Raw genomic sequence first — 114,168 nt, 5'->3', positions numbered from 1 at the left:
GAATTCAGCGTAAGGCAGCAGTACGTGTCCTTTCGGCAGCAGCATCTCAGCCACCGCACGCAATGCCATCAGGATCACTGGCACCAGCGCGGTCCAGACGCTGACGCCAAATCCTGGCATCTCTGCTTCTGTAAAGGTTTTGGGATTCCACAGCCCTTCCGGAATTGGCTTATCAATGCCTTTCAGAAAACGCGCATACACCGGGCCAGCCAGAATCACGGTAGGGATCCCCAGCAGCGTGCCGTAAAGCAGCGTTTTACCCATATCAGCGTTAAACAGCGTCGCGATCGCGGTCGGACCCGGATGCGGCGGCAGAAAACCGTGCGTTACCGAGAGCGCGGCTGCCATGGGAACGCCGACGTAAAGCAGCGGCACGCGCGCTGAGGCAGCGATACTGAATACCAGCGGCAGCATCAGTACAAACCCTACCTCATAAAACAGCGCAAAGCCCACGGTAAAACCGGTCAGCACCAGCGCCCACTGGATATGCTTCTCACCAAATTTTGCAATCAGGGTGGTGGCGATACGCTGCGCGCCGCCGCAGTCAGCCAGCAGCTTACCCAGCATGGCTCCAAAGCCCATAATCAGCGCCAGGCTGCCAAGTGTCCCGCCTACGCCGGTTTTGATTGAGCCGATCACTTTATTGACCGGCATGCCCTGCATCATGCCCACCGCCAGCGCCACCAGAATCAGCGCGATAAAGCCGTTAAGTTTGAAGCGAATCATCAGCAGCAGCAGTAGCGCTACGCCGATGGCCACATAGAGTAATGGCATGGTTATTCTCCACTTTTTACGCGCGGCGTCAGTTGCCAGCGGGTTGCGTTGTACTACCGGATCGGCCAGATGAAGCCGGATGTTGCGAAATGCGTCATACTGTTACCGGTATCATGTTAAGGGCAACACCGGGCCGGTAACATCAGAGCGGCAGGCTGAATTTCGTTTTTGCGAAGGCGATCAACTTTTGTTCATTAAGCTACCGGCGTTTATACCTGCGTCAGCAGCGCTTTTCGCTACACTGGCTGCCCGAAATCAATCTGAAAGGATAGACAGGTGAGTGAGAACCTGATTGCACTTTACAGTAACCAGCGAACTCTGTACGGACGCGGCAGCATTCGCACTCTGCCCGCGCTGCTGGCTGAGGAGCCGCAGCCTGCGCTGCTGTTTTGCGGCCGCTCATTTCTCAATAGCGAGACGTGGCAGCAGCTGAAGGGTGAGCTGCAACACGCTATCCAGGACTATGAAATAGTCAGTCATGAGGCTTCTCCGGAAGAGATTGACGTCTGGGTCGCGCGCTGGCGCGGACGGGTTAAGCGGGTGGTGGCGATTGGCGGCGGCAGCGTGCTGGATGCGGCAAAAGCGTTCTGCGCCATGATAGAGCATCCGCTGCCGACGGTGCGCTACCTGGAAAAAGTGGGGGATACACCGGTGCAGGGCGACACGCTGCCGCTGATCGCCATCCCCACTACCGCCGGCACCGGCAGTGAAGTCACGCAAAACGCTGTGGTCACCGATCAGCAGCACATCAAAATAAAAGCGTCGCTGCGCCATCCAAACTTTGTTCCTTCCGTCGCGATTCTCGATCCCGACCTGCTGCGCGGCGCACCTGATAGCGTCCTCGCTACCTGCGCAATTGACGCCTTTACGCATCTGTTCGAAGCGTACCTGTCAAAGAAAGGCAACGTATTTACTCAGCAGATGGCGCTCAGCGGCCTGCGGCTCTTTTTTCAGGCCTGGCCTTACCTGAACCGCGCTGACCGGCAGGGTGACGAGGCGCGTGAGGCAATGATGATGGCGTCCTGGCTGGGCGGCCTCTGCCTGAGCAGCGCCGGCCTGGGCGTGATCCATGGCATCGCAGGCGAGTTGGGGGCGATCAAAGCGATTCACCATGGTGAAGCCTGCGGCCGCCTGCTGTTTCCGTTTCTGGATCAGCTGGCAGAAAGCGACCACCCTGAACAGCAGCGCCTGATGAGCACGTTTGCGGCGCAGCTGATGCCCGGCGTCTCCGCGCCTGCCCCGCTGGCGCTGAAAGCCTGGCTGCAGCAGCACGCTATTGTGCCGTTCTGGCAGGAGGGACCTGCGCTCTCTGCCACAGAGGTGGACTGGATTGTCGCACGCGCCAACAGTAAAAATAGCTGGGTAACCTATAACAGCGCGCAGATGACCGACATGCTTGTTCAGGCGTGGCGCGTGCTCTGAGCCTGCCGGCGCGCTCTGCTCAGGCGAACGGGCCCTCACCCGCCAGCATCTGCTCAATGACCTGCAGCACGCCAGCATGATTATTATCCGCGGTGACATAGCGCGCCGCGGCTTTCACCCGCGCCGGCGCGTTCTGCATCGCAAAGCTAAATCCCGACTGCGCCAGCATTTCCAGATCGTTGCCACCATCGCCGAATGCCAGGACTTCGCTGCTCTCAATCCCCCAGCGCTGCTGCAGCAGACGCAGTCCGTTGGCCTTGTGGAGGCCAGGCACAATCAAATCCACTGAGCCGTGGCCGCTGGAGGTGGCCGCAGCCGATCCCTGGTGCAGCCGCTCAATGTCTGCCATTAAAACCGGCACATAGTCATCAGAGAGGTTCAGGGCAAATTTAAACAGTCGATCGTCGGCAATCTCATCCAGCGTCTCAATGGGCCGCAGGCGGTGGCAATAATGCCGCATCTTCTGCAGCCACTGCGCGTCCGCACCGGCAAAGTAGTAGGCGCTGTTGCGACCACAGATAAGAAAGCGCAGGCCGGGATAGTTACCCTGCTGCAGCGTATCCAGCACGGCGTGCACCGCCTCACGGCTGAACGCGCCGCAGAAAAGCTCCTCTTCACTATCGAGGATCCACGCACCGTTCTCCGCAACGAACGCGATCTCATGGGCTATTTCCGGAAAAAAGGATTTCAGCTGGTAATACTGATTGCCGCTGGCGACGACAAACCGGATACCGCGCTGTTTCATCATTTGGTAGCAGGCCATGAACCGCGACCGGTCATACTGCTTACGGTCATCCAGAAAGGTGCCATCCATATCCACTGCTACCATTTTTACTGCGGCCATCATCACTCCTTAGCACATGTGTATTAGCGGTAGCTCACAGAATAGCCTGGCAAAGGGTGAAAGCAGAAGCGCAGCGGGAGGCGTGGTTCTTCCCGGCAAGAGATTAATCGAAGGCGCCGTTGAGTAATATGGCGGTGATGATGCCGGTTGCAGCCGCTACCAGCACATAATTGCCGTCGATAAAGGCCCAGTGCTCACCGCGCGGCGGTGCGGTAAGGCCGCGATCGCGCCAGTTATCCACGCGGTATCCGGTACCGCGATAGGCGGGTGGCATCGGCTGGCCGCGCCGGAACTCATGCCCCTGCCAGGCAAAGCGGTCAGCGTGATGATGCCCTTCCGGCCCGCCCCGCTCGCCGCGACGCTCATTACCGGGTCCACGGCGATCGGCTTCCCGCCCGGATGCGTGCTGGCTTTCATGTGTATTCCAGCGGGGACCGCCAGGGCCTTCTGCCTGACTCAGCGCAGAAAACAGCGTGCTGCATGCAATAAGGGAAATAGCGATCTGCGTTTTAATTTTTTTCACCATGGTCTCCATCACAGCAGCAATAAGTGCGCTGCCGGCAGAGACTATTAACCAGTCACGCAGCGAATAATAGTTCCTTCACTCTTAAAAACTCCATTATTACAGTAAATTACACTGCCTTAGCGCTTTCTCAACGAAGATGTCCGGCCGGATACAAATAAGTACCGCAGAGAAAAAAACATAAAAAAACCCGACCGCAGGGATCGGGTAAATAAAAATGTTTCATTATTCAGAAACAGGGAAACCCTGCAAATCAGAGGGTAAAACTGAAGCACACAACGCCACATCACCAGCATTGCGCGCGCAGAATAACACTTCACCGCTAAAACAATAAATAAAATTAATCGGATTTAGGAATATTACTTAACGCTGCCGGGCTGATTAACGCTGCTTATAAATAAGGTCAGTGCTCTGACCTCGCGCCAGTGGCGGAATTAAAATCTCATAAAAAACATAAAATTAAAATAATTACCTTTTGGGGCTGGCAACAGGAAAATAACTGCCCTTTCTGATCTCTGGTTTCACTGCGGATAACATTATAAGCAGCTTAATTAATTATCTGCTGGTCACTCATTGCGCGCGCCGGAATTACGGCTGCCGGATGTGCCGCAGCAGAGAAGCCGGATGCCGCGCCAGCGCTGCGGCAGGTCGTATCGGGCGACGGACCAGTTCGCCGCTGCAGTTCGGACAGCGCTGCAGCAGAACATGCTCAGCGCAGGTTGCGCAGAATGTGCATTCAAATGAGCAGATACGTGCCTCCGCGCTTTCCGGCGGTAAATCGGCATCGCACCACTCACAGTTAGGTCGCAGTTCAAGCATAGGGTTCTCCGGTTTGGCGCAGGCTCAGGACAGATTTTTATCCGTTACTGCATTCAATCATGTGAAACAGATTACATTCTGCGCCAGCCGTTCTATAGTTCTTTCGCTACGTTTATTTGCGAGGCTATGGAATGCGTGTTAAAGGCTTAAATATCGGTTTCTTTATTCTTATCCTGGCGATTGTCACCATCGCCTTTTTTGATGTGCTGTCACCTTATTTCTCTGCCATTCTCTGGGCGGCTATCCTGGCGGTGATTTTTGCCCCGCTGAAGGTGCTGCTGCGGCGTAAAATGGGCGACCGTAACGGGCTTGCCTCTTTTGTCACGCTGATGATTATCTGTCTGATTGTATTTACGCCGCTGGCGATCATCACCTCATCGCTGGTGGTGGAGATCAATACCGTTTACGTCAAGCTGCAGAATAATTCAGCGCAGTTTCCGACAGTGTTTGCTGAGCTGCTGCAGCATCTGCCGGGCTGGGCGCAGCGCTATCTGGCCGACCACGATCTCAACAACTCTGCCCAGATTCAGCAAAAGCTCTCTGAGTTCGCGCTGAAAGGTGGCCAGTATATGGCGGGCAGCGTGCTGCTGATTGGTAAAGGCACGTTTACCTTTACCGTGAGCTTTGGCGTGATGCTCTATTTACTGTTCTTCCTGCTGAAAGATGGTGCCTGGCTGGTGGGCCTGATCCTCGAAGCGCTGCCGCTCTCCACCTATGTGAAGCATCATCTGCTGATGAAGTTTGCTGCGGTGTCGCGCGCGACGGTGAAAGGAACCGTGGTGGTGGCAATTGTTCAGGGTGTACTGGGCGGCTTTGCTTTCTGGATCACTGACATCGACGGCAGCCTGCTGTGGGGTGCGCTGATGGCGTTTCTGTCGCTTATCCCGGCGGTCGGATCCGCCATCGTCTGGGTGCCGGCAGCGATCTTTTTCTTTGCCACCGGCGCGCTGTGGAAAGGCCTCTTTCTGGTCGGCTTCTTTGTGGTGATTGTCGGCCTGGTAGATAACATTCTGCGCCCGCTGCTGGTGGGCAAAGACACCAAGATGCCGGACTATATGATCCTGATCGCCACGCTGGGCGGCATGGAAATCTACGGCATCAACGGCTTTGTGATTGGCCCGCTGATTGCCGCTCTGTTCATCGCCTGCTGGAATCTCCTCTCTGGTCGCGATAACCGCGATAACGCCGAAGAGATTGATGAAGAGTTTATTGAAGAGGGCAAAACGCGCGAGTAGCGCTATGCACTATGCGCTGAGCTGACTAAAAACCGCCTGCGGGCGGTTTTTTTATGACGCCAGCTGCGAACAAAGTAAATCCTATAACCGATCCAGACTCTGGCCCGATTTCTGCTGGCGCAAACTGCCGGATAAGCCAGTACCGGGGCTGATACTCTTTCAGATGTTGAAGGCTGTTCAGCCGCCGCGTTCCCCACTGCCTTCACTGCCACACGCTTCAGCCCAGACCCACCAGCCAGAGATGCAACGATAGTCTTTTTCGGCCAGCGCGGCCGGTTCCGTCTCGCCCGCTATCTACCCGCGAGACCCGCCGCGTAAGCCGTCACCGCCCCCACCACCGCGTGCGCCATCAGGTTCGCCTGCACGTTTACCGAACCGTCCGCGTTCAGCGTCTGGTTATGAATAACCTCTGCCAGATACGGTGCCGCCGCGCCCGTTACCGCCTGCGCCCGGCTGCCTCCCGTCACGAACGTCCAGGTCTTGACCCAACACGAAACCTCTCGGATGGGAATAAAGGTTGTATTATAATTTCATTATTATAAATAAATAATTTTGGTGACAATGCCGTAACATCATAGACATTTTCAGCAATCAGCTTAATATTCGTTCTGAATATCGGTATGTCAGTATCATCTGCCAGGACAAATACGTCTTGATTTTTTACTGCGCTTACGTTTAATACATCATACAAATTATCATAATCATTATGCTCCATCTCATTCCATACAACTCCCCCTATGGTAACAGGGTATTTATTAAGCAAGTCAATAGCTTTATCATTCTCATCACCGATAACCAAATGAAAATCAGATAACAATGCTTCTTTACACTCGTCAAATAAAGTCATTATTTCTACCTGTTTAATTATTTCAATATAGTTTCAAAAGTCTTTTCATCACTTTAAAAAGGTATGACTGTTTTAACTGCTTTACCAGGTTATTTGCTTTTCGAATAATCCGATATACTAATGTGCGTCCCTTTCTCTGGGTCATAATCAACACATTACCTAACTTGCCATCACTGGATTTACGACTAACAACTTTTTCATTGCCAGCACTTACTTCTAACTGACCAATAACAGAATTTGAATCAGTACCTAAATCATCGACTATATTCATGGCTTTATTTCTGGCTACTTCCCAATTCTTTTCAGCTTTAAGCACCGTTTCAATACGGTTTACGACTCCCGGAAATTTCTTACCCGGCAATATTACCCCGGCCAGCATCCCGCTCGTCGCTTCCAACGCTATTTAGTTCACTTCGGTCGCCTGTATGATGGTATCAGCTACCGCAGACCATTCACTGCTCATCAGCGCCTTAACGCTATCCGCTACCGACTGATTCTTACCGGACAGGTCATTAAGCATTTGGAGGTGAAGGACTGGCTGCCGTAAGATAGGCTGGCGCCGATGGCGTTGTTGTTCTCCGGAACGGGTTATAAAGTAAAACCCCGGCTCATTGCCGGGGATTTTGCTATAGTGTTATCTGATTTATTTTTGAAATGTCTTTTCTTAGATCGTCACTTATATCTGAAGGATCTAATTCGTTTATGACACCCCTTATTTCAATAAATGTTTCTTTGTTAATTTTTATATCATTTTCGGTTATTGTCGATAAAGATGATATAAGCTCACCGTCATAAAACTCACCTGCAAGAGGATCTTCTTTCAAAATAGTTAATATCTTAGGTAATAGCTGGTCAATACATATTTTTTGTCTTATGGCGCGACAAACATCTTCTACTTCTAGATCTTCAATAGGCATATCGAGAATTCTTTCGAACCATTCTTCAAGAGAAGATTTCTGGCTTATATCATTACTTTTATTGATATTTCCTATCAAAATACGGAACGTCGTCATATTCCATGTCCTTTCAGAGCAGATTCAATTTTATTAATAGCATCGGTAGCTCTACCATATGCAGCCTGTGCTTCAGGATTGTCTAAATTTTTTAATGTATCCGCATGATTTCTTAATCCCCTGAGAGTATTTTGCATTTCCTGCATATGACCCCAGTAACCTCCATCTTGTTTAGGTACAGGATTGCCATCCATGTCCTTTAATGTTCCGGTTATATAATGGTCTTTCAGGGCATTTTTTATAGTGTTGTCGATCTTTCTAATAGCACTTTCCTGTTTTTGATTAAGCTGCTGAGGCTGTTTATCATTCTTTTGCTTGGGATCATTCTCAGGGGGAGTTGGAGTACCCGATCCGGCACCAGCCAGCTCAGTTTTCTCAGCATCAGTCAGATCCTTACCAACATTTGGCGTGGAACCGCTATTGTCGCTGTCACCGTTCTGTTGAGCCGCAACCACCGCCATCAGCATGCAGCTGGTATTCGCCAAACAGGCCGCGTCCATCCCCTCTTTGACTTTCTTCGTCAGTGCCAGCGCCGCCTGCTCACTGGCTCCGCCTTTACCCGCTTCGGCCATCGCCGCTGAGTTGAGCGTTTCCTGTGCCAGCATCTGCTGCAACATGCCCGCGCTGAACATATTGTTACTGATTTCATTCTGGCCAGCCTGGGCGCCTGCGACCGCATCAGCTGTTGAATTACCGGTAAGGCCGCCAGCCAGCCCTGCTGCAACCGTGCCCAGCGCGACCAGCGTCTGCTTCTGCTCCTCATTCAGCTGACTGACAGGCACATCACCATACAGTGCCTTTTTGATGGCTTCACCCACCGATGCCGTGGTGGCTGCGCCCGCCGCACCGGACAGCGCTGAGTTGCCCTGTGCCGCAGCTATGACACCAGCCATAGCCGCATGTGCCATGATGCGGCCCGCCTCATCCGGCGCGGTCTGTTTAATAATCTCTGCCAGGTACGGTGCCGCCGCGCCCGTTACCGCCTGCGCCAGGCTGCCCCCCGCCAGGCCCTGCACCGCCGCCGTCGCCGCCTGAATACCCTGCTGAAGGGCGCTGCCCGTGCCGAAAGGCGCCGCGGCGGCTTTATAGCTGTCCGTTGCGGCCAGCGCTTTGTTGTAGTCAGCCCACTCCGCCTTCGGCGCGCCTTCGCCCGGCTCTCTGATACCCTTTGCGGCCAGCTCCGCCTTACCGGCATTCGTGGCCCTTATCTGCCCCTCCGCGCGCGCGATGTCCGCCGCCTGGTTGCCGATTTCCCCTATCAGCTGCGCCGCCTGCAGCCGGTTCTGCTCCCTCTCTTTATCGAATATCGGCGACAGCGTCTGGTTCGCGTGCGCGGCGTCGCGGCTCAGCCCGCTCACGTCCTGCGACTGCTTATCTCCGTCGCGAATAACCAGCGCGCCCCCGCTCACCGCCGCCTTCGTCAGCGAGCTGCCGCTGCCGCTGTGGTTCGCCCCCGTCAGCAGCCCGTTCGCCATGTTCCCCGCAAACTGGCCGCCGATGCTGCCCCCGGTGCTCACGCCCGCGCTCTGATGCTCCACCTTATAGTCCGCCCGGATAAGCCAGAGAACCGCACGCCCACAACCGCCGCGCATTATTACAAAGTCGGATACCGGCCCAATAAAGGCCAGCCAAACCCTCTACCCCAGCTCACCATTAAGGGCCGCTGGCTGGAAGCGCTGGGATTTATGACCGGACAGAAGATTGAAGTGTTAACCGGGCCGGGACAGCTGATCATCCAACTGGCGACTGAAGGATAACTGACCGATAACACTTAAATCCCAGCCGGTTGGCTGAGATTTAAGATCATTTCTTAGGATAATTATAATGTCCAGGTACTTGATAGCCCTTTGGAATTTCTGGCCAGCTATAACTTTCATTCCAGCCAATCATTTCAATATCACCATATATGCCATTGGAAAAATTAAATAAATTTATTGAATGAACTCTAGATATAATCATTACAACCTGGACGGCAATCATATCTTTATTATCTAATGCTTTTTGAGCGCCAACAATACTTTTGCTAGCTTTTCTAGTTCACTATGTAATTCTTCATTCAGACATAATGAATAATCAATAGAAATCTCGCCTTCCCGAATACTAAAAAATCTTGCCGCATCAGACAATGCTTCTTTAATTTAATCAATTTCCAGCCACCTCCCTTATCCAGCTTTATTTTTATAAAAACTCACCGAACCTTACAGGTTAAGAGCAGCCTTAAAATTACCTTTTCATCAAGAATTTACAGATAATAATTATATTTAGCATCAAGGTATAATTGGTCACCTTTCTTTATCGCCTTACCATTTTTATTTTGAGCTTGATAGATGCTTTACCCTTGATATTACTTCATAGTTTTCCGTGCAGCATCTTTTATATTATTCCCGAACTCTGCCCGCCGCTACGGCAACAGAGCTGATTCCGGCGGCATGGCAGTTGATTATCGGGTTGGCTAAATAATGCTCGGCTGGTCAAAATATCCCGGCCTGATTAGGCCGGGGCCGCTGTTTATCAGGAATCTGATGGGGGAGATTTTCGGGCTTTACGTTCGTCAATTTTGGCGAAAACCCATGATCTTAGGGCCGCCGCTGTTCCTGCTATTGTGCTGGCAACCAAAATTTTTTTAATATCTGACTGTTCAATATGCACGTTGTGGCTAACGATAAGTTTTACAGTTATCAATGCTAGAGAAAAAAATATTAAGCAGCAGAAAACCATATATGCAACACTCAGAAACAACAAAGCTATGGTGGGACTATTTTTTCTCTTCATTTATTTCATCCTTTACAGCGTTACTAATAAATTCGCCCCCTATCGAACCGATGATATCTCCAACAGGAGCTGAACCGGAGCCCAAAACAGGGTTAAATAAAGGTGGCGCAACAAGGCTAACTGCTGAACCAAATGCCCAGCCAGCGCCCGCACCAGTTAAAGCACCTTTATCAGGCCCATCAGTAAACAGGGTTCCACCCGCTGTGATACCAGCATTTGCCCATATACCCCGCCCCGGTGCCAGACCACCAGTAACAGCCGCTGAGGCACTGCCCCGGTAATCCCAGGCTTTTTGCTTATTTTCAGGTAACATCTTATTCTTATCATTGTTTATATCGAACCACTAATATTTATCGTTCGCTATTTCCACGATTACTGCACCGCCTATAATCTTGCCAGCCGATACCGTGGAGCGCGAGCAGCTGCTAATACGGCCGCTGACTGAGTGACAAGAAAAAATCCCAACCGCAAGGGTTGAGATTCTTAAATTTATAACTAAAGGTATTTTTCAGGTATATTCTTTAACTGCTCATCTAAAGACCATTCTGCTGGTTTTTCCTTATCATTAAACCAAACAGCTCCTTTTTTGAGCCATTTTTCTCGATATCTTTTTAAGGCATTAATATTCATATCTTCATAACCGAATTCAACACCACAACAATCACATATTTCATAGCTAGGAGTTAGTCCATCATCTCCCCAAGGCGGCTCTGGTTGTTTAGCACCACACACCCGACATACATTAAATTCATCACTATTGTGCATTAAAATAATCCAAATTTGTTTTAAATCCATGATCGGCAGGATCTGGCCTAAACATCGTTTTTGGCACACCATCAGCCGTTTTTACAGCAAAGGTATTTGTTTTAGCATTATAGAAGACAGTCTCACCATTAGGACGCACTTTAGACAATGTTCCCGGTGGGGGATTATTAACAAAGTTATGCGTCGCTTCAACATATTGCTTTGAGTTATGGAACTCAGGAAACTCCTGTTTATGTTTGTCCCAATGTCCATAAGCATTAGATACAGGTTCTTTTTTCTTAGTTTCTGTCCAAATTTGGGTATCTTTAGCTTTTGCTGAAATCTGTTGGCTACCCTCATTTATCAGGCGAGACGCCTCTACAATATCTCCTTTCTTTAGTGCAGTTTCAGCAGCTTTGATAGCTTTACCCGCAGCATCGCCTGCACCTGGTATAACCCCGATTACCGCCGCCAGATAATCCAGCGCACTCTGCGCTTCCGCAAAGCTCTTGATATCCCCAGCCACCGGCACAAAATCCACGACGAACGCGGCGGCGTCTTTCAGCGCTTCACGCCGCTCGTTGTACATTTTCACTGAGCAGGTTTCGGCGCTCATGCCGCCACAGTTGGCCTTCTTATAGCGCTCGTTTTCGGCCTCAACGTACTCACCGGCCTTCTGCTCAAGCGTCTTGCCTTCAGACTGCGCCTGAGCGATATCAGCGAGAGAATTATTCTCAACCGCATTCCTCCCCGCCAGCGCGCCTGCCACCGCGCCCGCCGTGCTGTCGCCCGCTACGCCGCCCGCGAGGCCCGCCGCCAGCGTCCCCAGCGCGCTGATGGTCTGGCGCTGCGTCTCCGTCAGGTCGCTGCGGTCAGTGCCCGGATACATCTGCTGTGCGATGTACTCGCCCATCGCCGCCCCCGACGCTCCCGACAGCGCGCTGTTCCCCGCCGCGTAAGCCGTCACCGCTCCCACCACCGCGTGCGCCATCAGGTTCGCCTGCACGTTTACCGAACCGTCCGCGTTCAGCGTCTGGTTATGAATAACCTCTGCCAGGTACGGTGCCGCCGCGCCCGTTACCGCCTGCGCCAGGCTGCCCCCCGCCAGGCCCTGCACCGCAGCCGTCGCTGCCTGAATACCCTGCTGGAGGGCGCTGCCGGTGCCAAAAGGCGCCGCGGCGGCTTTATAGCTGTCCGTTGCGGCCAGCGCTTTGTTGTAGTCAGCCCACTTCGCCTTCGGCGCACCTTCGCCCGGCTCTCTGATATCCTTCGAGGCCAGCTCCGCCTTACCGGCATTCGTGGCCCTTATCTGCCCCTCCGTGCGCGCGATGTCCGCCGCCTGGTTGCCGATTTCTCCTGTCAGCTGCGCCGCCTGCAGCCGGTTCTGCTCCCTCTCTTTATCGAATATCGGCGACAGCGTCTGGTTCGCGTGCGCGGCGTCGCGGCTCAGCCCGCTCACGTCCTGCGACTGCTTATCTCCGTCGCGGATAACCAGCGCGCCCCCGCTCACCGCCGCATTCGTCAGCGAGCTGCCGCTGCCGCTGTGGTTCGCCCCCGTCAGCAGCCCGTTCGCCATGTTCCCCGCAAACTGGCCGCCGATGCTGCCCCCGGTGCTCACGCCCGCGCTCTGATGCTTCACCTTATAGTCCGCCCGGTTTTCGATGTCGCGCCAGCCCAGCGTGCCCGTCTCCAGACGGTTTTTATCCGCCGTCGCCGTCGAGCCGATAACCGCGCCGTTCAGCTGCGTGTGCCCTCCAGCCGTCACGTCAAAGCCGCCTTTCCCCGCGAACAGGCCGGTCTGCTCCTCCACGCTCTGCCAGGTGCTGTGCATCTTATCCCGGCTCAGGTTCACGTTCGCCGAGCCGGTCATCGACCCGAAGGTGAAGCTGCCCCCGGCGCTGGCGCTCTGCTGCTTCGAGTCGTAGCGGTCGCTGTCCTGCTCGCTCGTCAGCGTCAGGTTGCGCGCCACGTCCGCCCTGATTTTTTCGCCGCTCACCTGCGCGCCCTGAAGCGTGGTGTCGTGCCCGCTTACCAGCGTCACCTCACGGCCCGCGCTCACCTGCGTTTCCGTGTGGGTGACGCCGCTGCCCTGCTCGCTGCCTTTTGCCTTATTTGCGCTGGCGGAGACGCTGATGCCCCAGCCGCCCTGACCCGCGCCGATGCCGATGCCCGCCGTGCCGCCGTGGCTCTCGTTTTTACCCTCCAGCGACGAGGTGTTCGCGGCCGACAGCAGGTTGAGGTCCCGGTTCGCCGACAGCAGCAGGTCTCTGCCCGCCTGCAGCTGGCTGCCCTGCACCGTCAGGTCACCACCGTGCCCTTTCACGCCGCTGCCGCGCGCCACCACGCTCAGATTATCGCCCGCCGTCAGGCTGCTGCCCTGTGCGGTGCGCTGCTCGCTGCGCTGTGTGGAAGTGGAAGACTGGCTACCGTAAGAGAGGCTGACGCCGATGGCGTTGTTGTTCTCCGGGCTGTCGCCCTGCGCCTCTGCCAGCCGGCCGGCCTGCACCGCCTGCACGCCGCTGAGCGCCGCTTTAGTACCCTGCAGCGCCGCCAGCCGTCCGCTGTCGGCAGACTTCGCCTCCTGCACCGTCTGCGCCGCCGTGTTCAGCGCGCTGCCTGCCGTGCCGGAAAGCGCCAGCGTCAGGCCCGAGGTTTTCTGCTCCACCCGGTGCGTCTGGCTGCTCTGGTTTTCCGCTGCGGTGATGCTCACCTCGCGGCCGTCCAGCGTCAGGTTTTTGCCCGCGATAAGATCGGAGCCGTTGATATCCAGCCGGTTGCCCGCCGTCAGCGACACGCTGCCGTTCACGCTGCCCACGGTGCTGCCCTGGCTGGTCGTCTCCTGCGCGGTGTCGGTGGTTTTCAGGCTCTGTTTGCCGTAACTGAAGCCGATACCGCCGGTGCCGGAAAACCCGCTCTTTTTCTCCTGCGCCAGATGCTGTTCACTGTTGCGTTCAGTCGCTCCGGTAACGCTGAGATCGTGGCCCGCCTGCAGAGAGAGATCGCCGGTACTCGCTATCTGGCTGCCCTGTACGCGCAGATCGTTGCCCGCCGCCACGGAAATAGTGTCGCCATTCAGCGAACTCCCCTGCGCCGTCTGACGCGAAATCTGGTCGCGTGTGGTTGTCGTGCTCTTCGACAGCCAGCCGCTGCTGCCCGTCGTCTTTTGCCGCTCGTCCAGATCCCGCGTGTTCTCGCCGTTTGTCAGTGTGACGTCATGTCCCGCGGTCAGCGCCAGCGCAACATCTGCCGACAGGGTGGCCGCGCGGGCATGAAGATCGTTGCCTGCCAGCAGCGAGAGATCGCCCTTGCTGACGACTTCGCTGCCGATCTCCTGCGTATTGCCCTGCTTCAGGCTGTTATCGCTATCCCAGACAAGCGTGTCCCGATTCGCCGTACTGACAGTATTGAGCGTCAGATCGCGTCCGGCCTTAATCACCGTCTGGCTATTGTCGCCGCTGTTAACCACCTGCGCCGCCGTGAGAGTGATATCACGTCCGGCCTGCAGTATCAGCCGGCCGTCGTCGCCCTGCACGTACATGCCTGCCACGCTATCCACCGTGGTCCGGTCGAACTGGTTCTCACCGTTCCGGCTGCTCACGCTGCGGGTTGTGCTGACGGTATTGATATCCCGTCCGGCGTGGGCGAGCAGCGAGTCGGTTGCCCCGATCACGCCGCCGATGTTATTGATATCTGCGCGGGCGAGAAGATCGACACTGGCGCCTTTGATCGTCCCCGCCATGTTGGTGATATTACCGGCGCTCAGCTTCACCACTTCGCGCCCGGCCAGCGTACCGCTGTTAAACAGGCCACCGCCCAGGTTCAGGTTGAGGTTGCGGCCCGCAATCAGCGCACCGCTGCCATCGACATCGCCTGGCTGAATGCGCGCATACACCTGCGGTACCAGCACCGTCTGGCTGGAGCCATTCGGCAGTCTGACCTGCGCATTAACCAGCCAGACAATATCTTTTGTCAGCAGTCCCATCTGCTCAGGCGTCAGCGCCACGCCTGGCGTCAGGTGATAGCGCTGACTAAAGGCGATAGCGTTGTTCATCAGCGCCTTGTACTGATCTTCGTCGTTGGTAAAGCCGCCCAGGTAGCGCTGCCCTGTCAGGTTCATGACCTGTTCCCGGATCAGCCGCTGCTCGTAATAGCCGTCACCCAGGCGCTTCAGTACGTTATCGCTGTTCTGCGTCAGGGCGTCCTGCATATAGTCGCTGCTCAGCCACTGCTTCTCCTGAGTAAAGCGCGGATCGGTCTCTACCAGATATTTCCCGCCGGGAGAGGGATTGGTTCTGAACAGGCTGTTGTCCGGCAGGCGCGTATCGGGCCCGACGATGCGGATCACGCTCGCGTTCTCCCCCTGGCTGCCGGGCACATCAAAATGCTGGCCGGGTTTAAGCAGCGCGGCAATGTCAGGCATGCTGCCTGTGATATGGGCATTCACGCCGCCCGCACGCCCCGTCGTGGCGTCGGTTCCCTCTGTGCTCTGTGGGACGAGCGAAAGGGGGTTGCCGCTCAGTTCACCGTGATCGACCAGCTCTCCTGGCTTCAGGGCAATGGTCTCAATCACGTCCGGCGGCGTGTAATCCGATGTGCTGTCGCCCTGCTCGTCGCCACCTTTATGACGGATGCGCTTGTAGTGAGTCACCTTACCGACGTCAGTCGTGATTCGCTGGCCCGCCACCTCGACGTTATTGAGATCGCGCGCGTTTATTGTCAGCGTATTGCCCGCGATAATCTGGCTCTTATCATTCAGCACGCGGTCAGCGTTTATCGTCAAATCACCGCCCGCGATAATCTTCGCCGGATCGCTTTCGGCGATCTGCGTCTCCTGCACCGTACGCGTGTAGTCATACTGGTAGAAGTTATCGTTATTGCTGCCGGTATTGCCTGGCGTGTTGAGATTAAGCAGTGAGTCGGCCGAGTTGCGGTCAACAAAGACGCCCGGCTCGCCAGCTTTCCAGCGAACGGTATCGCCCGAGTGCTGATACCCGGTAATCGCCTCCGAAGACACGGTTACCAGCCCGGTGCTGAAACGATCGTTGACGTTATTGATTTCACCGGCAGCCATCTGCATGTTGCCCGCTGACTCGATGGTGGAGCTGTGATTATTGAGGGTGCCCGCTCTGCCGGTTGCCAGGCCGTCAGCATTCAGCTCACCGCCCAGCGCCATATCGCCGGCACTGTAGATCAGGCCGTGGTCACGATTGTTCAGCGTCTGCACGCCGATATCCACCCGCTCACGTCCCGCCAGCGTGGCGGCAGTGCCGTTTTCCGCCAGGTTGTTGAAAATATCAGCCTGTACGCCAACGCTGTCGCCATAGATCCGGCCACTGCCGGTATTGGTCAGCACCGACGCCTTCAGCAGCGTCTGTTTGCCGTCGATCAGCCCATAGTTGGTCAGCTGTCCGCTAAGCGTCAGCCAGTTCTGTCCGGCATTGATTTCGCCGGTGGCAGCGTTCAGCAGGTGGGGGGCGCGCAGATCGAGCTTGCCGCCCGCCAGCAGTTTACCGCTGTTGTCAACATCGCCTGCGGTTGTGAAGTTGAAATTGCCGTTGGCAATCATCTCGCCACGGTTGTTCAGGCTCTGCTGGCTGACCAGCGTGATGTCACCCAGGGAGAGGATCTGTCCGTCACCCGCCAGGCGATCGGCACGGATCGTTAGCGATCGGCCCGCTTTAAGGACGCCCTCCCGATTTTCCAGCGTCAGACTATTGCTCTGAGGCTGCGCCACTCTGAAGCTGCGCAGGCGACTCTCCGGCGTCAGGTCATTGCTCTGCAGCAGCAGATCTTCTCCGGCCGAAATCGTACCCTGCCGGTTATCGACCGAGCCACGGCTGCTGATGGTTAGTTGCCGATCGGCCAGTAACATGCCGCGCTGATTGAACACATCGTCGCTGTTGATCCGCAGGCTGGCCGCTTCAATCCCCTGCTGATCACCCTGAGTATCCTGATTGTTCAGCTGCAATGCGTTCAGCACGGCGTTCGCGCCGCTGCGAATCAGGCCGCCCGCATTGTCTATTATGCTCTGCGCACTCACCAGCAGATCGCCAATGCTCTGGATCTCTCCGCCACGGTTATCCAGACGCGCCATTTCCAGCGAAGCCGCCTGCTCGCTGACGATGCGCCCGCCGCTGCGGTTATCCACTTCACCACTCTGCAGCGTAAGATCGCCTTTCGCGCCCACGGTTCCGGCCTGATTGTCGATCGCGCCGCTGTGCAGATGAAGATCGCTAAGGCTGTAGAGGGTGCCGCTCTGGTTATCGATCGCCTCGCCGTGGCTGTCGATAAGCACGCTACCGCCCTGCAGCAGACCTGCCCGGTTGTTGAACGCAGAGTGCGTGTCGAGGCTGAGCTGCTCCTGTGCCACCAGCGTGCCAGCGACATTATTCAGGCCGCCAGCCGCCAGTTGCAACGCGTTTCCGCTCAGCGTCAGACCCTGCGTATTGTTTATCTGTCCGGCGCGGATAAGCATGTCGCCCTGGCTGATCACGCCGCCTTTTTCGCCGCTGTTCTGATTAAGCAGCGTCTCTGCGCCGATATCAAGCTGCGCACCGCTCTGGATAAGGCCGCCGTCACGATTATCGAGCGTATCGCCGCGCAGCGTCAGCGCCTGCTGCGCCGCCAGCTGGCCGTTACGGTTATCCAGTAAGCGGGCATCCACATGCCCGGTGTCGCTACTGACTATCCTGCCCTGACCGTTCTGCAGCGCATCCGCCGTGACGCGCAGCGTCTTACCCGCCCTCACAACGCCCTGCTGATTAGCCAGCTGTGCGCCTCGCAGACTGAGATCGCCTTCACTCGCGATAAAGCCCTGCCGGTTCGCCAGGCTGTCCGCGTTGATATCAATCTGCCGGGCCGAGGTGGTGCCGCTATCAAGATCGACATCGCCACCGCGCAGGGTGAGCTGACCATTTGAGCGCAGCGATCCCTTACTGCCGCGCAGATTACCGGTGGTGATCGACAGTGTGCCACGGCCTGTATGGGTGATGTCACCCGACTGGTTAGCGATCGCAGCCGCATTGAGCGTCAGGTTGTCGCTGTTAGTCACGATACGGCCGCCCTGATTATTCAGGCTGCCCGCGAAACTAAGCGTGAGATCGTCACGCCCGGTTTGCAGGATCTGACCCTGCTGGCTGGAGAGATCGCGCGCCTGCAGGTTGAGCTTGCTGGCTGTCAGCGTGGCGCCATCGTTGTTCAGCATTTTTCCGGTGCGCGCGGTGAGCTGCTGCTGCGCGGTCAGGGTGCCGCTGCGCGTCGCGATATCGCCCTCGCGGGCGTCGAGCGTCAGGTTTTTACCCTCAGTACGGCTGCCGCTGAGGTCAATAGTCTGCCCGCGTGCGCTCAGGCTGCCGCCGGCCAGGTTTTTCCCCTGCGCGCGAAGCTGGCCCGTTGTCGTCAGGGTCAGATTGCCCGATTCACCAGGCCTGCCGTCATCCTGCACACCTGCCGCGAGAACGCCTGAAGCCGTGCTGTTGAGGCTGCCAGCCTGCAGCGTAACGTCATTGCGTGCCACAACAGAGCCGCGGTTCTGCACATCTGCCGCACTGGTTACCGACGCTTTTCCGCCAGAAAAGATCGTACCGCTGTTGCTGACCCCTTGCCGCGCGGCGAGCTGCAGATCGCTACGGCTCTGAATAGCGCCGCTGTTCTCAATGCGGCCATCAGCGGTGATAACCACCGAACCCGCCTGCGCGCCAATATTGCCCGCATTGCGAACGCCGACGCCCCTCTCCGTGCCGACCAGACGGATTTTTCCGGCATACATGCCGCCCAGGCTGGAGACATCAAGCGCCATCCGGGGTTCTGTAGCGGGCTCGTCGCTCTGCTTCGTGACCTGCTGGTGTGCGGCATCCACCTTGTTTCGTCCGGTGGTGACGCGAAGATCCCTGGCCCAGACGCTGGCATTGACCTTCACCGATCGGGCAATAATGTCGGTATAGTCCTGGCGTGAGCTGTCCATCCCCGCCCCTTCGACCACCACTTCACCGCGTTCAACGTTAAAGCCCGTCAGGTTGCCATTGTTGAGCTGCGCCTGTCCGGTGGTCAGGGTGCCGCGACTGGCATTGATAAATCCGCAGCCGTTGCAGGTGATCCCGGACGGGTTGGCGATAACGACCTGGGCTTTCTGACCCGCGACTTCAACAAAGCCGTTGAGGCGGCTGGGATTGCGTGAGTTAACCTCATTCAGGATCACTTTGGCTTCGCCCCGGGCCAGCCAGGGATTGCCGCTTACCATCCCGCCGAGTCCGGTCTGAACGTTTTTGTGGGAGTTGTTGAGGATCGCTCCCCGCTTTCCGACATCAAACTGACTATACGTATTGCGGGAAACACCGCCTGCGGAGGGCGTCTGGATATTGATCTGCGGCGTACCGCTGGCGCTGTTTATTATCGTGGGCCGCTGGCCGCCAGGCGCCTGTGCATCTGCCACAATGGCGGCGCTGGCAGGCTGTATCACGCCCATCGCCAGCCAGAGACTAAAACATAATGCGCCGACTCGGCCAGTGAAGCTGCTAAGCGTGTGGCTGAGACCTGACGCGCGTGCGCTGCCGGCCCGGCCTGATTTAGCAATATCCGGCACCACCATCAGCATGCCGCGGACTGTGTTAAAAATCACGCGGTAGCGATTTTTGTTCATCTAATATCCTTATCAGATTTGCGGTAACGCGGCGGCGAGCGGATGCTGCTGGCGCCACGTTTTTGCCGCTTTATGGGTCACGCGGCTGCCATGAAAGCTGAATACGCGCCTGCCGCGCTGCTCACCGCGGTGATCTAATGCCCGCCAGCAGGCATGAGGAAAGAGATCGCGCCGGATCAGGCGACTCATCGCTACGGTATGGCCAAATGGCGCGATCCAGTCGCAGCACCACATGCGTGTGCCACTGTTCCACGCGTCAGGCGGAAAATGGATAGCGGGCCGTGTAAGATAAAGCGCTTCGGCTTCTTCGTTCAGCCAGGCCCAGCTGAAGAAAAAAACCGGCGTACCGGCTTCAGCCACCAGCACATATTGTCGCTGTTTGATGATCGGCAGCAGCAGCGTCGGCAGGGCGTGCAGCGGCGCATCACGATGCAGCGGCGAGTGCATCCAGAGCCACACCGCCGATCCCAGTATTTCCGCTTCACTCTCTTCACCGCCCAGAATCAGCGGTGATTTAACCTCATACTTGCCTGCGCGCATTCTCAGTAGCTCCAGTTGAGGTTGAAGCCGAGCGTGACGCTGCTGGTGCGTAAACCGTCAGGCTTCGACAGCGGCGTCCCGATAAACAGGTCATAACCGGTATTCCAGGCCTGACCGCGCAGCCCCGCCACCCCGCCCGCCAGATGCTGGCCGGTCAGCAGCTCACTGCCCGCGCCGCCCACCTCGCCATAGTCCGCGCCCAGGTAGAACTCCTGTGCAGGCAGCGGCGTACTCCAGGCGATGTCATTGCGGACGAACCAGCCGCGGCTCGCGTTCAGCGTGCGTTCGCCGTCGAAACCGCGCACAGTCCAGCGGTTACCTATCGAAAACTGCTCCTGCGGCGTGAGCGGCGTATTACTCATCTGACGCAGGTATTGCGCACCGTAGCGAAAATGCTGGCTGCCGATGCTGAACGGCAGGCTGAACTGCGCATTGAGCTGAACGATTTTGCTCAGCGCCGTCGCCTCGCCGAAATACTCCTCGGGTGCGGGCTGGGCACCGAACCAGCGCGTGCCGCGCTGATAGCTGATGCCCGCATCCAGCGTCGCCTGGCGGATATAGTGGCGGTGTTGCAGACCGATACGCCACGCCGCCGTCTGGCGATGCTGCACCTGAACTTCGGTGTCGTTGATATAGTTGCGGGTTTCGCGCGTCAGGACGTCATAGGTCAGCGAGGTTTTTTGCGAGCCGCTGCGATGCAGTACCCGGCTAAGCTGTAAATCGAGGCTCTGACTTTTTCCGCTATAGCGGTAGTCCTGATGGGTTCCGGCGACCGTCTGGTGATAGTCATAGTCGCTGGCCGTTGCGGAGAACATCCAGTATCCAAACGGCACCGAGTAGTGGCCGATGACGTTTTTGCTGCCTTTACCGCCTTTGCCCTGCAGATCGTGCGTGGCCGACAGATAAAAAAGATCGCTCAGCGCAAAAGGGTTATCGAGCGACAGCGTGACGCCACCCAGATAGCGTCCGGTGCTGCGCGTACCGGAATCATCCAGCGAGAGACCGAGGCGCCACATCTTTTTCTGCTGCCAGCGTACCTCTATATCGCTCTCGCCCGGCTGTTCACCGGGCACGACCGACATATCGGCTACCACGGTCGGCAGCCGCTGCAGGTTTTCCAGCCCCTGTTCGATATCACGCAAATCCAGCAGATTACCGTCGCGGGCAGGAAATGCGCTGTAGAGCCACAGATAACGATCGCTACCCGGCGTCAGTCTGGCCTCCCGCACGTAACCGGGCAGGATCACCAGTCGTAGCGTGCCGCTGTTAAGGTCCTGCGAAGGTGCCAGCACCCGCGTAGTAACATAGCCATGATCAACCAGCCGGTTTTGCAGCGTACTCATCAGCAGATTAATGCCGCGCCCGCCCAGGCACTTTCCCTGCGCCTGGCTGGCAATAGCGTTAAGCGGCAGCCAGTGCGGCAGCGCCTGCTGCCCTTCAAGCACGATACGCGTGAGAGGAAAGCAGGGTTTTTCTGCAGGAAAAGAGAGGCGGCCAAAACCAGAAGCGGGCGGTGAAAGTCGCACATCAGGCGCTTTCGGCTCTATCTGCTGCTCCAGCGCCCGCTGGCGCTGTTGCTGCTGCCGGACCTGTTCACCTGCATCAGGCAAGGGCTCCGCAGTGGCCTCGCTGGTTATAAAAGCAGCAACCAGAAAAGAGAAACAGAGCGTAATTGATGTATCAGATGAAACCATCAGACAATCCTTGTCACGTAAACTAAACGCAAATCTTATTAATTAATATAAAAATTGCCGCATATTATTCACGAAAATGACCTGATAACAACGTCAGTATGGTTTTTTTTAAGCCAGATAATTTAGACTGATTAATCATTCTGCTAATTTTTCCGGGATGTATGTTATGCAGCAGCGAGAGTAGAGAGAGGCAAAAAAAGGGCCATTATTTACTGAAAGGCCGGACTGCTGGCAAAAGCGCATCCGTCTGCTGACTCAGGATAGGGGCGGAAAACCGAAAAAATCATGACCAGAGTCCGTTGCCCTGCAGGGTTCAATGCTTCTCCCCTGTCGGAATCAGAGCCAGAATTAAATCAAATTTTACAATATACTAACCCTCTGTAATTATTTACACTTGTCCTTATGGTTTGTAATGCCAAACTAAATAAGGATATCTATGCCCCTGACAGGACGTTCGGGCTCATTCGCCGTTGCGGATTCGCTCAATCACTATCTGCTCGCCTTTGAAAGCTGCGAGATCGTTGCAGACGTTAAATCTTTCGAAGGGCGAGAGTCCCTTAGCCAGCCCTATCGATTTATCATCCGCTTTACTTCATCCGTTCAGGATATACCACCTGAGAAAGTGATGATGCAGCCGGCAGTTTTTATGATGCGGGCCTGTTCCACGGCGTGCTCCCTCTTTCGGCCTGCTAAGGATCGCTGGCACACATTACGCAAAATTTATGGGGTTATCACCCGCCTTTCCCATATATCAACCAGCGTTGACGAATCAACGTATGAAGTCACACTCGAACATCCTCTGGCGCTGATGTCCAGCACGCACCGGTACGCTATCTATCAGCGGACGTCTGTTCCCGAGCTCGTCAATTCTGTCCTGAAGTCGCACGGCTTTAGGGATTATGAGATTGACATGAGCCTGCTGCAGTGGCGTTACCCCAGGCGTGAGATGATCGTTCAGTGGGGAGAGAGTGACCTGAGTTTTATCCGGCGTCTGCTTTCTGAAGTCGGGATCTGGTTCCGCTTCTGCAAACATGAAACTGCTGAAGAGATCACCGTCATCGTATTTGCCGATCAGCAGGCAGGCTACCTATCTGGCGCGAAAATTCAGTCGCTGCCCGGAGCAGGGTTAACAGGCGATACCCTGACAATATGGCAGATGCGCTGCCACTCAGCGGTGGTGCCTGCATCGGTACGTACGCGCAATTACGACTACCGGCAAAGCCGGCTTATTCCGCCGGAACATGAGGCGGACATGAGCGGTGAAGCTCCCTACACCACAGGCAGCGATTATCACTACGCTGATATTCAGCATAGCACGGGCGATCGGTGGAGCAGCATTCAGGGCGGAGATGCTGAAACAGCCTGGCACTATGCCCGCATCCGCCATGAGCGCCATCTGTCCGGCCGGACGTGTCTGGAAGCCATCACTGACGATCCCGCACTGCAGCCGGGCATGGTGGCTGAAATCGACGGCGAGCAGCCTGAAGCATTTATGTCCGGCTTTCTTATCGTTGAGAGCGTCTGCCGCGCAAGCCGGGCAACAGGCTATCAGACGGCACTCAGCGGTATTCCCTGTAGTGAGCGCGCCGCTTTCCGGCCGGAGCGCCTGCCAAGACCGGTTATCTCAGGAACGATTCCCGCCCGCGTCTCCGGCAGCGTTATGAACGATAGCCTTGCCCGTCCCGATAGTCAGGGGCGCTATCGGGTGAAATTCAGTTTTGATCTCGCCAGCTGGGAGAAAGGCAGGGAAAGCATGCCTGTCCGTCTGGCCCGCATCTACGCAGGCGATAAGTATGGCGTGCATTTTCCGCTGCTGGACAACACGGAGGTGGCAATCGCATTTGAAAGTGGCGATCCCGAGCGGCCTTACATTGCCCATGTATTGCATGACGCGCTAAATCCGGACGTCGTTAACGATAGTAACAGCACGCGCAATGTTATCCGGACAAAGGGGAAGAACAAAATCCGGCTGGAAGATGCGGCAGGCAATGAGCACATCAAGCTATCAACCGAGTTCGGCAAAACGCAGCTTAACCTCGGTCATATGGTCGATACCGGTCGCAAAGCACGCGGTAAAGGCGCAGAGTTGCGCACCGATCATCACGCCACCGTGCGTGCCGCAAAGGGGATCTACCTGACGACCGCCGCGCAGACCGGTGCACGCGGAACGCTGCTGGAGATGACCGACGCGATCGCGCATCTGGAGCAGGCGCTCAGCATAGCTTACAGCCTGCAGTCGTCGGCCGCCGGGGCCGGCGCTGACGGCGCTGACACTGCCCCGCAGCAGGCGCTGCAGCAGGCCGTTTCCGGGCTGGCGCAGCCGGGCATTCTCTCCTGGGGTGAAGCGGGTATTGCACAGGCAACACCTGAAAGCCTCCATCTCGCCGCCGGTAAAGATGCGGTGATCACCGCCGGCAGTAACGGCAGCGTCAGCGTGTTCAAACGTCTTTCTGTCGCGGCGGGCCAGGGAATTTCCGCCTTTGTGCGCAGGCTTGGCATCAAACTGATTGCCGCGTCTGGCGATATCACGCTTCAGGCGCAGCGCGGCCAGCTGGCGGCGCTTGCCGATCGGAACATGCAGATCGCCAGCGTCAACGGAGAGCTTCAGATAAGCGCCAAAAAAGGCCTGTATCTGCACTGCGGCGGCGGCGGGATCCGCCTGCACCCGAACGGCGGCGTAGAGATATTCTCGCCGGCGCACATTGAGCAGAAAGCGCCGACTCTTGTTTATCAGAAGGGGGAACCAGCAAAAATTGTCGATCCGCTGTTTAAAGATAACCCGCTGGCGCGCGGTGTACGCCTGTACCGAAACGGCGACCGGAAACACCCGCTGGTCAGCCAGCCCTTCCGCGTTACCCGGCCGGACGGCAGCACGGTGGAGGGTATCACCGATGCTGCCGGGCACTCTCCGCTGCTGGATCTTGCAGAGACCGAACAGCTGGTTGTTACGCTTATCAGGGAGGCAAAGCGATGACTCATCACACCTCAAAAAACAGCGCCTTTAACGATCCGGAACTGGGCAGCTTCATCGGCCTTAATCGCGATACCGCCGGCGGTATGCTGATGCAGGAGTTTCCTGTAAACAGCCCCCTGCCCTGTATTGTTATTCTTGTACACGGCGTCAACGACATCGGCGAAGCTTACGAAACGCAGGAGAAAGGGATTATTGCCGGGCTGAATACCCGACTGGCGCGCGACGACATGTACCCGCACCAGTGGAGTGAAATTGAGGGATTAACCGACCTGAAAGATGCGCCAAAGCGCGTGACGGCCAGCGGGCGATCGCCGGTTATTCCGTTCTACTGGGGCTATCGCCCGGTCGATCGTGAAACCTATAACGCAGACCAGCGGCGCTACCGTGATGAGGTCGCCCGCCTCGGGCTGGAAACAGTTCTCCCCTACGATGCGTTTCAGGAAGATGATCCGGTACGGCTGAAAAAGCTGAACGCTGAGGGACGCGGCTTCTGCAACGATAACTACGGCAACGTGCTGAACCTGGCAGCAGCGAAGAATGGCGGCACCTTTGCTAACGCAACCACCTGCATTCCTGACATGCTGGGGCCCGGCGCGAACGGCGGGGCCATCTGGATGGCGGGGATCTACAGCCGCAAACTTAACGGCGGGGACTTTACCCACCCGATTTATGGCAATCCGCACCGCATTTATCAGTTTTTTGCTGCTCAGCGGCTGGCAGATCTGATTCTGGAAATCAGAAAGAACCCCAGTACACGTCACGACACCATCAATATAGTGGCGCACAGCCAGGGCACCATCATTACCATGCTGGCGAATATGCTGGTCAGGCAACAGGTAGCTGATTATCCGGTTGCCGACTGCGCCATCCTCTGCCACTCCCCCTACTCACTTGATCCGCGGCTCATGGAAAATATGCTGCCCGGCAAGCAGCAGACGTCGCACGGGCGTCAGGAGACGCTGCGTAATTTCTGCCGGCTGATGGCCACAAATCCAAAGTATGACGCCACGGGTTGCTACCGGCCGGAGTTTGTCACAGCCATGTACCACGATACCACGCTGTGGCGCAAACACTGCTGGAGCAGCGATCCCCGCTACAGCCGCAATAACTACGGCCGGGTTTATAACTATTTCTGCCCGAATGACGGCACAGTGTCGCTGTCCAGTGTGCAGGGCATCGGCTGGCGCGGTATTCCTGATACGCTCGCCGGCGGCATACCCAATCTCTATCAGCGCGCGTTCTGTCAGCACCACAGTACGGGCGGTAACGCGTCCGGTGCGCCTTTCAAAAAGCCTGCTTTCCGGCCCGGTGATTTTACGTATGACGGCTGGCCCACTAACGTGGCCTATCCAATGGAAAGCGGCGTGACTGAAAACGCCGAGGCCCTGCCTGAAGTGATAGAGCTGACCCTGATGGGGCACGATCGCAGCGGGGACATGAAATATAAAACGGGCGTTGGAGGCGAAGATCGCTATATCGACTACTCCGCCCGCGAGTATGAGAACGCCTAGCAGGTGACAGAGTTTCGTCCGGCGATCGGATTTGTTTATCCGCATCGCTCCGGTCAGCTGCTGTCTGAAACCGAGCTGGCTGCGGTCAACCGGTATTACGGCACCGCGTTTGTCTCCGGTCGCGTGGTCGGCAGCAGCACGCAGCGCTACCAGCTGAAGCGGCGTAAAACAAGCGAAGAAATCAACGAGATGGAAAAATATGGCGATCCGGTGAGGTTCAGCCAGCACTCTTCAATAGTGATGGATCAGAACGTGCAGGAAAAGGCTGTTGCCTACGACCTCGCCATCGGTAACTGCATGGCCTTTGAAGATCCCGCCTTCTGGCTCAATCTGCGCAAGCGTGCAGACTGGCGGCACGAGTTTAATCCGGATGCAAAAACAAAAAATTATCATAAAACCGGCATTCTGGATTTGGAAGAAACCAAACAATTTATGAATAAACCGGATCAAACTTTGCCGGTTGGTGAGTTCGGCGTGGTGAATGATTATGGTCCGAAAACGTGCGTAGAGCCCGCCCGGCATCCGGAGGTGCATCATAAAGAAGTGCCTGTACATCAGTGGGACATGCCGGAGCCGGCAGGCTATCGCGATGTGCCGGCAAAGAAAAAAGCGGAGGGAACGATATGGTGACGTTATGGAAACACATTGTAATTACAGCGCTGGCAGCTTTGATTGTGCTGACTGCCAGCGGCTGCAGCGGCAAGCCGCTGAAGAAACGGCAGATGCCGGTGCAGGTGGTGTACCGCTTTGACGACCACCGCTGGCTGGAGCTGCACGGGGTCGCCTGCGAGGGCGCCCTGTGGTTTGTGGATGAGAAGCGCGATATCCGCAGTGAGGTATCGTCGCAGTTTTATCGCATCTTTACCAAGCCCTACATCAACGCCTCCGAACGCTACATCGCTGTTCCATGGTGGAACTCTTCCGGCATGACAATTTCACGAGATTATGGTCGCACATGGATGTCTTCAACCGTAAAAGGCCGTGAAGATGACGAAGCGGGTTCTGATTCTCCCGCATACGAAAACATCGCTTCCCTGACCGTGGTCAACGACCAGGGATTTCTGCTGACGAAGCAGGGACACCTCTATATGTCCTCTCACCCTTTTGACGATCCGCGCATCATGCCGGGCGGAGAAGGGATTAACTACAGCTATACATTTAAAGGCAAAGTTTACTATGACCGGCTGGACGCTATTCGTCCTGGCAAAGGTGAGAACGTTTCGCGCTGGGGTCTCCTTTATATCGACCCCCGCATCCTGCCAGTAAGAATGGAGCAGTATTACGCCAACTTCCAGAATCTGCCGACCCGGGTGCCGGAGGTAAAGGGCTATACGGGCTGGACCCGCATGCAGTGCGATATGAAGGCGGGAATGTGATTTCATTTGCACAAAAATAAATTTAACAGGACAGAGAGTAAGGATATTTCATGGATGGCGTTATTCGACTGGGAGACCGCCTGTCGGCGGGAGGCTATGTTACTGAAGCTTCAGGAGAGATGTTCGATGGTAAGCCGGTAATGCTGATCGGCGACAAAGCGCGGTGCAGTCAGCATGGTGAAACCGCTGCTGCTGAAGGGCATCCTGCCTGGATCATGAACGGCCGTCACGTTGTGACCCATCGTTGCAAAGTGGCGTGCGGATGCCTGCTATTAAGCTCTTTGCCCGAAGCAGGAGTGCGATAAATGAAATATTTCTGGAAGCCGTTGCTCTCTTGTCCGGAGAAAACGGAAATACGCTTTCCCCGTCTGTTTACGATAGCTGCAGGTATTGTGGCCCTTATATTGATGCTGATGTTCAGTGCCCTGACGCTTGAGAATGCGCAGCTAACGCTCAGCATGCTTATCTGGCGATTACTGGCGCTCCCTGTTGCGGTCTGCATGACGGTTGTTTCGCTATGCTTTATTTTTTTCAACATTCTCTGTTGCTGGCGTCTTTTGATGCAGCTTGCGTACTGCGGTGTTGAATCAGACTGGCAATCACGGGCTTCTGAATGGACGCTGCTGGCTGAACACACCTCAATCTTTCCGGTTGATAACGCAGCCCTGAAAATGCTCGGACTTGAGGGGAAAATGCCGGTGGATGGCGATATTCCCCTCAGGCTTTCCGTTGAGGATGATGAAAGGTCAGGCATGGGACGGATGCTGGTCACAGTGCAGCGCCTGCTGGAACAGCTGGATCTGACACAGATTGACGCCATCACCGAACGTCCTGAACTGTTTCTCTACATGGGTAATACAGCAGGATCTGTTCGCGATGACATCACATCGCTGGTCCGCTCTTTCCATGCCGCATTCCGCCATGCCAGCTTTCACTATTTTGACGACATGCCTGAACTGTCACTGGTTCAGCAGTGGACAGACGGGTCGTTTAACGGATTTCGTCTGCTGTTAATTGCCGAACTGCATGATGGCGATAATCGTAACTTTTGTGAATATGCCTGTGCACTGCTCTTTTCCCGCTACCGGCAAATAAGCGGAAACAGAGTGCCGGTCTGCTGTTTTAAAGGAATGAGCGCTCAAATTTATAACCTTGAGCGCAGGATTAATGCACTGCTGTCTGCCGGGCAAGTCAGGCCCGCTGACCTGCGGCACGTCTGGACCAGCGATCTGCAGGGAGAAAGTCTTAATTTGCTGAAAAATTCCCTGGCGGAGAACAATGCAGGAATTAACGTCCGGAGCTGGCAAAATATGCGGATAGCCGATACCTGGACGACGGGCTATCAGTGGCTGATGATGGACTGGGCAGCCATGGCAGTTCGTAACGGAGAACGTGCTCAGCTGCTGGCAGCAAGGGAGAAGAGAGGCGAGCAAATCACGTTTCTTCAAATGAACGGGAAACTTGCCCGGCCCGAGGACAATTACAGCCCTGCCTACATCAAAAGTCTCAAAAAGAGCGGCAGTCTGCTTGGCTGCAGTTTTATACTTGCCACCTCTCTGCTGCTTATGACAATCAGTATCGAGGTGGGATGGAGCTTTGAAAAAGATTTCTTTACCCGCAGCGCAGTATTTATCATGCCGATAATCTTAACGCTTTTATCTATCGGGTTTATGCTCGGGAAAAGTTATAAAAAAGAAGCTGAGCTGAACAGATATTATGATTACGAATAAAACATACTGTACGGTTTCAGCAACCGCGTCTGAAATCCTTATGTCACTGTATTGTTAATTCAGATAGCTGAGCCGCTATTGTTAACAGAGCGGCGAAAAACTGCGACGGCGACCCTCAGGCAGTCGTGTCCCAAATCTGTCCCATGCTGAAAAAATGAAAGCTGGCGGAGTGGCGTAACTGCTTGATTTGACTTGGCGCGCCCTACAGGATTCGAACCTGTGACCTACGGCTTAGAAGGCCGGTGCTCTATCCAGCTGAGCTAAGGGCGCTGAGGAGTTGGGTCGGATTATACGTCGGGAAGCGGGTACGTCAACGTTTTTGCCGTTTCTGTGCAGCGGAGTGCTGCGGGAATAACCAATTTGCATCAATGGCGTTTGCGCCATTCGCTGAGCGACACGAGATTACTGGTGCCGGTGGATTCCCCTTCCAGCTCAATCCCTTGTGGCGTAAAGCGCGCATTATATTGCTCACGCCGCGCGTGCAGCTCCTGGCTGTCCGGCTCCAGCTGGCGCAGAAAGCCCAGCGCGAGCAGCAGCTGCTGGCGGCTGATGAGTGCCGGGAAACCGGCGCGGCTGAGGATCGCATGCCAGCGCTGGCTGTTCTCCTCGCTGCCGTCAACAATCAGTACCTGCCAGATCAGCAGTACCGCTGCGCCATTGTGCAGATGCGTTTCGTTATCGCGGCTGAGGTAGTCGGTGAACTCTTTCGCCGCCTCTTTCCCCATCATCGAGAGCATTGACTCCACCTGTACCGGCGGCAGCTGCAGCCGCTTGCTGAGCCGCTGGGCAGCGTGACGTGAGGCGGCGGTGATCAGCTGAAATCCAGCCACAAACACCACTGCCAGAGTGGCAAGCATTATCCAGATCATTACATCGTTCCCAGAGTGTCCTGCAGATATCATACCCATGCAGGCTGGCACGCGTCACCACGAAAAAAGCCTGAAAGCGCGCAGGCTGCTGAAACTGTGACTGACAGCTGCCCGCGCTTCTGCCAGAATAGGCACCATCCCCGATTTAACTCTCTACAGATGGATTTCCTCTCTGATGGCAGCAAAAATTATTGACGGTAAAACGATTGCGCAGCAGGTGCGTAGCGAAGTTGCGGAAAAAGTGCAGCAGCGCCTGGCGGCGGGCAAACGTGCGCCGGGTCTGGCCGTGATCCTGGTGGGCGAAAATCCCGCTTCGCAGATCTACGTCACGCACAAACGTCGCGCCTGCGAAGAGGTGGGCTTTGTCTCCCGTGCTTATAACCTGCCCGACTCCACCGGCGAAAGCGAGCTGCTGACGCTGATTGATGAGCTGAACAGTGACCCGGCGATTGACGGCATTCTGGTGCAGCTACCGCTGCCGGCCGGTATCGACAACGTCAAGGTGCTGGAGCGCATCACGCCGGATAAAGATGTGGATGGTTTCCATCCATATAACGTGGGTCGCCTCTGCCAGCGTGCGCCGAAACTGCGTCCCTGCACGCCGCGCGGTATTATCACGCTGCTGGAGCGTTATAACATCGATACCTATGGCCTGAACGCCGTAGTGGTCGGCGCGTCTAACATCGTTGGCCGCCCGATGAGCATGGAGCTGCTGCTGGCAGGCTGTACCACGACGGTTACTCACCGCTTCACCCGCGATCTGCGCCATCACGTGGAGCACGCCGATCTGCTGGTCGTGGCCGTGGGCAAGCCCGGTTTTATTCCGGGTGACTGGATCAAACCAGGCGCGGTGGTGATTGACGTCGGCATCAACCGGCTGGAGAGCGGTAAAGTGGTGGGCGACGTTGATTTTGCCGCTGCCGCTGAGCGCGCCTCTTACATTACGCCAGTCCCGGGCGGGGTCGGACCGATGACAGTAGCCACTTTAATTGAAAACACGCTGCTGGCGTGCGAAGCGTATCACGACGTGGAGGAAGCATAATGGCGAGTTTCTCACTGGGTAAACATCAGCACGTTGATCTTTGCGATCTGCTGAAGCTGGAAGGCTGGGTAGAGAGCGGCGCGCAGGCCAAAGCGGTGATTGATGAAGGTGAAGTGCGCGTGAACGGGGCGATTGAAACGCGCAAGCGCTGTAAAATCGTCGCCGGACAGACGGTAGAGTTTGCCGGCCAGCGCATAACGGTGGTCGCATAGCAAAAAGGGCGAACCCGGGTTCGCCCTTTTTTCTTATTTACGTCGCCAGGTGGTGCCCTGCGGACCATCTTCCAGCACAATGCCGAGCGCGTTAAGCCGGTCACGCGCCACATCCGCCTGCGCCCAGTCTTTCGCCTGACGCGCGTCGTTGCGCATTTTGATCAGCTGCTCAATCTCTGCGACTTCGTCATTATTCGTCTGCGCTCCGCTCTGCAGGAACAGCTCCGGATCCTGCTGCAAAATCCCCAGCACATTCGCCAGCTCGCGCAATCTGGCCGCCAGCCCGTCAGCCGCCGCTTTATCTTCACTCTTCAGGCGGTTCACGTCGCGCGCCATATCAAACAGCACCGAGTAGGCTTCCGGCGTGTTGAAGTCATCATCCATCGCCGCGCGGAAACGCGCTTCAAAAGCTTCGCCACCGGCAGGCTGCGCGCCGGTATCGGTATGCCGCAGTGCGGTATACAGACGCTCCAGCGCCGCACGTGCCTGGTTGAGGTTATCTTCGCCGTAGTTAAGCTGGCTGCGATAGTGTCCTGACATCAGGAAATAGCGTACGGTTTCGGCGTCATAGTGCTGCAGCACATCGCGCACGGTGAAGAAGTTGCCGAGTGATTTTGACATCTTCTCACGGTCAACCATCACCATGCCGGAGTGCATCCAGTAATTGACATAGGGACCGTCGTGCGCGCAGGTGGACTGCGCCACTTCATTTTCATGGTGCGGAAACATCAGGTCAGAGCCGCCGCCGTGAATATCAAAGTGGCTGCCAAGCTGCTTGCAGTTCATGGCGGAGCACTCGATGTGCCAGCCCGGACGACCGTTGCCCCACGGCGATTCCCACGACGGCTCATCGGCTTTGGACATCTTCCACAGCACGAAATCCATCGGGTTGCGTTTTACCTCTGCCACTTCCACACGGGCACCCGCCTGCAGCTGCTCCAGATCCTGACGCGACAGCGCGCCATAATCGGTATCGCTCAGCACATCAAACATCACATCGCCGTTCTCCGCCACGTAGGCGTGACCGCGTTCAATCAGCCGCTCCACCAGCTCAATAATTTCCGCGATATGGCGCGTGGCACGTGGTTCCAGATCCGGCGGCAGGATGCCCAGTGCGGCAAAATCCTGGTGCATCTCCGCAATCATGCGGTTGGTCAGCGTCTCAATGGTTTCGCCATTTTCGTTAGCGCGGCGAATAATTTTGTCATCAATATCAGTGATATTACGCACATACTTCAGCTGATAGCCAATATAGCGCAGGTAACGCGCCACCACGTCAAATGCCACAAACGTACGCCCGTGGCCGATATGACAGAGGTCGTAAACCGTAATACCACACACGTACATGCCGATTTCACCAGCATGAATAGGTTTAAATTCCTCTTTCTGTCGACTCAGGGTGTTATAGATCTTTAGCATTGAACGGTTCCGTTTTTATCGTGTGCGGGAGACGCCTTCTTTGGTAGCCTGATATTGTGCCGTATTTTTCTGACTTGTGCATCGCTGAGATACCAGATGCCGTTGCCTTGCTGACGCGTTCCGGGAAATTATGTTATAAGAGGCGTCGACAAAATGCCCGTCCGTACGCGAACGCGGCAACTGATACTGAATACAACCTCCACAGGACGAATATAATGGTCACTTTCCAGACGAACCATGGCGATATCGTAATCAAAACCTTTGATGATAAAGCGCCGGCCACCGTACAGAACTTCCTGGACTACTGCCGTGAAGGTTTTTATGACAACACTATTTTCCACCGTGTCATCAATGGCTTTATGGTTCAGGGCGGCGGTTTCGAACCGGGCATGAAGCAGAAAGCCACCAAAGCTGAAATCCGCAACGAAGCGAACAACGGCCTGAAAAACACCAAAGGCACGCTGGCGATGGCGCGCACTCAGGCTCCGCACTCGGCAACCGCACAGTTCTTTATCAACGTTGCTGACAACGACTTCCTGAACTTCCGCGACGAAAGCCTGCAGGGCTGGGGTTACTGCGTGTTTGCTGAAGTGGTTGAAGGTATGGATGTCGTCGAAAAAATCAAAGCGGTGAAAACCGGCCGCAGCGGTATGCATCAGGACGTGCCGACCGAAGACGTTGTCATCCAGAAAGTGACCGTCAGCGAGTAATGTCGCGCACGCTGTTTATCGCAGATCTCCATCTGTGTCAGGAAGAACCGGCAATTACTGCCGGTTTTCTGCATTTTTTGCAGGGTGAAGCGCGGCAGTGCGAGGCGCTTTACATCCTGGGCGATCTGTTTGAAGCCTGGATTGGCGATGACGATCCTAATCCGCTGCATCAGCAGATCGCCACCGCCCTGCGCGCCCTGCCGGTGCCGGTCTATTTTATTCACGGCAACCGCGATTTCCTGCTGGGCAAGCGCTTTGCCCGCGCCAGCGGCATGACGCTATTGCCGGAGGAGAAGGTGCTGGAGCTGTATGGTCAGCGCGTGCTGATTATGCACGGCGACACGCTCTGCACGGACGATGCTGGCTATCAGCGCTTTCGCGCAAAGGTCCACCAGCGCTGGCTGCAGCGGCTGTTTCTGGCGTTGCCACTGCGTCTGCGGTTGCGCATCGCGACCAGAATGCGCGCCGGCAGCCGGCAGGCGAACCAGCATAAATCGCTGGCCATTATGGATGTAAACCCGCAGGCGGTGGCAGCAGCCATGCAGCGCCAGCAGGCTCCGCTGCTGATCCACGGCCATACGCACCGGCCGGAAATCCACACGCTCTCTCTGAATGGTCTTCCCGCGCAGCGCGCTGTTCTTGGGGCATGGCACAACGCAGGCTCGATGATCCAGCTGGACGCCAGCGGCATAAAACTGATCGCCTTCCCCTTCTGATTTTACGGGTGCAATTGCCCGTTTTCTGGCCGCGCAACCGTTTTCCTTGCTGCTATCTCATGCTATCCTCTGTGCCCTTCTTACCTGCCTCACCGGCCAGGTTCGTTTGTCTATTCACAGGAGTTGACCGCATGTCATCCACTGCCGCCCCGGCCCGTATCGCTATCGTCATGGGTTCCAGAAGTGACTGGGCTACCATGCAGTTCGCCGAGGAAATTCTCAACAGCCTGGACGTTCCCTTTCACGTGGAGGTGGTTTCTGCCCACCGCACCCCGGACAAGCTGTTCAGTTTTGCTGAAGGTGCCGCTGCGCATGGCTACCAGGTGATTATTGCGGGCGCCGGCGGTGCTGCGCATCTGCCCGGCATGATCGCAGCAAAAACGCTGGTGCCGGTGCTGGGCGTACCGGTGCAGAGCGCCGCGCTGAGCGGTGTTGACAGCCTCTACTCGATTGTACAGATGCCGCGCGGCATTCCGGTGGGTACGCTGGCCATTGGCAAAGCGGGCGCAGCCAACGCGGCGCTGCTGGCCGCGCAGATCCTGGCCACCCACGATGCGGCACTGGCATCGCGTCTCACCGCGTGGCGCCAGGCGCAGACCGATGAGGTGCTGGAGAATCCGGATCCGCGGGGTGAGGCATGAAGCCGGTATGCGTACTGGGTAACGGTCAGCTGGGCCGTATGCTGCGCCAGGCGGCTGAGCCGCTGGGCATTGCGGTCTATCCGGTGGGACTGGATGCGGAGCCCGCCTCGCTGCCCATTGCAGAGAGCGTGATCACCGCCGAGATTGAACGCTGGCCGGAAACCGCCCTGACGCGCGAGCTCGCCCGCCACCCCGCCTTTGTGAACCGCGATATCTTCCCGCGCCTTGCCGACCGTTTCACGCAGAAGCAGCTGCTGGATGAGCTTGGTCTGGCTACCGCACCGTGGCAGCTGCTGGCCGCACCTGATGAGTGGCCGGCGGTGTTTGAGAAGCTGGGCGAACTGGCGATTGTCAAACGCCGCACCGGCGGTTATGACGGTCGCGGCCAGTGGCGGCTGCGGGCGGATGAAACAGAGACGTTACCCGCTGAGTGCTATGGCGAGTGCATTGTTGAACAGGGCATAAATTTTAGCGGTGAGGTTTCGCTGGTAGGCGCGCGCGGTCAGGATGGCAGCATGGTATTCTACCCGCTGACACACAACCTGCACGAAGAGGGCATTCTGCGCACCAGCGTGGCGTTCCCGCAGGCGGATAGTGCACAGCAGCAGCAGGCGGAAACCATGCTGCGCGCCATTATGCAGGCGCTGGATTACGTGGGCGTCATGGCGATGGAGTGCTTTATCACGCCGCAGGGACTGCTGATCAATGAGCTGGCACCGCGCGTGCACAACAGCGGTCACTGGACGCAGAACGGCGCGTCCATCAGCCAGTTTGAGCTGCATCTGCGCGCCATTCTTGGCCTGCCGCTGCCGCAGCCGGCGGTATTCGCACCCTCGGTGATGGTGAATCTGATCGGCAGCGACGTAAACCACGCCTGGCTGGCGCAGCCGCTGGTGCATCTGCACTGGTATGGCAAAGAGGTCCGGCCTGGCCGCAAGGTGGGACACCTGAATCTCACTGACAGTGAGCCATCACGTCTTGCCACTGCCCTGCACGCGCTGCAGCCGCTGCTGCCGCCGGAATACGCCTCGGGCCTCGCCTGGGCGCAGGCGAAGCTCTGAGTTGCTGACGGGATCCCTCAGACAGAGGGATCCTGATTACGCCGCTTCAAAGCGCCGGAACAGCGCTTTGCCCTTCAGCAGTCGCACGCCCAGCCAGCCGCCGCACAGCGACAGCAGAAGCGCTCCGCACAGCGGTAGCGCAAACCACAGCGTCCAGTCGGGCTGCCAGGGAAAATCGAAAATTTTACGCTGCAGTGCCCACAGCGCGGCCTCTGCACCCAGCGCAGCCGCTATTCCGGAAACCACGCCGAGCAGAGCAAACTCACACCACAGCGTGCCGCGCAGCAGACGTTTGCTCGCGCCCAGCGTGCGATACACCACCAGCTCCTGACGACGCTGGCGCATGCCGATCTGGATCTGCGCCAGCAGCAGCAGGACACCGCACAGCGTCACCAGCACCACCATGATTTCCAGCGCCTGACTCACCTGCGCCAGCACCTGGCCAATCTGTTTCATGATGCTGCCAATATCGAGCAGGCTCAGCGTCGGGAACGTCCGGTTCAGCTGCGCCAGCAGCGCCGGATTATTCGCCATGCGGAAGCTGGTCAGCCATGTCTGCGGCTGCTGCTCCAGCGCGCCGGGCGGGAAGATAAAAAAGAAGTTAGGCCGCAGGCTCTCCCAGTCCACCTTACGCAGACTGCTGATGCGCGCGCTGAACGTCTGCGTATCGCCGCTAAAGGTCAGCTCATCCCCTGGCTTAACGCCCAGCCGCTGCGCCAGTTCGGCTTCAATCGAAACCTCCCCTGGCCGCGGGGGCCAGCTGCCGGCAAGCAGCGGGTTGTGATCCGGCCGCTGCGCCTGCCAGGTCAGATTGAGCTCGCGGTTCAGCGCATTATCCTGACGCGGATCGGCAGCTTTGCCGTTCAGCTCAACCAGACGCGCACGCACGACGGGATAAAAGGTTTCCGGTTTGATCTGATGCTGCTGCAAAAAGTCACGCACCTGTGGCACCTGCGCCTGCGTAATATTCAGCAGAAAATAGTTTGGTGCATCCGGCGGCAGCTGCTGCTGCCAGCGATCGAGCAGATCGCCGCGCATAACCAGCAGCAGCGCCAGCAGCATAAAAGAGAGCGAGAACGCGGCCAGCTGGCTCAGCGTCATTGCCGGCTGTCGCAGCAGACGGTTAATGGCAAGCCGCAGCGCCAGGTTACGCACGACCAGCCGGCGCAGCAGCAGCAGCGTACCCCAGCCCAGCACGGCGAGCAGCAGCGCCAGCAGTACGACGCCGGTGAGCAGCGCCCAGAGCATTTTGCTGCCCCCCAGCAGCAGCGCCAGCAGCAGCACCACCACCAGCGCCATCGCCGGCAGATAGACGCGCAGCGGCCAGACGCGCGCCACCGCATCGCGCCGCAGTACGCGCAGCGGCTGGGTCGCCATCAGCAGACGATAAGGACGCAGCCCCACCAGCAGGGAAATAACAAACATGGTGCCCAGCGCCCAGAGCCATGGCCAGAGGCTGGCGGCAGGCAGCGATGCGGGCAGCACCGGCTTCAGCAGGGTAAGCAGCAGCAGTTCGATCCCCTGCCCCAGCGCGCTGCCGGTCACGCCCGCTAACAGCAGCACCGCCAGCCACTGGCCGATAATCAGCCGCTGCAGCGCACGTCGCGTGGCCCCCAGCGTTTTCAGCACCGCCACCAGATCGTAACGGCTGCGGCAGTAGTGGCTCATCGCTACCGCCACGGCCGCGATGGCCAGTAGCAGCGTCAGTAATGCCGACAGCAGCAGAAACTGCTGCGCGCGCTGCATGGAACGGCCCAGCGCATCCTCTGAGTTTTCGGTGCTTATCCAGCGTTCGCCCCCTTTAAGGCGCGGCTCGATCCAGCGATCGTAGCGCGCCAGCGGTGCGGCGTCGCCGGAAAACTTATAGCGCCAGCTCAGGCGGCTGCCGGGCTGAACGGCGCCGGTTTTTTCAACGTCCGCCAGGTTCATTAACAGACGAGGCGCCGTCTGGAAGGGATTGAATCCGCTGTCCGGCTCCTGGATCACCGTACCGGCAATGCGCAGCGTGGCGTCGCCGACCTCTATCGGATCGCCGACGCGCAGATCCAGCAGCGCCAGCAGACGTGCGGCGACCAGCACGCTGCCTGCCGCCGGACGCAGGCCCGGTGGCTCGGTCTGCAACGTACCAAACATCGGATAGGCGTCATCCACCGCTTTAACATCTGCCAGCTGTGGCGTCTCCCGCGCAAAGGTCATAGTGGTGAAGCTGAGCTGACGGCTGATCGCTAATCCCTCCTCACGCGCCTGCGTCAGCCAGGCTTCCGGCACCGGCCGGCTGCTGCGCAGCGTACGATCGCCCGCCATAAAGTCGCGGCTCTGCTGGCTGAGTCCTTTCTCCATGCGATCGCTGATGGAACCCAAAGCCAGCACGCAGGCCACCGCCAGCGTCAGCGCCAGCCAGACAATCAGCAGCGAAGGCGAGCGCCATTCGCGCCAGAACCAGCGCCAGATCATGCCTCCTCCCACAGCTTGCCGTCACGCAGCCGCAGCCGCCGATCGCAGCGCGCGGCCAGCTGCTCATCATGGGTCACCAGGATCAGCGTTGTGGCGTAATCACGGTTGAGCGAGAACAGCAGATCGGCAATGCGTTCCCCGGTCTGACGATCGAGATTACCGGTGGGCTCATCCGCAAACAGCAGGCCGGGACGCCCGCTAAATGCGCGCGCCAGCGCCACCCGCTGCTGTTCACCTCCTGAAAGCTGTGCAGGAAGATGATGCAGGCGCGCTTTCAGGCCAAGCTGCGCCAGCAGCTCGCTGGCCTGTGCCCGGCTGTCGCGATCGCTCTCGCCGCGCAGCAGCGCCGGCAGCTGCACGTTCTCCAGCGCGTTTAGCGTGGGCACCAGCATAAATGACTGAAACACAAAACCGACTTCGCGTGCGCGCAGCGCCGCGCGCTGCTCTTCGTTCATGCGGTGCAGCGGCTGACCCAGCAGATGAACCTCGCCGCTGCTGCCATCATCCAGCCCGGCGAGGATCCCCAGCAGCGTCGACTTCCCCGATCCCGATTCGCCAATCAGCGCGAGCGTTTCGGCTGGTTTGACAACCAGCTCAACTCCGGTAAGGATTGAGAGCTGATGCTCACCCTGACCGACGGACTTAGTAAGATGATGAACCGCAACAATGTTTTCCGCTGGCATTATCCCTTCCTGTGTGTGGTGCTGCTGCTGGTATCGCGCATCGCTGCAGCCGATACGCTGATGGTATTAGGTGACAGCCTGAGCGCCGGCTACCGGATGTCTGCCAGCGCCGCCTGGCCTGCCCTGCTCAGCACGCGCTGGCAGCAGCAGCCCAACGTCGTCAACGCCAGCATCAGCGGTGATACCGCCGGACAGGGTCTGGCACGGCTGCCTGCACTATTAAAACAGCATCAGCCGCGCTGGGTGTTAATCGAACTGGGCGGTAATGATGGTTTACGCGGTTTTCCGCCGCAGGCTATCGCGCAGGATCTGCGTGCGATTATCCTTGCGGTGAAAGCCGCTGACGCGCAGCCGCTGCTGATGCAGATCCGGCTGCCTGCTAATTATGGACGACGATACACTGAAGCGTTCAGCGCCATCTATCCGCGCCTGGCGGAAGAGTACAGCCTGCCGCTGGTGCCCTTTTTTATGGAGCAGGTCTATCTGAAGCCGGAGTGGATGCAGCAGGATGGTATTCACCCCAATCCGGATGCGCAGCCGTTTATTGCCGGCATTATGGCTGACGCGCTGGCTCCGCTAGTTAAGCATGACTCGCGCTAAGTCGTGCTATTTGACAGGTAAAGAAATGCAAAAATCGGTTTTGATCACCGGCTGCTCCAGCGGTATCGGGCTGGCAGCCGCCAGCGATTTGCAGGCGCGCGGCTACCACGTGCTTGCCGCCTGCCGCCGCGCCGAGGATGTTGCGCGGATGACTGCTCTGGGATATACCGGCATCCTGCTCGACCTCGACGATGCCGCAAGTGTGGATGCCGCGGCAGAACAGGTGCTGGCACTCACCGGGCATTGCCTGCACGGGCTATTTAATAACGGCGGATTTGGCCAGTATGGGCCGCTGAGCAGCGTCAGCCGCCAGCAGCTTGAAAAGCAGTTCTCCACCAACCTCTTTGGTACCCATCAGCTGACGATGCGGCTGCTGCCGGCGCTGCAGAACAGCGGCGACGGCCGCATTATCAATACCAGCTCGGTGCTGGGACTGATCTCCACCCCGGGGCGTGGCGCCTATGCCGCCAGCAAGTGGGCGCTGGAGGCGTGGAGCGATGCGCTGCGTATGGAAGTGCGCGCCAGCGGCGTGCGCGTCAGCCTGATAGAGCCGGGACCGATCGCCACGCGCTTCACCGATAACGTGCAGCAGGGTGAACAGGAGAAGCCGGTGCAGAATCCCGGTATCGCAGCGCGTTTTACCCTGCCGCCGGAAGCGATTCTGCCCAAACTGCGCCATGCGCTGGAGAGCCGTCACCCGCGGCTGCGCTATCCGGTTACGCTGGTGGCCTGGGGCATGAGTTTTCTGAAACGACTGCTGCCGGGCTGGATGCTGGATCGCATTTTGCGCAGCAACTGAGCGGTAACATCAGTCAGCGCTTGAAGCGGGACACTTTATCCCCATATTCTCTTTACACTTTCTGCCAGGAGCGTTTTTCATGTCACACGCTTTGATCACCGACATCAATGAGTCCAATTTGCAGCAGACGCTGGAGCAATCCATGCAGCTGCCGGTTCTGTTCTATTTCTGGTCTGAACGCAGCCAGCACTGCCTGCAGCTTACCCCGGTGCTGGAGCGTCTGGCACAGGAGTATGCCGGCCAGTTCCTGCTGGCAAAACTCGATTGCGACAACGAGCCCGCGGTGGCATCACAGTTCGGTCTGCGCTCGCTGCCCACGGTTTATCTGTTCCAGAACGGACAGCCGGTAGATGGTTTCCAGGGCCCGCAGCCGGAAGAGGCGATCCGCGCGCTACTGGAAAAAGTTCTGCCGCGCGAAGAGGAGCTGAAAGCGCAGCAGGCTATGGAACTGATGCAGCAGAACAAGCCGCTGGAGGCGCTGCCGCTGCTGAAAGATGCCTGGCAGCTGAGCAATAAAAACAGTGAGATTGGCTTTCTGCTGGCAGAAGTGCTGATCGCCCTGAACCGCAGTGATGAAGCGGAAGCGGTGCTGGATGTGGTGCCGCTGCAGGATCAGGATACACGCTATCAGAGCCTGGTCTCACAGATCGACTTGCTGAAGCAGGCGGCGGATACGCCTGAGATCCAGCTGCTGCAGGAGCAGCTGAACGCCGAGCCGCAGAACGCGACCCTGGCTGCTAAACTTGCGTTACAGCTGCATCAGGTTGGGCGTAATGAAGAGGCGCTGGAGCTGCTGCTGGGCTTTCTGAAAAGCGATCTCGCTGCCGGTGACGGTGAAGTGCGCAAAATGTTCCAGGAGATCCTGGCCGCGCTTGGCACCGGCGACGCCCTCGCCTCGCGCTATCGCCGCCAGCTCTATTCGCTGCTCTACTGACGGATACGCAGACGGGCCGAAGCGACTCGGCCCGGTAATCTGACAGCCAGGAGGTTATATGCTGACCGCTATTCCTGTTCTCATCGTGCTGGTGCTGGTGATTGTATGGGCCGGTATCAAGATTGTTCCGCAGGGCTATCAGTGGACGGTAGAGCGCTTCGGACGCTACACCCGTACGCTCTCGCCGGGGCTTAACCTGGTGGTGCCGTTTATGGATCGCGTGGGTCGCCGCATCAATATGATGGAGCAGGTGCTCGATATCCCTTCTCAGGAGATCATCTCCAAAGATAACGCCAACGTCACCATTGATGCCGTCTGCTTTATTCAGGTCGTTGACCCGGCGCGTGCCGCCTATGAGGTCAGCAATCTGGAGCTGGCGATAATCAACCTCACGATGACTAACATTCGCACGGTCCTTGGCGGCATGGAGCTGGATGAGATGCTGTCGCAGCGTGACAACATCAATACCCGCCTGCTGCATATCGTTGATGAAGCGACAAACCCCTGGGGCGTCAAAATTACCCGCATTGAGATCCGCGATGTGCGGCCACCGCAGGAGCTGATCGCTGCCATGAATGCGCAGATGAAAGCTGAGCGTACCAAACGCGCCGATATTCTGGCTGCTGAAGGCGTGCGTCAGGCCGCCATACTGCGCGCTGAAGGCGACAAGCAGTCACAGATTCTGAAAGCGGAAGGCGAGCGCACCTCCGCTTTTTTACAGGCCGAGGCGCGTGAGCGGCAGGCAGAGGCGGAAGCGAACGCCACGCGCATGGTGTCTGACGCGATCGCCGCCGGTGATATCCAGGCCATTAACTACTTTGTTGCGCAGAAATATACTGATGCGCTGCAGAAAATTGGCGAAGCCGGCAACAGTAAAGTGGTGATGATGCCGCTCGATGCCAGCAGCCTGATCGGCTCGGTAGCGGGCATCAGTGAACTGCTGAAAGAGCGTCATGCGGAGCGGAGGCCGTAATGCTGATGGAGCTGATTGCCCATCCGCACTGGTTCTGGCTGACGCTGGGCGGGCTGCTGCTGGCAGCCGAAATGCTGGGCACCAGCGGTTATCTGCTCTGGTGCGGTATGGCGGCGCTGCTGGTTGGCCTGGCCGAGTGGCTGTGGCCCTTCTCGTGGGCTGGTCAGGGGCTGCTGTTTGCCGCGCTGACGCTGCTGAGCGCGCTGGGCTGGTATGGCTGGATGCGCCATCAGGCTGCAACGCAGCAACCCAACACGCTGAACCAGCGCGGTAAAGAGCTGATTGGCCGGCAGCTGACGCTGGAGACGCCGCTTAAAAGTGGTATCGGACATGTACAGATTGGTGACAGCAGCTGGCGCGTACAGGCAACAGACGATCTGCCCGCGGGCACGCGGGTGACGGTCACGGCGGTTGAAGGGATCACGCTGCTGATTCAGCCGCGTTTACCGCCGGAGTGACCGCAGCAGCCCGCCAGCTGATTCATTATCGGGCACTCGGCGCCCTCGTCGCCGGGACACGCCTCTGCCAGTGACAGCAGGCGCGCCCGCATGGCGTGCAGCTCCTCAATATGCGCTGCAATTTCTTCAGCCTTCTGCAGCGTGCGCGCTTTGACATCTGCGCTGTGCCGCGCAGGATCGTTGAACAGCGCCACCAGCTCGCGGCACTCATCCAGCGTAAAGCCAACCTGGCGCGCCTGGCGCAGCAGATGCAGCTCTTCCAGATGGCGTTCGTCATAGTGCCGGTAGCCATTTCCGCTACGCAGCGGCGGCGTCACGATCCCTTTCTCTTCATAAAAGCGGATCGCTTTACTGGTCAGCCCGGTTTTTCTGGCAACGTCGCTGATATTCATGCCGGCTCCTTGACCTTCCCCCGAATGGAAGGTTTACGCTTATAACTACTGTAACCGGTGCAGCCGGTCAACTCTGTTCACTAAGGAGACTATCATGTCAGACAGACAAACGCTGGCGCTGGAGGGGCTTTCCTGCGGCCACTGTGTCAAACGGGTTAAAGAGGCGCTGGAACAGCGCAGCGACGTCGAGCAGGCGGAGGTCACGCAGCAGGAGGCACGCGTGACCGGGACGGCCAGCGCCAGCGAGCTGATCGCAACCGTAGAGCAGGCTGGCTACCACGCCATGCTGCAGCCTGAGGCAACATCCCCAAAGTCTGATCCGTTGACAGCTCAGGAGCCGCCGCCGGAGGCGCTGACAACGGCCTCTCAGCCGGCAGAAGCGGCGCTGCCGGTACAGCATCTGTTGATTGATGGCATGAGCTGCGCCAGTTGCGTCAGCCGGGTAGAGAACGCGCTGCGCGCGGTATCCGGCGTCACGGAAGCACGCGTTAACCTCGGTGAACGCAGCGCGCTGGTGCTGGGTGAGGTTAACGCACCGGCGCTGATTGCCGCCGTAGACAAGGCAGGCTACAGCGCTGAAGTGATTGAGGATGAACAGCGCCGGCGCGAGCGTCAGCAGGCGAACGCGCGGCAGGCGATGCGCCGCTTCAGCTGGCAGTCGGCGCTGGCGCTGGGGTTTGGCGTGCCGATGATGTTCTGGGGCATGGCGGGCGATCATATGATGCTGACGCCGGAGAATCAGACGCTGTGGCGTACGCTGGGCGTTGCCACGCTGCTGGTCATGATCATTGCCGGCGGCCACTTTTACCGCAGCGCCTGGCGCAGCCTGCGATTAGCCACCGCCACCATGGATACGCTGGTGGCGCTCGGCACCGGCGCTGCCTGGCTCTATTCGATAAGCGTGGCGCTGTGGCCGGAATTTTTTCCGCTGCAGGCACGCCACCTCTACTTTGAAGCCAGCGTCATGATCATCGGCCTGATTAACCTCGGGCACGCGCTGGAACAGCGTGCCCGTCAGCGCGCCTCGCGCGCGCTGGAGCGGCTGCTGGATCTGACGCCGGCGCAGGCGTGCGTGGTCACCGAACAGGGTGAGCAGCAGCTGCCGCTGAGCGCCGTCACCGCCGGTATGACTCTGAAGCTGGTCACCGGCGATCGGGTACCGGTGGATGGCGACGTCACGCAGGGAGAGGCGTGGTGCGATGAAGCGATGCTGACCGGCGAAGCCGTGCCGCAGGAAAAAGCGCCTGGCAGCAAAGTCTATGCCGGCACGGTGGTGCAGGATGGCACGCTGCGCTTTATCGCCAGCGCCACCGGCAGCCACACCACGCTGGCACGTATTATTAATCTGGTGCGTCAGGCGCAAAGCAGCAAGCCGGAGATTGGCCGCCTCGCCGATCGCATCTCTGCCGTTTTCGTACCGGTTGTGGTAGCGATTGCGCTGCTGAGCGGCCTCACCTGGTATCTGATTGGGCCACAGCCGCAGCTCGCCTATGCGCTGGTGATCATCACTACCGTCCTGATCATCGCCTGTCCCTGTGCGCTGGGGCTGGCCACGCCGATGTCGATCATCGCCGGCACCGGCCGTGCGGCAGAGCTGGGTATCCTGGTGCGCGATGCCGACGCGCTGCAGCACGCCAGCGAAACTAACACGCTGGTGTTTGATAAAACCGGTACGCTGACGCAGGGATCGCCGCAGATCGGCGAGATCTGCTGCTATGCTGACCGGGATCAACAGCAGATCCTGCAGGCCGCAGCGGAGCTGGAGCAGGGATCCACGCATCCGCTTGCCAGCGCGATCCTCGCTGCCGCGCCGCAGCCGCCGGCAGCAGAGATCACCCGCTTCCGGACGCTGCGCGGCAGGGGCGTGAGCGCGCAGGTGGCAGGTCAGACCCTGCTGCTGGGCAACACGGCCCTGCTTGATGAGCAGCAGATTAACTATGACGCCGCCCGGGCAGATATCGAACGCATCGCGGCAAGCGGTGCTACGCCAGTGCTGCTGGCCGACGCGCACCAGCTGCTGGGCCTGATTGCGCTGCGCGATAATCTGCGGCCGGAGAGTAAAGCGGCACTGCAGCGGCTGCATCAGGCTGGCTACCGGCTGGTGATGCTGACGGGCGATCATCAGGCCACAGCCCGCGCTATCGCTGCTGAAGCGGGAATTGATGAAGTGATCGCCGGCGTGCTGCCAGAGGGTAAAGCAGAAGCCATAAGCCGCCTGCAGCAGCAGGGGCGCCGGGTGATGATGATAGGAGATGGCATTAACGATGCGCCAGCGTTAGCGCAGGCGGATACCGGTATTGCGATGGGCAGCGGCAGCGATGTCGCGGTCGAAACGGCGCCGCTTACGCTGATGCGTAACGACCTGCATGGGGTAGCGGATGCCCTGGCGATTTCGCAGGCCACGCTGCGCAATATGCGCCAGAATCTGCTGGGCGCATTTGTGTATAACAGCCTGGGTATTCCGATTGCGGCGGGCGTGCTCTATCCCTTTACCGGCCTGCTGCTGAGCCCGATTGTCGCGGGGGCAGCAATGGCCCTCTCTTCCATCACCGTCGTCAGCAATGCAAACCGCCTGCTGCGTTTCACTCCGCCCGACCGGTAATAGCAGCCAGCGCGCTGTTTTTAGCCGAAATAAATCGTTAGCATGACGGTTTAACCGTAACAGGAGCGGACATGAACAGCCCTATCTGGCAACGTCTCTGGCAGCGGATCGCCGCGCTTTTTCCGTCTGCCTACCGCTGGCCGGCAATGGATATGCGTCTGGGCGACCGGCTGCTGCATCTGACCGGCAGTATCCATATGGGCACACGCAACATGCAGCCTCTGCCAGCCGGCCTGCTGCGTCAGCTGCAGAAAGCGGATGCGCTGATTGTTGAGGCGGACATCACGCGCGGCGGCTCTCCTTTTGCGGATACCGCAGATTTGCCGCCGCTGCACACCCGGCTGGAGAGCGCCACGCTGACGCGGCTGCAGACGCTCTGTCAGGATCTGGGGCTGGAGAGTGATCTCTTTGATACCCTGCCCTGCTGGCAGATAGCGCTGATGCTGCAGGCGCACCAGGCGCAGCGGCTCGGACTGCGTCCGGAGTATGGTATCGATTATCAGCTGCTGCAGGCCGCAAAGGCAGCGGGCAAGCCGATCATCGAGCTGGAGGGACCGGAGACGCAGATCGCGCTGCTGAAATCCCTGCCGCAGGAGGGTCGGGCGCTGCTGGTGGATACGCTTGAGCACTGGCATACCAATGCGCGGCTGCTGCAGACGATGATCAGCTGGTGGCTTGAAGCGCCGCCCGCGCAGCAGCCGGTAGCGCTGCCCGCGACCTTTGGCAGCGAGCTGAGCGACACGCTGATGCGTAACCGCAATCAGCAATGGCGCGAACAGCTGCTGGCGCTGCCATCGGGTCGCTATCTGGTGGCCGTCGGCGCGCTGCATCTCTATGGCGATGATAATCTGCCCGGCCTGCTAAAACAGAAGCAGCCGTAACGCGACACCTGCGCTGCTCAGGAGTGGCCGAAGGATAAGACAAAAAAAGAAGGCCGATATCACTATCGACCTGTCAAAGAGGAATTTGTTTATGATTTTGGTTATCGCCAGGGTGAGTGGCGCGGGACAATTCTCGCGCAAAGTTCAGATTTTCGCCACTGTTATTAGCGCAATCTTTGAGAAGAATTTTTGTCGTAAGGATTAATGATGACCCCTGCAGTCAAACTTCTGGAAAAAAACGGCGTGGCGTTTACGCTGCACCCCTATGAGCATGACAGCCATGAAACGCATTTTGGCGATGAAGCGGTGCGCAAGCTCAACCTTGATGCGCGCCAGGTCTTTAAAACGCTGCTGGTCGCGCTGAACGGCGATGCGAAAGCGCTGGCGGTGGCGGTTACGCCGGTTGCATCCCAGCTTGATCTAAAAAAAGTGGCGAAAGCGCTGGGCGCAAAGCGAGCAGAGATGGCCGATCCGCAGCTGGCGCAGCGCGTTACCGGCTACCTGCTGGGCGGCATCAGTCCGCTGGGTCAGAAAAAGCGCCTGCCAACGGTGATCGATCGGCAGGCCGCAGAGTTTGCCACCATATTTATCTCTGGCGGTAAACGCGGCCTCGACATTGAACTGGCTGCAGAGGATCTGGCGCGGCTGCTGAATGCCACACTGGCAGACGTGGCACGCTGCGATTAATCGGGCTGCTGCGCGCAAAGCTGATCGATCATCCAGCGCCCGGCCGGGCCGGGCGGATTACGTCGCGACCAGACCACATCTACCGCAATATGCTGCGGCCAGCCGGGAACGCATAGCTCTTTCAGGACCTGATGACCAAACTGATCCACCAGCCAGCGCGGCAGTACGCTCCAGCCAAACCCCTGCTCCGCCATCTCCAGCAGCAGCAGATACGTCGGCGCTGACCAGGTTCGTCCGGCGGCTGGCAGCGGTCCGCGCGTCTGTACCCAGGTGTTCAGCCGCAGCTGCCGCAGCTCGCTGAGCTGCGCCTCACTCACCTGAGCCAGCTGCGACAGCGCGTGATCCTGATGCAGAAAGATCGCCATCTGCGCCTCCACCTGCAGCCGGGCTACCGCCAGATCGGGCGGCAGCGCAGGCTGAGTGCGGACCACGCCCAGGTGCACCCGCCCCGCCTGCAGCAGATCCAGTACATCCTCATCCTCTGCAATCATGCATTCAAAGTCGATATCGGGGTAGCGGGCATCAAACCGCGTCAGCAGATGTTCATGATGATCGGCCTGCCAGAAATCGGAAATGGCCAGACTCAGGCGCGGCTCAACACCCTGCGACAGACGCAGCGCCAGTTCATCCAGCCGCTGACTGGCGGCCAGGATCTGCTGCACCTGAGCCAGCGCGCGTTCACCCTGCGGTGTCAGCACCGGCTGACGGCCGCGGCGGTCAAACAGCGCAAAGCCTAGATCGATTTCAAGGTTAGCGATGGCAGCACTGATGGTGGACTGGCTTTTTGCCAGCGCGCGGGCAGCAGCAGAGAAAGAGCCGCTCGCAACAGTCTGGACAAATGCCTCAAGGGATTCCGGAGAGTATTTCATGGTTTACCATCGTTTTTTTCGATAGAGACTCATTTTATCTCAGATGCGTGCAGTGCGAAAATGCGCGTTATTACGTAACCGGAGGTATTTATGCGTACCCGTTCGCTGAAAGAACGCATTCTGCACGCCGTGGGCTTTGAGGGCCTGGCTATTGTGACTATCGCGCCGCTGGCAGCATGGATTATGGACAAGCCGCTGTTCCAGATGGGCACGCTGGCGATTGCCCTTTCTACCGTCGCGATGCTGTGGAACATGATCTATAACACCCTGTTCGATCGCATCTGGCCGCCGCATCAGAAGCGCGGGCTGGGGCTGCGTGCCCTGCATGCGCTCTGTTTTGAAGGGGGATTTATCCTGATTGGCCTGCCGATCGCCGCCGGCATGTTGCATATTTCGCTGCTTAACGCCTTTTTAGTGGAGGTGGGATTCTTTCTGTTTTTCCTGCCCTACACCATGGTTTACAACTGGGTCTGGGATAAGCTGCGCCTGCGCTGGTTTGCGCAGCCATCCTGCCGCGCCTGATGCCGGGCGCGCGCTGCCTCCGGCCGGAAGCAGCGCACCGGTTACGCTTAATCCTGCGCCGCGCGCGGCCAGATCCATGCCAGGAACATACGCGGATAGCTGCGCTTGCGCTGCTTTTCCAGCGCCTTGTCACGCTCGCGTACCTGCTCGTCGGTCAGATGCACGACGGCTGGCGGCACAAAATCAGCGATTTTTAGCGGCGAATGCTGAGTAATATAGTCGCGCAGCACGTCAGCATCGCGCAGACCGCTGTTGCGGTAGCCCGCGCGCGCCGTCAGCGGCGGATAGCCGTCGCCGCCGCTGGCGTTAAAGCTGTTAGTGGCAAGGCGATAGGTTTTTGTCTTCTCCAGCGGCTTACCGTTGATTTTGACATCACTCACTGAGGTGCCGTCGGCCACCAGGCTGATGCCGGCCAGCTGCGCAAAACCGCCGGAGTTAGCTTTGATATTGGCGATGCGGGCAAGATATGCCTGCAGTTCCTCACCGCTCAGCGTGACCGACACCACCTGATTGCCAAACGGCTGCACCTGCAGCAGATCGCGCAGGCGCAGCTCGCCTGCCGGAAGCGATGTGCGGATGCCGCCGCCGCTGATCACCGCCACATCCGCTTTGGTCGCGGCCATCTGCGCTCGCAGGATCAGCTGCGCCAGATTGGTCTGCTCAAAGCGGACTTTATTGCGCTCGCCGACAAACAGCCCGTCACTGCGGCCCACGGCGACATCCAGCTGTTTACCGGCGCGCAGCTGGAAAGGGGTCAGCAGCTTCATCATCGCGGTATTGGGTACAATCGGCTCCTGATAAGGCAGCCAGGTTTCGCTGCCATCCTGGTTGGTGACTTTATGCTTCAGGTTAACCGGGATGAGCTGATAATTTTCCAGCGTCAGCTCACCGTTGCGAAAGGTAAAATCGCCGCGACCCACATATTTGCCCCACTCTTTAGCCTGCATGATCCAGACGCCATTCTGCCGATCGGGCTGGCAGGGCTGGCCTGGCTGATAATCCGGCACGCTGCGGTTAGCCTGCGCCATACAGACGGCATCGTGCGAGTGACCGCCCACGATAACACTCAGGGTGCCGGGCGGCAGGCTGCGCGCCAGCTCAACGTCGCCCGGTGCGTTACTGCCGTGCTGACCGTCGTCATAATGTCCCATATGCGTCAGCGCGATGATCACATCAGGCTTTTCCGTGGCGCGCAGCTCCGCTACCGCTTTCAGCGTCTCTTTGACCGGATCGCGGATCTCAAGCTCTGCGACATTTTCCGGGTTGGTAATACGCAGCGTATCCGTAGTGGTCAGCCCGATAACCGCTATTTTCAGGCCCATACGGTTAAATATGGCCCAGGGCGAAAACAGCCGCCGATCGCTGCCTTTTTGATAGATATTCGCCGCGAGAAAGGGAAAACGCGCCCACTTTTTCTGCTGTTCCAGCACGCTCAGAGGCTTGTCAAATTCGTGGTTTCCCAGCGCCATAGCGTCATAACCCACCAGATTCATGCCGCGAATGTCAGGCTCTGCGTTCAGCACATCTGACTCCGGCACGCCGGTATTGATATCCCCGGCGGAGAGGATGAGCGCACCCCCTCCGCGCGCCTGGACATCATAACGCTGCTGGTCCATCAGGCTCTTTTGTGCTGCCAGCCCATACTCACCCTGCGCGTTACTCCAGAAATGGCCATGATGATCGTTGGTATGCAGGATGCTGAAGCGATAGCTGCGATCGGTTTGCCACGCCTGCGCCAGCATCGGCACCAGCAAAGCCAGCAGCGCCAGCCAGCGCTTTTTCGGGGTAAGTAACAACACAACGCTCTCCTTGTTCGTTTTTTTCCACTGCATCGTGGACCTGACAGATTTCTGCCCTCTGTGTCGCACAGTTCCCTGCTTAACTCAAGCTGAAAGGCAGTACCCGCTGCTATTTTCATCTGCTCTCGCCGGCTGGGCCCGTCGGGGGATGCTGCGCTTTTTAACGCTGCTGTAATGCATTATCACTACCTGCACGCCAGGATAACTGCTGAAAATAGCGCTTCGGCACGTTTTTTATCGCATTTTTTCAGTTTATTCAGCTTTCATCCCGCAAATGTCTAAACGCTGCAGCAGGATTTGCATTACACTTGATTGTTACAAGCGGACACATTTGCACACAAGGAGACAGGCATGCATCACACCACACCGTTGATCACCACTATTGTCGGGGGCCTGGTCCTCGCGTTTCTCCTTGGCATGCTGGCCAATCGCCTGCGCATCTCTCCGCTGGTGGGCTATCTGGTTGCCGGCGTGGTTGCGGGCCCTTTTACGCCAGGCTTTGTTGCGGATACGAATCTGGCACCTGAACTGGCAGAGCTGGGCGTCATTCTGCTGATGTTTGGCGTCGGACTGCACTTCTCACTGAAAGATCTGATGGCGGTAAAGTCGATCGCCATTCCCGGCGCCGTGGCGCAAATCGCGGTGGCGACGCTGCTGGGAATGGGGCTCTCCTGGACCATGGGCTGGTCATGGATGACTGGCCTGGTGTTTGGCCTGTGCCTCTCTACGGCCAGTACCGTAGTGCTGCTGCGGGCGCTGGAGGAGCGACAGCTGATTGACAGCCAGCGCGGCCAGATTGCGATCGGCTGGCTGATTGTGGAAGACCTGGTGATGGTGCTGACGCTGGTGCTGCTGCCTGCCATCGCCGGCATGCTGGAACAGGGTAACGCCAGTCCGACCCTGCTGGCATGGGATCTGCTGCTGACCATCGGTAAAGTGGCCGCCTTTATGGTGCTGATGATGGTGGTAGGCCGCCGCGTTATCCCGTGGATCCTGGCAAAAAGCGCGGCTACCGGCTCGCGTGAACTCTTTACTCTATCGGTGCTGGCGCTGGCGCTCGGTATCGCCTTTGGTGCCGTAGAGTTCTTTGATGTCTCCTTTGCCCTTGGCGCCTTCTTCGCCGGCATGGTGCTGAACGAATCTGAGCTGAGCCACCGCGCGGCGCGCGACACGCTCCCACTGCGCGACGCCTTTGCCGTACTGTTCTTTGTATCGGTCGGCATGCTGTTTAATCCGATGATCCTGATTGAACAGCCGCTGGCGGTACTGGGCGCGCTCGCCATCGTGGTGCTGGGTAAATCAATCGCCGCCTGGGCGCTGGTCACTCTGCTGGGGCACTCACGCCGTACCGCCCTGACCATTTCGGTCAGTCTGGCGCAGATTGGTGAGTTTGCCTTTATTCTCGCCGGCCTCGGCATTTCACTCGATCTGCTCAGCGAAGAGGGGCGCAACCTGGTGCTGGCGGCGGCTATTCTCTCCATTATGCTGAATCCTATCCTCTTCTCGCTGCTGGAGCGCTATCTGGATAAAACTGAAACCGCTGAGGAGCAGACGCTGGAAGAGGCGATGGCGGAAGAGAAACAGATCCCGGTAGATATCTGTAATCACGCGGTGATTGTGGGTTATGGACGCGTCGGCAGCCTGCTGGGGCAGCAGCTGCTGGAAGCAGATATCCCGCTGGTGGTGGTGGAAAACTCCCGCCCGCGCGTTGAAGCGCTGCGTGAACAGGGTATCAGAGCGGTGCTGGGCAATGCAGCACGCGCAGAGACCATGGAGCTGGCACGGCTTGACTGCGCCCGCTGGCTGCTGCTGACCATTCCGAATGGCTATGAAGCGGGTGAAGTGGTGGTGGCCGCACGTGAGAAGCGCAAGGATATTGAGATTATCGCCCGTGCGCACTATGACGACGAAGTCGCCTATATTATGGATCGCGGCGCTAATCAGGTCGTGATGGGCGAGCGTGAAATTGCCAGCAGCATGCTCAATGTGCTGAAAAAGGAGATCGCCGTTGAGCCGATCTCCCGCGAATGCCCGATTTGATCGGGGATCGCTGACTGCAGGGGCGCACTGATGCGCCCCTTTTTACTGCGCGCTTATCTGTCCCAGTAAGACTCTTCCAGGCTATCTTCCCGCTCCGGCAGGCCGCGCGTCAGGCGCGGTGAATGCTGGTTCAGCACCTGATAACTCACGCGGTTAGCATATTTGCACACCTGCGCCAGCGAGGAGTAGGTCAGATATTCACGCGCATGTTTGCTGGAGTTGGGGACTTTGAGGCGATGGAAGTTGTTCGCCGTGATATCGTGCAGCAGCGCTGCCAGCGCCCCGTCCCCTGCCCCGTTGGTATTCATGATCTTTTCCGGTCCGCCCATGTAAGGCGCGATATGCGAGAAGATGCGCAGCGGCTGCTGACAATCCTGCTGGCGCATCGCCCGGCTGAACTCATACTGGTTGAATTCCGCAATCGCGCCCGGCAGCAGCGGGTGATTCGTTTTGCGCTTAAATTCATCTTCAGTGAAGCCCGCCATGTAGAGCCCGGTCGGACCGGCGGTGCAGAGCACCAGATCGACCCACTCCAGCGCCATATCGGCTGCCAGCAGCGGATCCTGTTCACCGGTCAGCGCAAACGCTTCTTCTTCGTTCATCGCGACAATAGAGACGTGATCGCGCAGGAAATCGCGCCAGAACTGCGGGTTATCCTGAATGACATATTTTGTGCCCAGCGTTAATACCACCGGCACATTATGCTTTTTCGCATACGCAATGGCGCGCAGCGTGGCGTCCGGCATCGGTTCACCAGGCTGGCAGCGTACCAGATAGGAGGTCAGCACCAGCGCTGACGCCCCGGCAATCACCTCTTCCGGGATGCTCTCCGCCTGCAGCCGGTTCATCAGCCCCGGACTGATCGCGAAGGTCCGTTCACCGTGCTCGCCAATCAGGGTAAAGCAGCGGCCAATCGCGCCGTCCACGCCCTGCAGGAAGTTCAGATCCATACGGCTGGAGGTGTTGCAGAGATAGCGATAGGCGTAGCCGCCAATCTGGATGTTATTGCACATGACGCCCAGCAGCACGGAACGATCGTCAGCCAGCACCGAGTAGTTGTGCAACGTGTTGCCAATGGTACCGCCGGCAAACTGGTGGCTGATCAGCTGCTCGCGCATCAGCTCGTTATAGAGCGCTTCCGCCGTCGCGTCGTCAATCACCAGCGAATGCCCGGCACTCAGGCCGTAGCGCTGCAGGAACGCGTCATCAACTTTGGCTTCGATATCCACCAGCGTCTGGTCGATACCCACCACCCAGCTGCCCTCCTCCTGCTCCTGCTGAATAGCCTGCAGCAGCGGATCGCGCGCGTTGACGGGAAAATAGTGTTTGGATTTACGTTTGCCGGGAAATTTCATGAAAAGCAGTCATCAGGGAAAATCAGGCAGAGAAGCATATCATACTCTCTGCCTGATGCGCTTAGCGGCGCGCGTTGACCAGCTGTACCATCATCTCAATGTGCTCGTCATCGGCGTTAAGCGCGGGAATATATTCAAATTTTTCGCCGCCTGCATGCAGGAAAATTTCGCAGTTTTCACCGCTGATCTCCTCCAGCGTTTCCAGACAGTCCGCCGCAAAGCCGGGGCTCATGACCTGCACATGCTTAATGCCTTTGGCCGGCAGACTTTTCATGGTCTCATCGGTGTAGGGCATCAGCCACGGTTCACGCCCAAAGCGCGACTGGAAGGTCATCATGATTTTTTCAGGAGCAATGTTCAGCGCCGCCGCCAGTGCGGCGGTGGTATCTTTACAGCGCTGCGGATAATCATCGCCTTCATTGGCGAAACGCTGCGGAATGCCGTGGTAAGAGAGCACCAGCAGATCCGGCTCGCCGTGACGGGCAAACGAGCGCTCAACGGAGGCTTTCAGCGCGGCAATGTAAGCCGGATGCTCAGCATAGTCGCGAATAAAGGAGACCTGCGGCAGCGAGCGCAGCGGTTTAAAGCTGCTGGCCAGGCCATCCCACACGGCGGCAACGGTAGAGCAGGAGAACTGCGGATAGAGCGGCAGCACAATCAGGTGCGTGACGCCCTGATCCAGCAGGCGATGTACCGCTCCGTCCAGGCTCGGCTGACCATAGCTCATGCCCAGCTCGACCGGCATGTCCACGCGCTGCGCCAGCGCGGCACGCTGCCGCTTGCTGAATACCATCAGCGGCGATCCCTCTTCCATCCAGACGGAGGCGTAGAGTTTCGACACGCGCGGCGAACGAAACGGCAGAATAATAAAATTAAGGATGGGCCACCATAGCCAGCGCGGCGTATCAACCACGCGCGGATCGCCGAGGAACTGCTTCAGATAGCGTTTCACCGCCGGGGTGGTAGGTGCTTCAGGTGTGCCTAAGTTAACCAGCAGAACACCGGGCTTATCTTGCCTCATTCTGTTTCCTTGATATCGCAACGAAGAGTGGTGAATCGGGGGAAATTGTAGCGGAAATCACGGGCGGGAAAAGCAATTGCTGTAAAAGGGCCAGGCATCCGGCCCTTTTGGTACTTAGCCGAGGATACGGCGCAGTTCTTCGCTGACGTCAGCCACCGGGCGGGTGCCGTCAATTTTGTGATAGGCGGTATTACCCGCTTCCGCTTCTTTGCTGTAGTAAGCGATCAGGGGCGCTGTCAGCTCATGATACTCAACCAGGCGCTTACGCACGGTCTCTTCCTGATCGTCTTTACGCGTGGTCAGCTCTTCACCGGTCACATCATCTTTACCTTCCACTTTTGGTGGCTTGTTTTTGATGTGGTACACGCGGCCAGAAGGCGCGTGCACGCGACGGCCCACAATGCGATCGACGATCAGCTCGTCCGGCACGGCAAATTCCAGCACGTAATCGACTTTGATGCCCGCTTCTTTCATGGCGTCAGCCTGCGGGATGGTGCGTGGGAAGCCATCGAGCAGGAAGCCGTTTTTGCAGTCTTCCTGCGCGATACGCTCTTTAACCAGCGCAATCACCAGTTCATCAGTCACCAGTTTACCGGCATCCATGATGGCTTTCGCCTGCTGGCCCAGTTCGGTGCCTGCTTTTACTGCGGCGCGCAGCATGTCACCGGTAGAGATCTGCGGAATACCGTAGTTCTCCATAATATACTGAGCCTGAGTGCCTTTACCTGCGCCCGGTGCCCCGAGCAGAATAATACGCATTGCGTAATTCCCCTTGCGAATCGCATTGATCAATCTATGAAGGCCAAGAACATACCATTATGACCCGCCAGCCACAAGGCAACGGGCACGCTATCACTGGCCCGCCTACTGTGACCTGCTTTGGGATGAAGCGCCAGCTGAGGGATTGATTTTAGGAATTCAGGCTACGCAGCAACAACGCTTTCAGCTGCTTTTTCAGCGTCGCGGTGACGTTTGTATGTTTGCTGCCGCTGCCGCGCAGGCTGGCCGGGATCAGCAAACGTCCGGGCAGCCGCCGGATCTCCGGCGGCAGGGTAACATTATGCAGCGCCGGCGGCAGATCAATCAGGGCAAATGGCAAACCGGGCTGCTGCAGTGAGGCGAGCGGTAGCGGCGTTTCGAGCGCAAACCGGTCAACCATGGCGATATTAAACGGCTTCCACTCAGCGCTCTCCATCATCGTCAGCGCCTGCTGCGGCGCGCTTCCCAGCGCCAGCCCCTGCTCTATCAGCCGCAGTTCGCTGCGCACCAGCGTGCTGAATTTTGTCGTGCGCAGCGCAATCAGTACCAGATCGTCGCTCAGCGCTGCATGGTGGTTCAGGTGTGCGACAAACAGATGGGAGCCGGCAATCAGCGTTTTGTGCAGCGCGCTGGCAAACGACCCGGAAGCGTCGGTCACGCCCTGACTCTGGCAGGCGTCGAGCGAGCGCACCCGCCCTTCCGCCAGATCCACATGCTCTATCAGGGCGATATTTCCCGCCATCATCGGGACGGCGGGCAGCACGCTCAGCTCGCTGACCGGATGGTGCGAGGCGTAGCGTGTCTGATTACGCGCCTGCTCCTGGCGTAAAAAAAGCTGAGAGAGCACCACCCGCGCAATATGCAGCGTGGGCGCAAAGAAGAGATCGTAATTTTCCAGCCGGTAGTAGCGGGATAGCTGGCTGCGCAGCCGATCGCATATCGCCGCCCTGGCAGAGGCGTTTTGTGAGGCCATCGCGTAACGTTTCCCTGTATTAGCTGCGAAGTGGTGCTTTCCGGCAGATAAAACGCGTGGCTGATACATAGCCAGCCCGTCCCGTCAACCTGCCAGAATCTGGAGCAGAGGTTAGGGCAATGCGGCTGGACATTAAAATGATATAAACTGACAATCCCTGTTAGGTTTTTACACAAGGGACGAGTATGACCGCGCTTCCGTCACTACGGGCGCTGCGCTATTTTCATCAGGCAGCGCTGCACAGCAGTTTCAGTACGGCAGCGGAAACCCTGCATGTCACCCACAGCGCCGTCAGCCATCAGGTGCGCCAGCTGGAGAGCTGGATGGGCAAACCGCTGTTTGTACGCACTAACGGACGCGTCAAACTCACCTCGCATGGCGAACGCCTGCTGGTCAGCTGTCAGAAAGCGTTCAGCGAACTCGCCACCAGCTGCGAAAGCATACGTACCGGTATGCGGCATCACCTCTCTGTTTCCTGTGCGCCCAGCTTTCTCTCTCAGTGGCTGATCCCGCGTATCAGCAGTTTCTATCAGCGCTACCCGGATATCGACGTGCAGTTTCAGTCACTGGTTGAGATCGATCAGCTGCGCAGTGAACACACCGATGTGCTGATCCTGAGTTATGAGCAGCAGCCCGATGATGATATTGAAGCCACGCTTATCAGCGATGACGCGATTGGGCCGCTCTGTGCGCCCCACTACGCCGAACGCCTGCAGAGCGCGCGCGATCTGCAAACGCTGCCGCTGCTGCATGCGGATACCCGGCTGCACGCCTGGGCTGAGTGGGCAAAAAACAGCGGCGCACGCGGTGATTTCTGGCGTGGCAAACACTTTGATAATCTGATGCTGGCTATTCAGGCCGCCAGAAGCGGTCTGGGGATCATTATGGCCCCGCGACTGCTGGTGCAGCAGGAGCTGGAAGCGGGCGCGCTGATTGCGCCGCTGGGCTTTGTGCGCATCGATCGCGCGACCTGGATGATGGCCAAACGCTCGCGCGAGCAGAATGCAGAGATCCGTCTGTTTCGCGCATGGCTCAGCGAGCAGGCGCAGTGCTGACGCCATAAAAAAGGGCGCCATTAATGGCGCCCTTAGCTGTTTTATTCGCTTCGCGCTGTGCGGCGTTACGCCGTCAGCAGCTGGTTCATGCGGCGGATAAACTGGTTAGGATCGTCCAGCGTACCGCGCTCAGCCAGCAGCGCCTGATCCAGCAGCAGTTCAACCCATTCGGCAAAGCGCGCCTCATCCTGGGTATCCGCTACGCGTTTCACCAGGCCATGCTCCGGATTGATCTCAAAGATATATTTCACTTCCGGAACATCCTGACCGGCGGCGGCAAACAGCTTCGCCATCTGGGTGGTCATTTCGTTAGCATCAGTGGTGACGATAGCAGGCGTATCGGTCAGACGATGCGTCAGTCGCACCTCTTTAACGCGCTCGCCCAGCAGCGTTTTCACGCGCTCAACAAACGGCTCCAGCGCTTTTTCCGCTTCTTTCTGCTCTTCGGTCTCTTCATCCGCCAGCTTGCTCAGCGACTCATCAGCTTTGCTTACTGACTGGAACGTTTTACCTTCGAACTCGGTGAGATAACTCATCATCCACTCATCGATACGATCGGAGAGCAGCAGTACCTCAATGCCTTTTTTGCGGAACAGCTCCAGATGCGGGCTGCTTTTCGCCGCGGCATAGCTGTCCGCCGTGATGTAGTAGATCTTCTCCTGACCTTCAACCATGCGGCTCAGGTAGTCATCCAGCGATACGCTCTGCTCGCTGCCTTCGCTCTGCGTGGTGGCAAAACGCAGCAGTTTAGCAATCGCCTGCTGATTGGCGCTATCTTCTGCCGGTCCCTCTTTCAGTACCAGACCAAACTCTTTCCAGAACTGCTGATACTTCTCTGCATCATCTTTTGCCAGTTTTTCCAGCATCTGCAGGCTGCGCTTAGTCAGCGCGGCGCGCAGGCTCTGGGTGACACGGCTGTCCTGCAGAATTTCACGTGAGACGTTAAGCGGCAGATCGTTAGAGTCAATCAGACCGCGCACAAAGCGCAGGTAGTTCGGCATGAATTGCTCAGCGTCATCCATAATAAACACGCGCTGTACATAAAGCTTGAGGCCATGCTTGCTGTCGCGGTTCCACATATCGAACGGAGCACGCTGCGGGATGTAGAGCAGGCTGGTGTACTCCTGCTTGCCTTCCACGCGATTATGGCTCCAGATAGCCGGATCGCTGAAGTCATGTGCAATGTGCTTGTAGAACTCGTTGTACTCGTCGTCGCTGATCTCCGCTTTATTACGCGTCCACAGCGCCTGGGCTTTGTTGACCTTCTCCCAGGTTACGGTGTCGTTCTCTTCATCTTTGGTTTCGATCTCTACCGGCAGTGCGATGTGATCGGAATATTTGCTGATGACGTTACGCACGCGCCAGGCGTCAAGGAAATCATCTTCCCCTGCGCGGAAATGCAGCGTGATCTCGGTACCGCGATCGGCTTTTTCGATTTCTGCCAGGGTATATTCGCCCTCGCCTTCTGACTCCCAGAACACGCCCTCGCTGGCCTGTGCGCCGGCAGCGCGGGTGCGCACGGTCACTTTGTCAGCAACGATAAAGGCGGAGTAGAAACCCACACCAAACTGGCCAATCAGCTGGCTGTCTTTCGCCTGGTCAGAGCCCATAGACTCCAGGAACGCTTTGGTGCCTGATTTAGCGATAGTACCGAGGTTTTCAATTACCTCATCGCGACGCATACCGATACCGTTGTCGCTCAGCGTCAGCGTCCGTTTCTCCTTGTCGACCGAGATACGCACGCGCAGCTCGCCGTCGCCTTCATAGAGATCCGGAGTGGAAAGCGCGCGGAAGCGCAGCTTATCAGCGGCATCAGAGGCGTTGGAGATCAGTTCACGCAGGAAAATCTCTTTGTTTGAATAGAGGGAATGGATCATCAGGTGCAGAAGTTGTTTTACCTCTGACTGGAAGCCACGCGTCTCTTGTCCTTTCATGGTCATTGCTACCTCAACAGAATCGGGGTTGATCGAACGTTGAGGAAGAGATGGGGATGGCGGGAAAATTTTCAAGCCGGTTTCAGTGAATGAAACCGGCGAGTGCTTAGAATTTAATCTTATGACGTCCGGCAAGAGAGTGCGACAGCGTGGTGCCATCAACCATCTCCAGCTCGCCACCTACCGGTACACCGTGCGCGATACGGCTGGCGTCAACGCCATACTGACCGCACAGCTCAGCGATATAGTTGGCGGTCGCTTCACCCTCTACCGTGGGGTTGGTCGCCAGGATCACCTCCTGCAGCGTCTCATGTTCCAGACGCTGCTCCAGGCGATCGAGCCCGATATCCTGCGGACCAATCCCATCCAGCGGCGACAGATGTCCCATCAGCACAAAGTAGCGTCCGCCAAACTGGCCGGTCTGCTCAATGGCGTGAATATCTGCCGGGCTTTCCACCACGCAAATCTGCCCATTCTGCTGCCGACGGGCGTTAGCGCAGATGGTGCAGATCTCCTGTTCGGTGAAGGTACGGCAATCGGCACAGTGGCCGATTTCCGACATCGCGCGCGTCAGCGCCTGAGCCAGACGCATGCCACCGCTGCGATCGCGTTGCAACAGGTGAAACGCCATGCGCTGCGCTGACTTAGGGCCTACACCCGGCAGACAGCGCAGTGACTCCATTAAGGTTTCAAGCAGTGGACTGGTCTGCATCAGAACGGCATCTTGAAGCCAGGCGGCAGCTGCATACCGGAAGAGACAGAAGCCATCTTCTCTTTCTGCGTCTCATCGATGCGACGCGCCGCATCGTTAAAGGCTGCAGCAATCAAATCTTCCAGCATATCTTTGTCATCTTCCAGCAGGCTGGGATCGACTTCCACGCGACGGCAGTTGTGCGCGCCGTTGATGGTTACTTTAACCAGACCCGCACCCGATTCGCCCGTAACTTCCAGCGCGGCGATCTCTTCCTGAACCTTGGCCATTTTATCCTGCATCTGCTGGGCCTGTTTCATCAGGTTGCCCAATCCGCCTTTACCAAACATAGTTTTCTCTCTCTGCTGGGGCTGCGCGCAACCTCTGCGCGACAGCGTGATCATACGGGTCGGATACTCTCTTCATCCAGATCGGCATCAAAGAACTGCTGCAACATCTGAATGTGGGTATCACTTGCGAGCGACTGGCGCGCCTGCGCCAGCTTCTCTTCATAGATGGCCTGTCGCCACTCCAGCGGCGTCAGCACCGCCGGATTATCATCTTCCACGATGGTCAGTTCAACTTCCTGACCCGCCGCCTGGCTTAGCGCAGCCTGAATGGCCTGCCGGGCTGCCGCAGAATTGAGGTGTCGCTGGCTGCTGCGCAGATGCAGCGTCACGCTCTGTTCATGCTGATCTTTCCACGCGTTGAGCGCCACCTGCTGCACCAGCTTTGGCAGCGTCAGCCGGGCAATTTCAGCGGTCCAGGCATCACGCAGCTGTGCTTCCTCGGCCAGCCGCGCAGCCAGCTCCGGCGTTTTCTCATGCTCCAGCGCTGAACGCAAGGCTTTTGGCGTTGCGACCGGCTCCGCTTTCTCCTCACTCTGCTGCTGTGCTTTCCAGCGGTACGCCTCCGGTTTTACCGGCGCGCTTGCGGTTTCGGGTGCGCGCTGCTGAACGCGCTCCGTCACCGTAGCCAGACGCTCCAGCGCCTGATTTGCCGGCCGCGCGGGACGCGCTGCCGGCTCACTCTTTTTTACTTTACCTGCCCCCTGACGCAGCAGTTGCGTACGCGCCTGCAGCAGCTGACTGGTGGTGTCCGGCAGATTGCCGGCAGGCGGAGCCTGCGGTTCTGCCGGAGCCGGCGCAGCGGGCGGCGCCATCTGCGGTTGCGTAGCCGGTGCCATCTGCGGTTGTGTAGCCGCAGCGGGCTGCTCAGCCGGGGCGGCGGCAGGTACCTGCGGTGCCGCCTGCGGTGCCAGCGACGGACGCGCCACCGGTTCAGCAAGTGTAGCCTGTGGATGGAAAGCCAGCGCGCGCAGCAGCGTCATTTCCACACCCAGGCGCCGATCGGGCGCCAGCGGCAGATCTTTGCGTCCCATCAGCAGCGTCTGATAGTAGAGCTGCACGTCAGCGGGCGGCAGGGTACGCGCCAGCTCACGCAGGCGCTGCGCTTCACTAAACTCTTCATCATTGAGAGAGCCAGGCAGCAGCTGCACCATTGCGATGCGATGCAGCAGCCGCAGCATCTCAACCAGCAGCGCTTCCCACTCTACTCCGCGCGAAGCGGCCTGGTTCAGGCGCGCCATTACCCGTTCGCCGCTGCCCTCCACCAGCGCTTCAATCAGCGCCAGCGGCTGTTCATCATCCAGCGTGCCGAGCATCTGCGCGACGGTATCGCGCGTGACGCTGCCCTGCCCGCTGGCGATCGCCTGATCGGTCAGGCTCAGCGCATCACGCATACTGCCATCGGCAGCGCGCGCCAGCAGATGCAGCGCACGTGGCTCCGCGGCAATCTGCTCCTGCTCCAGCACATAGCTCAGCTGCTGCTGAATCTGTTCAACGTCCAGCGCTTTCAGATGGAACTGCAGGCAGCGCGACAGGATAGTGATCGGCAGCTTCTGCGGATCGGTGGTGGCCAGCAAAAACTTAACGTGGGACGGCGGCTCTTCCAGCGTTTTCAGCAGGGCATTAAAGCTGTGGCGCGACAGCATATGTACTTCATCAATCAGATAGACCTTGAAGCGACCGCGCGCTGGCGCGTACTGCACGTTATCCAGCAGATCGCGCGTATCTTCCACTTTGGTACGGGAAGCCGCATCGATCTCGATTAAGTCAACAAAGCGGCCCTGCTCAATTTCCCGGCAGTTGTCGCACTTGCCACAGGGCGTAGCGGTAATACCGGTTTCGCAGTTCAACCCTTTCGCCAGCAGGCGGGCAATAGAAGTTTTCCCTACGCCGCGGGTGCCGGAGAAAAGATAGGCATGATGAATACGTCCCAGTGATAACCCGTTGGCGAGCGCAGTCAGCACATGTTCCTGACCCACTACGTCTGCGAAGGCCTGGGGACGCCATTTTCGCGCAAGTACCTGATAGCTCATGTGGATGTGGTCACTGGATTGTATTGAGTTGGCACAGCAGCGCGGCAATCAGCCGGCAGCCACCGTCAGAAAAAGGGAAAAAATGCAGCTTCGCAAACCCTGTGTATTTGGGCAGTAGTTTACCAGCCACAGCGAAATATGCCTATACCCGTCTCGGGCAGGCGCAGGCAGAGTAACGTATGGGATAAGCACTGCGCTCCGCAAAACGGCAGAGCGCAGCAGGCCTTAGTGGCCGGGGAAGCTGACGAGGCTGTAGCAGTTAACGCCCAGCGCGGTCAGGCGCGCTTCGCCGCTGAGATCGAACAGATTAATGACAAAAGCGGCATCGTTGACTTCGCCACCCGCGCGGCGGATCAGTTTTACCGTCGCCTCAATGGTGCCGCCGGTTGCCAGCAGATCGTCGATGACCAGCACGATATCGCCGGGTTTAATCGCGTCTTTGTGCAGCTCCAGCGCATCCGTACCGTACTCCAGCTCATAGCGCTCCTGCCAGGTTTCACGCGGCAGCTTGCCCGGTTTACGCACCGGTATAAAGCCTACGCCCAGCCCCAGCGCTACGGGTGCACCAAACAGGAAGCCGCGCGCTTCTGTACCCACCACTTTGGTGATGCCTTTGTCACGATAACGCTCAACCAGAATGGAAATCGCCGCCGCATAGGCCTGCGGATCTTCCATAAGGCTGGTCACGTCGCGGAACAGAATGCCCGGCTTCGGATAGTCGTGAATACTTTTGATGCTGTTTTTGATCAGTTCAAGCTGCTGCGCAGTTGCGGTCATAAAGGTTACGCCTGGAAAAATATCTAAAACGCGCAGCTTCAACAGCGCCAATACCCGGAGACCGGGTTAAGCGAAGTCGTTTCACAGAGGGAAGCCACGCACGAAGATGCCCAAATCTAAGCAAACAGCGGCCTAAATGCAACCCTGACGCGGTTAATGTTGCGTTGTCTCTTCTGCTACTACCGGGATACGCCACATAAAGAGCAGCAGTATCGCTAATAACACCAGCAGCAGCAGACGCAGCCAGAACAGCTTTACCAGCCAGAGCGAGAACGCAAAGGTGATGATAATCAGCACTATTGCCCGCCCTTTCGCGCCTGGCGGCATGGCACGATGACGCTGCCAGTGACGCAGATAGCGGCCAAAAGGCGAGCGCCACAGCAGCCAGTGGTGAAAGCGCGGCGATGAACGGGCAAAACACCAGGCGGCCAGCAACACAAATGGCGTTGTCGGGAGTAAAGGTAATACAATGCCCAGCGTGCCCAGCACTATCGCCAGCCAGCCAAGGCTCAACAGTAGAAAACGCTGCATGCCAGATGCCTGAATACTGAATATGCTCTTACGTTAACATGGAACCGAAGTGATGCCTCTCCTTTCCGCGCCTGAGCGGCTGCAAAAAATCGTTGAAACGCTGCGCCAGCGTATAGCACAGCAGCCGGACGGCGTCTGCAGAGTGCCGCGCTTTGATGCCGCACTGTTTCATACTAAAGGCACCCGCCTGAGCGACTATCTGCAGGAGCTGGAGCGAAATCTGCACCATCTGCAGCAAAAACAGCACAGCGCCGTGCAGCAGCAGTGGCTGGCACAGCGGGTGCTGGATCAGCTGGCGGCACTTCAGCGCGAATGCGAAAGCCAGCAGCTGCGGCCGTGGCGGGAGCAGCCGCGGCGGGATACTTGCCAGCAGAAGCGTGTTGAGTATCAGGGGTATGAGACGCGGCTACTCGCCATGCTGCGCCAGCGCGAAGCGCATCTTGCGCAGGCAGAAACGCTGAGCGTGCAGCAGCAGCTGATGCGGGAAGTGGAGCAGCTGCAGGCGCGATTAAGCCGCTGTCGCGCTGCGCTTTATCAGCTCGATCTGCCCGCCGCGCAGGCGTAGCGCCGCACTTCTATACTCAACGCATAAGCCAGAAGGAGGAAACGATGACGCTGATTATCTGGATAGTAACGGGCCTGGCCGCTGGCTGGCTCAGGCGCCTGCTGCTTCCCGGCAGGCCTGGCGGGATGATCCCCGGGCTGGTACTGGCCGCAATTGGCGCGCTGATTGGCGGCTATATTGCCACCTACTTTATGAATGGTGAAATCGGCACGCTGCATATCGCCGGCGTGGCTGCCGCCATGGCAGGCGCAGTGCTGATGCTGCTGGTTGCAATAAAACTACGGATTTAGGAGAGAGTATGTCGCTTGAGAGCGCACCGGATGAGATTAAGCTGGCGGTCGATTTGATTCAGCTGCTGGAGGAGAACCAGGTGCCGCCCGCGACGGTGCTGGCCGCGCTGGCGATCGTCCGGCGCGACTATGAACAGAAGCTGGCCGCCGCGCATGCAGATTAACGCGCGCTCAGGGTCGGGCTCAGCCGCAGCATATCGAGAAACGCATCAACGATCTGCGGCGCTTCCGCTGCCAGGTCAAAACTGTGCGGATTAAACAGCCAGCTCTCCATCATGCCATTGATATAGCCGCGCATCAGCAGTGCCGCCTGGCGGGTATTCAGCGCACCGGGCAGCTGTCCCGCTTCAATGCAGCTGCGCAGCACGGTTTCAATGCGGTCATAACACGCCTGCAGTAAGCCCTGCTGCATCGCCACCAGCGTTGACATTTCGCCCACAAACTCACATTTATGGAAGATAATCTCCATAAGTGCGCGTCTTTGCGCATCCTTTGCCGTGGCGTCAAGGATATAGATCAGCATCGAACGCATTACAGAAAGTGGATCGTCCGGATATTTTGTCTGATACTCAAGTTCCACATCGTCCAGCCCGGCGTCGCAGCGCAGCCAGATTTCCTGTAACAGATCGGCTTTATTTTTAAAGTGCCAGTAAATGGCACCGCGCGTGACGCCAGCCGCTGCGGCGATATCAGCCAGCGACGTGGCGGCCACACCCTGTTCAGAAAAGTGTGCTAATGCGGCATCAAGAATTTGATTACGCGTTTCAAGTGCTTGCGCTTTGGTTTTTCGTGCCATAGGGAGCTGTTTTTACAAACTGGCAAGTTTACATACATTTGTGAATGTATGTACCATAGCATGACCCGTGTTTTAACGCAGCAATGGGTTTATCGGTTTGTGATCCATTGATCATTTGATATCGGACACTAGAGGTTTTATTTATGAATAAAAACAGAGGGTTAGTGCCTCTGGCGGCCGCCGTGATGCTTTCAGGCAGCTTTTTGTTAACAGGATGTGATGATGATAAATCTCAGCAAGCCGGCCAGCAGCAGCAACAGCCGCCGGAAGTCGGGGTGGTCACATTAAAAGCTGAACCCCTGAAGGTCACGACTGAACTGCCTGGTCGCACTTCCGCGTTTCGCGTAGCAGAAGTCCGCCCTCAGGTGTCGGGTATCATTCTGAAGCGTAATTTTGTTGAAGGCAGTGATATTAAAGCGGGCCAGTCGCTTTATCAGATCGATCCTGCCACCTATCAGGCAGCTTACGACAGTGCTAAAGGGGATTTAGCGCAGGCGCAGGCTAATGCCCGCGTAGCGCAGCTCACCATCAAACGTTATAAGCCACTGCTCGGCACCAAATATATCAGTCAGCAGGATTACGACAACGCAGCGGCCACTGCGGCTCAGACTGCGGCTGCCGTACAGGCTGCCCAGGCTAACGTTGAAACTGCCCGTATCAACCTCGCCTACACCAAAGTCACGTCGCCTATCAGCGGCCGTATCGGCAAATCCTCTGTGACGGAAGGTGCCCTGGTCTCCAATGGTCAGACTAACGCGCTCGCGACCGTGCAGCAGCTGGATCCTATGTATGTCGATGTAACGCAGTCCAGTGACGATTTTCTGCGCCTGCGCGCCGAGCTCGAAGCGGGCCAGCTGAAACAGACCGATGGTAAAGCTAACGTCACGCTGCTGATGCAGGATGGTAGCCCTTACAAGCAGTCGGGAACACTGGAATTTTCCGATGTCACCGTCGATGAAACCACCGGTTCGATTACGCTGCGCGCTATCTTCCCGAACCCGGATAACCGTCTGCTGCCGGGTATGTTTGTGCGCGCGCGTCTGGATGAAGGCGTGAACCCAACCGCGCTGCTGGTGCCGCAAACCGGCGTGACCCGTACGCCAACCGGTGATGCCAGCGCGATGGTTGTTGGCGCAGATAACAAAGTAGAAGTACGTAAGATCACTGCAAATCAGGCGTTTGGTGACAAATGGCTGGTTACCGATGGTCTGAAAGAGGGCGACCGCGTGATTACCGTCGGTATTCAGCGCGCGAAAGCGGGTGCGCAGGTTACGCCAAAAGAGGTCTCAGATGATGCTAAAGCAGCCCAGGAATCTCAGTCTGCTAAATCATCGTCATAACAGGAGCCGTTGATACATGGCTAAGTTCTTTATCGATCGCCCCATTTTTGCATGGGTGCTTGCCATCATCATTATGATGGCGGGTGCGCTGTCGATCATCAGCCTGCCGATTGAGCAATATCCCAATGTTGCGCCACCGGCGGTTGAGATCCAGGCATCTTATCCGGGTGCGGATGCAAAAACGCTGCAGGATTCTGTTACGCAGGTTATTGAACAGAATATGAACGGCATCGACGGGCTGATGTATATGTCCTCGAGCAGTGACTCATCCGGTACGCTGACGCTGACGCTGACCTTCCAGTCCGGTACCGACGCGGATATCGCGCAGGTACAGGTGCAGAACAAGCTGCAGCTGGCGATGCCGCTGCTGCCGCAGGAAGTACAGCAGCAGGGGATTCAGGTTAAAAAATCCTCCAGCAGCTTCCTGATGGTAGCCGGTTTTGTCAGTGACGATGGCAGCATGACGCAGAACGACATTGCGGACTATGTCGCCTCTAATATCAAAGATCCTATCAGCCGTACCACAGGCGTAGGTGATACCCAGGTGTTTGGTGCACAGTATGCGATGCGTATCTGGCTCGATCCGCACAAGCTGAACAACTATCAGCTGACGCCGGTTGACGTCATCAGCGCGCTGCAGACGCAGAATACCCAGGTCGCTGCCGGTCAGCTGGGCGGTACACCGCCGGTGCCGGGCCAGCAGCTTAACGCCTCGATTATTGCTCAGACCCGCCTGACCTCAACCGATGAGTTTGGCAACATCATGCTCAAGGTGAACCAGGATGGTTCGCAGGTGCGTCTGCGCGACGTGGCAAAAATTGAACTGGGTGGTGAAAACTACGAAGTTATTGCCCGTTACAACGGCAAGCCCGCATCCGGTATCGGTATCAAGCTGGCGACCGGGGCTAACGCACTGGATACCGCAGAAGCGGTTAAAGCAGAGCTGGGTAAACTGGAGCCGTTCTTCCCGTCAGGCATGAAGACCGTCTACCCGTATGACACTACCCCGTTTGTAAAAATCTCCATTTTCGAAGTGGTTAAAACCCTGTTTGAAGCGATTGTGCTGGTGTTCCTGGTTATGTATCTGTTCCTGCAGAACTTCCGCGCCACGCTGATCCCCACCATCGCCGTACCGGTGGTGCTGCTGGGTACCTTCGCTATCATCAATGGTTTTGGCTACTCCATTAACACGCTTACGATGTTTGGTATGGTGCTCGCCATCGGCCTGCTGGTTGATGACGCCATCGTGGTCGTCGAGAACGTTGAGCGCGTTATGGCAGAAGAGGGACTGCCGCCGAAAGAGGCGACCAAACGCTCCATGGAGCAGATTCAGGGCGCGCTGGTCGGTATTGCGCTGGTGCTCTCTGCGGTATTTATTCCCATGGCGTTCTTTGGCGGTTCGACCGGGGTTATCTACCGTCAGTTCTCGATTACCATCGTTTCAGCGATGGCGCTATCGGTGCTGGTCGCGCTGATCCTCACCCCTGCCCTCTGTGCCACCATGCTCAAACCGATTAAAAAAGGTGAGCATGGTAAAACCACCGGCTTCTTTGGCTGGTTCAACCGCATGTTCGACAAAAGCACCAATCACTATGTCGACAGCGTCAGCCATATTATCCGCAGTACCGGCCGCTATCTGGTGATCTATCTGGTCATTGTTCTTGGCATGGCGTGGCTGTTCCTGAAGCTGCCGACCTCCTTTCTGCCGGAAGAAGATCAGGGGCTGTTACTGGCGCAGGCGCAGCTGCCAGCCGGTGCGACCCAGGAGCGTACTCAGAAAGTGCTGGATCAGGTAACGGACTACTTCCTGACCAAAGAGAAAGATAGCGTCAATTCCGTGTTCACCGTTAACGGCTTTGGCTTTGCCGGCCGTGGTCAGAACACCGGTATCGCGTTTGTCAGCCTGAAGCCGTGGGATGAGCGTGGCAGCGCCGATCTGAAAGTACCGGCTATCGCCGGACGCGCCATGGGCGCACTGGGTCAGATTAAAGATGCCATGGTCTTCCCGTTCAACCTGCCGGCCATTATCGAACTGGGTAACGCCACCGGTTTTGACTTCCAGCTGATTGATCAGGGCAACCTGGGCCATGAAAAGCTGACCGAAGCGCGAAATCAGCTGTTTGGCATGATCGCCCAGCATTCAGATACGCTGGTTGGCGTACGTCCGAACGGCCTGGAAGATACGCCGCAGTACAAACTGATTATCGATCAGGAAAAAGCGCAGGCGCTGGGGGTATCGCTCTCTGATATCAACACTACGCTGGCCGCCGCCTGGGGTGGATCCTACGTCAACGACTTTATCGATCGCGGTCGCGTGAAGAAAGTGTACGTTATGGGTAAAGCGGATGCGCGCATGCTGCCGGATGACATTGGCAAATGGTATGTGCGTAACAGCGCCGGCAATATGGTGCCTTTCTCCGCCTTCTCCTCTGCGAAATGGCAGTATGGCTCACCACGACTGGAGCGTTACAACGGTCTGCCTTCCATGGAGATCCTCGGTCAGGCTGCCCCGGGCAAAAGCTCGGGTGACGCGATGGATATGATGGAGGAGCTGGCGTCGAAACTGCCAACCGGTATCGGCTACGACTGGACCGGCATGTCCTATCAGGAACGTCTGTCAGGTAACCAGGCCCCGGCGCTCTATGCGATTTCGCTGATTGTCGTCTTCCTCTGCCTGGCGGCACTCTATGAGAGCTGGTCTATTCCGTTCTCGGTGATGCTGGTCGTGCCGCTCGGCGTGATTGGCGCGCTGATCTTCACTACCCTGCGCGGGCTCAGTAACGACGTCTACTTTGTAGTCGGACTGCTGACCACGATTGGTCTTTCCGCTAAGAACGCCATTCTGATCGTCGAATTTGCGAAAGATTTGATGGATAAAGAGGGCAAAGGCCTGGTGGAAGCGACGCTGGAAGCGGTACGTATGCGTCTGCGCCCGATTCTGATGACCTCACTGGCGTTTATCCTCGGTGTACTGCCGCTGGCGATCAGCAGCGGTGCCGGTTCCGGCGCTCAGAACGCAGTAGGTACCGGCGTAATGGGAGGAATGGTCACCGCTACCGCGCTGGCGATCTTCTTTGTGCCGGTCTTCTTCGTCGTGGTGCGTCGCCGCTTCAGTAAGCATAAAGCGGACCTTGAAGGCAGCCATCCGGCTGAACACGCGAAACACTGATTGACTCCTTAATGAAAAAGGCCGCAGATGCGGCCTTTTTTTATGGTGCCTGATGACGGTTGCAATCGCGCCATAACGGGCGCATAATATTGTTATATTATAACATTACATAGGAATCGTCATATGAAGCCTGATATCCATCCGCACTATCGTCCGGTTCTGTTCCATGACACTACCGCTGATGAGTATTTTAAAGTGGGATCAACCATTAAAACTGAACGCACCATCGAGTTTGAAGGCGAGGTTCTGCCCTACGTGACGCTGGATGTCTCCTCCAAATCGCACGTTTATTATACCGGCAAACAAAAAGAGTTCGCCAAAGAGGGCAGCGCGGCGCGCTTCAACAAGCGCTTTGGCAGCTTCCTGACGCGCACCAAATAAAGGAGCAGTACGATGCAGGTCTTGAGTTCACTTCGGTCGGCTAAAACCCGCCACCGGGATTGCAAAGTGGTACGACGTAAAGGCCGTATTTATGTGATTTGCAAATCCAATCCACGTTTCAAAGCGGTTCAGGGAAGAAAGAAAAAGCGTTAATGCGTTGTGAGAGTTTGGCCGGGATGCTCCCCGGCCTTTTTTATTGCATGCTTTTCAGCATCGCTTCCGCGTTATGCCGAAATGCTGCCGTATAGGTCGCAGCCGGACCGCCAGCAGCGGAGAGCGCCTCCGGATAGAGTTCGCCGCCGGGCTGCGCCCCCGATTCACTGGCTATCTGTTTAACCAGGCGCGGGTCGGTCTGATTTTCAATAAAGTAGCGGTGAATATGCTCACGCCTGAGCTGCTTAATAATCTGCGCAACGTCGCTGGCGCTGGCTTCTGCTTCCGTGGAAAAGCCGACCGGTGCCAGGAAGGTAACGCCATAACGCTGTCCGAAGTAGCCAAAGGCGTCGTGGCTGGTCAGCACTTTGCGCGCGCTGCGCGGCACGGCGTCAAATGCAGATTTAGCCCAGCTGTCGAGCTGCTGCAGCTGCTGAATGTAGCGCTCGCCGCTGCGCCGGATGTCGGCGGCGTCCTGCGGATCGGCTTTTATCAACGCCTGCATTACGTTACGCGCATAAATTTCACCGTTCTGCAGATTGTTCCAGGCGTGCGGATCGGTAACGGTACTGCCCTCCTCTTCCATGGTACGCGTGCTGATGCCGCTCGATGCCACCACCACATCGCCGCGATAGCCTGAAGCCGTTATCAGCCGATCCATCCACCCTTCCAGACCGAGACCGCTGACAAACACCACGCTGGCCTGCGCCAGCGCCTGGCTATCCTGTGGCGAAGGCTCAAAGGTATGCGGATCGCCATCCGGCCCGACCAGCGAGGTGACACGCACATGATCGCCGCCAACCTGTTTTACGATATCGGCCAGCACGGTAAAACTGGCTACCGTGTTGATAGTACCGGCCTGCGTAAACGGGCTGACCAGCATCGCGCTGGTTATCAGGCTCAGTGCAATAAACTTCATTTGTATCCCCTTATCAGTATATTAACGACGACGCAGCACGCCGCCGCATGGCCCTGTCAGAACAGAGAGCAGAAACAGCCCGGCGGCACTCAGCACCACGGCTGGTCCGGCAGGCAGTGAGTAGTACCAGGAGAGCATCAGCCCGCTTAGCGCAGCAGCGATTGCCAGCAGCATAGCGATAAACAGCAATGGGGTGAGCCGACGGCTCCAGAAGCGGGCGCTGGTAGCGGGCAGCATCATCAGCCCGACGGACATCAGCGTTCCCAGAATCTGAAAGCCAGCAACCAGGTTCAGTACGACCAGCAGCAGAAAAAGCCCCTGTACCAGCGGTGCGCTCCAGCGGTTCTGCACCCGCAAAAAGTCGGGATCGAAGGCGTCAATGACCAGCGGGCGGAAAATCAGCGCCAGCGTCAGCAGCGTGAACGTGGCGATAGCGGCAACCAGAACCAGCGCACGAGTGTCGACTGCCAGCAGTGAACCAAACAGCACGTGCAGCAGATCCACACTGGAGCCGCGCAGCGAAACCAGCGTGACCCCCAGCGCCAGCGAGCCAAGATAAAATCCGGAAAAGCTGGCATCCTCTTTTAACGGGGTGTAACGACTGACGGCACCGGAGAGCAGCGCCACCACCAGCCCCGCCAGCAGTCCGCCTGCGCCCATTGCCACCAGCGACAGACCTGAGAGCAGGTAGCCAACCGCTGCACCCGGCAAGATCGCATGCGATAGCGCATCGCCTATCAGGCTCATCCGGCGCAGTGACAGAAATACGCCCAGCGGAGTGGCGCTCAGCGCCAGCGCAACACAGGCCACCAGCGCGCGACGCATAAAGCCAAATTCGATAAAAGGCTGCAGCAGCGTCATGACGTCACCTGCACTCTCTCTGGCGAGTGGTTCAGCGACAATTCTGCGCTGAAGTAGCGGCTGACCAGCGGCCTGTCGTGCAGGACCACCAGCAGCGTCGTGCCCTGCTGCTGCTGCTGCCGGAGCAGCGCCATCAGCAGAGTAGTGGTGGATGCATCGATAGCGCTGAAAGGTTCATCCAGCAGCCAGACCCGGCTCTGCTGCATCAGAAGCCGGGCAAAAAGGACCCGCTGCAGCTGGCCGCCAGAGAGCGTGGCAGGCTGCGCATCAGCAAACGCCCGCATCTGTACGGCGTCCAGCGCGGCGTCGATCTCTCTGCGCAGCGCCCGGTTAATGCCGCCAAACCAGCCGCAGCGCGGCCAGCAGCCGGTGGCAACCAGTTCATACACCGTAAGCGGAAAACGCGTCTCCAGTTCGCTACGCTGTGGCAGCCAGCCAATAGCGCTGGCGGGCACGCCGATCGGGCAGGAGCCGGAGACCGGTGCAATTACGCCAGCCAGCGTTTTCAGCAGGGTTGACTTGCCGCTGCCGTTTGCGCCGGTCAGCGCGGTCATACTGCCGGCAGCCAGTTTTCCGTCGGGGATCGCGGTTATCGCCTGCCCGCGATAGCCAACCTGGAGCTGATTAAAGTGGATCATGCCGTGGTGCCCCAGAAGACGCAGAGCATTAGCAGAGTAATAAGTATCATGACAACCATCAGACGACTGCCGACGGAAAGTAACAGACCGCTGTTGCGCATCGCGCCCACCATTATGTTATAACATAACAATATGCTACTGGATTTAGCGGTGACGCGCGTGCAAAGAAGTGTTTCAAAAATTGATCGTCCGTGCACCGGGCAGATCGCCAGTGGCATCACCCATCGCAATAATCGCTGGTAGCGTTAATCGCCTGCTTGCATTACAACCAGCAAGACTCAATGATAGCGGTACGATCTTTTTTTACGGAATACGCTATGCAGGCTATTATTAATGTGGACGTTGCGGCAGATGAACATGACTGTGACAAACTTCGCAGCGTCATCCAGGGGAATATTCTTAAAATAGCTGAAGCGCTGGCCGGAGAGTTAGACTGGTATTCGCAAAGTGCTCAATTAGTTCCTGAAAGTTTTCAGGTGCTATCTATTAAAACCATTAATCCAGATAGTTTTAAAATGCTTTATGAATTTTCCTGGGATTTATTTAATCCCTGCCTCGATTTGAACGAAACCTTTACCCGACATGAAGAAGTTATGTTCCACATAAAGCCCGGTGCGCTGGTGTTTGATGTGATTGACAATACGCGCCTCTCCCCTGCTGATGAATTGTAATATTTGGTAATTGAGTTGAGCAAAACTAATGATTGTGGATTACATTTAACAGGTCGCTGAATTATTTTTATTCGTGATCGCTCCCTGGTAGCTCTTTTAAATCTCGCCGCGTTGCGGCTCCTGTGCTCGCTATGGAGGGAAAAAGATGGACGAATACTCACCGAAACGGCATGATATTGCCCAGCTTAAATTCTTATGTGAAAACCTGTATGACGAGAGTATGGCTACCCTGAGTGAAAATCATCGCGACTGGGTTAACGACCCTGCCTCCTCTGCTAATTTACAGCTCAACGATTTTATTGAGCATATCGCCTCTTTCACAATGAATTACAAAATTAAGCATACCGAAGACGAGTCGCTGATTTCTCAAATCGATGAATATCTTGATGATACCTTTATGCTTTTTAGCAGTTACAGTATCAATGCAAAGGATCTTCAGCGCTGGCAGCGATCCGCTAAACGCTTATTTAATATTTTCGCCGAAGAGTGTGCTTATCTTCAGCAACCGAGCCATTCCTTTTAGCATCAGAGTGAGAAGATTTTTTTCATGAGCAATCAAACCCTGACCAAGACCGACTATTTGATGCGTCTGCGTCGTTGTCGTTCAATTGATACCCTTGAACGGGTCATCGAAAAAAATAAGTATGAATTACCGGATAGCGAACTGGCAGTATTCTATTCAGCAGCAGATCATCGCCTTGCTGAACTGACCATGAACAAGCTTTACGATAAAGTGCCAGGCTCTGTGTGGAAATATGTTCGCTGATAAAGCGTGCAGTGCTGTTGAGTGACTGAAGCGGAATAAGGCAAGGGAGTGCCGTAAAATCCTGGAGAGGCGCGGCTATTTGCTGGCCCGAAATGGGTGGAGGCCCTGCCAGCTACATCCCGGCACACGCGTCGCCTGCTGCGGCTGCTTCCTTCCGGACCTGACCGAGTTCACAAGTTAGCGTTGCGGGAGAACCAACAGGGCCTCCATTGAGTGCTCTCTTTTCGGAGAGCGGGGGCATTATCAGCGAACGCCTGTGCAATTGCAAGGGTGAGCCAGACAACCGTTGTTTTCTTGAACAGGCGTACTCTGTCAGCTACCCTGCTTCTGGTTTCCCTCTGTTTCTTACTCCCGATAATGAATGATTCACTGAATTTTGCCGCACGCGTGTGGCACATCGTGGCCGCAATACCGCGCGGTCAGGTAACCACCTACGGTGATATCGCCTTACTCGCCGGTTCACCGCGCGCTGCGCGTCAGGTCGGCGGTGTACTGCGTCGCCTGCCGCCGGAAAGCACGCTGCCCTGGCATCGCGTTGTTAACCGTTACGGACAGATTTCCCTGCAGGGTGACGATCTGCTGCGTCAGCGCGATGCGCTGGAGGCTGAAGGCGTCGTTGTCAGTGAGGAAGGCGGGATTGATATGGCACGCTATCGCTGGGAAATTTAATCAGCAGGCCCGTTGCGGGCCTGCTGATGCTGCAGATTACAGGCTGGTCGGCGCCGGTACTGAAGCCGATGGCGTTACCTGAGTAGGCGACGTCGACGGAACCGTGGTAGCGGCACCCGGCTGCGTCGGCATTGCGCGATTGGCAACTGGCACCAGCAGCAGTTCAGCTTTGGTGCCGCCCTGATTGATCACTGGCTTTACCGTGTCCGTAACAAACGCCAGTTTGCCATCCATAGTGATGGCTGCGCTCAGCAGAATGCGCGCGTCTGGCTTAATGTCTGCCGGATTAAAGGGCAGAATAAACTGGAACGGTGACTGTTTGCCTTCGGTACGCACGGCACGCTGTGCCAGCACTTTAGAAGGCGCGTCCGCCAGCGACGCATCTGCCAGCGTAACGGTCAGTACTGCATCCGGCGGCAGCGCGATGCGCTGACGGATATAAACAGAACCGCTTACGTTAGGCTGCTTGATGGCCGACTGCTGGCTGGCAACCGCCGAGCCAAGCGTAGGCGTCGGAACCGGTTTGCTGTGGTCAGCACACCCTGTAATCGCCGCCGCCAGTGTCATACCGCTAATAACCTGCCAAAGTTTCATCGATGTCGTCTCCTTATGAACACTATGATTGTCGGCGGTTAATTTTTTAGCTGGCATTTCAACCGCCGATTGCTCTTAATTCTGGCACAGAAATCCGCATTGCGCCTGGCGCGTCGCCCGTCATCAGAAATCAGCGCAAATCCGTTGCGCAAACTGGTCGGATCTTTCACACTTGCGCCATATCTGCTGATGAGGACATGATTATGAGCCAGGCGCTGACTAACCTGCTTACGCTATTAAATCTGGAAAAACTGGAAGAAGGCCTGTTCCGCGGGCAGAGTGAAGATCTCGGTCTGCGTCAGGTGTTTGGCGGTCAGGTGGTGGGCCAGGCGCTCTATGCTGCTAAACAGACGGTGCCGGAAGATCGCATTATTCATTCATTTCATAGCTATTTTCTGCGTCCCGGCGACAGCCATAAAGCGATTATTTACGATGTTGAAACGCTGCGCGACGGTAAAAGCTTCAGCGCGCGCCGCGTCAGCGCAGTCCAGAATGGTCAGCCTATTTTCTATATGACCGCCTCATTTCAGGCGCCTGAAACCGGGTTTGAGCATCAGAACAGCATGCCCCCGATACCGGGTCCGGATGAACTGCCCTCTGAACGCGATCTGGCGCAAAAACTCGCCGCGCACCTGCCGCTGAAGCTCAAAGAGAAGTTTCTCGCTGAGCGACCGCTGGATATCCGCCCGGTTCAGATCCACAACCCGCTTAAGGGCCACGTGGCTGAGCCGGTGCGCCAGGTCTGGGTGCGCGCCAATGGCCAGATGCCTGCCGATCGTCGCATCCATCAATATGTGCTGGGCTACGCCTCCGACCTTAACTTTTTGCCGGTGGCGCTGCAGCCGCACGGCAAAGGGTTCCTGGAAGCGGATATGCAGGTGGCCACGATCGATCACTCGATGTGGTTTCACCGCCCGTTCGATCTCTCAGAATGGCTGCTTTACAGCGTGGTGAGCACGTCTGCCTCTGGCGCGCGCGGCTTTGTACGCGGCGAGTTCTATACGCAGGAGGGTACGCTGGTGGCGACCACGGTACAGGAAGGTGTTATGCGTCAGCGCGACGCATAAAAAAAGGGGCGACCTGGTCGCCCCTTTTCTTCATTTTTAGCTTACTGGTTATATGCGTTTTCGCCGTGGCTGTTTACATCCAGACCTTCACGCTCCTGCTCTTCCGGTACGCGCAGGCCGACAATCACATCCGCCAGCTTGAAGCCGATAAAGGCCACCACGCCGGACCAGACTACGGTAACGATACAGCTGAATATCTGGACCCAGACCTGATGCCCCATAGTGACGCCTTCCGCATAGCCAACGCCACCCAGTGAGCTGGAGGCGAAGACGCCGGTCAGGATGCAGCCGAGGATGCCGCACACGCCGTGCACGCCAAACACATCGCAGGGATCATCGACGCGCAGCCATCTTTTCAGCGTCGTAACGCCCCAGATGCCCGCGAGTCCGCCCGCCAGACCGATGATCAGTGCGCCGCCAACGCCCACGTAGCCACAGGCTGGCGTAATGGCGACCAGGCCGGCGATAAAGCCGGAGCAGGCACCCAGCAGCGAAGGCTTACCGCGCAGCGCCCACTCACCAAAGACCCAGGAGAGCACCGCACCGGCGGTAGCGACAACGGTGTTCACAAACGCCAGCGCAGCAATTTCGTTCGCCGATGACGCTGAACCGGCGTTAAAGCCAAACCAGCCGACGTAGAGAATGGCCGTACCGAGAAACACCATCGGCAGGTTATGCGGTTTAAACGCCTCTTTGCCAAAACCGGCACGCTTTCCGACCAGATACGCGCCCACCAGCCCCGCGACAGCGGCGTTGATATGCACCACGGTGCCGCCGGCAAAGTCCAGCGCGCCATCCTGTGCCAGATAACCGCCGCCCCACACCATATGCGCAATCGGCAGATAGGAGAGCGTCAGCCAGACGCCGACGAAAATCAGCACCGCTGAGAAGCGAATACGCTCAGCCAGCGCGCCCACGATCAATCCGACGGTAATACAGGCAAACGACGCCTGGAACGCGACGTGAATATATTGATAAAAGCTGCCCATAACGGCTTTCAGCTCGATGTTTTTCAGCATCACCCACTGGAAGTTGCCGAAAAAGGCGTTGCCTTCGCTAAAGGCTAACGAGTAGCCATACACAACCCACAATACGCAGACCAGGGCAAAGGTTACGGCAACCTGTGTGAGCATGGACAAGACATTTTTACCGCGGATCAGGCCGCCATAAAACAGCGCGATGCCGGGAATTGTCATAAAAAGTACCAGCGCGGTACAAATCATCATAAAGGCGTTGTCCGCTTTATCTGCGACCGCAGGGGCAGCAGCCAGCGTCAGAGTGGGTAACAGCGCCAGGCTGGCAAGGCCCAGTTTCATCATCATTTTTTTCATTTTTTTCATCCCATCTCAAGTCAGAATCCGGATCAGAGCGCCGCTTCGTCAGTTTCACCGGTACGGATACGGATCACCCGCTGCAGCTCAGCAACGAAGATTTTGCCATCGCCAATTTTGCCGGTGTAGGCCGCTTTACTGATGACATCAACCACTTCATCCAGCTGGTCATCTGCAATCGCGATATCGATTTTTACTTTTGGCAGGAAGTTAACGCTGTACTCGGCCCCGCGATAGAGTTCGGCATGTCCTTTCTGACGGCCGAACCCTTTAACTTCAGATACCGTCAGCCCCTGAATGCCAATGGAGGATAGTGCCTCACGGACATCCTCCAGCTTGAATGGTTTGATTACCACGGTAACCAGCTTCATACGTCCCCTCCGGATTAAACACAACTGCGCGATGTATACGCAGTGGTTGAAGCAAAGGGTGTGCCAGAAGTGCAAAACGCGGTTTAACGCGGCGGCGGTACAGGCTCAGCGCGGGGCGGCATTGCCGGAGAGAAAGAAGGGTACGGGGGGCTGCACCTCTTTGGTGCTCAGGGCGTCAAAGAGGTGCAGAAGCGAGAAAAGAACGGGTCAGGATGAACAAAAAAGGTGCAACTCAGGCGGATGCGCCGGCCGCCAGCTGCTCGCCAGCCTGCTGCAGCTGATACATCTGCCAGTAGCGCCCCTGCTGCGCCAGTAGCTCTGTATGCGTACCGCGCTCGGCAATATGGCCGCGATGTAACACCAGGATTTGTTCCGCCTCCATAATCGTCGAGAGCCGGTGCGCAATGACCACCAGCGTGCTGTGCTGGCGCAGGGTGCGCAGCGCCTGCTGAATCGCCTGCTCGGTGCCGGAATCGATGTTCGCGGTAGCTTCATCGAGGATCAGGATCTGCGGCGGCGCGACCAGCACGCGAGCCAGCGCCAGCAGCTGTTTCTGCCCGACCGAAAGCGTATTGCCCTGCTCTCCCAGTCGCGTATGGATACCGTCCGGCAGCGCACGGGCCAGCGTAGCGAGCTGCACGCTCTCCAGCGCCTGCCACACCCGCTCTTCAGGGATCGCCCGCCCCAGCTGTACGTTAGCCAGCAGCGTATCGGCCAGCACCACCGGATCCTGCTGCACCATGGCAATGCCGGTGCGCAGCGCATCGTGCGAGAGCGAAGAGACCGGACGCCCGTCCAGCACAATCGATCCGTGCTTTACCGGATAGTAACCCATCAGCAGGTTTGCCAGCGTGCTCTTGCCGCTGCCGGTATGCCCGACCAGCGCAACGAAGCCCCGTGACGGCACGGTAAAGGAGATATTGCTCAGCACGTCGCGATCGTCGCGATAGGCGAAACTGACGTCGTGCAGCGCAATTTCTCCGGAACGCAGCGGAGCACTTTCGCTGCCATACCCCTGCTGATGCGCATCAACCAGTTCAAAGATGCGCTCACCCGATACCACCGCCTGCTGCAGCATCGACTGCTGCGTCGTCAGTTCGATCAGCGGCTCATTCAGCCGGCCCAGGTAGGTGATAAAGGCATAAAGCACGCCGACTTCAAATGCGCCGGGTGAAGCAAAACTGAATAGCAGTAACAGGCCGCACAAAATCAGTGCAGAAAAGAGGCTCAGCAGCGGACGCAGCAGAAATCCGTCCAGCCGCAGCGTCTGCATGCGCGCCATATAATGGGCGCGACTCGCTTCGCTCATGCGGGCCCCAAAACGCGCCTGCTGCCGGAACTGCTGGATCACGCTCATGCCGTTGATCACTTCGTTAAAGCCGTTGTTGATATCCGCCAGATAACTGCGAACCCGGCGGGCAATCGGGGTACTGTAACGCTGATAAATCAGCATCACGGTCAGCACCAGCGGGAAAATAACCAGCGCCACCAGCGCCATACGCCAGTCGAGCGAAAACATGGCGACCAGCATCGCGCCAATCAGCGCGGCGCTGCGCAGCACGGTGGCGACTACGGTGACATAGAGATCTTTAATAACCTCGGTGTCATTGGTGACGCGCGAAATAATCTGCCCCACCGGCTGGGTGTCGAACGCGCTCAGCGGCTGGCGCAGCGCCGCGTTCATGACATCAACGCGCAGCTGCTGCACCACTCCGATTGCCGCACGGTTAAACAGCAGCGCCTGAAAATAGTGCAGCGCCGCCGCCATAAGCTGCAGCAGAATAAAACTCACCAGTAATCCCGCCACGATGCCCCACGGCATCTGATGTCTGGCGATCAGGCGATCGATAAAATAGCTGACCAGCACCGGGCCGGTCACCTCGGCCGCCGCCGCCAGCCAGAGCATACCGGTTGCCAGCCACAGCGAGCGGCGCCAGGGTTTTCCGTATGCCAGCAGCCGTTTCAGCGTCGGCCACAGCCGCTGCGACTTAGCCATGCTGCGCTCCTGTTGCGGTTTCATCTTTGTTTTCACTCTCATCATCCAGCGCCGCTTCCAGCTGCTGATAGCGGTACATATCGCGGTACCAGCCCGGCTGCGCCGCCAGCTGGTCATGATCGCCTCGCTGCGCAACGCGCCCCTGCTGCAGCACCAGAATTTCACTCGCTTCCGTTAACGCCGAGAGACGGTGCGCGCTGATAATCAGCGTACGGTTCTCTCCCCAGATGCGCAGGTTATGCAGGATGTCATGTTCAGTACGTCCATCTACCGCAGAGAGCGCATCATCCAGAATCAGGATCTCCGCCTCCAGCAGCAGCGCACGGGCAATCGCGATACGCTGCTTCTGTCCGCCCGAAAGCATGACCCCACGCTCTCCGACCTCTGTCTCATAGCCCTGCGGCAGGCGCAGAATATCCTCATGCACGCAGGCCATTCTTGCCGCCTGCTCAATCTGCTGCTGCGTGGCGTCGGGACGACCCAGCGCCAGATTGTTTGCCACGCTGTCAGAAAACAGAAACGGCGTCTGGCTCACTACCGCCAGGCGGCTGCGCCAGCTGTCCAGCTGCAGCTGCGCCAGCGGCAGCTCGCCGTAGCGGATCTCTCCCCGATCGATATCGAAGTGGCGCTGGATGAGACTGAGCAGCGTACTTTTACCGCAGCCGGTCGGGCCACATAATCCCAGCATCTGCCCTGGCTGCAGCTGCGCGTGAATATCCTCCAGTACGGCATTTTCTGTCCCCGGGTAGTGAAAGGCGTCAATGGCGAGCTGCAGCACAGCCGGCTCAGGCGGTAACGTCAGGGTGCCGTCAGCCACTGCTGGCGCTTCAGCCAGCAGCGCGCGAATACGGCTCCAGGCCGCACTGCCGCGCTCCACGATGTTGATCATCCACGCCAGCGCCAGCATCGGCCAGATCATCAGCCCCAGATACATCACAAAACTGGTGAGCTGGCCCAGCGTCAGGATACCGTGCCATACCATCCAGCCGCCGCCTGCGATCGCCAGCAGGTTGGAGAAGCCAACGGCGACGTAAATAATGGGATCAAATCGCGCATCCACCCGCGCAACATGCAGATTTTTACGCCCGGTATCGCTGGCGATGTCAGCAAACTGCTGCGACTGGTGATCTTCCAGTCCAAATGCTTTGATCATACGGATGCTGGTCAGGCTCTCCTGCGTCTGATCGTTAAGGCTGGAGAACGCCGCCTGCGCAACTTTAAAACGCTGATGCAGCCGGGAACCATCCCGCTGGATCGCCAGCGCCATAAAGGGCATCGGGATCAGCGCCAGCAGCGTCAGCTGCCAGCTTATCTGCGTACTCATGACCGCCAGCACTACCAGCCCCATGACCAGGGAGTCCACCAGCGTCAGCACTCCCTCTCCCGCTGCAAACACAACGCGGTCGACATCATTCGTTGCGCGCGCGATGAGATCGCCGGTGCGATGGCGCAGATAGAACGCAGGATGCTGCCGGCTTAGCTGACGATAAAAGTCCTCGCGCAGCTCTACCGCCAGCTGATACGAGGCGCCAAACAGCAGCACGCGCCAGACATAGCGCAGCAGATAAACGATAACGGCGGTCAGCAACATAACGCCGATCCACATCATAATCTGCCCGGCAGAGAGCCGCTGCTGCGTGACGCCATCGACAATTACGCCGACCAGATGCGGCGGGATCAGCTGCAGTAAAGCGATGATAATAAGCAGGCAGACAGCACCGGCATAGCGGCGCCACTCACGCAGGAAATACCAACTAAGCTGGCTGAATAATCGCACAATCTCTCTCTTTATTTACGCTTCAGGGCACAACGGGCAGCGCGGTTGAATATTTAATCTCTTCCATCGCAAAGCTGGAGGTGACATCTATCAGGCCCGGCACGCCATTCACCAGCCGCTTATAAAACGCGTCGTAGCTCTTCATATCCGCAACCTGTATTCGCAGCAGATAGTCATACTCACCGGCCATACGGTAGAACGCCATGACTTCCGGCATTGGCTCAACCACGGCGACAAACTGTCTGAACCATTCGCTGCTGTGCTGCTGCGTTTTGATCAGCATAAACGCGGTCAGTGACAGACCGAGTTTTTCACCATCCAGCAGCGCTACGCGCGCCCGGATGATACCGTCATCTTCAAGTTTTTTCAGGCGCTTCCAGCAGGGCGTGGTGGTCAGATTGACCGCCTCTGCCAGCGCCTGCAGCGATAGCGTGCAATCCTTCTGCAAAAGGGCGAGCAGCTTACGGTCAACTTTATCTATCATCACGCCTCACCGGAGAATATTTTTCTCTAAAAAGCCGATTATACCCTGGTTTTAGCAACCTCTTTTTCCTGCCCGTGCCGTACACTGGCGGCAATGAAAACCGGAGAGAATCGCCATGCAAACCCCCTGGATCCGCCACGCCATTAATGAGATCAACGCTGATATCCAGCGCTCGGCTGACACACACCTGATCCGCTTTACGCTGGACGATTTCCCGGGCATCTTTTTCTATCTCAAAGATGAGAGCACGCACCCCAGCGGCAGCCTGAAACATCGCCTTGCGCGTTCGCTGTTTCTGTATGGACTGGCTAATGGCTGGATCGGTGAAAAAACCCCGATTATTGAAGCGTCATCCGGCAGTACTGCCGTATCGGAAGCCTACTTTGCCCGGCTGCTCGGCCTGCCGTTTATCGCGGTTATGCCGGTCAGTACCGCAAAGCGCAAAATTGAGATGATCCGTTTTTATGGCGGAGAGTGCCATTTTGTGGCTGATCCGTGCCAGCTCTACGCGGAGTCTGAGCGGCTGGCGCGTGAACTCAACGGCCACTTTATGGATCAGTTTACCTATGCCGAGCGCGCGACGGACTGGCGCGGCAATAATAATATTGCTGAAAGTATTTTCCGGCAGATGGCGCATGAGCCGTTTCCGGTGCCGCATACGCTGATCATGAGCGCCGGCACCGGCGGCACTTCCGCCACGCTGGGCCGCTATATTCGCTATCAGGGCTACTCCACCCGCCTGCTGGTTACTGACCCGCAGCATTCGGTATTTTTTGACTACTGGCACAGCCGGGACAGCAGTTTGCGCAATGCACGCGGCAGCCTGATTGAAGGAATCGGTCGCCCGCGCGTCGAACCCTCTTTTCTGCCCGACGTGATTGATGAGATGATCAAAGTCCCCGATGGCGCCACGCTGGCGGCTATGCTGCGGCTGGAACAGATCCTCGGGCGGCGCCCCGGCGCTTCAACCGGCACCAACTTCTGGGGCATGATGCAGGTGGCGAAACGCATGCGCGCCAGCGGTGAACGGGGCGCGCTGGTTACGCTGCTCTGCGACAGCGGTGAACGCTATCCTGACACCTATTACAACCCGGCGTGGGTTGCGGCGCAGATTGGCGATATTCAGCCCTGGCTGCAGGCGCTGCAATAAAAAAACCGGACATCCGGTCCGGCTCACGGCAAGACTCAGCCCCGGGGGGAGTAATCAAGGTGGGGCGTGGTCAGCCAGTGATTTAAATAGTGAGACACCGCCTGTGTCTCGCAATGGCCGATAACCGGCAAATGCGGCAGCGCGGCTTTAAGCTGATGCATCGCGTTGCCCATAACAAAGCCTTTACCTACCTGCTCCAGCATCTCGCGATCGTTCATCGCATCACCAAAGGCCATACACTCCGCCAGCGGCAGATCGAGATGTTCGCACAGTCGCGCCAGCGCCGCGCCTTTATGGCAACCTGTCGGCAGAACCTCAAGACAGTCCCAGGCGGAAAAACAGATAGTGGCACGCGCGCCCAGCGCCTGCTGCAGCTCTTCCTGCAGCGCCAGCAGCATCTCGTGGGGTGCGATAAAACAGATTTTGGTGATGTTATTTCCTGACATCTGCTGCAGATCGCACAGCTGATAGCTAAATCCGCTCAGCGAGTGCGCCTCCAGCGCGCCAGGCAGTGGCTTATCAGTAAACCAGCCCTCGTCGGTAAACAGGTGAATGGAGGCTGGCGTTTCCCAGCGGGTTCGCATGACCTGCTCTGCGACGTCCGCTGGCAGATCGCAGCCATACAGCTGGTTGCCCTGCGGGTCGTGAATACGCGTGCCGTTACCGGTTATCAGCCAGGCAGGCAGCGTGATCTGTGTACGGATCACCTGCATATCCAGCAGATGGCGACCGGTGGCAAAAGCCAGAATCACATTGCGCTGCTGCAGCGCATGCAGGGTTTCCAGCGTCTCTTTACCTAACTGATGCGTGGGCAGCAGCAGCGTGCCGTCCATATCAAATGCTGCAAGACGAGCCATGCCTGTTCTCCTGTCAGGGGATGCTTTTACTATCGCCTGGTAATTACGGAACGAATAGTGAATACTTTTTGAAAACTGTTCCGGGTTTAACTATGCGTGAACTTCATCGTGTCAGCCAGTTTCAGCGGCTGTGGCACGCCAGCCAGGGAGAGACGCAGCGACTAAGCGTTGCCATGCTGGCTCAGCGCTGTTTCTGCAGCGAACGTCATGCGCGTACTCTGCTGAAAAAATGGCAGCAGGCGGGCTGGATCCGCTGGAGCAGCCAGCCGGGGCGCGGTAAGCAGGGTGAACTGCAGTTTCTGATCGCACCGGAGACGCTGCGCCAGCAGCTGCTTAACCGCCAGCTACTGGCGGGCGAACCGATCCAGATGCTGCAGACGCTTGATCTGCCGCCGGAACGCCTGCTGCAGCTGCTGCAGCCACTGATGGGCGGGCACTGGCAGGATCGTATGCCGGTGCTGCGCATTCCTTATTATCGTACCCTCGCGTTCCCGGCCCCCCTGCAGCCTCTCGGTCGCGCTGAGCAGCATCTGGCCCGGCAGATTTTCTCTGGCCTGACGCGCGTAGAAAACAACCGCGTCAGCGGCGATCTGGCGCACCACTGGCAGCATGACAGCAGCGGACTGAACTGGAGCTTCTGGCTGCGTCCGCAGCTCAGCTGGCATAACGGCGAGCCGCTGTATGCCGCGCAGCTGGCAGCGGTCCTGCAGCAGATTATCCGCAGCCCCGACGGCCGCGCGCTGCTTGCCAGCGTGGCGCAGATTGACGCGCCGCATCCGCTCACGCTGCGTATCCGGCTGCATCGGCCCGACTACTGGCTGCCGCAGCGGCTGGCTCATCAATTTTGTCTGCTGCCGCACCCCGACAGCCCGCAAACCGGCAGCGGTCCCTGGCAGCTGGTGCAGTTTACCCCGACCCTGCTGCGGCTGGAGAGCTATGCGCGCTGGCATCTGCAGCGCGCGCTGATCCAGCGTATTGAATACTGGATCACGCCTGCCCTGTTTATGCCGGAACAGGGCAACAGCTGCCGGCATCCGGTACAGATTGCGATTGGCAATGCTGACGAACTGCAGCAGCTGCGGCCGGTAGACCGCAGTATCAGCCGCGGCTTCTGCTATCTGGCGACCCGCCCCTCGCTGCGTTTCAGTACGGCTCAGGCCCGGACGCTGATTGCGCTGATCCAGCGCAGCGATGTGATCCGCCAGCTGCCGCTGGCAGAAGGATTGATTACGCCGAGTCACTCGCTGCTGCCCGGCTGGCCGGTTCCGCAGACCGGGGCGGACCCCGTTGCCCTGCCCGCCCGACTGACCCTGCATTACCATCTGCCGGTTGAACTGCACGTGATGGCGGAGGCGCTGGTCACGCTGCTGGCTTCACACGGCTGTGAGCTGAGCTGCGTCTTTCATGAGGTAAAAAGCTGGGGCCACGCGCAGGATCTCACCGCAGCGGATATTATTATGGGCGACCGGCTGATCGGTGACGCGCCGCAGTTTACCCTGCTGAACTGGCTGGAGCAGGACAGGTTGTGGCAGCCGCTGCGCGACAGCTTTCGTCAGTCGCTTCAGCAGATCGCCCGTGAGCCAGACGACAGCGTACGCTCGTCCGCCGTTCAGCAACTTTTCCATACGCTGATGAGCGAAGGTTATCTGCTGCCGCTGTTCAACTACCGTTATCAGGTACTGGCACCAGCGGGCGTTGAAGGTGTGCGGCTGACTTCACTGGGCTGGTTTGACTTTACCCGGGCGTGGATCCCGCCGCCAGCCTTCAGCCCTGTTCACTCCGGCGCTGACGCAGTACCATAAGAGACCACACCAGGAGAGATAAGTTAATGAAACGCGCCGTTGTCGTTTTTAGTGGTGGACAAGACTCCACCACCTGCCTGATTCAGGCTCTGCAGCACTATGATGAAGTTCACTGCGTCACCTTCGATTATGGCCAGCGCCACCGCGAAGAGATCGAAGTGGCGGCGGAGCTGGCACGTAAACTGGGCGCGCGCGCGCATAAAGTACTGGATGTCACCCTGCTTAACGAACTGGCGATAAGCAGCCTGACGCGCGATAACATTCCGGTACCGGCCTATGAGGCTGATGCCAGCGGATTACCCAGCACCTTTGTCCCGGGCCGTAATATTCTGTTTCTGACGCTCGCTTCTGTCTACGCGTATCAGGTAGAAGCTGAAGCTGTTATTACCGGCGTCTGCGAGACCGACTTCTCCGGCTATCCCGACTGCCGCGATGAGTTTGTTAAAGCGTTAAATCACGCGGTCAGCCTTGGCATGGCTCGCGAGATACGTTTTGAGACGCCGCTGATGTGGCTGAATAAAGCAGAGACCTGGGCGCTTGCTGATTACTGGCAGCAGCTGCCGCTGGTGCGGACAGAGACGCTGACCTGCTATAACGGCATTAAAGGAGATGGCTGCGGAACCTGCGCCGCCTGTCATTTACGTGCGCGTGGGCTGGCGGAGTATCAGGACAATGCCGCCGCGATAATGACGGCAATGAAGCAAAAAAGCGGCCTGCGCTGAGTCAGCATGCCGCTGGCGTGGCGTCAGCAGTGACGCTACGGTTTAACGTCCGGCCATGAGAGCGGCCAGGCGTTCGCGCAGTTCTCCTTCCAGCGGCACCGCTTTTTGCGTCCGTAAATCGATACAGACAAACGTCAGCAGAGCGTCAGCCACCAGAGTGCGATCGTCTGCAAGCAGCACACGCTGTGTAATGATCCCGCTGCGGCCGCTGAGCTGTGACACGTCACTTTCAATAACCAGACGGTCGCCCAGAACCGCAGGCCGGCGATAGTTGATATTGATGTTTACCACCACGAACGCCAGTTTTTGCGCCATCAGCCAGTTAAAGGCGTCCGCTTCTTCCAGCCACTGCCAGCGCGCCTCCTCCAGGAATTCGAGATAGCGCGCATTATTAACGTGCTGATAGACATCCAGATGATAGCCGCGCACTTTTATTGTGGTTTGCATCAACGCTCCTGAACAGGCTGAAATTGCTAACTGGTTGGACCTGTTGAGCATAGCACAGCCTGTTGCCTGGACTTACTGATACTTCAGCATCGCGAAGTGCTTCACAGTTTGAGTCGATCGCTGTTACGTTCTACCAGCGCACTGCCGATACCGGGTACCTCTTTGAGCTGATCCAGCGCGGTGAAGCGCCCATACTCTTCGCGATAGCTGACGATCGCCTGCGCTTTTTTCAATCCGATGCCATTCATGGCGCTCGCCAGCTGCTCCGCGGTAGCGTCGTTGATGCTGACCGGTCCGGCCGTCAGCGATGCGGGCGGCTTCGCCTGCGCTTCCGCAGGCTCTCCCGCCGCATGCGCAAGAGTGCTGCCGCAGAGTGCGCCGCCCAGCGCCAGTGTCAGACAAAATGCGTGAAAAGTAGATTTGTTCATGCTGTTTTTCTCCTTGTGTTTGACAGCATCAGCAGCGTGTCACAGCAGAGGATGTCCGGCAAAAGGCGAAGCGCAGAGATGGAAAAGGCCGCAGAAGCGGCCTTTGATTGTTGCAGAGAATTACCTGTTTTTGTGAGGCTTACTGGGTTTGTGCCGCTGCCCCATATTTGATCTTCGCCTCTTTACGCAGGTTTTCAAGCAGCGCTTCAAACGCGATCTGCGCATTGTTCTGCGTCACGCCTTTGATCATCTCATCGACCTGGTTCTGCGGCAGGCTGCCGGCAGAGACTTTATCCAGCGCGACCAGCACGACGTTGCCCTGCATATCTTCGCTTACGCCCCAGGACGGTTTATTCTCTGCCGGCTGCGGCAGTGAAAATGCGGTCTGGGCGACCGGATCCTGTGCGTTACGATCAACCACTTTGCTGCTGCTCAGCGTCAGTCCTGCCGCGCTCAGCGCCTCACTCTTGCCCGCTTTCAGATCGGCCAGCAGTTTATCTGCCTGTGCTTTAGCCTGCTGCGTCGCCTTATCGTGTTTGATGCGGTCGGTCACCTGTACCTTCACCTGGTCAAGCGGTTTTACCGCTTCCGGTTTGTGTTCGCTGATGCGCAGCACAAACGCGCGATCGCCATCCACGCTGATAATATCGGAATTGTTGCCCGGCGCGCCGTTCTGCCCAATTAAGCCGCCGCTGAAGACCGCCTGTTTAACCGCGTCAAAGTCGAGGTCGGCAGGCATATCATCACGGGTAAACCAGCCTGTTTCACTGACTTTAAGACCCGATGCCTGGGCTGCACCCGCCAGCGATTCATTGTCATTGCTGGCGGCTTCACTGACTTTCTGCTGCAGCTTATAGAAGGCGTCAAGCGCTTTCTCCTGCTTAACTTTATCTGCAATAACGTCATGCACCTGCGCCAGCGGCTTCACCTGCTCCGGCTGGATATCATCCAGACGTACCACCAGGAAACCTACTGAGGACTTGATCACGTCTGAAAGCTGGCCTTTCTGCGTCAGGCCGGCGTTTTTCAGCTCGTCCGGCGTGGTTGCAGGCTCCAGCCAGCCCATATCACCGCCTTTACGCGCGGAGATAGGATCGGCAGATTTGCTTTTCGCCAGGCTGGCAAAGTCCCCGCCCTGCTTCAGCGCATCCAGTACCGATCGGGCTTCCGCCTCAGTTTTGGTCTGTATGATGCTGTAACGGCTGCGCTGGGGCTGTGAATAGTCCGCTTTGTGTTGATCGTACCAGCTCTGAATGTCCGCTTCGCTGACCGGCTGCTGCATCGCTGCTGCATCCATTTTGATGTAGCTGACGCGGAACTGCTCCGGAGCCATAAAACTGTTCTGATGCTGCTGATAATACTGCGCGATCTCATCGTCATTAACCGTCTGCTTCGCTGCCAGCGCATCCACGTTAATCACCGCCTGACGAATTTCCCGCTGCTGCGAGACTAAATCGGTCAGCTTTGTGGTTTCATCTTTCAGCATAAAATCAGTGTTAGCGATGGCGTTGATCAGCTGCTGATTAAGCAACTGCTTGCGCAGCGCTTCTGCATATTGATCGGCTGAGAAGCCCATGCTGGTGATCAGACCGTTATATTTGGCATTATCAAATTTGCCGTTGGTCTGAAACGCTTTCTGGTTAAAAATGGCCTGCTTTACCTGCTCATCACTGATGCCAAGATGCAGCTCGCTGATGTACTGATCCAGCAGCGCCTGATCCACCAGCTGTGACAGCGCCTGCTGGCGCATCTGCTGGATATACCCATCATTGCTCGCCAGCTGCGAGAACTGATCGCCCAGCATCTGCTGCTGACGATTGCGCTCGCTGTTAAACGCCTGCTCCAGCTCAGCCCGGCTGATTTCGTGGCCGTTAACTTTCGCAGCGTAATCGCCATTGCCACCTATCAGGTAGTTGCCCACCCCGGTAAGCACAAAGGACAGGATAATCAATCCCAGAATAACCTTGAGCACGACATGATTCGACGCCGCGCGTAAATTGTCCATCATGGTATGACAACACTCCGCTGTAGTGTGAATGTAAAGCTCAGACACGATGCCATCATCGTGCAGCTGCAGTTCAGGCTGGCAGCTGGCAACCATGCGGAGACTGAAGCCACTGGCTTAAGCTGCGCATCAAATAAAAAAGGGCACATCAATAATGATGTGCCCGTATGTTACATGAGAACGGCTTTTTCGTCCTCAATCCAGAGAAGAAAATGCTTCACTGGTTAATCCTGACTGGCTTAATTAACGGCGTCTTTCAGCGCTTTACCGGCGCGGAATCCCGGTACTTTGCCAGCCGGGATGGTGATCTCTTTACCGGTCTGCGGATTACGGCCGGCACGCTCAGCGCGCTCGCGCACAGAGAAAGTACCGAAACCCACCAGGGCTACTTCGTCGCCCTCTTTCAGTGCGCCAGAAACAGATTCGGTAAAGGCCTCCAGTACACGTCCGGCTGCTGCTTTTGAAATGTCCGCTTCTGCAGCGATTTTGTCGATCAACTGTGACTTATTCACTCTCTTCATCCCCTCTTTTATTATTCACTTTGCCCCGTCTCTTTACGCCGGAGCAAACGCGCAGCCAGTTATAACAAGCCTGTGGTGCTGAAACAACGGTATTCATCTTAATCGCCGATCCAGCAGCCCTCTAACTTAACAGGCAAAAAAAAGCTGGCAAGCCTGATTTGGCCTGCCAGCTTCGCTTTTTAGCCGCGTTTACTGCTCAGCGCTATTTTGCCGTCACAACCTGCATACCGGATGGCGCATTTTCCAGGGCCAGATTCAGCACCTCTTCAATGCGTTTAACCGGATGAATGCTGAGGTCAGCAATCACGTTTGCCGGGATCTCTTCCAGATCGCGCTTGTTTTCATCCGGGATCAGTACAGTTTTAATCCCGCCACGGTGTGCTGCCAGCAGTTTCTCTTTCAGACCGCCGATAGGCAGTACCTGACCGCGCAGCGTGATCTCGCCGGTCATCGCCACATCGGAACGGACCGGGTTACCGGTCAGACAGGAGACCAGCGCCGTACACATCGCAATACCGGCACTCGGACCATCCTTCGGCGTAGCCCCTTCCGGCACGTGCACGTGGATATCGCGCTTCTCGTAGAAGTCGCCGTTAATACCCAGTTTTTCTGCCCGGGCGCGAACCACGGTTAATGCAGCCTGAATCGACTCCTGCATAACCTCGCCGAGAGAACCGGTATAGGTCAGCTTGCCTTTACCTGGCACACATGCGGTTTCGATGGTCAGCAGATCGCCGCCCACTTCTGTCCACGCCAGGCCGGTCACCTGTCCTACGCGGTTTTCGCTGTCAGCGCGACCGTAATCAAAACGCTGTACGCCAAGGAAATCTTTCAGGTTGTCGCCATTAATTGTGATGCTCTTCTGAGTTTTATCCATCAGCAGCGCTTTGACCGCTTTACGGCATAACTTAGAGAGCTCACGTTCCAGGCTACGCACGCCTGCTTCACGCGTGTAATAGCGGATGATGCCGATGATTGCGCTATCGTCAACGCTGATCTCTTTCTCTTTCAGCGCATTGCGCTCAATCTGTTTTGGCAGCAGATGCTGCTTCGCAATATTGAGTTTTTCATCTTCGGTATAGCCCGACAGGCGGATCACTTCCATACGATCCAGCAGCGGTGCCGGAATATTCATGGAGTTGGAGGTCGCGACAAACATCACGTCAGACAGATCGTAGTCGACTTCCAGGTAGTGATCGTTAAACGCGATGTTCTGTTCCGGATCCAGCACTTCCAGCAGCGCCGAAGCGGGATCGCCGCGCATATCAGACGACATTTTATCAATCTCATCCAGCAGGAACAGCGGGTTTTTCACCCCGACTTTTGCCATTTTCTGGATCAGCTTGCCCGGCATTGAACCGATATAGGTACGACGATGTCCGCGAATTTCTGCTTCATCGCGTACGCCGCCCAGCGCCATACGCACATATTTACGTCCGGTCGCTTTCGCAATCGACTGTCCCAGAGAGGTTTTACCCACACCCGGCGGGCCAACCAGACAGAGGATTGGGCCTTTGATTTTGCTGACGCGACTCTGCACCGCAAGATACTCAAGGATGCGATCTTTGACGCGCTCAAGACCAAAGTGATCGGTATCAAGCGTCTCCTGCGCTTTGCGCAGATCTTTCTTCACCTTACTGCGCGCGTTCCATGGAACCTGCACCATCCAGTCGATATAGCCGCGTACCACTGTCGCTTCCGCCGACATCGGCGACATCATCTTCAGCTTCTGCAGCTCAGCTTCCGCTTTTTCACGCGCTTCAGCCGGCATTTTAGCCGCGTCGATTTTACGCTTCAGCGCTTCATACTCGTCTGGCGCATCATCCATCTCGCCCAGCTCTTTCTGAATCGCCTTCATCTGTTCGTTCAGATAATATTCGCGCTGGCTTTTTTCCATCTGCTTTTTGACGCGATTGCGAATACGTTTTTCAACCTGCAGCAGGTCGATTTCCGATTCCATCATCGCCATCAGATATTCCAGACGCTCGTTAACGTCGGACATCTCCAGCACGGACTGTTTATCCGCCAGCTTAAGGGGCATATGCGCCGCCACGGTATCGGCCAGGCGCGCCGCGTCATCAATGCTGTTCAGCGACGTCAGCACTTCAGGCGGGATCTTTTTGTTCAGCTTGATATAGCCTTCAAACTGATTAATCGCGGTGCGCACCAGCACTTCCTGCTCGCGCTCTTCAATTTCTGGCGAAGTCAGATATTCAGCCTGAGCGACAAAATGATCGCCATTGTCAGATAGCGTGGTAATGCGGGCACGCTGCAGGCCCTCCACCAGCACCTTAACCGTGCCATCAGGCAGCTTCAGCATCTGCAGTACGGACGCCACTGTCCCTACGGCAAAGAGATCGTTAATTCCAGGTTCATCCGTTGAAGCCTCTTTCTGGGCAACCAGCATGATCTTCTTGTCATGATCCATTGCTGCTTCCAGGCAACGAATCGATTTTTCCCGACCAACAAACAACGGAATTACCATGTGCGGATAAACCACCACGTCGCGCAGCGGCAACACGGGGATTTCAATGCGTTCAGAACGCTCAGGATTCATAGAGCTCTCTCTTAGTTTAATGTCCGCCAGGTGATGGGTACCGCGTAATACAGGCTGTATGCAGTTAAACCCACAGGATTATGAGTATATGGGGATGCTTGTCCGACATTCAATGTCACAGCGGTGAGAAAAGTAAAAGGGGAATAAAATTCCCCTTTTTTAAGATAACAACGTGATTTGGCTGCTTATTTATTCGCCAGAAGCTTGTGCTTCATGCTTACCATAAATCAGCATTGGATCGGACTCGCCATCAATCACCGAATCATCGATAACCACTTTCTCGACATCTTCCATTGAAGGCAGGTCATACATGGTTTCCAGCAGCGCCGCCTCAACGATAGAACGCAGACCGCGCGCACCGGTTTTACGCGACATCGCCTTTTTAGCGATAGCCGTCAGCGCTTCGTCGCGGAACTCCAGCTCAACGCCTTCCAGGTTAAACAGCGCCTGATACTGCTTGGTGAGCGCATTTTTCGGCTCGCGCAGGATCTGAATCAGGGCTTCTTCGCTCAGCTCGTTCAGCGTGGCAACCACTGGCAGACGACCGATAAATTCCGGAATCAGACCAAATTTGATCAAATCTTCCGGTTCTACCTGTGACAGCAGTTCGCCTTCGCTGGCTTTTTGCGATTTGCCTTTTACTGTCGCGCCAAAGCCGATACCCGATCCGGTTTCTACACGCTGCGAAATCACCTTATCAAGGCCGGCAAATGCGCCGCCGCAGATAAACAGGATTTTCGATGTATCAACCTGCAGGAACTCCTGCTGCGGATGTTTGCGGCCACCCTGAGGCGGGACAGCGGCAACGGTGCCTTCGATCAGCTTCAGCAGGGCCTGCTGTACGCCTTCGCCTGACACATCACGCGTAATAGAAGGGTTATCAGACTTACGGGAGATTTTATCGATCTCATCGATGTAGACGATACCGCGCTGCGCCTTCTGCACATCATAGTCGCACTTCTGCAGCAGCTTCTGGATGATGTTTTCTACATCTTCGCCCACGTAGCCCGCTTCGGTCAGCGTAGTGGCGTCCGCCATGGTAAAAGGCACATCCAGCAGGCGCGCCAGCGTCTCTGCCAGCAGTGTCTTACCGCTACCGGTTGGGCCGATCAGCAGGATGTTACTTTTGCCCAGCTCAATACCGTTGCTGGTATCGCCATTGCGCAGACGTTTGTAGTGGTTGTAAACGGCAACCGCCAGCACTTTTTTCGCCTTTTCCTGACCAATAACATAGTCATCGAGATGGTGACGAATTTCATGTGGCGTTGGCAGAGCGCTACGCTCGCGATGGGGCGCAACCTCTTTGATCTCTTCACGAATGATGTCATTACATAAATCGACACATTCGTCGCAAATATAGACTGACGGCCCGGCAATCAGCTTACGGACTTCATGCTGGCTTTTGCCGCAGAAAGAGCAGTACAGCAACTTACCTGAACCGTCTTTGCGCTTATCTGTCATCAGCTAACCTCTTTTCGTTCTCAGACCTACTCTGGTGTACGGCACTGGCCGTACAACAACGGCCGGTATGCATGCAACTCATCTGCCTGCCCCCCGTTAACTATAGCGTAAGGGCCAGGCAGGTGCGTCTTATTGACGGTGTGTCAGGATAGAGTCAACCAGGCCATACTCTACCGCTTCACTGGCAGAGAGGAAACGATCGCGTTCGGTATCGCGCTCAATCTGCTCCAGCGATTTGCCGGTATGCTCAGCCATCAGCTCATTCATGCGCTGTTTTACTTTCAGAATTTCACGCGCGTGAATTTCAATATCCGTTGCCTGTCCCTGATAGCCGCCCAGCGGCTGGTGAATCATCACGCGGGAGTTAGGCAGGCAGAAGCGTTTACCCTTGGTTCCTGCCGTCAGCAAAAACGCGCCCATTGAGCACGCCTGGCCCATACAGATGGTGCTGACGTCCGGCTTAATAAATTTCATGGTGTCGTAGATCGACATACCAGCCGTAATCACGCCACCCGGTGAGTTGATGTAGAGATAGATATCTTTTTCCGGATTCTCTGCTTCCAGAAACAGCATCTGCGCCACAATCAGGTTCGCCATGTGATCTTCAACCTGACCGGTCAGAAAGATAACGCGCTCTTTAAGCAGGCGGGAATAGATGTCGTAAGAACGCTCGCCGCGCGAGGTTTGTTCGACCACCATTGGCACCAGCGCATTAGTTGGTGCAGTAAATTCACGATCGCCACTGTATGACATTACCGTCTCCTGATAAATTTCATTGGCAACATTCTGTACCGATTCTACGTGAGACGCGCTGCGAAAACTATGCACAGCCGCCTCGTTCCGACATTTCAGGACGGTTAATCAGCCAGCCTCACGGTTCTCTCGCATTCTTCCTCTATCTGGGGATGCTGCCCGGTTGTTTCAAGCATAACAACCTTTTCTCTATTCGCTAACCTGGAAAAAGAGCATAACGGATAATTTGCCGCTTAATTAGTCAAATAGCAGTGCAGGAAGGGGGTTTTTATCATAAATATAAAAAAGCCCGCGACAGGAGGTCGCGGGCTGAGCACATTCCGTTAAGTGATTAATCAGGCCGCAGAGGTCTGGTTCATCAGCTCCTGGAAAGAGGTCGCTTTGTCGGCGACTTTGGCTTTCGCCAGCAGAGCCTCGACCGCCTGCTCTTCCAGCGCAACGTTGCGCATGTTGTTCATCAGCTCGCTGTTCTTGCTGTAGAACTCGATAACTTCCTGCGGATCTTCATACGCAGAAGCCATCTCTTCGATCAGCGTCTTAACGCGATCTTCATCCGCTTTCAGCTCGTTGATGCGGATCACTTCGCCCAGCAGCAGACCTACAACAACGCGACGTTTTGCCTGCTCTTCGAACAGCTCACGTGGCAGTTCCAGCGCCTGCTTCTCATTGCCACCAAAGCGCTGAGCAGCCTGACGACGCAGCACGTCGATTTCGCCATCAATCAGAGCGGCTGGCACGTCGATGTTGTTCGCTTCAACCAGACCATCCAGAACCTGAGACTTCACGCGGTTACGGATAGCGCCTTTGAGCTCGCGCTCCATGTTTTTACGCACTTCTGCACGCAGGCCATCAACTGAACCATCTTCTACGCCGAAACGTTTGATGAAATCAGCGGTCAGTTCTGGCAGTTCACGGGTTTCAACTTTCTTCAGAACGATATCAAACTTCGCATCTTTCCCTTTCAGGTTTTCTGCGTGGTAATCGTCCGGGAATTTAACGTCGATAGTAAAGGTGTCACCCGCTTTCTTACCGGTGATGCCTTCTTCAAAACCAGGGATCATACGACCCTGACCCATCGCCAGTACGAAGTCAGACGCTTTACCGCCTTCAAACTCTTCGCCATCAACAGAACCGTTGAAATCGATGGTAGCGCGATCTTCAGCGGTAGCCGCTGCGTCAGTCTCTTTCCAGGTAGCCTGCTGCTTCTGCAGGGTATCCAACATCGCGTCAACGTCTGCATCGGTCACTTCAACAACCGGTTTTTCAACTTCGATTGCGTCCAGACCCTGTAATTCCACTTCCGGGTAGACTTCAAACTCAACCGCATAGGTAAAGTCTTCGCCTTCTTTATACTCACCCGGCACGTAGTCAGGCGCGCCTGCTGGATTGATTTTCTCTTTGATGATGGCGTCAACAAAGTTACGCGTCATCAGCTCGCCCAGCACATCCTGGCGAACAGAGGCGCCGTAGCGCTGATTGATGATATGCGATGGCACTTTACCTTTACGGAAACCATCGATACGGACTTTCTTAGCCACTTCAATCAGTTCTTTCTTGACTGCAGCGTCAATGCTGTCAGCTGGAATAGTAATCGAAATGCGGCGGCCCAGACCCTGGGTGGTTTCTACTGAAACTGTCATTTTGTTACCTCAAAAAATCACGTGCTCGGTCAACTTCAGACACCACACAATTAATGCGCCGTATCCAATAACCGGGACGGCCTCTGCGGGCAGAACCACATCCCTGTCACCAGAAGCGTCCCGAAGACATTCCGGAAAAATAGACGCCGCATTATAGCGGCATCGCCGGAATGAGTCGAGGCTGCAAACTCACCACTTTTTAACGACTTTGCTGCTTTTTTGCGCCGCAGATCGCGTTTAGCGTCTGAGAAACGAAAAAACGGCCCGCAGGCCGTTTCAGGAAAGGTTGAAGATGCCAGCATCAGGCAAGCGTACCGGCACCCCGGCAGTTAGGCGAAGCCAGGACAGTATCCTGCAGCCCGTGCCACTCTTTTTGCGTGTAGGTATGCAGCGCCAGCGCGTGTACGCTGCCTGCCAGTTCCGCAGACAGTTCGCCATAGATGGCGCGATGCCGCTGTAAAAAGCGCTGACCGGTAAAGTGATCGCTGACAATCACCACTTTAAAGTGACTTTCAGAACCGGCAGGCACGTTATGACGATAGCTTTCATCATGCACTTCGAGGTGTGCAGGTGTGAAAGCGTTGCGCAGCTTTTCTTCTATTTGTTCGCGAATCATTGTTTACACCCTCTCCGGCGAGCGCTGTGCCCCATCTGTTTAAATATTAGTAGGTTTTGCATTACTGCCCGGTAAAAATCAGAAAATATTCCCGCTCTGCAGCGCATCATAACCGGCAATCCGGGCGGGTCAACCTGCGGGTTTTCCTCCGGGCTGAAAAAAGCCTTTACAATCAATTTCCCGGTGGCTGGGGCTTTTTTCACCTCGCTGCAATGCTATGATGACGCCGGATTTATCTCCCAACCTAACGCTAATGAGAATGAGTATGTTGAAAAAACTGTTATTCCCTCTGCTGGCTGCTTTTGTTTTAGCCGGCTGTGCCAGCAACAGTACAACCCTGAACATTCAGCCAAAGATCCAGCTGCCACAACAGGATCCGAGCCTGATGGGCGTTACCGTCAGCGTAAACGGTGCCGATCAGCGCAGCGATCAGGCGCTGGCAAAGGTTAACCGCGATGGACAGCTGGTTACGCTGACGCCATCACGCGACCTGCGTTTTCTGCTGCAGGAAGTGCTGGAGAAGCAGATGACCTCCCGCGGATATATGATTGGTCCGAACGGCGCAGTGGATCTGCAGATTGTGGTGAATGGCCTCTACGCTGACGTCACGCAGGGTAACGTGCGCTACAGCATCACCACGAAAGCGGATATCTCTATTATTGCCACGGCGAAAAACGGCAATAAGCAGGTGAAAAACTACCGTCAAACCTACAGCATTGAAGGCGCTTTCAATGCCACCAATGACAAGATCACCAACGCTGTGAATGCGACGCTGAGCGATGTGATCGCCGATATGGCGCAGGACACCAGTGTAAACAACTTTATTAAACAGAACGCACGCTAACCGCTCCGCTGTCATCTGCCCGGCCGTCTGTGCCGGGCACTACCTCAGGCTGGCTATGACCTCTCACTATCTGCGAATATTTACCCAACGTAACGCGGCGGTACTGCTGCTGCTTGGCTTTGCTTCCGGCTTGCCGCTGGCGCTGACCGCGGGCACGCTGCAGGCATGGATGACCGTAGAGAATGTCGACCTCAAAACTATTGGCTTCTTTTCTCTGGTAGGACAGGCTTACGTTTTCAAATTTCTCTGGTCGCCGGTGATGGACCGCTATACGCCGCCATTTCTGGGACGTCGCCGGGGCTGGTTACTGCTGACTCAGCTGGCGCTGATTGCCGGTATTGTTGCGCTCGGTTTTATGCATCCGGCTCAGGATTTAACGCTGCTGGCGGCCATCGCCGTGCTGGTCGCATTCTGTTCCGCCTCTCAGGATATCGTTTTTGATGCGTGGAAAACGGATATCCTGCCGCCGGAAGAGCGCGGCAGCGGCGCAGCGATTACGGTGCTGGGCTATCGCCTGGCGATGCTTATCTCCGGCGGGCTGGCACTCTGGCTTGCCGATCGCTATCTGGGCTGGCGCGCAACCTACTGGCTGATGGCGCTGCTGATGATCCCGGGGCTGATTGCCACGCTGCTGGCTCGTGAACCCGCTGCGGCTAAACGCGAGCCGCATACGCTGCGCCAGGCCGTTACGTTTCCTCTGGCGGATTTTTTTCAGCGTAACAATGCCTGGCTGCTTATCACCCTGATCATCCTTTATAAGCTGGGAGATGCCTTCGCGGCGTCGCTGACAACAACCTTTCTTATCCGCGGCGTCGGCTTCAGCGCGGGCGATGTTGGCCTGGTGAATAAAACGCTGGGGCTGCTGGCGACGATTATCGGCGCACTCTATGGCGGCGTGCTGATGCAGCGTCTGAGCCTGTTTCGCGCTCTGATGCTGTTTGGCATTCTGCAGGCCGTATCGAACGCCGCTTACTGGCTGCTGGCGGTTACCCCGCCCCACCTCTGGAGCATGGCCAGCGCGGTGTTTATTGAAAATCTGTGTGGTGGCATGGGAACAGCAGCCTTTGTGGCGCTGCTGATGACCATGTGTAATAAAGCGTTCTCTGCCACCCAGTTCGCTCTGCTCTCAGCGCTGGCTGCTGTTGGCCGCGTTTATGTGGGTCCGGCCGCCGGCTGGCTGGTTGAGCTATGGGGCTGGTCAGCTTTCTATGCGTTTACCGTTGTGGCTGCGCTACCGGGACTGCTGCTGCTGTGGCTTAGCCGCACCACGCTTCTTCAGATGCAGCAGAGCGGCACGTTTATTCCGCGTACCAGCTGGCCTGTGGGCTATCGCTGGATTGTCCGCCTGTTCACCGCAGGCTGCGCGTTACTGGGCTGCTGGCTGCTGACGCTGGCGCTAACAGCTGCAGGCGCAGAATCGCTGACTGCGCTGCTGACGCCACTGTTTGAGGCGGGCATCGGCATTGCCGTTCTGGCCGTTATGCTGGGCGTGGTACTCGACTGTCTGGCTCTGAGAAAAACCCACCGGCTCGCTGAGCGATAGCCAGACACTATTTGCAGGCGCTATTTATTTTGTTTAAAAATAGCACCTGCGAATTAGCGCAAATAGCATTTTTTTCATCGCGAAATAAAAACATTAATTTAACAACATCGGGCGATATTTAAATCCGGTGAGCAATCAGTTTGTGGAAAAATTATCGCTCAAATGATGCATAATTGTTAAATAAGTGAGCATTAAAAGTACGGTTTATGCTTTCCCTGTTTTTTCTGCGGTTTCTGTCATTGCTTTTTGTTATATTGCCGCCAACTGCTTGTCGCGGTTAATAATTTGTCACTCTGCGTAACATCTGTGACTCCCTTAGCAAAAGGTGTCAACACCCTTCTGACACATCCTTAAGCTGGTTTACACTGCATAAACCTTACCGTAAAATGCGCGCACACTTAAACGACAATAGAGCCCTTGTCATTGAGGTCGTTAAATGAGACTCATGAAATACAATAAATGTTTGGGGATTTTGTCATTAATCGCAGGCGCTGTATTACTCAGCGGCTGCGATAGTGCGTTGTTAAATCCCAAGGGACAGATTGCAATGGAGCAACGTTCACTGATTCTGACAGCCTTTGGCTTGATGATGATTGTCGTTATTCCGGCAGTCTTAATGGCTGTTGTGTTTGCCTGGAAATATCGGGCGACCAATACCGAAGCGAAGTACAGCCCTAACTGGTCACACTCTAACAAAGTGGAAGCCGTGGTCTGGACCATTCCGATCCTGATCATCATCTTCCTCGGCGTGCTGACCTGGAAATCAACGCATGCGCTGGAGCCGGCTAAACCGCTGGTCTCTGACGTTAAGCCTGTTGAGATCGATGTGGTTGCACTGGACTGGAAATGGCTGTTCATTTACCCGGAACAGGGTATTGCCACCGTTAACCAGATTGCCTTCCCGGCAAATACGCCAGTTAACTTCAAAATCACCTCTAACTCCGTGATGAACTCGTTCTTTATTCCTACGCTCGGCAGCCAGATCTACGCCATGGCGGGCATGCAGACCAAACTGCACCTGATCGCCAATGAGCCAGGAACGTTTGACGGTATCTCATCAAACTTCAGTGGTCGCGGTTTCTCTGGCATGAAGTTCAAGGCCATTGCAACTAAAGATGATGCGGAATTCCAGCAGTGGGTTGCCAAAGTTAAAGCGGCACCTAACACGCTGACCACCATGGATGAGTTTGAGAAACTGGCTTCGCCAAGTGAGAATCATCCGGTGGAATATTTCTCAACTGCGAATCCTGAACTTTTCAAGCAGATTATTGATAAGTTCAAGATGAGCCACGGGAAAATGGACATGTCACACGAAGGCATGGACATGAATCACGCCGCTGCTGCGGGAACCGGGGAATAATACGATGTTCGGAAAATTAACACTGGATGCAGTGCCGTACCATGAGCCTATTATCATGGTTACGGTCGCCGCTATCATCATTGGTGGTCTGGCGCTGGTTGCCGCCCTCACCTATTTTGGTAAGTGGAAGTATCTGTGGTCAGAATGGCTTACCTCCGTTGACCACAAAAAACTGGGTATCATGTATATCATCATGGCATTCGTCATGCTGCTGCGCGGCTTTGCCGATGCAGTAATGATGCGTACCCAACAGGTTATGGCTTCTGCCGGTGAGGCGGGCATTCTGCCTCCGCACCACTACGATCAGATCTTCACTGCTCACGGCGTGATTATGATCTTCTTCGTGGCAATGCCATTCGTTGTAGGTCTGATGAACATCGCGGTTCCGCTGCAAATCGGTGCCCGTGACGTTGCGTTCCCGTTCCTGAACAACCTGAGCTTCTGGTTTACCGCGGTCGGTGTGATCCTGGTGAACATCTCTCTGGGTGTGGGCGAGTTCGCACAGACTGGCTGGCTGGCTTATCCGCCGCTTTCTGGCGCGGAGTATAGTCCTGGCGTCGGGGTCGACTACTGGATCTGGAGTCTCCAGCTCTCAGGGATCGGGACCACGCTGACCGGTATCAACTTCTTCGTGACCATTCTGAAGATGCGTGCGCCGGGCATGGACCTGTTCAAAATGCCGGTCTTTACCTGGGCATCACTCTGCACCAACGTCCTGATCATCGCTGCGTTCCCGGTTCTGACCGTGACGCTGGCACTGTTGACGCTTGATCGTTACCTCGGCTTCCATTTCTTTACTAATGATATGGGCGGTAACATGATGATGTACGTCAACCTGATCTGGGTCTGGGGTCACCCGGAAGTGTACATCCTCGTTCTGCCGGTCTTTGGTGTCTTCTCTGAAGTTACCGCGACGTTCTCGAAAAAGCGTCTGTTTGGTTACACCTCACTGGTGTGGGCAACCATCGCCATTACCGTACTGTCGTTCATCGTCTGGCTGCACCACTTCTTCACCATGGGTGCGGGCGCTAACGTTAACGCCTTCTTCGGTATCATGACGATGATCATCGCGATTCCGACCGGGGTGAAAATCTTTAACTGGCTGTTCACCATGTATCAGGGTCGTATTGAGTTTAACTCAGCGATGCTGTGGACCATCGGCTTCCTGGTGACCTTCTCAGTCGGTGGTATGACCGGCGTACTGCTGGCCGTACCGGGCGCAGACTTTGTCCTGCACAACAGCCTGTTCCTGATTGCACACTTCCATAACGTTATTATCGGTGGTGTTGTCTTCGGTTGCATGGCCGGTGTGACTTACTGGTTCCCGAAAGCATTTGGCTTCACGCTGAACGAAACCTGGGGTAAACGCGCTTTCTGGTTCTGGATCATCGGCTTCTTTGTTGCCTTTATGCCGCTGTACGCACTGGGCTTCATGGGTATGACCCGTCGTCTGAGCCAGGATATCGATCCACAGTTCCACTCGCTGCTGGTTGTTGCAGCTGGCGGTGCGGCGCTGATTGCCTGCGGTATTCTGTGCCAGCTGGTTCAGTTCTGGGTATCGGTACGTGACCGCGATCAGAACCGCGATCTGACTGGTGACCCGTGGGGCGGTCGTACGCTGGAGTGGGCAACTTCTTCACCACCACCGTTCTACAACTTTGCTGTTATCCCTCATATCCACGAGCGTGATGCGTTCTGGGAAATGAAAGAGAAAGGCGAAGCGTACAAGCAGCCAGAAAAATATGAAGAAATTCATATGCCGAAAAACAGCGGCGCGGCCATTGTTATCGCTGCATTCGTAACAGTCTTCGGTTTCGCCATGATCTGGCATATCTGGTGGCTGGCGGGTCTCACTTTCCTGGGCACTATCGTGACCTGGATTGTGAAGAGCTTCGATGAGGACGTGGATTACTACGTTCCGGTTGCTGAAATCGAGCAGATCGAGAAGAAGCACTTTGATGACATCAGCAAAGCAGGTCTGAAATAATGTCGACTCAAACCGTAAAACACCACCACGACGCCCATGCGGAGCATGGGCATCACGATGCAGGAGCCAATAAAGTCTTTGGCTTCTGGATCTACCTGATGAGTGACTGCATTATCTTCGCAACGCTGTTTGCGACCTATGCAGTAATGGTCAACAACACTGCCGGTGGCCCGGCAGGTAAAGATATTTTCGAACTGCCGTTTGTGCTGGTTGAAACCGCGCTGCTGCTGCTGAGCTCCATTACTTATGGAATGGCAGTGATTGCGATGAACAACCAGAACAAAGGTTCGGTCATTGGCTGGCTGGCCCTGACCTTCCTGTTCGGTGCCGGATTTATCGGGATGGAAATCTATGAATTCCATCACCTGATTGCGGAAGGCTTCGGTCCAAACCGTAGTGGCTTCCTTTCTGGCTTCTTTACTCTGGTTGGTACGCACGGTCTGCACGTTACCTCTGGTCTGATCTGGATGGCGGTTCTGATGTTCCAGATCGCTAAACGTGGTCTGACTGAGAGCAACCGTACCCGTATCATGTGCCTGAGCCTGTTCTGGCACTTCCTGGATGTGGTGTGGATCTGCGTATTCACCGTTGTCTATCTGATGGGAGCCATGTAATGAGTCATTCTGTAAACGAACATGGTGCATCACACGGTAGCGTGAAGTCTTACATGATCGGCTTCATCCTCTCTATCATCCTGACGGCGATCCCGTTCTGGATGGTAATGGATGGCAGTGCCTCACACGGCACCATCCTGGGTGTGGTTCTGGTGTGTGCAGTGGTTCAGGTGCTGGTGCACCTGGTCTACTTCCTGCATCTGGACAGCAAATCAGAGGGTGGCTGGAACATGGTGGCCATTGTCTTCTCAGCAATCATCATTCTGATTGTTGTGATCGGTTCACTGTGGATTATGTGGAACCTCAACTACAACATGATGGCCCACTAAAGAGTCACGCGTAATGATTAAGCAATACCTGCAAGTAACAAAACCAGGAATTATTTTCGGAAATTTAATTTCTGTCATCGGTGGATTTCTGCTGGCCTCTAAAGGCAGCATCGATTATCCCCTGTTTCTCACCGCGCTGGCTGGCGTATCGCTGGTGGTCGCATCGGGTTGTGTATTCAACAATGTGATTGACCGCGATATCGACATCAAAATGGAGAGAACGCGGAACCGGGTTCTGGTCAAAGGCCTGATCTCGGCGAAAGTAAGCCTGGTTTATGCCACTGCGTTGGGTATTGCTGGCTTTGCGTTGCTGTATTTCGGCGCCAACCCGCTGGCCATGTGGCTGGCGGTCATGGGCTTCGTGGTCTATGTTGGCGTTTACAGCCTCTATATGAAGCGTCATTCGGTCTACGGAACGCTGATCGGCAGCCTCTCCGGTGCTGCGCCACCGGTAATTGGCTACTGCGCAGTCACTAACGAGTTTGATGCTGGCGCATTAATTTTACTGGCTATCTTTAGCCTGTGGCAGATGCCGCACTCCTACGCGATTGCCATCTTCCGCTTTAAAGATTACCAGGCCGCCAACATTCCGGTTCTGCCGGTTGTGAAAGGCATCTCTGTGGCGAAAAATCATATTACGCTCTACATTCTGGCGTTTATGATTGCCACGCTGATGCTCTCACTGGGTGGTTATGCGGGCTACAAATATCTGATCGTGGCTGCGGCGGTCAGCGTCTGGTGGCTGGGTATGGCACTCTCAGGTTACAAAACCTCAAACGATAAAGTCTGGGCGCGTAAACTGTTTGTGTTCTCTATCATCGCCATCACCGCGCTGAGCGTCATGATGTCAGTTGACTTCATGGCTCCCGCATCCAAAGACCTGCTCACTTACGTCTGGTAAGCGGGCACCGTCACTCTGAGAAAGGGCGCGATTTTCGCGCCCTTTCTTTTTGTTACCACTGCTTAAAAACAAATGTTTTACCCGCCCTCCCCTGCTCCCTAAAATGGGTGCTAAATGCCCGAAATAAATCGATTTGCAGCAACAGGGTGTTACTGGCTGCTGCAGCATGGTGCATGACAGGCAGACACTTACAGAGGTTGGAATGAACGACAATAAAATGACGCCGGTAGAGCTGCGCGCTACATGGGGTTTAGGTACCGTTTTTTCCCTGCGTATGCTCGGAATGTTTATGGTTCTGCCGGTACTTACTACTTACGGCATGGCGTTGCAGGGTGCCAGCGAAACCCTGATTGGTCTGGCAATTGGTATTTATGGTCTGGCACAGGCCATTTTTCAGATCCCCTTCGGGCTGCTTTCCGATCGTATCGGACGCAAGCCGCTGATTGTCGGCGGCCTGCTGCTGTTTGTCCTTGGCAGCGTGATCGCCGCCACGACAACCTCAATCTGGGGCATTATTCTTGGTCGCGCCTTACAAGGCTCCGGCGCTATTGCCGCCGCCGTAATGGCGCTGCTGTCCGATCTCACCCGTGAGCAGAACCGCACTAAAGCGATGGCATTTATCGGTATCAGTTTTGGCGTGACCTTTGCGATTGCCATGGTGGCCGGACCCATTGTCACGCACGCGCTGGGGCTGCATGCGCTGTTCTGGATGATTGCGCTGCTGGCAACGCTGGGTATCGTTATCACGCTGCTGGTCGTGCCGAATGCGCGCGGTCACGTGCTTAACCGCGAGTCCGGGATGGTAAAAGGCAGCATTCGCGCCGTGCTGGCCAATCCCAGACTGCTGAAGCTTAATATCGGCATTCTCTGTCTGCACGTGCTGCTGATGTCGAGCTTTGTCGCCCTGCCCGGCCAGTTTGAACTGGCAGGCCTCCCGGCAGCTGAGCACTGGAAAATCTATCTGGTGACCATGCTGGTTGCCTTTGTCGCCGTAGTGCCGGTCATTATCTACGCCGAAGTAAAGCGCCGTATGAAGCGGGTTTTTGTCAGCTGCGTGGCGCTGATTATCATTGCGGAAATCGTTCTCTGGGGAGCAGAAGGCCACTTCTGGACGCTGGTGGCTGGCGTGCAGCTCTTTTTCCTCGCGTTTAACGTAATGGAGGCCATTCTGCCCTCGCTGATCAGCAAAGAGTCACCGGCTGGTTATAAGGGCACCGCCATGGGTATCTACTCCACCAGCCAGTTTCTTGGAGTGGCGATTGGCGGCAGCCTCGGCGGCTGGATTTTTGGTCATATTGATGCGCAGACGGTATTTCTCATCGGAGCGATTATCGCTGCGGCCTGGCTGTTTGTTGCGATGTCGATGCAGGAGCCGCCTTACGTCAGCAGCCTGCGGCTGGTACTGAGCGACGCCGTGCTGGCCGTGCCGAATCTGGAAAAACGTCTGAAAGCTCAGCCTGGCGTGGCATCCGTATTTATCGTGCCGGAAGAGAAAAGCGCGTATATCAAAATCGACAGCAAAGTCACGAGCCGCGTTGAGATAGAGGCGCTGCTCGCCAGCTGCTGAATCTGAAGCCCGACCACTGCGTCGGGCTTTTTTTACAGCGATCTATCCGGCATGGTGCGCTGTCGATCTATCGCGGTACGGCGTGCGCCAGAGAGGATTAATCGCGGAAGTTTTTGAACTGGAATGGCTGGCCGAGGTTGCCACCGCGCACCAGCGCCATCGCGCCCTGCAGATCGTCGCGCGATTTGCCGGTCACGCGCAGTTCGTCGCCCTGAATCTGCGTCTGCACCTTAAGCTTGCTGTCTTTGATCAGCTTCACCAGCTTTTTGGCAACGTCGCTTTCAATGCCTTTTTTCAGTTTGGCTTCTACGCTCCAGCTTTTACCGCTGTGTTCAATCTCTTCCGGCACCTCAATCGCAGCGTTTTCAATACCGCGCTTCAGTAGCTTTTCACGCAGAATATCGACAATCTGCTTCACCTGAAAATCGGACTCGGTGGTGATTTTAATCGTCTCGTTCTTCTCATTCAGCTCAACGCTGGCTGTGACGTTACGAAAGTCGAAGCGGGTTGAGAGTTCACGGTTGGTATTTTCTACCGCGTTGCGGACTTCCTGCAGCTCGACTTCGGAAACGATATCGAAAGATGGCATCTTTTCTTCTCCTGATACTAAAGTGACATGCATAATACGCGTCTTGCTGCGCTAATAAAACACGCGGCAGCTCAAAGCTATACTGAGTATGTGATGTGAAAATACCCCGCCAGCAGGAGGCAGAATGAAAATTACCGTGCTGGGTTGCGGCGCGCTGGGGCAGGTCTGGCTGACTGCGCTGGCCCGTCAGGGTCACGACGTACAGGGCTGGCTGCGCGTGCCGCAGCCCTACTGTTCCGTTAACGTCACCGATCTGCAGGGCGAAGTGAGCAATCACACCTTTATCGCCAACGATCCGCTGTTTCTGGCGCGCAGCGACCTGTTGCTGGTTACCCTGAAAGCGCCACAGGTTTCGCCAGCGATTAAAAATCTTCAGAGCGTGCTGCGCGCGGACATGCCGGTTTTGCTGCTGCATAACGGTATGGGAACGCTGGAGGAGCTGCGCGATTTGACGCAGCCGCTGCTGCGCGGCATCACCACCCATGCGGCGATGCATGACGGGACAGTGATCCGCCACGTGGCGGCTGGCATCACGCATATCGGACCGGTCAGCCGTGACGCCGCGCCGTTGAGCCATCTCGCGGATCTGCTGCATCAGGCATTACCTGACGTTGCCTGGCATGATGATATTGCCTCCGCCTGCTGGCGCAAGCTGGCGGTGAACTGCGTTATCAATCCGCTAACGGTAGAGCATGAGTGCCTGAACGGCGCGCTGCGCGCCTGGCCGGAGCAGATCGATACGCTGTGCGACGAGCTGGCGCTGCTGCTGACGCGTGAAGGACAGCATATGGACGTGGAGACGTTACGCGCCATTATTTATGACGTTATCGACACGACTGCCGCCAATGTCTCTTCTATGCTGCAGGATATCCGTACACAGCGACAAACTGAAATTGATTATATTACCGGCTATCTGCTGCGCCGCGCGCGCAGTCAGGGCATTACGCTGCCGGAGAATAGCCGCCTTTATGATCTGGTAAAACGTAAGGAGTCACAATATGAACGCCAGCCCATCCGTACTGGTATGCCTCGCTCATGGCAGTGAAGAGACCGAAGCGGTCACCACCATCGACGTGCTGGTGCGCGGCGGCATCACTGTCACTACCGCCAGCGCAGAGAGTGACGGCACACGGGAAATTATATGCTCGCGCGGCGTGCGCCTGCTGGCTGATGCCCCTCTGGCAGAAGTGGCAGATAACGATTTTGACGCCGTTGTTCTGCCCGGTGGTCTGAAAGGTGCGGAGACGTTCCGCGACAGCCCGCTGCTGGTGGAAACGGTGCGCCAGTTTCATCTGACAGGCAAAATTGTGGCGGCTATTTGCGCAGCGCCAGGCACGGTACTGGTGCCGCACGATCTTTTTCCGGTCGGGAATATGACCGGCTTTCCGGGCCTGAAAAAGACAATTCCGGATGCGAAATGGATGGAGCGCCGCGTGGTATGGGATCCGCGCGTCAATCTGCTCACCAGCCAGGGACCGGGTACAGCGTTTGATTTTGCATTAAAGCTGGTGGATCTGCTGCAGGATAAAGAGACCGCACGCGAAGTCGCCTCACAGCTGGTGCTGGCGGCAGGCATTTATAATTATCAGGAGTTCGACGAGCGCGAATAAAGTGCGCCTCTGCGAATTCCGTTGCGCGAAATTAATTCCGGTATCCCCGTAGGGGGTGCATTAATGCGCCCCTGGGCCGAATCGGATGCCGCACATAAACCAGGGCGCCATTAATGGCGCCCCTACGAAGCCAGACGTAGGGGGCGCATTAATGCGCCCCAACAAATTCCGGTGATATCCCGGCGGATAATCCCGGTGGCGCCCCTGACGTGCTATGGGCGATAAACTTTCACGTTTGTAAAACCCTGCTCGTGCAGATAAAGCGCCTGCAGTTTGCTCATCACGCCACGATCGCAATAGAGCAGCCAGGTCCGATTCTGATCCAAATCGCCAAACTGCGTGCTGAGCTTATAGAACGGCAGCGACTTCACCTCCACGCCGCTGAGATCCAGCGGGGAAGCGTCCTGCTCGTCAGCGGCACGGATATCGAGCACCACATCGTTAGTGCCAAAAGAGTCCACGGTCTCTACTTCCACCACTTCTTCTTCGGTCTGTTCAGCAATCTCGCGGATATCGAGATTAGTCGCTTCCTGCACCACGCGCTGAAGAATATCGAAGTTGAAATTCTGCTCTTCCGCTTCAATTTTGCCTTTCACCGCTTTAACCGTCGGGCTCTTTGAGATAACGCCGCAGTATTCCGGCATGGTGCGGGCGAAATCTTCCGTACCGATCTGCCGCGCCACGTTAATAATATGCTCTTTATCGTGTGAAATCAGCGGACGCAGGATCAGCGTATCGGATGCGTTATCGATCAGGCGCAGGTTGGTCAGCGTCTGGCTCGATACCTGCCCCAGCGCTTCGCCGGTCACCAGCGCCTGTACACCGTAGCGCTCGGCAATCATTGACGCAGCGCGAACCATCATGCGCTTCAGCACCACGCCCATCTGCCCGTCATCAACGTTTTCCAGAATCTCGCCGACGACCGGCTCAAAATTGATGGCGACAAAGCGCACGCGGTGTGAGCGGCCAAAACGATTCCACAGATAGTGTGCTACCTGACGCACGCCAATCTCATGTGCCGCGCCGCCAAGGTTAAAGAAGCAGTAGTGCACGCGGCAGCCGCGTCGCATCAGCATGTAACTGGAGACACCGGAATCAAAGCCACCGGAGATCAGCGACATCACATCTTCCTGCGTGCCGATTGGAAAGCCGCCCAGCCCTTCAAAGCGACCGGTAATCAGCAGCAGACGATCGTCTTCAATCTCCAGATTAACTGTCTCATCCGGCTGCTTCAGCTGCACTCGCGCGCTGGCGATATGCTGATTCAGGCCGCCGCCTACATAGCGTTCCACATCCTGTGAACTGAAGCTGTGGGTGCCGCGACGTTTTACGCGCACGCTGAAGCTTTTATTTTCCAGGCGCTCACGATTCAGCGCCAGCGTCTGCTCAAAGATATCGTGCATATCTGTGTAAGCACGATCTTCAACGGCGAGCACGTGGTGGATACCAGGAATACGCGTCAGCTCATCCACTATGGTTTCACGCAGCGCTTCGTTTTTGGCGCGTACTTCAATGTGATCCCAGTGGCGCACCACCTTGATATCCTCATTCAGAGAACGCAGGGTATTGCGGATATTGCCGGTAAGAATTTTGATAAAGCGCAGCCGCACCGACTGACTTTTGATGGTGATTTCAGGGAAGAGCTTGATGATAAACTTCATGGCGACACAGCTTCGTTGGGCAAATAAGTGCTAAAATCATCAGCACTTAGCTGGTAAGATCATAATATTGCGGGGATCGCGAGAGCGTCCGCATCCGAGGCGCAAAAGTATACCACCTTTACTGCGTGACTGCTTCTGCTACCGCAATCACATTCAACATTTTGCTTATTATTCCCCGTCGGCTACCATGACCGATTGCACGAAGATGTCCCAAACTGTGAGTCGACACTGATTATGCCGAAAAAAGCCGAAGCGCCCGTGAGTTTTGAAACCGCCCTGCAGCAGCTGGAGCAGATTGTGAGCCGGCTGGAAAGCGGCGAGCTGCCGCTGGAAGAGGCGCTGAATGAGTTTGAGCGCGGTGTGCAGCTGGCGCGCAGCGGTCAGCAGACGCTGCAGCAGGCTGAACAGCGCGTACAGATCCTGCTGAGCGATGATAAAACGGCCGACCTTACCCCTTTTACGCCGGATAACGACTAATGGATTTTGTCCAGCTACAGCAAACCTATCATGAGCGCGTAAATCAGGCGCTGACACGTTTAATAGATCCACTGCCTTTTCAGAGTTCCCCGCTGGTGAATGCCATGCATTATGGGGCACTATTAGGAGGTAAGCGTCTGCGTCCTTTTCTGGTCTATGCCACCGGTGAAATGCTTAACGCCGACGCAGCCAGCCTTGATGCGCCTGCCGCCGCCACAGAGTGTATCCACGCCTATTCGCTGATCCATGACGATCTGCCGGCGATGGATGATGACGCGCTGCGCCGCGGACAGCCTACCTGTCATATTCGTTATGGTGAAGATACGGCCATTCTGGCGGGCGATGCGCTGCAAACGCTGGCCTTCTCTATTCTGGCTGATGAACCGATGCCGGGCGTCAGCGCGGCAACGCGCGTGAGAATGATCTCTGAACTGGCGCAGGCCAGCGGCGTTGCCGGTATGTGCGGCGGCCAGGCGCTGGATTTAGCGGCCGAAGGCAGACAGATCGATCTGGCGCAGCTTGAGCAGATCCATCGCCATAAAACCGGCGCACTGATCCGTCTTGCCGTGCGTCTGGGTGCGCTGGCTGCAGGCGAGCCGGCTCGCCTGGCGCTGCCGCTGCTGGACACCTATGCTGATGCTATCGGCCTGGCGTTTCAGGTGCAGGATGACATTCTGGATGTCACCGGCGATACCGCCGTGCTGGGCAAAACGCAGGGCGCCGATCAGGCGCTGGGCAAAAGTACCTACCCTGCCCTGTTAGGGCTAGAGGGCGCGCGTACAAAAGCGCAGGCGCTCTATCAGGAAGCTTTGGGGGCGCTGGAGATCCTCGCCGGCCAGGGCTATGACACAAGCGTATTACAAGCGCTGGCAAGCTTCATAATTGAACGCGATAAATAACTTTCATAATGAGTCTCTGATGAGTTTTGATATTGCAAAATACCCGACACTGGCGTTAGCAGGCACGGTGCAGGAATTACGTTTACTGCCGAAAGAGAAACTTCCGGCCCTGTGCGACGAGCTGCGTCAGTATCTGCTGGATAGCGTCAGCCGCTCATCCGGCCACTTTGCGTCGGGTCTGGGCGTTGTCGAGCTGACCGTCGCATTGCATTACGTCTACAATACTCCGTTTGACCATCTGGTCTGGGACGTAGGCCATCAGGCTTATCCGCATAAAATTCTGACCGGACGCCGCGATCGCATCGGCACCATCCGGCAGAAAAACGGCCTGCACCCGTTTCCGTGGCGCGGTGAGAGCGAATATGACGTCCTGAGCGTCGGACACTCTTCTACCTCCATCAGCGCTGGTCTCGGCATGGCGGTCGCCGCCGAGCGGGAAGGTAAAGGTCGCCGCACCGCCTGTATCATTGGCGACGGCGCAATTACCGCCGGAATGGCGTTTGAGGCGATGAACCATGCTGGCGATATCAAGCCCGATATGCTGGTGATCCTCAACGACAATGAGATGTCGATCTCGGAGAACGTTGGCGCGCTGAATAACCGCCTGGCGCAGATCCTCTCCGGTAAAACCTATTCGCGCCTGCGCGAAGGCAGCAAGCGCGTGCTGGACGGTCTGCCGCCGATTAAAGAGCTGGTGAAGCGCACCGAAGAGCATCTGAAAGGCATGGTGGTGCCCGGCACGCTGTTCGAGGAGCTGGGCTTTAACTACATCGGTCCGGTTGACGGCCATGATGTACTGACGCTGGTCAGCACGCTGAAGAATATGCGCGATCTTAAAGGTCCGCAGTTCCTGCATATCATGACCAAAAAAGGCAAAGGCTATGCGCCTGCAGAGCAGGATCCTATCGCCTGGCATGCCGTGCCGAAGTTTGACCCGGCCAGCGGCGCACTGCCGAAAAGCGTACCCGGTCTGCCGAGCTACTCGAAGATTTTTGGCGACTGGCTGAGCGAGATCGCCGCTGACGATCCGCGCATGATGGCGGTCACGCCGGCGATGCGTGAAGGCTCTGGCATGGTGAGTTATTCGCGCGCCTATCCGCAGCAATATTTTGACGTGGCGATTGCTGAACAGCACGCCGTGACCTTTGCTGCCGGCATGGCGATTGGCGGTTACAAGCCGGTCGTGGCGATTTACTCCACCTTCCTGCAGCGCGCTTACGATCAGGTGATCCACGATGTGGCGATTCAGCAGCTGCCGGTGCTGTTTGCTATCGACCGCGGCGGTATTGTCGGCGCGGATGGTCAGACGCATCAGGGCGCATTTGATATCGCCTATCTGCGCTGCGTGCCCGGCATGGTGATTATGACGCCAAGCGACGAGAATGAGTGTCGCCTGATGCTCTACACCGGCTATCACTATCAGGCGGGTCCGAGCGCGGTGCGCTATCCGCGCGGTACCGGTACCGGTGCCACGCTTGAGCCGCTTACCAGTCTGCCGCTGGGCAAAGGGGTGGTGAAGCGTCAGGGTGAAAAGCTGGCGATCCTCAATTTCGGCACGCTGCTGCCGGATGCGCAGGCCGCGGCTGAAGCACTGAACGCCACGCTGGTAGATATGCGCTTTGTGAAACCGCTGGATGAAACCCTGATTTGCGAGCTGGCGCAGAGCCATGATGCGCTGGTGACGCTGGAAGAAGG

General features: G+C 56.8%; 105 protein-coding genes, 1 tRNA gene, 1 other RNA gene, 2 pseudogenes and 1 other annotated feature (2 of these 110 running past the window's edge). Of the genes and pseudogenes, 54 read left to right on the top strand and 55 right to left on the bottom strand.

All coding sequences use genetic code 11. The annotated features are described in order from the left end of the window. Window positions 1-774, bottom strand: partial view of a gluconate transporter gene (gene gntT, locus B4056_RS04125; RefSeq protein WP_039383106.1) — the 5' portion only. Its footprint begins 543 nt before the window's first position; the window shows 774 of its 1,317 coding nt (coding positions 1-774); its start codon is at window positions 772-774; its stop codon lies beyond the left edge, outside the window. A 276-nt stretch (window positions 775-1,050) separates the two neighbouring features. Here gntT and B4056_RS04120 point away from each other — a divergent pair, with 276 nt between their 5' ends. Continuing rightward, window positions 1,051-2,196 carry an iron-containing alcohol dehydrogenase gene (locus B4056_RS04120; protein ID WP_313109913.1) on the top strand — a complete coding sequence of 382 codons (1,146 nt, stop codon included), beginning with the start codon at window positions 1,051-1,053 and terminating at the stop codon, window positions 2,194-2,196. A gap of 19 nt (window positions 2,197-2,215) precedes the next feature. Here B4056_RS04120 and B4056_RS04115 read toward each other — a convergent pair whose 3' ends face one another. The 3 genes from B4056_RS04115 to B4056_RS04105 form a co-directional block, all read right to left on the bottom strand. Then, a complete protein-coding gene (locus tag B4056_RS04115) occupies window positions 2,216-3,040 on the bottom strand; it encodes a Cof-type HAD-IIB family hydrolase (protein WP_288653926.1) in 825 nt (274 codons plus the stop codon). 103 nt (window positions 3,041-3,143) lie between these two features. Next, window positions 3,144-3,563 (bottom strand): RcnB family protein, encoded by a 420-nt coding sequence (locus B4056_RS04110; protein WP_313109916.1) that lies wholly within the window; start codon window positions 3,561-3,563, stop codon window positions 3,144-3,146. Between the two features lie 588 nt (window positions 3,564-4,151). Further along, window positions 4,152-4,382: a DUF1272 domain-containing protein gene (locus tag B4056_RS04105; protein WP_113654910.1), complete on the bottom strand. Its 231-nt coding sequence runs from the start codon at window positions 4,380-4,382 to the stop codon at window positions 4,152-4,154. A 131-nt stretch (window positions 4,383-4,513) separates the two neighbouring features. On the opposite strand from B4056_RS04105, the gene B4056_RS04100 reads away from it, so the two are divergent. After that, on the top strand, window positions 4,514-5,617 hold the full coding sequence (locus B4056_RS04100; protein ID WP_071668968.1) for an AI-2E family transporter: 1,104 nt from the start codon (window positions 4,514-4,516) through the stop codon (window positions 5,615-5,617). Between the two features lie 305 nt (window positions 5,618-5,922). Here B4056_RS04100 and B4056_RS04095 read toward each other — a convergent pair. From B4056_RS04095 to B4056_RS04075, 5 genes and pseudogenes are all read right to left on the bottom strand, one after another. Beyond that, window positions 5,923-6,084 (bottom strand): annotated as a pseudogene (locus B4056_RS04095) (filamentous hemagglutinin); the annotation flags it as partial. Continuing rightward, the gene (locus B4056_RS04090; RefSeq protein WP_104084650.1) at window positions 6,081-6,464 is read right to left on the bottom strand and encodes a hypothetical protein; all 384 of its coding nucleotides are present in this window, start codon (window positions 6,462-6,464) and stop codon (window positions 6,081-6,083) included. The pseudogene B4056_RS04095 and the gene B4056_RS04090, both read right to left, overlap by 4 nt. Before the next feature lie 53 nt (window positions 6,465-6,517). Beyond that, window positions 6,518-6,792, bottom strand: a pseudogene (locus tag B4056_RS04085) (hypothetical protein); the annotation flags it as partial. Window positions 6,793-7,090: 298 nt separating this feature from the next. Beyond that, window positions 7,091-7,477 carry a contact-dependent growth inhibition system immunity protein gene (locus tag B4056_RS04080; RefSeq protein WP_113654911.1) on the bottom strand — a complete coding sequence of 129 codons (387 nt, stop codon included), beginning with the start codon at window positions 7,475-7,477 and terminating at the stop codon, window positions 7,091-7,093. After that, window positions 7,474-9,015, bottom strand: a complete 1,542-nt coding sequence (locus tag B4056_RS04075) for a VENN motif pre-toxin domain-containing protein (protein ID WP_288653920.1) — start codon at window positions 9,013-9,015, stop codon at window positions 7,474-7,476. The genes B4056_RS04080 and B4056_RS04075 overlap by 4 nt, the downstream gene beginning before the upstream one ends. Here B4056_RS04075 and B4056_RS04070 point away from each other — a divergent pair. Further along, complete coding sequence (locus B4056_RS04070; protein ID WP_288653919.1) at window positions 9,007-9,234, top strand: SymE family type I addiction module toxin; 228 nt, start codon at window positions 9,007-9,009, stop codon at window positions 9,232-9,234. The two genes, B4056_RS04075 and B4056_RS04070, sit on opposite strands and share 9 nt — an antisense overlap. A 998-nt stretch (window positions 9,235-10,232) precedes the next feature. Here B4056_RS04070 and B4056_RS04065 read toward each other — a convergent pair. The 5 genes from B4056_RS04065 to B4056_RS04045 form a co-directional block, all read right to left on the bottom strand. After that, the gene (locus B4056_RS04065; protein ID WP_288653918.1) at window positions 10,233-10,562 is read right to left on the bottom strand and encodes a hypothetical protein; all 330 of its coding nucleotides are present in this window, start codon (window positions 10,560-10,562) and stop codon (window positions 10,233-10,235) included. Window positions 10,563-10,744: 182 nt separating this feature from the next. Continuing rightward, entirely contained in the window at window positions 10,745-11,044 is a 300-nt protein-coding gene (locus B4056_RS04060) for a hypothetical protein (RefSeq protein ID WP_233496336.1), read from the bottom strand. After that, window positions 11,004-19,631: a hemagglutinin repeat-containing protein gene (locus B4056_RS04055; protein ID WP_288653915.1), complete on the bottom strand. Its 8,628-nt coding sequence runs from the start codon at window positions 19,629-19,631 to the stop codon at window positions 11,004-11,006. Before B4056_RS04055 ends, B4056_RS04060 begins: the two co-directional genes overlap by 41 nt. A gap of 12 nt (window positions 19,632-19,643) precedes the next feature. Further along, window positions 19,644-20,171: a toxin-activating lysine-acyltransferase gene (locus tag B4056_RS04050; RefSeq protein ID WP_094111773.1), complete on the bottom strand. Its 528-nt coding sequence runs from the start codon at window positions 20,169-20,171 to the stop codon at window positions 19,644-19,646. 2 nt (window positions 20,172-20,173) lie between these two features. After that, window positions 20,174-21,865 carry a ShlB/FhaC/HecB family hemolysin secretion/activation protein gene (locus B4056_RS04045; RefSeq protein ID WP_083429512.1) on the bottom strand — a complete coding sequence of 564 codons (1,692 nt, stop codon included), beginning with the start codon at window positions 21,863-21,865 and terminating at the stop codon, window positions 20,174-20,176. Between the two features lie 436 nt (window positions 21,866-22,301). On the opposite strand from B4056_RS04045, the gene B4056_RS04040 reads away from it, so the two are divergent. Genes B4056_RS04040 through B4056_RS04015 form a run of 6 tightly spaced genes read left to right on the top strand, consistent with a single transcriptional unit; the run spans window position 22,302 to window position 29,456 of the window. After that, the gene (locus B4056_RS04040) at window positions 22,302-24,839 is read left to right on the top strand and encodes a type VI secretion system Vgr family protein (RefSeq protein ID WP_094111774.1); all 2,538 of its coding nucleotides are present in this window, start codon (window positions 22,302-22,304) and stop codon (window positions 24,837-24,839) included. Next, a complete protein-coding gene (locus B4056_RS04035) occupies window positions 24,836-26,350 on the top strand; it encodes a T6SS effector phospholipase Tle3 domain-containing protein (RefSeq protein WP_288653912.1) in 1,515 nt (504 codons plus the stop codon). Before B4056_RS04040 ends, B4056_RS04035 begins: the two co-directional genes overlap by 4 nt. Window positions 26,351-26,353: 3 nt before the next feature. After that, window positions 26,354-26,980 carry an effector protein Tle3 domain-containing protein gene (locus B4056_RS04030; RefSeq protein ID WP_288653911.1) on the top strand — a complete coding sequence of 209 codons (627 nt, stop codon included), beginning with the start codon at window positions 26,354-26,356 and terminating at the stop codon, window positions 26,978-26,980. Next, a complete protein-coding gene (locus B4056_RS04025; RefSeq protein ID WP_094111776.1) occupies window positions 26,974-27,726 on the top strand; it encodes a T6SS immunity protein Tli3 family protein in 753 nt (250 codons plus the stop codon). Before B4056_RS04030 ends, B4056_RS04025 begins: the two co-directional genes overlap by 7 nt. A gap of 50 nt (window positions 27,727-27,776) precedes the next feature. Further along, window positions 27,777-28,031 (top strand): PAAR domain-containing protein, encoded by a 255-nt coding sequence (locus B4056_RS04020; RefSeq protein WP_094111777.1) that lies wholly within the window; start codon window positions 27,777-27,779, stop codon window positions 28,029-28,031. Further along, window positions 28,032-29,456, top strand: a complete 1,425-nt coding sequence (locus B4056_RS04015) for a hypothetical protein (RefSeq protein WP_094111778.1) — start codon at window positions 28,032-28,034, stop codon at window positions 29,454-29,456. It abuts the gene before it with no gap. Window positions 29,457-29,649: 193 nt separating this feature from the next. Here the strand turns inward: B4056_RS04015 and B4056_RS04010 are convergent. Together B4056_RS04010 and B4056_RS04005 are read right to left on the bottom strand one after the other, a co-directional pair. Beyond that, window positions 29,650-29,726: transfer RNA gene (locus B4056_RS04010), tRNA-Arg, on the bottom strand. A 95-nt stretch (window positions 29,727-29,821) separates the two neighbouring features. Beyond that, window positions 29,822-30,325 (bottom strand): DUF1198 family protein, encoded by a 504-nt coding sequence (locus B4056_RS04005; protein WP_039383074.1) that lies wholly within the window; start codon window positions 30,323-30,325, stop codon window positions 29,822-29,824. A gap of 175 nt (window positions 30,326-30,500) precedes the next feature. Between B4056_RS04005 and folD the strand changes: the two genes are divergently transcribed. Both folD and ybcJ read left to right on the top strand, forming a co-directional pair. Continuing rightward, complete coding sequence (folD, locus tag B4056_RS04000) at window positions 30,501-31,367, top strand: bifunctional methylenetetrahydrofolate dehydrogenase/methenyltetrahydrofolate cyclohydrolase FolD (protein ID WP_039383072.1); 867 nt, start codon at window positions 30,501-30,503, stop codon at window positions 31,365-31,367. After that, window positions 31,367-31,579, top strand: a complete 213-nt coding sequence (gene ybcJ, locus B4056_RS03995) for a ribosome-associated protein YbcJ (RefSeq protein ID WP_039383070.1) — start codon at window positions 31,367-31,369, stop codon at window positions 31,577-31,579. Before folD ends, ybcJ begins: the two co-directional genes overlap by 1 nt. Before the next feature lie 33 nt (window positions 31,580-31,612). Here ybcJ and cysS read toward each other — a convergent pair whose 3' ends face one another. Continuing rightward, the gene (gene cysS / locus B4056_RS03990; RefSeq protein ID WP_094111779.1) at window positions 31,613-32,998 is read right to left on the bottom strand and encodes a cysteine--tRNA ligase; all 1,386 of its coding nucleotides are present in this window, start codon (window positions 32,996-32,998) and stop codon (window positions 31,613-31,615) included. Window positions 32,999-33,213: 215 nt separating this feature from the next. On the opposite strand from cysS, the gene ppiB reads away from it, so the two are divergent. The 4 genes from ppiB (at window position 33,214) to purK (ending at window position 36,126) form a co-directional block, all read left to right on the top strand. After that, window positions 33,214-33,708, top strand: coding sequence for a peptidylprolyl isomerase B (gene ppiB / locus B4056_RS03985; RefSeq protein ID WP_039383066.1), 495 nt, complete (start codon window positions 33,214-33,216; stop codon window positions 33,706-33,708). Beyond that, a complete protein-coding gene (gene lpxH / locus B4056_RS03980; protein WP_094111780.1) occupies window positions 33,708-34,424 on the top strand; it encodes a UDP-2,3-diacylglucosamine diphosphatase in 717 nt (238 codons plus the stop codon). Before ppiB ends, lpxH begins: the two co-directional genes overlap by 1 nt. A gap of 131 nt (window positions 34,425-34,555) precedes the next feature. Then, the gene (gene purE, locus B4056_RS03975; protein ID WP_039383061.1) at window positions 34,556-35,065 is read left to right on the top strand and encodes a 5-(carboxyamino)imidazole ribonucleotide mutase; all 510 of its coding nucleotides are present in this window, start codon (window positions 34,556-34,558) and stop codon (window positions 35,063-35,065) included. After that, window positions 35,062-36,126: a 5-(carboxyamino)imidazole ribonucleotide synthase gene (gene purK / locus B4056_RS03970; RefSeq protein ID WP_288653905.1), complete on the top strand. Its 1,065-nt coding sequence runs from the start codon at window positions 35,062-35,064 to the stop codon at window positions 36,124-36,126. Before purE ends, purK begins: the two co-directional genes overlap by 4 nt. Before the next feature lie 36 nt (window positions 36,127-36,162). Here the strand turns inward: purK and ybbP are convergent, their stop codons facing one another. Together ybbP and ybbA are read right to left on the bottom strand one after the other, a co-directional pair. Next, on the bottom strand, window positions 36,163-38,580 hold the full coding sequence (gene ybbP / locus B4056_RS03965) for a putative ABC transporter permease subunit YbbP (RefSeq protein WP_094111781.1): 2,418 nt from the start codon (window positions 38,578-38,580) through the stop codon (window positions 36,163-36,165). Continuing rightward, window positions 38,577-39,263 (bottom strand): putative ABC transporter ATP-binding protein YbbA, encoded by a 687-nt coding sequence (gene ybbA / locus B4056_RS03960; RefSeq protein WP_039383054.1) that lies wholly within the window; start codon window positions 39,261-39,263, stop codon window positions 38,577-38,579. Before ybbA ends, ybbP begins: the two co-directional genes overlap by 4 nt. Here ybbA and tesA point away from each other — a divergent pair. The 5 genes from tesA (at window position 39,231) to B4056_RS03935 (ending at window position 43,027) form a co-directional block, all read left to right on the top strand. Continuing rightward, complete coding sequence (gene tesA / locus B4056_RS03955; protein WP_139803627.1) at window positions 39,231-39,863, top strand: multifunctional acyl-CoA thioesterase I/protease I/lysophospholipase L1; 633 nt, start codon at window positions 39,231-39,233, stop codon at window positions 39,861-39,863. The two genes, ybbA and tesA, sit on opposite strands and share 33 nt — an antisense overlap. 25 nt (window positions 39,864-39,888) lie before the next feature. Continuing rightward, window positions 39,889-40,662, top strand: a complete 774-nt coding sequence (locus B4056_RS03950; RefSeq protein WP_094111782.1) for an SDR family oxidoreductase — start codon at window positions 39,889-39,891, stop codon at window positions 40,660-40,662. Window positions 40,663-40,741: 79 nt separating this feature from the next. Continuing rightward, window positions 40,742-41,596, top strand: coding sequence for a co-chaperone YbbN (locus B4056_RS03945; RefSeq protein WP_094111783.1), 855 nt, complete (start codon window positions 40,742-40,744; stop codon window positions 41,594-41,596). A gap of 58 nt (window positions 41,597-41,654) precedes the next feature. After that, entirely contained in the window at window positions 41,655-42,569 is a 915-nt protein-coding gene (locus tag B4056_RS03940; RefSeq protein WP_094111784.1) for an SPFH domain-containing protein, read from the top strand. Continuing rightward, the gene (locus B4056_RS03935; RefSeq protein ID WP_071668948.1) at window positions 42,569-43,027 is read left to right on the top strand and encodes an NfeD family protein; all 459 of its coding nucleotides are present in this window, start codon (window positions 42,569-42,571) and stop codon (window positions 43,025-43,027) included. Before B4056_RS03940 ends, B4056_RS03935 begins: the two co-directional genes overlap by 1 nt. On the opposite strand, the gene cueR is transcribed toward B4056_RS03935, so the two are convergent. Next, a complete protein-coding gene (cueR, locus tag B4056_RS03930) occupies window positions 43,003-43,419 on the bottom strand; it encodes a Cu(I)-responsive transcriptional regulator (protein ID WP_071668947.1) in 417 nt (138 codons plus the stop codon). The two genes, B4056_RS03935 and cueR, sit on opposite strands and share 25 nt — an antisense overlap. A gap of 94 nt (window positions 43,420-43,513) precedes the next feature. Here cueR and copA point away from each other — a divergent pair, with 94 nt between their 5' ends. The 3 genes from copA (at window position 43,514) to ybaK (ending at window position 47,589) form a co-directional block, all read left to right on the top strand. Beyond that, the gene (gene copA, locus B4056_RS03925) at window positions 43,514-46,021 is read left to right on the top strand and encodes a copper-exporting P-type ATPase CopA (RefSeq protein ID WP_288653902.1); all 2,508 of its coding nucleotides are present in this window, start codon (window positions 43,514-43,516) and stop codon (window positions 46,019-46,021) included. Window positions 46,022-46,092: 71 nt separating this feature from the next. After that, window positions 46,093-46,902, top strand: a complete 810-nt coding sequence (locus B4056_RS03920; protein ID WP_104084635.1) for a TraB/GumN family protein — start codon at window positions 46,093-46,095, stop codon at window positions 46,900-46,902. 207 nt (window positions 46,903-47,109) lie between these two features. Then, window positions 47,110-47,589, top strand: coding sequence for a Cys-tRNA(Pro)/Cys-tRNA(Cys) deacylase YbaK (ybaK, locus tag B4056_RS03915; RefSeq protein ID WP_104084634.1), 480 nt, complete (start codon window positions 47,110-47,112; stop codon window positions 47,587-47,589). Here ybaK and B4056_RS03910 read toward each other — a convergent pair. After that, a complete protein-coding gene (locus B4056_RS03910) occupies window positions 47,586-48,458 on the bottom strand; it encodes a LysR family transcriptional regulator (protein ID WP_039383034.1) in 873 nt (290 codons plus the stop codon). The two genes, ybaK and B4056_RS03910, sit on opposite strands and share 4 nt — an antisense overlap. A 90-nt stretch (window positions 48,459-48,548) precedes the next feature. Here B4056_RS03910 and B4056_RS03905 point away from each other — a divergent pair, with 90 nt between their 5' ends. Next, entirely contained in the window at window positions 48,549-48,980 is a 432-nt protein-coding gene (locus B4056_RS03905) for a multidrug/biocide efflux PACE transporter (protein ID WP_039383032.1), read from the top strand. A gap of 47 nt (window positions 48,981-49,027) precedes the next feature. Here B4056_RS03905 and ushA read toward each other — a convergent pair whose 3' ends face one another. Next, a complete protein-coding gene (ushA, locus tag B4056_RS03900; RefSeq protein ID WP_094111792.1) occupies window positions 49,028-50,776 on the bottom strand; it encodes a bifunctional UDP-sugar hydrolase/5'-nucleotidase UshA in 1,749 nt (582 codons plus the stop codon). A 354-nt stretch (window positions 50,777-51,130) separates the two neighbouring features. Between ushA and ybaL the strand changes: the two genes are divergently transcribed. Further along, window positions 51,131-52,819, top strand: coding sequence for a YbaL family putative K(+) efflux transporter (gene ybaL / locus B4056_RS03895; RefSeq protein ID WP_039383029.1), 1,689 nt, complete (start codon window positions 51,131-51,133; stop codon window positions 52,817-52,819). Window positions 52,820-52,872: 53 nt separating this feature from the next. Here ybaL and B4056_RS03890 read toward each other — a convergent pair whose 3' ends face one another. The 4 genes from B4056_RS03890 to B4056_RS03875 all read right to left on the bottom strand — a co-directional run bounded on the left by B4056_RS03890 (window position 52,873) and on the right by B4056_RS03875 (window position 56,927). Next, entirely contained in the window at window positions 52,873-54,174 is a 1,302-nt protein-coding gene (locus B4056_RS03890) for an inosine/guanosine kinase (protein ID WP_039383027.1), read from the bottom strand. A gap of 61 nt (window positions 54,175-54,235) precedes the next feature. Beyond that, complete coding sequence (gene hemH, locus B4056_RS03885) at window positions 54,236-55,195, bottom strand: ferrochelatase (RefSeq protein ID WP_039383026.1); 960 nt, start codon at window positions 55,193-55,195, stop codon at window positions 54,236-54,238. A 114-nt stretch (window positions 55,196-55,309) separates the two neighbouring features. After that, window positions 55,310-55,954, bottom strand: coding sequence for an adenylate kinase (adk, locus tag B4056_RS03880; RefSeq protein ID WP_039383025.1), 645 nt, complete (start codon window positions 55,952-55,954; stop codon window positions 55,310-55,312). A gap of 151 nt (window positions 55,955-56,105) precedes the next feature. After that, window positions 56,106-56,927: a DUF6024 family protein gene (locus tag B4056_RS03875; RefSeq protein WP_071668945.1), complete on the bottom strand. Its 822-nt coding sequence runs from the start codon at window positions 56,925-56,927 to the stop codon at window positions 56,106-56,108. A 185-nt stretch (window positions 56,928-57,112) separates the two neighbouring features. Between B4056_RS03875 and B4056_RS03870 the strand changes: the two genes are divergently transcribed. Further along, entirely contained in the window at window positions 57,113-57,982 is an 870-nt protein-coding gene (locus B4056_RS03870) for a LysR substrate-binding domain-containing protein (protein ID WP_071668944.1), read from the top strand. A gap of 65 nt (window positions 57,983-58,047) precedes the next feature. Here B4056_RS03870 and htpG read toward each other — a convergent pair whose 3' ends face one another. From htpG to B4056_RS03840, 6 genes are all read right to left on the bottom strand, one after another. Further along, a complete protein-coding gene (htpG, locus tag B4056_RS03865) occupies window positions 58,048-59,922 on the bottom strand; it encodes a molecular chaperone HtpG (RefSeq protein WP_071668943.1) in 1,875 nt (624 codons plus the stop codon). A 100-nt stretch (window positions 59,923-60,022) separates the two neighbouring features. Further along, entirely contained in the window at window positions 60,023-60,628 is a 606-nt protein-coding gene (gene recR / locus B4056_RS03860) for a recombination mediator RecR (RefSeq protein WP_039383019.1), read from the bottom strand. Continuing rightward, entirely contained in the window at window positions 60,628-60,957 is a 330-nt protein-coding gene (locus B4056_RS03855) for a YbaB/EbfC family nucleoid-associated protein (RefSeq protein ID WP_031377860.1), read from the bottom strand. The genes recR and B4056_RS03855 overlap by 1 nt, the downstream gene beginning before the upstream one ends. 50 nt (window positions 60,958-61,007) lie before the next feature. Next, window positions 61,008-62,987 carry a DNA polymerase III subunit gamma/tau gene (gene dnaX / locus B4056_RS03850; protein WP_288653896.1) on the bottom strand — a complete coding sequence of 660 codons (1,980 nt, stop codon included), beginning with the start codon at window positions 62,985-62,987 and terminating at the stop codon, window positions 61,008-61,010. Continuing rightward, window positions 61,602-61,663, bottom strand: a sequence feature (DnaX frameshifting element). (Overlaps the previous gene by 62 nt.) A 225-nt stretch (window positions 62,988-63,212) precedes the next feature. After that, complete coding sequence (gene apt / locus B4056_RS03845; protein WP_039383017.1) at window positions 63,213-63,764, bottom strand: adenine phosphoribosyltransferase; 552 nt, start codon at window positions 63,762-63,764, stop codon at window positions 63,213-63,215. A gap of 153 nt (window positions 63,765-63,917) precedes the next feature. After that, complete coding sequence (locus B4056_RS03840) at window positions 63,918-64,295, bottom strand: DUF454 family protein (protein WP_039383014.1); 378 nt, start codon at window positions 64,293-64,295, stop codon at window positions 63,918-63,920. Between the two features lie 52 nt (window positions 64,296-64,347). Here B4056_RS03840 and priC point away from each other — a divergent pair, with 52 nt between their 5' ends. The 3 genes from priC to rsmS are packed head-to-tail and all read left to right on the top strand — an operon-like array spanning window position 64,348 to window position 65,314. Next, window positions 64,348-64,860, top strand: a complete 513-nt coding sequence (priC, locus tag B4056_RS03835; RefSeq protein ID WP_288653894.1) for a primosomal replication protein PriC — start codon at window positions 64,348-64,350, stop codon at window positions 64,858-64,860. Window positions 64,861-64,904: 44 nt separating this feature from the next. Then, entirely contained in the window at window positions 64,905-65,150 is a 246-nt protein-coding gene (locus B4056_RS03830; RefSeq protein WP_094111512.1) for a GlsB/YeaQ/YmgE family stress response membrane protein, read from the top strand. An 8-nt stretch (window positions 65,151-65,158) separates the two neighbouring features. After that, window positions 65,159-65,314 carry a pleiotropic regulatory protein RsmS gene (gene rsmS / locus B4056_RS03825; protein ID WP_071668940.1) on the top strand — a complete coding sequence of 52 codons (156 nt, stop codon included), beginning with the start codon at window positions 65,159-65,161 and terminating at the stop codon, window positions 65,312-65,314. Here the strand turns inward: rsmS and acrR are convergent. Beyond that, window positions 65,311-65,946, bottom strand: coding sequence for a multidrug efflux transporter transcriptional repressor AcrR (gene acrR, locus B4056_RS03820; protein ID WP_094111511.1), 636 nt, complete (start codon window positions 65,944-65,946; stop codon window positions 65,311-65,313). The two genes, rsmS and acrR, sit on opposite strands and share 4 nt — an antisense overlap. A 143-nt stretch (window positions 65,947-66,089) precedes the next feature. On the opposite strand from acrR, the gene B4056_RS03815 reads away from it, so the two are divergent. The 4 genes from B4056_RS03815 (at window position 66,090) to ykgO (ending at window position 70,989) form a co-directional block, all read left to right on the top strand. After that, window positions 66,090-67,286 (top strand): efflux RND transporter periplasmic adaptor subunit, encoded by a 1,197-nt coding sequence (locus B4056_RS03815; protein ID WP_039383010.1) that lies wholly within the window; start codon window positions 66,090-66,092, stop codon window positions 67,284-67,286. Between the two features lie 16 nt (window positions 67,287-67,302). Next, window positions 67,303-70,455, top strand: coding sequence for a multidrug efflux RND transporter permease subunit AcrB (locus B4056_RS03810; protein WP_094111510.1), 3,153 nt, complete (start codon window positions 67,303-67,305; stop codon window positions 70,453-70,455). A gap of 123 nt (window positions 70,456-70,578) precedes the next feature. Continuing rightward, a complete protein-coding gene (locus B4056_RS03805; protein ID WP_039383008.1) occupies window positions 70,579-70,836 on the top strand; it encodes a type B 50S ribosomal protein L31 in 258 nt (85 codons plus the stop codon). Window positions 70,837-70,848: 12 nt separating this feature from the next. Beyond that, the gene (ykgO, locus tag B4056_RS03800; protein ID WP_094111509.1) at window positions 70,849-70,989 is read left to right on the top strand and encodes a type B 50S ribosomal protein L36; all 141 of its coding nucleotides are present in this window, start codon (window positions 70,849-70,851) and stop codon (window positions 70,987-70,989) included. A 40-nt stretch (window positions 70,990-71,029) separates the two neighbouring features. Here ykgO and B4056_RS03795 read toward each other — a convergent pair whose 3' ends face one another. From B4056_RS03795 to B4056_RS03785, 3 genes are read right to left on the bottom strand one after another with little or no spacing between them, the layout of a single operon-like run. Next, on the bottom strand, window positions 71,030-71,908 hold the full coding sequence (locus B4056_RS03795; RefSeq protein ID WP_094111508.1) for a metal ABC transporter substrate-binding protein: 879 nt from the start codon (window positions 71,906-71,908) through the stop codon (window positions 71,030-71,032). Window positions 71,909-71,929: 21 nt separating this feature from the next. Further along, window positions 71,930-72,769: a metal ABC transporter permease gene (locus tag B4056_RS03790; RefSeq protein WP_094111507.1), complete on the bottom strand. Its 840-nt coding sequence runs from the start codon at window positions 72,767-72,769 to the stop codon at window positions 71,930-71,932. Then, the gene (locus B4056_RS03785; protein WP_288653886.1) at window positions 72,766-73,407 is read right to left on the bottom strand and encodes a metal ABC transporter ATP-binding protein; all 642 of its coding nucleotides are present in this window, start codon (window positions 73,405-73,407) and stop codon (window positions 72,766-72,768) included. The genes B4056_RS03790 and B4056_RS03785 overlap by 4 nt, the downstream gene beginning before the upstream one ends. Before the next feature lie 317 nt (window positions 73,408-73,724). On the opposite strand from B4056_RS03785, the gene B4056_RS03780 reads away from it, so the two are divergent. The 3 genes from B4056_RS03780 to B4056_RS03770 all read left to right on the top strand — a co-directional run bounded on the left by B4056_RS03780 (window position 73,725) and on the right by B4056_RS03770 (window position 74,844). Next, window positions 73,725-74,078: a hypothetical protein gene (locus B4056_RS03780; RefSeq protein ID WP_039385744.1), complete on the top strand. Its 354-nt coding sequence runs from the start codon at window positions 73,725-73,727 to the stop codon at window positions 74,076-74,078. Window positions 74,079-74,223: 145 nt separating this feature from the next. Next, complete coding sequence (tomB, locus tag B4056_RS03775; RefSeq protein ID WP_039383003.1) at window positions 74,224-74,601, top strand: Hha toxicity modulator TomB; 378 nt, start codon at window positions 74,224-74,226, stop codon at window positions 74,599-74,601. A 24-nt stretch (window positions 74,602-74,625) separates the two neighbouring features. Further along, window positions 74,626-74,844, top strand: coding sequence for an HHA domain-containing protein (locus B4056_RS03770; RefSeq protein WP_039383002.1), 219 nt, complete (start codon window positions 74,626-74,628; stop codon window positions 74,842-74,844). Between the two features lie 103 nt (window positions 74,845-74,947). On the opposite strand, the gene ffs is transcribed toward B4056_RS03770, so the two are convergent. Then, window positions 74,948-75,044, bottom strand: an RNA gene (gene ffs / locus B4056_RS03765) — signal recognition particle sRNA small type. 157 nt (window positions 75,045-75,201) lie between these two features. On the opposite strand from ffs, the gene B4056_RS03760 reads away from it, so the two are divergent. Then, complete coding sequence (locus tag B4056_RS03760) at window positions 75,202-75,513, top strand: MGMT family protein (protein ID WP_039383001.1); 312 nt, start codon at window positions 75,202-75,204, stop codon at window positions 75,511-75,513. A gap of 36 nt (window positions 75,514-75,549) precedes the next feature. Here the strand turns inward: B4056_RS03760 and B4056_RS03755 are convergent, their stop codons facing one another. After that, window positions 75,550-76,107, bottom strand: coding sequence for a YbaY family lipoprotein (locus B4056_RS03755; RefSeq protein WP_039383000.1), 558 nt, complete (start codon window positions 76,105-76,107; stop codon window positions 75,550-75,552). A gap of 203 nt (window positions 76,108-76,310) precedes the next feature. Here B4056_RS03755 and tesB point away from each other — a divergent pair, with 203 nt between their 5' ends. After that, on the top strand, window positions 76,311-77,174 hold the full coding sequence (tesB, locus tag B4056_RS03750; protein ID WP_288653883.1) for an acyl-CoA thioesterase II: 864 nt from the start codon (window positions 76,311-76,313) through the stop codon (window positions 77,172-77,174). Window positions 77,175-77,215: 41 nt separating this feature from the next. Here the strand turns inward: tesB and amtB are convergent, their stop codons facing one another. The 5 genes from amtB to B4056_RS03725 form a co-directional block, all read right to left on the bottom strand. Continuing rightward, on the bottom strand, window positions 77,216-78,505 hold the full coding sequence (gene amtB, locus B4056_RS03745) for an ammonium transporter AmtB (RefSeq protein ID WP_071669033.1): 1,290 nt from the start codon (window positions 78,503-78,505) through the stop codon (window positions 77,216-77,218). Window positions 78,506-78,537: 32 nt separating this feature from the next. Then, window positions 78,538-78,876: a P-II family nitrogen regulator gene (glnK, locus tag B4056_RS03740; RefSeq protein WP_003850469.1), complete on the bottom strand. Its 339-nt coding sequence runs from the start codon at window positions 78,874-78,876 to the stop codon at window positions 78,538-78,540. A 232-nt stretch (window positions 78,877-79,108) separates the two neighbouring features. Beyond that, entirely contained in the window at window positions 79,109-80,872 is a 1,764-nt protein-coding gene (locus B4056_RS03735; RefSeq protein ID WP_039382998.1) for a SmdB family multidrug efflux ABC transporter permease/ATP-binding protein, read from the bottom strand. Then, window positions 80,865-82,649, bottom strand: coding sequence for a SmdA family multidrug ABC transporter permease/ATP-binding protein (locus B4056_RS03730; protein ID WP_288653880.1), 1,785 nt, complete (start codon window positions 82,647-82,649; stop codon window positions 80,865-80,867). Before B4056_RS03730 ends, B4056_RS03735 begins: the two co-directional genes overlap by 8 nt. A gap of 22 nt (window positions 82,650-82,671) precedes the next feature. After that, window positions 82,672-83,133 (bottom strand): Lrp/AsnC family transcriptional regulator, encoded by a 462-nt coding sequence (locus B4056_RS03725; RefSeq protein WP_039382996.1) that lies wholly within the window; start codon window positions 83,131-83,133, stop codon window positions 82,672-82,674. Between the two features lie 115 nt (window positions 83,134-83,248). Here B4056_RS03725 and B4056_RS03720 point away from each other — a divergent pair, with 115 nt between their 5' ends. Further along, complete coding sequence (locus tag B4056_RS03720; protein ID WP_039382995.1) at window positions 83,249-84,283, top strand: PLP-dependent cysteine synthase family protein; 1,035 nt, start codon at window positions 83,249-83,251, stop codon at window positions 84,281-84,283. A 35-nt stretch (window positions 84,284-84,318) separates the two neighbouring features. On the opposite strand, the gene cof is transcribed toward B4056_RS03720, so the two are convergent. Beyond that, window positions 84,319-85,140: an HMP-PP phosphatase gene (gene cof, locus B4056_RS03715; RefSeq protein ID WP_094111504.1), complete on the bottom strand. Its 822-nt coding sequence runs from the start codon at window positions 85,138-85,140 to the stop codon at window positions 84,319-84,321. A 92-nt stretch (window positions 85,141-85,232) separates the two neighbouring features. On the opposite strand from cof, the gene B4056_RS03710 reads away from it, so the two are divergent. After that, on the top strand, window positions 85,233-86,942 hold the full coding sequence (locus B4056_RS03710; protein ID WP_113654928.1) for an SgrR family transcriptional regulator: 1,710 nt from the start codon (window positions 85,233-85,235) through the stop codon (window positions 86,940-86,942). Window positions 86,943-86,968: 26 nt separating this feature from the next. Beyond that, window positions 86,969-87,664, top strand: coding sequence for a 7-cyano-7-deazaguanine synthase QueC (queC, locus tag B4056_RS03705; protein ID WP_113654929.1), 696 nt, complete (start codon window positions 86,969-86,971; stop codon window positions 87,662-87,664). Window positions 87,665-87,706: 42 nt separating this feature from the next. Here the strand turns inward: queC and B4056_RS03700 are convergent, their stop codons facing one another. From B4056_RS03700 to bolA, 9 genes are all read right to left on the bottom strand, one after another. Next, window positions 87,707-88,111 (bottom strand): acyl-CoA thioesterase, encoded by a 405-nt coding sequence (locus B4056_RS03700; RefSeq protein WP_150034491.1) that lies wholly within the window; start codon window positions 88,109-88,111, stop codon window positions 87,707-87,709. 101 nt (window positions 88,112-88,212) lie between these two features. After that, a complete protein-coding gene (locus B4056_RS03695; protein WP_150034490.1) occupies window positions 88,213-88,539 on the bottom strand; it encodes a ComEA family DNA-binding protein in 327 nt (108 codons plus the stop codon). A 139-nt stretch (window positions 88,540-88,678) separates the two neighbouring features. Continuing rightward, entirely contained in the window at window positions 88,679-90,547 is a 1,869-nt protein-coding gene (gene ppiD / locus B4056_RS03690) for a peptidylprolyl isomerase (RefSeq protein ID WP_150034489.1), read from the bottom strand. A 236-nt stretch (window positions 90,548-90,783) separates the two neighbouring features. Next, complete coding sequence (hupB, locus tag B4056_RS03685; RefSeq protein ID WP_039382989.1) at window positions 90,784-91,056, bottom strand: nucleoid-associated protein HU-beta; 273 nt, start codon at window positions 91,054-91,056, stop codon at window positions 90,784-90,786. A 211-nt stretch (window positions 91,057-91,267) separates the two neighbouring features. Then, the gene (lon, locus tag B4056_RS03680) at window positions 91,268-93,622 is read right to left on the bottom strand and encodes an endopeptidase La (RefSeq protein ID WP_039382988.1); all 2,355 of its coding nucleotides are present in this window, start codon (window positions 93,620-93,622) and stop codon (window positions 91,268-91,270) included. A gap of 189 nt (window positions 93,623-93,811) precedes the next feature. Beyond that, entirely contained in the window at window positions 93,812-95,083 is a 1,272-nt protein-coding gene (gene clpX, locus B4056_RS03675) for an ATP-dependent protease ATP-binding subunit ClpX (RefSeq protein ID WP_039382987.1), read from the bottom strand. 129 nt (window positions 95,084-95,212) lie between these two features. Continuing rightward, on the bottom strand, window positions 95,213-95,836 hold the full coding sequence (clpP, locus tag B4056_RS03670; RefSeq protein WP_010616837.1) for an ATP-dependent Clp endopeptidase proteolytic subunit ClpP: 624 nt from the start codon (window positions 95,834-95,836) through the stop codon (window positions 95,213-95,215). Window positions 95,837-96,171: 335 nt separating this feature from the next. Continuing rightward, window positions 96,172-97,476, bottom strand: coding sequence for a trigger factor (tig, locus tag B4056_RS03665; RefSeq protein ID WP_094111500.1), 1,305 nt, complete (start codon window positions 97,474-97,476; stop codon window positions 96,172-96,174). 301 nt (window positions 97,477-97,777) lie between these two features. After that, complete coding sequence (gene bolA / locus B4056_RS03660) at window positions 97,778-98,092, bottom strand: transcriptional regulator BolA (RefSeq protein ID WP_039382985.1); 315 nt, start codon at window positions 98,090-98,092, stop codon at window positions 97,778-97,780. Window positions 98,093-98,357: 265 nt separating this feature from the next. Between bolA and B4056_RS03655 the strand changes: the two genes are divergently transcribed. From B4056_RS03655 to B4056_RS03620, 8 genes are all read left to right on the top strand, one after another. Beyond that, the gene (locus B4056_RS03655) at window positions 98,358-98,936 is read left to right on the top strand and encodes a lipoprotein (RefSeq protein ID WP_039382984.1); all 579 of its coding nucleotides are present in this window, start codon (window positions 98,358-98,360) and stop codon (window positions 98,934-98,936) included. A gap of 55 nt (window positions 98,937-98,991) precedes the next feature. Then, a complete protein-coding gene (gene ampG / locus B4056_RS03650) occupies window positions 98,992-100,479 on the top strand; it encodes a muropeptide MFS transporter AmpG (RefSeq protein ID WP_071668931.1) in 1,488 nt (495 codons plus the stop codon). Between the two features lie 436 nt (window positions 100,480-100,915). Further along, window positions 100,916-101,839, top strand: a complete 924-nt coding sequence (cyoA, locus tag B4056_RS03645; RefSeq protein ID WP_039382982.1) for a cytochrome o ubiquinol oxidase subunit II — start codon at window positions 100,916-100,918, stop codon at window positions 101,837-101,839. A gap of 4 nt (window positions 101,840-101,843) precedes the next feature. After that, window positions 101,844-103,826, top strand: a complete 1,983-nt coding sequence (cyoB, locus tag B4056_RS03640) for a cytochrome o ubiquinol oxidase subunit I (RefSeq protein ID WP_039382981.1) — start codon at window positions 101,844-101,846, stop codon at window positions 103,824-103,826. Next, the gene (locus B4056_RS03635) at window positions 103,826-104,440 is read left to right on the top strand and encodes a cytochrome o ubiquinol oxidase subunit III (RefSeq protein WP_039382980.1); all 615 of its coding nucleotides are present in this window, start codon (window positions 103,826-103,828) and stop codon (window positions 104,438-104,440) included. The genes cyoB and B4056_RS03635 overlap by 1 nt, the downstream gene beginning before the upstream one ends. Further along, window positions 104,440-104,769, top strand: a complete 330-nt coding sequence (locus B4056_RS03630) for a cytochrome o ubiquinol oxidase subunit IV (RefSeq protein WP_039382979.1) — start codon at window positions 104,440-104,442, stop codon at window positions 104,767-104,769. Before B4056_RS03635 ends, B4056_RS03630 begins: the two co-directional genes overlap by 1 nt. Before the next feature lie 13 nt (window positions 104,770-104,782). Beyond that, window positions 104,783-105,670: a heme o synthase gene (gene cyoE / locus B4056_RS03625; protein WP_039382978.1), complete on the top strand. Its 888-nt coding sequence runs from the start codon at window positions 104,783-104,785 to the stop codon at window positions 105,668-105,670. Between the two features lie 202 nt (window positions 105,671-105,872). After that, complete coding sequence (locus B4056_RS03620; protein ID WP_094111498.1) at window positions 105,873-107,237, top strand: MFS transporter; 1,365 nt, start codon at window positions 105,873-105,875, stop codon at window positions 107,235-107,237. 97 nt (window positions 107,238-107,334) lie between these two features. Here the strand turns inward: B4056_RS03620 and B4056_RS03615 are convergent, their stop codons facing one another. Beyond that, window positions 107,335-107,826, bottom strand: a complete 492-nt coding sequence (locus tag B4056_RS03615) for a YajQ family cyclic di-GMP-binding protein (RefSeq protein WP_039382976.1) — start codon at window positions 107,824-107,826, stop codon at window positions 107,335-107,337. 124 nt (window positions 107,827-107,950) lie between these two features. On the opposite strand from B4056_RS03615, the gene panE reads away from it, so the two are divergent. Further along, a complete protein-coding gene (gene panE, locus B4056_RS03610; RefSeq protein WP_288653872.1) occupies window positions 107,951-108,871 on the top strand; it encodes a 2-dehydropantoate 2-reductase in 921 nt (306 codons plus the stop codon). Further along, complete coding sequence (yajL, locus tag B4056_RS03605) at window positions 108,825-109,436, top strand: protein deglycase YajL (protein ID WP_113654932.1); 612 nt, start codon at window positions 108,825-108,827, stop codon at window positions 109,434-109,436. Before panE ends, yajL begins: the two co-directional genes overlap by 47 nt. Before the next feature lie 212 nt (window positions 109,437-109,648). Here yajL and thiI read toward each other — a convergent pair whose 3' ends face one another. Then, the gene (thiI, locus tag B4056_RS03600) at window positions 109,649-111,097 is read right to left on the bottom strand and encodes a tRNA uracil 4-sulfurtransferase ThiI (RefSeq protein ID WP_039382973.1); all 1,449 of its coding nucleotides are present in this window, start codon (window positions 111,095-111,097) and stop codon (window positions 109,649-109,651) included. Window positions 111,098-111,331: 234 nt separating this feature from the next. On the opposite strand from thiI, the gene xseB reads away from it, so the two are divergent. The 3 genes in view from xseB to dxs are tightly spaced (at most 19 nt apart) and all read left to right on the top strand, a layout consistent with a single transcriptional unit that may run on beyond the window. Continuing rightward, window positions 111,332-111,574, top strand: a complete 243-nt coding sequence (xseB, locus tag B4056_RS03595) for an exodeoxyribonuclease VII small subunit (RefSeq protein ID WP_039382972.1) — start codon at window positions 111,332-111,334, stop codon at window positions 111,572-111,574. Next, complete coding sequence (gene ispA / locus B4056_RS03590; protein ID WP_039382971.1) at window positions 111,574-112,473, top strand: (2E,6E)-farnesyl diphosphate synthase; 900 nt, start codon at window positions 111,574-111,576, stop codon at window positions 112,471-112,473. The genes xseB and ispA overlap by 1 nt, the downstream gene beginning before the upstream one ends. A 19-nt stretch (window positions 112,474-112,492) precedes the next feature. Further along, window positions 112,493-114,168 carry the 5' portion of a 1-deoxy-D-xylulose-5-phosphate synthase gene (dxs, locus tag B4056_RS03585; protein ID WP_113654933.1) on the top strand. Its footprint extends 190 nt past the window's final position, so 1,676 of the gene's 1,866 nt are visible here — the first part of the coding sequence; it begins with the start codon at window positions 112,493-112,495; its stop codon lies off the right edge, out of view.

Origin of the sequence: Pantoea sp. UBA7232 (assembly GCF_002473195.1) — a bacterium.
Classification (GTDB): domain Bacteria; phylum Pseudomonadota; class Gammaproteobacteria; order Enterobacterales; family Enterobacteriaceae; genus Pantoea; species Pantoea eucrina.
The sequence above is the reverse complement of the archived record's forward strand: the minus strand, read 5'-3'. Positions and strand labels throughout refer to the sequence as shown.

Excerpts from the sequence above, each read along its gene's own strand:
- B4056_RS04115 (WP_288653926.1), bottom strand. The coding sequence starts at position 3,040 with ATGGCCGCAGTAAAAATGGTAGCAGTGGATATGGATGGCACCTTTCTG.
- B4056_RS04105 (WP_113654910.1), bottom strand. The coding sequence starts at position 4,382 with ATGCTTGAACTGCGACCTAACTGTGAGTGGTGCGATGCCGATTTACCG.
- B4056_RS04100 (WP_071668968.1), top strand. The coding sequence starts at position 4,514 with ATGCGTGTTAAAGGCTTAAATATCGGTTTCTTTATTCTTATCCTGGCG.
- B4056_RS04090 (WP_104084650.1), bottom strand. The coding sequence starts at position 6,464 with ATGACTTTATTTGACGAGTGTAAAGAAGCATTGTTATCTGATTTTCAT.
- B4056_RS04080 (WP_113654911.1), bottom strand. The coding sequence starts at position 7,477 with ATGACGACGTTCCGTATTTTGATAGGAAATATCAATAAAAGTAATGAT.
- B4056_RS04070 (WP_288653919.1), top strand. The coding sequence starts at position 9,007 with ATGCTCCACCTTATAGTCCGCCCGGATAAGCCAGAGAACCGCACGCCC.
- B4056_RS04065 (WP_288653918.1), bottom strand. The coding sequence starts at position 10,562 with ATGTTACCTGAAAATAAGCAAAAAGCCTGGGATTACCGGGGCAGTGCC.
- B4056_RS04060 (WP_233496336.1), bottom strand. The coding sequence starts at position 11,044 with ATGGATTTAAAACAAATTTGGATTATTTTAATGCACAATAGTGATGAA.
- B4056_RS04055 (WP_288653915.1), bottom strand. The coding sequence starts at position 19,631 with ATGAACAAAAATCGCTACCGCGTGATTTTTAACACAGTCCGCGGCATG.
- B4056_RS04050 (WP_094111773.1), bottom strand. The coding sequence starts at position 20,171 with ATGCGCGCAGGCAAGTATGAGGTTAAATCACCGCTGATTCTGGGCGGT.
- B4056_RS04045 (WP_083429512.1), bottom strand. The coding sequence starts at position 21,865 with ATGGTTTCATCTGATACATCAATTACGCTCTGTTTCTCTTTTCTGGTT.
- B4056_RS04040 (WP_094111774.1), top strand. The coding sequence starts at position 22,302 with ATGCCCCTGACAGGACGTTCGGGCTCATTCGCCGTTGCGGATTCGCTC.
- B4056_RS04035 (WP_288653912.1), top strand. The coding sequence starts at position 24,836 with ATGACTCATCACACCTCAAAAAACAGCGCCTTTAACGATCCGGAACTG.
- B4056_RS04025 (WP_094111776.1), top strand. The coding sequence starts at position 26,974 with ATGGTGACGTTATGGAAACACATTGTAATTACAGCGCTGGCAGCTTTG.
- B4056_RS04020 (WP_094111777.1), top strand. The coding sequence starts at position 27,777 with ATGGATGGCGTTATTCGACTGGGAGACCGCCTGTCGGCGGGAGGCTAT.
- B4056_RS04015 (WP_094111778.1), top strand. The coding sequence starts at position 28,032 with ATGAAATATTTCTGGAAGCCGTTGCTCTCTTGTCCGGAGAAAACGGAA.
- B4056_RS04005 (WP_039383074.1), bottom strand. The coding sequence starts at position 30,325 with ATGATCTGGATAATGCTTGCCACTCTGGCAGTGGTGTTTGTGGCTGGA.
- folD (WP_039383072.1), top strand. The coding sequence starts at position 30,501 with ATGGCAGCAAAAATTATTGACGGTAAAACGATTGCGCAGCAGGTGCGT.
- ybcJ (WP_039383070.1), top strand. The coding sequence starts at position 31,367 with ATGGCGAGTTTCTCACTGGGTAAACATCAGCACGTTGATCTTTGCGAT.
- cysS (WP_094111779.1), bottom strand. The coding sequence starts at position 32,998 with ATGCTAAAGATCTATAACACCCTGAGTCGACAGAAAGAGGAATTTAAA.
- ppiB (WP_039383066.1), top strand. The coding sequence starts at position 33,214 with ATGGTCACTTTCCAGACGAACCATGGCGATATCGTAATCAAAACCTTT.
- lpxH (WP_094111780.1), top strand. The coding sequence starts at position 33,708 with ATGTCGCGCACGCTGTTTATCGCAGATCTCCATCTGTGTCAGGAAGAA.
- purE (WP_039383061.1), top strand. The coding sequence starts at position 34,556 with ATGTCATCCACTGCCGCCCCGGCCCGTATCGCTATCGTCATGGGTTCC.
- purK (WP_288653905.1), top strand. The coding sequence starts at position 35,062 with ATGAAGCCGGTATGCGTACTGGGTAACGGTCAGCTGGGCCGTATGCTG.
- ybbP (WP_094111781.1), bottom strand. The coding sequence starts at position 38,580 with ATGATCTGGCGCTGGTTCTGGCGCGAATGGCGCTCGCCTTCGCTGCTG.
- tesA (WP_139803627.1), top strand. The coding sequence starts at position 39,231 with ATGATGAACCGCAACAATGTTTTCCGCTGGCATTATCCCTTCCTGTGT.
- ybbA (WP_039383054.1), bottom strand. The coding sequence starts at position 39,263 with ATGCCAGCGGAAAACATTGTTGCGGTTCATCATCTTACTAAGTCCGTC.
- B4056_RS03950 (WP_094111782.1), top strand. The coding sequence starts at position 39,889 with ATGCAAAAATCGGTTTTGATCACCGGCTGCTCCAGCGGTATCGGGCTG.
- B4056_RS03945 (WP_094111783.1), top strand. The coding sequence starts at position 40,742 with ATGTCACACGCTTTGATCACCGACATCAATGAGTCCAATTTGCAGCAG.
- B4056_RS03940 (WP_094111784.1), top strand. The coding sequence starts at position 41,655 with ATGCTGACCGCTATTCCTGTTCTCATCGTGCTGGTGCTGGTGATTGTA.
- B4056_RS03935 (WP_071668948.1), top strand. The coding sequence starts at position 42,569 with ATGCTGATGGAGCTGATTGCCCATCCGCACTGGTTCTGGCTGACGCTG.
- cueR (WP_071668947.1), bottom strand. The coding sequence starts at position 43,419 with ATGAATATCAGCGACGTTGCCAGAAAAACCGGGCTGACCAGTAAAGCG.
- copA (WP_288653902.1), top strand. The coding sequence starts at position 43,514 with ATGTCAGACAGACAAACGCTGGCGCTGGAGGGGCTTTCCTGCGGCCAC.
- B4056_RS03920 (WP_104084635.1), top strand. The coding sequence starts at position 46,093 with ATGAACAGCCCTATCTGGCAACGTCTCTGGCAGCGGATCGCCGCGCTT.
- ybaK (WP_104084634.1), top strand. The coding sequence starts at position 47,110 with ATGACCCCTGCAGTCAAACTTCTGGAAAAAAACGGCGTGGCGTTTACG.
- B4056_RS03910 (WP_039383034.1), bottom strand. The coding sequence starts at position 48,458 with ATGAAATACTCTCCGGAATCCCTTGAGGCATTTGTCCAGACTGTTGCG.
- B4056_RS03905 (WP_039383032.1), top strand. The coding sequence starts at position 48,549 with ATGCGTACCCGTTCGCTGAAAGAACGCATTCTGCACGCCGTGGGCTTT.
- ybaL (WP_039383029.1), top strand. The coding sequence starts at position 51,131 with ATGCATCACACCACACCGTTGATCACCACTATTGTCGGGGGCCTGGTC.
- B4056_RS03890 (WP_039383027.1), bottom strand. The coding sequence starts at position 54,174 with ATGAAATTTCCCGGCAAACGTAAATCCAAACACTATTTTCCCGTCAAC.
- hemH (WP_039383026.1), bottom strand. The coding sequence starts at position 55,195 with ATGAGGCAAGATAAGCCCGGTGTTCTGCTGGTTAACTTAGGCACACCT.
- adk (WP_039383025.1), bottom strand. The coding sequence starts at position 55,954 with ATGCGTATTATTCTGCTCGGGGCACCGGGCGCAGGTAAAGGCACTCAG.
- B4056_RS03875 (WP_071668945.1), bottom strand. The coding sequence starts at position 56,927 with ATGGCCTCACAAAACGCCTCTGCCAGGGCGGCGATATGCGATCGGCTG.
- B4056_RS03870 (WP_071668944.1), top strand. The coding sequence starts at position 57,113 with ATGACCGCGCTTCCGTCACTACGGGCGCTGCGCTATTTTCATCAGGCA.
- htpG (WP_071668943.1), bottom strand. The coding sequence starts at position 59,922 with ATGACCATGAAAGGACAAGAGACGCGTGGCTTCCAGTCAGAGGTAAAA.
- recR (WP_039383019.1), bottom strand. The coding sequence starts at position 60,628 with ATGCAGACCAGTCCACTGCTTGAAACCTTAATGGAGTCACTGCGCTGT.
- B4056_RS03855 (WP_031377860.1), bottom strand. The coding sequence starts at position 60,957 with ATGTTTGGTAAAGGCGGATTGGGCAACCTGATGAAACAGGCCCAGCAG.
- dnaX (WP_288653896.1), bottom strand. The coding sequence starts at position 62,987 with ATGAGCTATCAGGTACTTGCGCGAAAATGGCGTCCCCAGGCCTTCGCA.
- apt (WP_039383017.1), bottom strand. The coding sequence starts at position 63,764 with ATGACCGCAACTGCGCAGCAGCTTGAACTGATCAAAAACAGCATCAAA.
- B4056_RS03840 (WP_039383014.1), bottom strand. The coding sequence starts at position 64,295 with ATGCAGCGTTTTCTACTGTTGAGCCTTGGCTGGCTGGCGATAGTGCTG.
- priC (WP_288653894.1), top strand. The coding sequence starts at position 64,348 with ATGCCTCTCCTTTCCGCGCCTGAGCGGCTGCAAAAAATCGTTGAAACG.
- B4056_RS03830 (WP_094111512.1), top strand. The coding sequence starts at position 64,905 with ATGACGCTGATTATCTGGATAGTAACGGGCCTGGCCGCTGGCTGGCTC.
- rsmS (WP_071668940.1), top strand. The coding sequence starts at position 65,159 with ATGTCGCTTGAGAGCGCACCGGATGAGATTAAGCTGGCGGTCGATTTG.
- acrR (WP_094111511.1), bottom strand. The coding sequence starts at position 65,946 with ATGGCACGAAAAACCAAAGCGCAAGCACTTGAAACGCGTAATCAAATT.
- B4056_RS03815 (WP_039383010.1), top strand. The coding sequence starts at position 66,090 with ATGAATAAAAACAGAGGGTTAGTGCCTCTGGCGGCCGCCGTGATGCTT.
- B4056_RS03810 (WP_094111510.1), top strand. The coding sequence starts at position 67,303 with ATGGCTAAGTTCTTTATCGATCGCCCCATTTTTGCATGGGTGCTTGCC.
- B4056_RS03805 (WP_039383008.1), top strand. The coding sequence starts at position 70,579 with ATGAAGCCTGATATCCATCCGCACTATCGTCCGGTTCTGTTCCATGAC.
- ykgO (WP_094111509.1), top strand. The coding sequence starts at position 70,849 with ATGCAGGTCTTGAGTTCACTTCGGTCGGCTAAAACCCGCCACCGGGAT.
- B4056_RS03795 (WP_094111508.1), bottom strand. The coding sequence starts at position 71,908 with ATGAAGTTTATTGCACTGAGCCTGATAACCAGCGCGATGCTGGTCAGC.
- B4056_RS03790 (WP_094111507.1), bottom strand. The coding sequence starts at position 72,769 with ATGACGCTGCTGCAGCCTTTTATCGAATTTGGCTTTATGCGTCGCGCG.
- B4056_RS03785 (WP_288653886.1), bottom strand. The coding sequence starts at position 73,407 with ATGATCCACTTTAATCAGCTCCAGGTTGGCTATCGCGGGCAGGCGATA.
- B4056_RS03780 (WP_039385744.1), top strand. The coding sequence starts at position 73,725 with ATGCAGGCTATTATTAATGTGGACGTTGCGGCAGATGAACATGACTGT.
- tomB (WP_039383003.1), top strand. The coding sequence starts at position 74,224 with ATGGACGAATACTCACCGAAACGGCATGATATTGCCCAGCTTAAATTC.
- B4056_RS03770 (WP_039383002.1), top strand. The coding sequence starts at position 74,626 with ATGAGCAATCAAACCCTGACCAAGACCGACTATTTGATGCGTCTGCGT.
- B4056_RS03760 (WP_039383001.1), top strand. The coding sequence starts at position 75,202 with ATGAATGATTCACTGAATTTTGCCGCACGCGTGTGGCACATCGTGGCC.
- B4056_RS03755 (WP_039383000.1), bottom strand. The coding sequence starts at position 76,107 with ATGAAACTTTGGCAGGTTATTAGCGGTATGACACTGGCGGCGGCGATT.
- tesB (WP_288653883.1), top strand. The coding sequence starts at position 76,311 with ATGAGCCAGGCGCTGACTAACCTGCTTACGCTATTAAATCTGGAAAAA.
- amtB (WP_071669033.1), bottom strand. The coding sequence starts at position 78,505 with ATGAAAAAAATGATGATGAAACTGGGCCTTGCCAGCCTGGCGCTGTTA.
- glnK (WP_003850469.1), bottom strand. The coding sequence starts at position 78,876 with ATGAAGCTGGTTACCGTGGTAATCAAACCATTCAAGCTGGAGGATGTC.
- B4056_RS03735 (WP_039382998.1), bottom strand. The coding sequence starts at position 80,872 with ATGGCTAAGTCGCAGCGGCTGTGGCCGACGCTGAAACGGCTGCTGGCA.
- B4056_RS03725 (WP_039382996.1), bottom strand. The coding sequence starts at position 83,133 with ATGATAGATAAAGTTGACCGTAAGCTGCTCGCCCTTTTGCAGAAGGAT.
- B4056_RS03720 (WP_039382995.1), top strand. The coding sequence starts at position 83,249 with ATGCAAACCCCCTGGATCCGCCACGCCATTAATGAGATCAACGCTGAT.
- cof (WP_094111504.1), bottom strand. The coding sequence starts at position 85,140 with ATGGCTCGTCTTGCAGCATTTGATATGGACGGCACGCTGCTGCTGCCC.
- B4056_RS03710 (WP_113654928.1), top strand. The coding sequence starts at position 85,233 with ATGCGTGAACTTCATCGTGTCAGCCAGTTTCAGCGGCTGTGGCACGCC.
- queC (WP_113654929.1), top strand. The coding sequence starts at position 86,969 with ATGAAACGCGCCGTTGTCGTTTTTAGTGGTGGACAAGACTCCACCACC.
- B4056_RS03700 (WP_150034491.1), bottom strand. The coding sequence starts at position 88,111 with ATGCAAACCACAATAAAAGTGCGCGGCTATCATCTGGATGTCTATCAG.
- B4056_RS03695 (WP_150034490.1), bottom strand. The coding sequence starts at position 88,539 with ATGAACAAATCTACTTTTCACGCATTTTGTCTGACACTGGCGCTGGGC.
- ppiD (WP_150034489.1), bottom strand. The coding sequence starts at position 90,547 with ATGATGGACAATTTACGCGCGGCGTCGAATCATGTCGTGCTCAAGGTT.
- lon (WP_039382988.1), bottom strand. The coding sequence starts at position 93,622 with ATGAATCCTGAGCGTTCTGAACGCATTGAAATCCCCGTGTTGCCGCTG.
- clpX (WP_039382987.1), bottom strand. The coding sequence starts at position 95,083 with ATGACAGATAAGCGCAAAGACGGTTCAGGTAAGTTGCTGTACTGCTCT.
- clpP (WP_010616837.1), bottom strand. The coding sequence starts at position 95,836 with ATGTCATACAGTGGCGATCGTGAATTTACTGCACCAACTAATGCGCTG.
- tig (WP_094111500.1), bottom strand. The coding sequence starts at position 97,476 with ATGACAGTTTCAGTAGAAACCACCCAGGGTCTGGGCCGCCGCATTTCG.
- bolA (WP_039382985.1), bottom strand. The coding sequence starts at position 98,092 with ATGATTCGCGAACAAATAGAAGAAAAGCTGCGCAACGCTTTCACACCT.
- B4056_RS03655 (WP_039382984.1), top strand. The coding sequence starts at position 98,358 with ATGTTGAAAAAACTGTTATTCCCTCTGCTGGCTGCTTTTGTTTTAGCC.
- ampG (WP_071668931.1), top strand. The coding sequence starts at position 98,992 with ATGACCTCTCACTATCTGCGAATATTTACCCAACGTAACGCGGCGGTA.
- cyoA (WP_039382982.1), top strand. The coding sequence starts at position 100,916 with ATGAGACTCATGAAATACAATAAATGTTTGGGGATTTTGTCATTAATC.
- cyoB (WP_039382981.1), top strand. The coding sequence starts at position 101,844 with ATGTTCGGAAAATTAACACTGGATGCAGTGCCGTACCATGAGCCTATT.
- B4056_RS03635 (WP_039382980.1), top strand. The coding sequence starts at position 103,826 with ATGTCGACTCAAACCGTAAAACACCACCACGACGCCCATGCGGAGCAT.
- B4056_RS03630 (WP_039382979.1), top strand. The coding sequence starts at position 104,440 with ATGAGTCATTCTGTAAACGAACATGGTGCATCACACGGTAGCGTGAAG.
- cyoE (WP_039382978.1), top strand. The coding sequence starts at position 104,783 with ATGATTAAGCAATACCTGCAAGTAACAAAACCAGGAATTATTTTCGGA.
- B4056_RS03620 (WP_094111498.1), top strand. The coding sequence starts at position 105,873 with ATGAACGACAATAAAATGACGCCGGTAGAGCTGCGCGCTACATGGGGT.
- B4056_RS03615 (WP_039382976.1), bottom strand. The coding sequence starts at position 107,826 with ATGCCATCTTTCGATATCGTTTCCGAAGTCGAGCTGCAGGAAGTCCGC.
- panE (WP_288653872.1), top strand. The coding sequence starts at position 107,951 with ATGAAAATTACCGTGCTGGGTTGCGGCGCGCTGGGGCAGGTCTGGCTG.
- yajL (WP_113654932.1), top strand. The coding sequence starts at position 108,825 with ATGAACGCCAGCCCATCCGTACTGGTATGCCTCGCTCATGGCAGTGAA.
- thiI (WP_039382973.1), bottom strand. The coding sequence starts at position 111,097 with ATGAAGTTTATCATCAAGCTCTTCCCTGAAATCACCATCAAAAGTCAG.
- xseB (WP_039382972.1), top strand. The coding sequence starts at position 111,332 with ATGCCGAAAAAAGCCGAAGCGCCCGTGAGTTTTGAAACCGCCCTGCAG.
- ispA (WP_039382971.1), top strand. The coding sequence starts at position 111,574 with ATGGATTTTGTCCAGCTACAGCAAACCTATCATGAGCGCGTAAATCAG.